Source organism: Streptomyces sp. NPDC101490, assembly GCF_044767145.1.
In the GTDB taxonomy this organism is placed as follows: Bacteria; Actinomycetota; Actinomycetes; order Streptomycetales; family Streptomycetaceae; genus Streptomyces.
Map to the genome: position 1 here is coordinate 113632 of NZ_JBIWNI010000002.1, position 112582 is coordinate 226213.

Consider the following 112582-nt stretch of genomic DNA (forward strand, 5'->3'; position numbering starts at 1 on the left):
CGCCCGCACCACACCGGCACCGGCACCGGCACCGGCAGTCAACGCCCGCACCCGATCGGCGCCCGATCGACGGCCCTCCGCTCCTCTCCTCTCCCGCCCCTCTCTCCCCTCTCACCCTGCCGTAGACTCGAACGTGAAACGGATCACTATCCGGATGGGTTAGTTGAAGTTTCACCAATCAAGGGCGTACTGTCCAGGACATCGCTTGAACCCCACGAGCGCCCCCTTGTGCAGTCCGGAAGGTACGCCGCATGTCTCTCGTTCTTGACCCCGCCGCCCAGGACCTCCTCTTCCGCGAGGCCCGCACCGCCAACACGTTCACCGACGAGCCGGTGACCGACGAGCAGGTCCAGGCGATCTACGACCTGGTCAAGTTCGGCCCCACCGCCTTCAACCAGAGCCCGCTGCGCGTCACCCTGGTCCGCTCCCCCGAGGCCCGCGAGCGCCTGGTCAAGCACATGGCCGAGGGCAACCAGGCCAAGACCGCCACCGCGCCGCTCGTCGCGATCCTCTCCGCCGACAACGAGTTCCACGAGGAGCTCCCGGCGCTGCTCCCGCACTTCCCGCAGGCCAAGGACCTCTTCTTCGGAGAGCGCCCGGTCCGCGAGCAGTCCGCCGTCATGAACGCCGCCCTCCAGGCCGCGTACTTCATCGTGGGCGTCCGCGCCGCCGGTCTGGCCGCGGGCCCGATGACCGGTCTGGACTTCACCGGCCTCCAGAAGGAGTTCCTGGACGACGACCACACCCCGCTGATGGTCGTCAACATCGGCAAGCCGGGCGAGGACGCCTGGTTCCCGCGCTCCCCGCGCCTCTCGTTCGACGAGGTCATCACCACCGTCTGATCACGGACGACGGCGCCGCGACGACGCGGAGAAGGCCCCGCACTCCAACGAGTGCGGGGCCTTCCCCCTACCGAAATACCGAAGAACCCAAGAACCGAAGACCGGGTACCCGAAGGACCCGAAGTCCCGAAGAGCGCCGGGGAGCGCCGAGGAGCGCCGAAGCTCCTCCGGCGGTCCCTACGCCTTCTTCGCCTGGAGCGAGCCGGCCATCTCGGCGAACCGTTCGAACGAGGCCGTGCCGGTGACCACCGTCGTCGCGCCGCCGTCCGTCCGGACGAGCGCGTCGTACTTCGGGCCCTCCCAGCGCTGCCAGACCTCACCGGCCACCGTCTGGGTCTTCCCGGTGTTCTTCGCCTGCTGGGTGACCTTCGGCACGAACGTCCCCGGCGAGGTCGTCGACTGGTGGATCGCCACGTACTGGGTGTCCGGGGAGAGGAAACCGAGCTGCCAGGCGTCGCCGTCCGCGCGCTTGTACGAGACGACCGTCGCCTTCCATCCCTCGCCGAGACCCTCGGGGGCCAGCACCGGATACGGCGCCGCCCGCTGGGCCGTCAGGAGTTCGACCCGGTAGTCCTTCGCCGGGACCGGGTCGGCGCCCTCGTCGTGCGGGATGAAGTAATACATCACACCCGCGGCGACCAAGATCACCCCGAGGGACTGGATCATCCCGCGTACCGTCTGCCTGCCTCGCTTAGCTGCCACGCACACCATGGTCGCATCAGGGTGTCGCGCTCATACGTGGGCCCCTCTGCTCATTTTATCGGCCTAGCGATAGAGTCACAGCACCCTCTTTTTTCCGGCCGTCGCCGTACAGAAAGGTGCGTTCCGATGACCGAGCAGCAAAACCTGCCGCCCGAGCTCCTGGTCTCCCCGGAGGCCCCCGACCGCAACCTCGCCCTCGAACTGGTCCGTGTCACCGAAGCCGCCGCCATGGCCGCGGGCCGCTGGGTCGGCCGCGGCGACAAGATCGGCGCGGACGGCGCGGCGGTCAACGCCATGCGGACCCTGATCTCCACCGTCTCGATGAACGGCGTCGTCGTCATCGGCGAGGGCGAGAAGGACGAAGCCCCCATGCTCTTCAACGGCGAGCGGGTCGGCGACGGCACCGGCGCCGAGGTCGACATCGCCGTCGACCCGATCGACGGCACCACGCTCAACGCCAAGGGCATGCCGAACGCGATCGCCGTCCTGGCCGCCGCCGACCGGGGCACCATGTTCGACCCGTCCGCGGTCTTCTACATGGACAAGCTGGTCACCGGCCCCGAGGCCGCCGAGTTCGTCGACATCGACGCCCCCGTCTCGGTCAACATCCGCCGGGTCGCCAAGGCGAAGAACTCCTCGCCCGAGGACATCACGGTCGTCATCCTCGACCGCCCCCGCCACGAGGGCATCGTCAGGGAGATCCGGGAGACCGGCGCCCGGATCAAGTTCATCTCGGACGGCGACGTGGCCGGTTCGATCATGGCCGTCCGCGAGGGCACCGGCGTCGACATGCTCATGGGCGTCGGCGGCACCCCCGAGGGCATCATCTCCGCCTGCGCCATCAAGTGCCTCGGCGGTGTGATCCAGGGCAAGCTGTGGCCGAAGGACGAGGCGGAGCGGCGGAAGGCGCTCGACGCGGGCCACGACCTGGACCGGGTGCTCTCCACCGACGACCTGGTCAGCGGCGAGAACGTGTTCTTCGTCGCCACCGGCATCACCGACGGCGAGCTGCTGCGCGGGGTCCGCTACCGCGCGGAGACCGCGACCACGCAGTCCCTCGTCATGCGCTCGAAGTCCGGCACGATCCGCCAGATCGACTCCACGCACCGGCTCTCGAAGCTGCGCGCGTACAGCAAGATCGACTTCGACCGGGCGAACTGACCGGGACGGTCCGGCCGGTCGAACGGGTCCGGCGGGCCGAGCGGGAAGACGACCGGACGGTACGAAGAGGGGCGCCCCCATGTGCGGTGGGGGCGCCCCTTCCCGTACGGGTCGGACGCCCTCGGGCCGGGTGCCGGTCCCGTCGTCAGCCCGCCTGTGCGATCCGCTCGCCCGCCGCGGCTTTCCGCATCTCCACCTCACGGCGTCTGCGCCGGGCGAGGGCGACCCGGCGCTCCGCGGCCGTCAGCCCGCCCCACACCCCGTACGGCTCGGGCTGGAGCAGCGCGTGCTCGCGGCACTCGATCATCACGGGACAGCGCCCGCAGACCCGCTTGGCCGCCGCCTCGCGCGCCAGCCGCGCGGCGGTGGGCTCCTTGGAGGGAGCGAAGAAGAGTCCCGCCTCGTCCCGGCGGCAGGCCGCCTCACCGTGCCAGGGCCCGGCCTCGTCCTCCCGGGCAGGGGCGCGCTGTGGGGGGACGGCGGCGACCTGGAGGGGCTGATGCGGCAGTTGCAGCACGGTCTACTCCTGACGACGGCTTCGCGAGCGAGCGGCGATGCACCAGCCCTACCCGCTGTACGCGTGCCTATGCACCGCGTACCCGCGCCGTTCCGCACTGCGGAGACCCGACGACGAATTCCGGTCACCCCGAAGGGGGTTCACCGGCCGTCAGTCGAGGTGCTTGCGCAGCCGGTCCTGGAGATTGGTGATCCACTTGCCCCGCTTGGGTCTGGCCTCCACGTTCCCGAAGACCGAGTAGCCGTTGATGACGACGACGGGGGCCTGCGGGTCGACGCCCTCCAGGGTCACGACCTCGAAGTTCCCGAAGATCCCGCTGCCGTTGCCCCGCAGGCTGATGTTCTCCGGGACGCGCACCTCCACGTTCCCGAAGATCGACGTGGCGTTGATGGTGGTCAGACGCTGGGCGAAGATCGCCTCGGTCAGGTCGATCTCGATGTTCCCGAAGAGCGCGAACGCGTTCGTCCGGCGGCTCACCCGCCAGCGGCCCTTGCGGGTGGTGCTGGAGAAGATCGCGACGAGGTTGTCCGGCGGGCCCTCGGAGTCGTCCGGGCCGTACGCGAACGCGGGCTCGGACTCCTGGTGGGTCCGGGCGCCGGGCAGATCGCGGACGATCGGCTCCAGCTCCCCGACGGTCTTCGCCCGGTACACCGCGTCGATCCGGTCCGAGTGCTCCTCGGCGTCGAGGCGGCCCTCGGCCAGGGCGTTCCCGAGGATGTCCGCGATCCGGTCCCGGTCCGCGTCCGAGGCCCGCAGCGAGCCCGGCGGATCGGCGTAGACGGTCTCGGCCGGGGCGTTCTCGGCGGGCGAGACCGGGCGCTGCGGCTGCGGCTGGATGTCGGGTTCGGGCTTCTTTTCGAGGTCCACGGACCCAGCCTAGCGAAACGCGATAGATCGCGACCAGGGGGCGGGGCCGTCGCCTGTGGAAAACCCGCCGCGCACACCGCCGTTCGCAGCACGGCCGCCCACCGTACGGCCCACGGGACGGCCCACGGTCCCGGCCACGCGGAGCCACCCGCCTCCCGCACCACCTCCCCTCCCTCCCCTCCCTCATCTCCCTCATCTCGTACCGACCGCACCGACCGCACCGAGAGTCGGACCGGACCCCACCGGACCCCGACCCCGACCGGCCCCAGCCCCAGCCCCGGGCCCCGGCTCGACCCCACCCCCGACCGGCCGGAAAGACCGCCGGAGCCCAAGTGAGCCTTACCTCACAGGAACGCACCGCGGCCCTCGTTCTACGCTGGAGGGCGCACGGCCAACGGAGGCGGTGCGCCGTCTTTGCCGAGTGAGGAATGGCCCCCATGCCAGAGTTTGCGTACTCCGATCTGCTCCCCCTGGGAGAGGACACCACGCCCTACCGGCTGGTGACCTCCGAAGGCGTCTCCACCTTCGAGGCCGACGGCCGTACGTTCCTCAAGGTCGAGCCGGAGGCGCTGCGGACGCTCGCGGCCGAGGCGATCCACGACATCCAGCACTTCCTGCGCCCGGCGCACCTGGCGCAGCTGCGCCGGATCATCGACGACCCCGAGGCGTCCTCGAACGACAAGTTCGTCGCCCTCGACCTCCTGAAGAACGCGAACATCGCCGCCGCGGGCGTCCTGCCCATGTGCCAGGACACCGGCACCGCGATCGTGATGGGCAAGCGCGGCCAGAACGTGCTGACCTCGGGCCGCGACGAGGAGGCCCTGTCGAAGGGCGTCTACGACGCCTACACCAAGCTGAACCTGCGGTACTCCCAGATGGCCCCGGTGACCATGTGGGAGGAGAAGAACACCGGCTCGAACCTGCCCGCGCAGATCGAGCTGTACGCGACCGACGGCGGCGCGTACAAGTTCCTCTTCATGGCCAAGGGCGGCGGCTCCGCCAACAAGTCCTTCCTCTACCAGGAGACGAAGGCCGTCCTCAACGAGGCGAGCATGATGAAGTTCCTGGAGGAGAAGATCCGTTCGCTGGGCACGGCCGCCTGCCCGCCGTACCACCTGGCGATCGTCGTCGGCGGCACCAGCGCCGAGTTCGCGCTGAAGACCGCGAAGTACGCCTCCGCGCACTACCTGGACGAGCTGCCCACCGAGGGCTCGGCCGAGACCGGCCACGGCTTCCGCGACAAGGAGCTGGAGGAGAAGGTCTTCGAGCTGACGCAGCGGATCGGCATCGGCGCGCAGTTCGGCGGCAAGTACTTCTGCCACGACGTCCGGGTCGTGCGCCTGCCCCGGCACGGCGCCTCGCTGCCCGTCGCCATCGCCGTGTCCTGCTCGGCCGACCGCCAGGCCGTCGCGAAGATCACCGCCGAGGGCGTCTTCCTGGAGCAGCTGGAGACGGACCCGGCGCGCTTCCTGCCGGAGACCGAGGACTCCCACCTGGAGGCGGGCGAGGTCGTGACGATCGACCTCAACCAGCCGATGGACGACATCCTCGCCGAGCTGACCAGGCACCCGGTCAAGACGCGCCTCTCCCTCAACGGGCCGCTGGTCGTGGCCCGCGACATCGCGCACGCCAAGATCAAGGAGCGGCTCGACGCGGGCGAGGAGATGCCGCAGTACCTGAAGGACCACCCGGTGTACTACGCGGGCCCGGCGAAGACCCCCGAGGGGTACGCCTCCGGTTCGTTCGGGCCGACGACGGCGGGCCGGATGGACTCCTACGTGGAGCAGTTCCAGGCGGCGGGCGGCTCGAAGGTCATGCTGGCCAAGGGCAACCGCTCGCAGCAGGTCACCGACGCGTGCGGCAGCCACGGCGGCTTCTACCTGGGCTCCATCGGCGGCCCCGCGGCCCGGCTCGCCCTGGACTGCATCAAGAAGGTCGAGGTCGTCGAGTACGAGGAGCTCGGCATGGAGGCGGTCTGGCGGATCGAGGTCGAGGACTTCCCGGCGTTCATCGTGGTGGACGACAAGGGCAACGACTTCTTCCGGAACCCGGCCCCGGAGCCGACGTTCACCCACATCCCGGTCCGCGGCCCGGGTCTCGGCTGAGCCTCGCCGCCTCCCGCGACGGCAGGACGGACGCCCCTCGGTCCCGCCGGACCGAGGGGCGTCCTCCGTGGGGCGGGGCGCTCGTCGCGCGAAGGGCTTCGCGGTGCGGGCCGGCGCCCGGCAGCGGACCTTCGAACTCCCGGACCACGGCGGGAGACCGTCCTGGCCGAAGGCGGCCCCGGGGCGGCCGAGAGCGGCTCCGGGACGACCGGGGACGGTTCCGGGGGCGGCCGGGGCCGGTTCCGGGGGCGGTCCCCGGCCGCCGGTGCTTCCGGGCCCGTGACTAGCCTGGCGCGCATGACACCTCCCACCCGGACCGTCCCCGTCCTCGCCGCGCTCCTCGCGGGGGCGCTGCTCACCGGCTGCGGCGGCCCCGAACCCGTCGCCGGGGCCACCCCGGGTCCCCGCCCCACGTCCGCCCCCGCCGTCACGCCGTCCGGCGCGAGTGCCGTGGCGAGTGCCGTCGCGCGGGTCGGGGCCGACGGCAGCGCCTGCCCGCTGCCCGTGAGCTTCGGGATCGCCGCCGGGTGGAAGCCCCGGGCCGTCGAGGCGCCGAAGGACCCGGACTTCGCCGAACTCCTCCGCCAGGGGCCCGCCGAGCTGGTCTGCGAGATCGACGCGAAGCCCGCCGGGAACATCGGCTTCCTGCGGGTCTGGACGGTGCGCGGAGGGGCCGCGCGGGCCGCGCTCGAAGGCTTCGTGAAGGCCGGGGAGAAGGCTTCCGCGATCGTGCACCGGAAGACCGTGGCCGGGACCGGGTCCGTGCCGGCCGCCGAGGTGACGTACACCGTCCTTGACGGGCTCACCGAGGAGGACAAGGAGGAGCGGGCGTTCGCCGTCGCCGCGCCGGGCGGCACCGTGATCGTGCACCTCGGCGGGTTCGACACGGCGGAGCACCGGGCGATGCTCCCGGCGTACGAACTGGCCCGTACGAGCCTGAGGACGGCCCCCTGAGCCCTGCACGGCCCGTCCAGGGCCTCCCGGGAGGCCCTGGACGGGCCGTGGCCCCCGCCCCCCGGTGAGGGGGCGGAGGCCACGGCGTCCGCTCGGGTCACACGGACCTGGTCCGCTGCACCCGCTCGGGTCACACGGACTCCTGATCCGCGGAACCCGCTCGGGTCACACGGACTCCCGGCCCGCGGAACCCTCTCGGGTCACACGAACTTCTGGTTCGCGGACCCGTCGCAGTTCTGGAGGCGGACCGGCTGCTTCGCCGCGCTCTGGGTGAGGCAGAGACCGGTCGCCGAGGCCGGACGGATCGTGGCGCCGTCACGGACGAACTTCTGGTTGGCCGCGCCGCTGCAGTTCCAGATGATGAGCGCCTTGCCCGTCTGGTAGACGGCTCCCGGCACGTCCAGGCAGCGGTCCTGGGTCAGCTGGGTGTGGACGGTGCTCCGGGCGGAGTCGTACCACCAGCCCTGGTTGCGGCCGCCGTGGCAGTCCCAGCCGAGGACGGCGGTGCCGTTGGCCGAGGAGGAGGAGTCGACGTCGAGGCAGTTGCCCGTCGCCTGGTTCCTCAGCGGCTGGTAGACGTCGTCCCAGGCGAGCGGGAAGAGCGTCGGCGTCCCGGAGGAGTTGACGTCGGCGCAGCTCGCCTCGCGGGCGCCCGAGCCGTAGAGCTGGGTGAGGCAGGACGCGAAGGCCGCGTGGCCGCGCGCGTTGGGGTGGAAGGACTGCCGGACCGAGTTCTCGTCCGGGGTGCCCGGCTTGGACAGGTCGATGTAGAGGCCGCGCGCCCAGGTGTCCTCCATACAGACCTCGTGGCCGTGGAAGAGCCGGGAGTTGTCGAGGTAGACGGCTCCGGTGGAGGCGGCCACCGCGCGCATCCCCCGCTCGAAGGCGGGTACGGCGGTGTTGCGGCCCCAGACGGTGTCGGAGTCGTAGCCGAGGCCGCCGCAGATCAGCTTGCCGGGGAAGTCGGGGTTGTCCTTGAAGTCGGGGCCGATGGGGCTGGGGTAGCCCATGACCACGAGCTTGTAGTCGCCGTCGGCGTACCCGGCGTCGCGCATGACGGTCTTGAGGTCGCGGACGGTCTGCTCGACCTTGGGCACGAGTGCGTCGACGCGTGCCTGCCAGCCGGAGGCGTACTTGGGTTCGCAGGCGCCCTGGCTGAGCAGGTAGCGGGTGACGCAGTCGGTCATTACGGGACCGAACTGGAGGTCGTCATTGGCCCCGGCGACGAGCAGGACCATCTTGATCCGGGTGTTGCGGGCCTTGATCGCGAGGCTGTCGCTCTGGACCAGTTCGTCGGCGTACTGCTTGGAGCCGCCGACGCGGATGTTGCCGGTGTACGCGCCGGAGCAGGCCACGTTGAACGTGAGGTCGGCGGGGATGCCGGTACGGTGGATGGCCGCGTCGGGCGAACGGTGGCACCAGTTGGTCGGGCCGTTCGTGGGGGATTCGTAGCTGCCGACGCCCTCGCCGGAGATCTCGCTGTCGCCGAGGGAGATCAGACCGGTCTTGCGCTGCGCGAGCGGGCGCTCGGCCGGGTCGCCGTAGATCCTGGTGGCCTCCGCGGCGCGGATCGCCTCCAGATCGGGCGGGAGGGGTGCGGCGGTGACCGCGGAAGTGCCGGTGGCCGTCGCCGCGGCGGGGCTCGCCGCGGTCATCGAGCCGAGGGCCGCGGCGGCTGCGGCGACGACGGCGATGGGCCAGCGGAGTCTGTACCTGGTGCGCCTCATTGCGCCTCCTGGAAGTGGGGTTACCCACGGTTTTTACTGGCCGGTACGCCCGATGGGAATACATGGAACAAGACAAGTGCTCATCTTTTCTGGGAGGTTGAGAGACATGAACGAGAACGACCGGGCCGAGAACGACCGGGCCGAGGGCTACCGGACCGAGCACGACTCGATGGGAGAGGTGCGGGTGCCCGCGCACGCGAAGTGGCGGGCGCAGACCCAGCGGGCGGTGGAGAACTTCCCCGTCTCCGGGCAGCGCCTCGAACGGGCCCACATCGAGGCGCTGGCCCGGATCAAGGCCGCCGCCGCCCGGGTCAACGCCGAGCTCGGGGTGATCGACCGGGACCGCGCGGACGCCATCGCCTCGGCCGCCGCCGAGGTCGCCGGGGGCCGCTGGGACGACCACTTCCCCGTGGACGTCTTCCAGACCGGCTCGGGCACCTCGTCGAACATGAACGCCAACGAGGTCATCGCCACCCTCGCCACCGAGCGGCTGCCGGAGGGGCGCGAGGTGCACCCCAACGACCACGTGAACGCCTCGCAGTCGTCCAACGACGTCTTCCCCTCCTCCATCCACATCGCCGCCACCGCCGCCGTCACCGGCGACCTGATCCCCGCCCTCGACCATCTGGCCACCGCCCTGGAGCGAAAATCAGCCGAATTCGCGACGGTGGTGAAGTCCGGCCGCACCCATCTGATGGACGCCACACCGGTCACCCTCGGCCAGGAGTTCGGCGGATACGCGGCACAGGTCCGGTACGGCGTCGAACGACTGCGCTCCGCGCTCCCCCGGCTCGCCGAACTCCCGCTCGGCGGTACGGCGGTGGGCACCGGCATCAACACGCCGCCCGGCTTCTCCGCCGCCGTCATCGCGGAGGTCGCCCGCGCGACCGGGCTGCCGCTGACCGAGGCCCGCGACCACTTCGAGGCGCAGGGGGCGCGCGACGCGCTGGTGGAGACGTCGGGGCAGCTCCGCACGGTCGCGGTCTCCCTCACCAAGATCTCCAACGATCTGCGCTGGATGGCCAGCGGCCCCCGCACCGGACTCGCCGAGATCAACCTCCCCGACCTCCAGCCCGGCTCCTCGATCATGCCGGGCAAGGTCAACCCGGTGATCCCCGAGGCCGTCCTCATGGTGGCCGCGCAGGTGACCGGAAACGACACCACGGTGGCGGTGGCGGGCGCGGCGGGGAACTTCGAGCTCAACGTCATGCTGCCGGTGATGGCGAAGAACCTCCTGGAGTCCGTACGGCTGCTCTCCCGGGCGTCGCGGCTGCTCGCCGACCGCACGGTGGACGGGATCACGGCCAACGTCGAACGGGCGCGGGAGTACGCCGAGTCCTCGCCGTCCGTGGTCACCCCGCTGAACAAGTACCTCGGCTACGAGGCGGCGGCCAGGATCGCGAAGAGGTCCCTGGCCGAGCGGAAGACCGTCCGCCAGGTGGTGATCGAGTCCGGCCACGTGGAGCGCGGCGACCTCACCGTCGAGCAGCTGGACGAGGCGCTGGACGTGCTGCGCATGACCCGGCCGTGAGCTCATCCGTGCGGGCCCGCGCTCACCGAACGCAAGTGACCAACGGGTAGGGGCAGGCCGGTAGCAACCCATTCGTGATCTGTACCGCAGCGGCCGTGGGAGCTCGCCCCTAAGATCTGCGCATGACAGGATCGGACGGCTCCCAGCACTGGGCGCCGGGGGATCACATCCTCTGGCGCTACCGCGGCAACGGCACCGGAGCGGTGCACATCTGCCGGCCGGTGACGGTCGTGCGCGACACGCCCGAGCTGCTCGCGGTCTGGATGGCACCCGGCACCGAGTGCGTCCGGCCGGTGCTCACGGACGGGACCTCCGTCCACGACGAGCCGCTCGCCACCCGCTACACCGCCGCCCGCACCACGGAACGCGCGCGCTGGTCGGGCAGCGGGGTGCTGAAACTGGCCCGGCCGGGCGAGCCGTGGTCGGTGTGGCTGTTCTGGGACCGCGGCTGGCGGTTCCGCAGCTGGTACGTGAACCTGGAGGAGCCGCAGGTCCGGTGGGCCGACGGGGTCGACTCCGAGGACCACTTCCTGGACATCTCGGTCTATCCGGACCGCAGTTGGCTGTGGCGGGACGAGGACGAGTTCGCGCAGGCCCAGCGGTCCGGACTGATGGGCCCCGAGCAGGCCGGGCGGGTACGGGCGGCCGGGCGGCTCGCGGTGGACCGGATCACCTCCTGGGGCGCGCCGTTCGCGGACGGCTGGGAGGACTGGCGGCCAGATCCGGAGTGGAAAGTTCCGGAGTTGCCGGCCGACTGGGACCGCACACCGGCGCACACGGCACCGTGAGACCCTTGATGCGCCCCCGGGGTTCAAACGTAGGATCGTCCTCCGCACGGCGGAGGCGGATCCGACGGCACTCCGGACCGGCTTGACGGCGCGTCGGACCGGACCGACGGCACGTCAAGGTTCCACCGCAGCGCAGGACCTGACCAGAAGTCACCCATGAGGGGGAGAGCAGTGCCGGACGTGTGCCCGGGTGTTCCCACCCCTGCCGTTGCCGCCGCTCGCGGAGCGTCCACATCCACCGCCCAACAGGGGTTTAGTCCCGCTGAAGGCGCGGCATCGGCGAGAAGAGCGAGTGCATCGCACCACCGGCCCGGACGGACGGAACCCCACGCGTGACGGAGCATCCCACCTCCCACGAAGGCCGGCAGCCCCTGGCAGCCCGGCCGCAGGAACACGCGCGCCCCCGCCAGGAGGCGCCGGTCGGCCTGCCCTCCGACGCGCCCGCCCCCTCGGGCGGACCGGCGGTCCCGGCGCCCGCCCCCATCCCCTCGGCGGACGCCCCGCCGCCTCCCCCGGCACCCGGCGCGGTCGCCGTCGCCGTGTCGCCGCAGCCTTCCGGCGGCGCCACCACCATGCGGCGCGAGGGCGAACGGCTGCGGTTCGTCGGGGCGGCGACCCGGCGCATCGCGCGCGGCATCGACCTGGACGAGATCGTCCTGGGCCTCTGCCGGGCGACCGTGCCGACCTTCTCCGACGAGATCCTCGTCTACCTCCGCGATCCGCTGCCGGTGGGCGACGAGCGCCCGGTGGCACCGTTCGTGCTGCGGCTGCGCCGCACCGACCGGCTGCGGCTGAGCGACCTGGAGGGCGAGGAGCTGATCCTGGTACCCGATCCCGACCCGACCCCCGCGGCCGAACTCTGCGAGGTAAGGGCCGGCGGGGCACTGGCCGAGGTGCTGCGCGGAGTACGGCCGGTCTTCGGCGACTCCGCCGCCGCGAAGGCGGCCCTGACGGAGCTGCTCGGGGTCGAGCACCCGCTGCCCGGCGGGCTGCGGGCGGTCCTGGCGCCGCTGCGCGGCAGACGCCGGGTGATCGGCGCGGCCGTCTTCATGCGCCGCGCCGAGCGGGCCGGTTTCGAGCCGAACGACCTGCTGGTCGCCGCGCAACTGGCCACGCACACCGCGCTCGGCATCGACAAGGCGGTGCTGTACGGGCGCGAGGCGTACATCGCGGACGAGCTCCAGCGGACGATGCTGCCGGACTCGCTGCCGCAGCCGACCGGCGTCAAGCTCGCCTCGCGCTACCTCCCGGCGGCCGAGACGGCCCGGGTGGGCGGCGACTGGTACGACGCGATCCCGCTGCCCGGCAGCCGGGTCGCCCTGGTCGTCGGCGACGTCATGGGCCACTCGATGACCTCCGCGGCGATCATGGGCCAGCTGCGCACCACCGCGCAGACCCTCGCCGGGCTCGACCTGCCGCCGCAGGAGGTCCTGCACCATCTGGACGAGCAGGCGCAGCGGCTCGGCGAGAACCGGATGGCCACCTGTATGTACGCGGTCTACGACCCGGTCTCGCACCGGATCACGGTCGCGAACGCGGGCCACCCGCCGCCGATACTGCTCCATCTGGGTGGTCGTGCCGAAGTGCTGCGCGTTCCGCCCGGTGCCCCGATCGGGGTCGGCGGGGTGGACTTCGAGGCGGTCGAGCTGGACGCCCCGGCGGGAGCCACGCTGCTGCTGTACACGGACGGTCTGGTCGAGTCCCGGCTGCGGGACGTGTGGACCGGGATCGAGCAGCTGCGGGAGCGGCTGGCGGCGACCGCGCAGCTGACGGGCCCCGACCACTCGCCGCCGCTCGAAGCACTCTGCGACGACATCCTGGACATGCTGGGGCCGGGTGACCGGGACGACGACATCGCGCTGCTCGCGGCCCGGTTCGACGGGATCGCGCCCAGCGACGTGGCGTACTGGTTCCTGGAACCGGAGGACGCGGCGCCGGGCCGGGCCCGCCGTCTCGCCCGGCGGGCGCTCACCCGCTGGGGCCTCGAAGAGCTGACGGACTCGGTCGAGCTGCTGATCAGCGAGGTCGTGACGAACGCGGTGCGGTACGCGGAGCGGCCGGTGACCCTGCGGCTGCTGCGGACGGACGTGCTGCGCTGCGAGGTCGGCGACGACTCGCCGCAGCTGCCCCGGCAGCGGCGGGCCCGGGACACCGACGAGGGCGGACGCGGTCTGTTCCTGGTGAACCGGCTGGCCCGGCGCTGGGGTGCGACCCGGCTGTCGAGCGGCAAGGTGGTCTGGTTCGAGCTGGCGACCCCGTAGGGGCCCGGGAGCACGGATCGGAAGCGGTGGTCGGCGCGCGTCCCGGATGCGGGGCGCGCGCCGTCGTGCGTCCCGCCGGGTCCGGGGCCGTGCCCGTACGCGCGTGCGGGTCAGCGGTTGCCGATCCTCCGGCGGCGGAGTTGACTTCGGTGGTGGACGCAGCGGCCCGACCCCTGATCCCCCCACCGACGGGAAGACGCTCGTGACCTACACGACGAACAACGCCGGGAATCCGATCGAGAGCGACGAGCATTCGCTGACGGTCGGCCCCGACGGCCCGGTCCTGCTCCAGGACCACTATCTGATCGAGAAGATGGCCCAGTTCAACCGGGAACGGGTCCCGGAGCGCGTGGTGCACGCCAAGGGCTCCGGCGCGTACGGCTTCTTCGAGGTGACGCAGGACGTCAGCCAGTTCACCCGGGCGGTGCTCTTCCAGCCGGGCGCGCGCACGGAGACGCTGGCCCGGTTCTCCACCGTGGCGGGCGAGCAGGGCTCCCCGGACACCTGGCGTGACCCGCGCGGTTTCGCCCTGAAGTTCTACACCGACCAGGGGACGTACGACCTGGTCGGCAACAACACACCGGTGTTCTTCGTCCGGGACGCCACCAAGTTCCAGGACTTCATCCACTCGCAGAAGCGGCATCCGGTGACGGGGCTGCGCGACCACGACATGCAGTGGGACTTCTGGACGCTCTCGCCGGAGACCGCGCACCAGGTGACGTGGCTGATGGGCGACCGGGGCATCCCGAAGTCGTACCGGTTCATGAACGGCTACGGCTCGCACACCTATCTGTGGATCAACGCCGGTGGTGAGCGCTTCTGGGTGAAGTACCACTTCCTGACGGACCAGGGCGTCGACTTCCTGCCGCAGGCGGAGGCGGACGCGCTGGCCGGTACGGACGGGGACCTGCACCGCCGGGACCTGCACGAGTCGATCGCGTCCGGGAACGCTCCCTCGTGGACGCTCAAGGTGCAGGTGATGCCGTTCGAGGCGGCGGCGGACTACCGCTTCAACCCGTTCGACCTGACCAAGGTGTGGCCGCACGGCGACTTCCCGCTGATCGAGGTCGGCCGGATGACGCTGGACAGGAACCCCGAGGACTACTTCGTCCACATCGAGCAGGCGGCCTTCGAGCCCTCGAACATGGTGCCGGGGATCGGCCCCTCGCCGGACAAGATGCTGCTCGGCCGCCTCTTCTCGTACCCGGACGCCCACCGGTACCGGATCGGCCCGAACTACGCGCAGCTGCCGCCGAACCGGCCGCACGCGCCGGTCCACTCGTACGCGAAGGACGGGGCCATGCGGTACGAGGCCTCGACGGCCGCCCGGCCGTACGCGCCGAACTCGTACGGCGGCCCCTCGGCCGACTACGGGCGCTTCGGGCAGCCCGCGAGCTGGGCGGCGGCGGGCGAGCTGGTGCGGGAGGCGTACACGCTCCACGCGGAGGACGACGACTGGGGGCAGCCGGGCACCCTGGTCCGTGAGGTCCTCGACGACGCGGCCCGCGACCGGCTGGTGTCGAACATCGCCGGACACCTGAAGGCGGGGGTGAGCGCCCCGGTCCTGGAACGGGCGGTGGTCTACTGGCGGAACGTGGACCGGACCCTCGGCGACCGGGTGGCCAAGGAGGTCGGCGTCGCCTGAGCCCGCGCCACCGCCGGAGGAGATCGGTGTCGGCCGACCCGGCGCCACGGCCGTACGGCTGAGGGCCGGACCCCTGGTGGGGGTCCGGCCCTCAGTGTGCCGTCACTCTCCTGGGCGGGTGCCGCCCTGCTCGCCGCCGCCTCCGCCGTCCGGCGGGCCGGTCGTGGGCGGCGGGGAGGTCGGTTCCTCGGTCGCCGGGGGCTCGGTGGTCGCCGGGGGCGTGGTCTCCGGGGTCGTCGGCCGGGTCGGCGGGACGGTGGTGGGTGCCGTCGTCGGCGGGACCGTCGTGTGCGGCGACGTGGTGGTCGGCGTCTGCGTGGGCTCCTCGGGCGCCTCGGTGGTGCGGGAGGGGTCCGGGTCCGGCTCGACCGGGGCCGAGCCGTCGGTCTCCAGGTCGAAGGTGGCGTCGGAGCCGCCGCCGAGGGCGCCGGTGGTGTAGGCGCCCCAGATCTGGGCGGGCGTACGGCCACCGTTGGCGCGGCCCGGGTTGATGGTGTCGGTGAGGGTGACCTGGTTGCCCTTGGTGTCCTCGCCGAAGAGTCCGACGGCGGTGACCAGTTCGGGGGTGTAGCCGACGAACCAGGCGGAACGGTTGTTCTCGGAGGTGCCGGTCTTGCCCGCGGCCCGGTAGTCACCGGCGGCGCGGAAGCCGGAGCCGTTCAGCACGACGCCCTCCATGCCCTTGGTGACGGTGTCGGCGGCCTCGCGGCTGATGACCTGCTCGCCGATGGCGGGGGCGGGGGTGACCGTGCGGTCCCGGTGGGCGGCGGACTTCACCAGGGTCGGGGTGACCTTCACGCCGTGGTTGTCGAGGGTGGCGTAGACCCCGGCCATGTCGAGGGTGGAGGCGCCCATGGTGCCGAGGGACATGGCGGGCGTCTGGCCGAAGTCCTGGCCGTCCTTCATGCCGAGGGCGAGGGCGGTCTTCTTGGTCTTCGAGGGGCTGACGTCCACGATCATCTGGGCGAAGACCGAGTTGATCGAGCTGTTGGTGGCCTTCTGCACGGTGACGGGGCCGTAGCTGCGGTCGTCCTCGTTCTCCGGGGAGAAGGGGATGGTGCTGCCGACGACCGGGCGCTTGCTGGTGCCGTCGTAGACGGTGCCGAGGCCGATCTTCCGGCCGTCCTGGGTGGTGGCGCCGTTGTCGATCGCGGAGGCGAGGACGATCGGCTTGAACGTCGAGGCGGGCTGGTAGTCCCGGCGGGTGGCGTTGGAGAGCCAGTGCTCGGTGGCGCCGACACCGCCGTACATCGCGACGACCGCACCGGTCTTCGGGTCCACGGAGGTGGCGCCCGCCTGCACGGTGGCGTCCTTCTTGTCGCCCTTGCGGTCGAGCTTGGCCTCCAGCTCGTCGTTCACCGCCTTGACGAGGGCCTTCTGCTTCTTCTCGTCGATGTTGAGGGTGATCGTCCAGCCGCCGGCCTTGATGTCCTCCTCGCTGACGCCCTGGCGCATCAGCTCCTCGTTGGCGGCCTCGACGATGTAGCCGGTCTGGCCCTCCATGCCGGGGGCGGGCCGGGCCTTCTGCGGGACCGGGAACTTCATCCCGGCGCGCTCGTCGGCGGAGAGCCAGCCCTCGCCGACCATGTTGTCGAGGACGTAGTTCCAGCGCTGCTCGACGAGCTTGCGGCCGGTGGTGCTGGCGGAGGTCCAGTCGTACTGGTTGGGCGCCTGGAGCAGCGAGGCGAGGTAGGCGCCCTGGGCGGTGGTGAGCCGGGTGGCGTCGACGCCGTAGTACGAGCGGGCCGCGGCCTGGACGCCGTAGGCGCTGCGCCCGTAGAAGCTGGTGTTCATGTACCCGGCGAGGATGTCGCTCTTGCTGGTCTCCTGGTCGACCTTGAGGGCGATGACCATTTCCTTGAGCTTGCGGGTCGCCGTCTGGTCCTGGCTCAGGTAGTAGTTCTTGACGTACTGCTGGGTGATCGTCGATCCGCCCTGCTTGCCCTTGCCGGTGATGGTCGACCAGGCGGCGCGGGTGGTGCCCTTGATGTCGACGCCGTTGTCCTGGTAGAAGCTCTTGTTCTCGGCGGCGACGAAGGCCTTCTGGACCTTCTCGGGGATCTTCTCCAGGCCGACGATCTCGCGGTTTATCTTGCCGGTGCGGGCGAAGATCCTGCCGTCGGCGTACTTGTATATGTTGCTCTGCATGGTCGCCTCGGCGTTGGCCTTCGGCACCGGGACCATGAGGTAGACGACGTACAGGGCGCCCATGGCGAGCAGGCAGAAGACGAAGAAGGTGCCCAGGAGCTTCTTCCACGAGAAGAAGCGGCGCAGTCCGCGTTTCTTCGCCTTGCCCTTGTCAGGTCCGCCCATGTGTCCTGTCGCTCCGCTCGTCGTGTGTACCGGCACCCCGGTCCCCGTCCCGCCCGCTCCGGGCGCGCTCAGCTAGCCAGCTAACACCGGCGACGCGGACAAAGAACAACCGATCACGTCTTTTCAGGACGTGAGAATCAGCACCCATGTCCAGAGGAACCGACGTCCGGGCGTACCGGATGGTTGCCTGAAGGCCGTATTCCGTTTGTCCGGAGGTTCTATACATACTGGGTATACACCCGGTGTACAGTGACCGCCATGTCCATCGGTCACACCCTCCTCGGGCTCCTGGAGTCCGGCCCGCGCCACGGCTACGACCTCAAGCGCGCCTTCGACGACAGGTTCGGCCACGACCGGCCGCTGCACTACGGCCAGGTCTACTCGACCATGTCCAGACTCCTCAAGAACGGCCTCGTCGTCGTCGACGGGGTCGAAGCGGGCGGCGGCCCGGAACGGAAGCGGTACGCCATCACCGACGCGGGCATCACCGACGTCGCCCAGTGGCTCGCCACTCCGGAGAAGCCGGAGCCGTACCTCCACTCCGTCCTCTACACCAAGGTCGTCCTGGCCCTGCTCACCGGCCGGGGCGCCGCCGAGCTCCTCGACGGCCAGCGCGCCGAGCACCTGCGCCTGATGCGCGAGCTCACCCGGCGCAAGCGGGACGGCGACCTCGCCGACCAGCTCATCTGCGACCACGCCCTGTTCCACCTGGAAGCCGACCTGCGCTGGCTGGAACTGACCACCGCGCGCCTCGACCAGCTCGCCGAGGAGGTCCGCCGATGACCACCGGACCCCTGCTCCTCGCCACCGGCCTCGACAAGGCCTACGGCCCCACGCCCGCGCTCGCGGGCGCCTCCTTCGCCCTCCGGGCGGGCGAGGTCGTCGCCGTCATGGGCCCCTCCGGCTCCGGCAAGTCGACCCTGCTGCACTGCCTGGCCGGGATCGTCCGACCCGACGCGGGCACCATCACCTACGACGGACGCGAACTCACCGCCCTCTCCGACACCGCCCGCAGCTCCCTGCGCCGCACCGACTTCGGCTTCGTCTTCCAGTTCGGCCAGCTCGTCCCCGAGCTGACCTGCGGGGAGAACGTCGCCCTGCCGCTCCGCCTGGGCGGCGAGAAGCGGAAGGCCGCCGAGGCCAAGGCCACCGAGTGGCTGGCCCGCCTGGAGGTCGAGGACATCGCGGGCAAGCGCCCCGGGGAGATATCCGGCGGCCAGGGCCAGCGGGTCGCGGTCGCCCGCGCGCTCGTCGCCACCCCCCGGGTGATCTTCGCCGACGAGCCCACCGGCGCCCTCGACTCCCTCAACGGCGAGCGGGTCATGCGGCTGCTCACCGAGGCGTCCCGGGACACCGGCGCCGCCGTCGTCCTCGTCACCCACGAGGCCCGCGTCGCCGCCTGGTCCGACCGCGAGGTCGTCGTGCGCGACGGAGCCGTACGGGACGCGGAGTGGGCCACGTGAAGCTCCGCACCTGGGCCCGCGACCTGGGACTCGGCGCCCGCTTCGCCGTCACCGGAGGCCGTCCGGGGCTGCTCCGCACCCTGCTGACCGCGACCGGCGTCGGCTTCGGCGTGGCCCTGCTGCTGCTCGCCTCCTCGCTGCCGAACATGATGTTCCAGCGGGAGGTGCGCAGCTCCGGCCGCGCCGTCGACGCCAGCACCGAGATCACCGCCCCGGGCCCCGCCACCTTTCTCCACCTCACCCGGAACACCACCTACCGGGACGCCACGGTCTCCGGGCTGCTGCTGCGGCCCGACGGCGACGCGCCCACGCTCCCCCCGGGAGCGGACGCGTTCCCCGCGCGGGGGTCGATGCTGGTCTCCCCCGACCTCCGCGAGCTGCTGGAGTCCCCCGGGGGCGCGCTGCTCAGGGAGCGCCTCCCCTACGAGATCTCCGGAACCCTCGGCAAGGACGGCCTCATCGGCCCGGCCGACCTGCGGTACGTCGCCCACGTCGGCTTCCTCACCGCGGACAACGCCGACGGGCGCGGCACCGACTACGGCTGGTCCGTGCCCGAGGAGCCCTTCAACGGCTTCCTGCTGCTCCTGGTCGTCGTCGCCTGCGTCGTCCTGCTCCTCCCCGTGCTGGTCTTCATCGCGACCGCCGTCCGCTTCGGCGGCGAACAGCGCGACCGGCGGCTCGCCGCGCTGCGCCTGGTCGGCGCCGACACCGCCATGACCCGGCGGATCGCGGCGGGCGAGTCCCTGGCGGGTGCCCTGCTCGGCCTGCTCGTCGGCGCCGGTCTCTTCGCGGTGGCCCGGCGGTTCGCGGGCGCCTTCACCATCTGGGACGTCAACGCCTTCCCGTCCGACGTGGTCCCGATGCCGGCACTCGCCGCGGTCGCCCTCCTCTCCGTGCCGGTGGCCTCGGTCGTCGTCACCCTCGTCGCGCTGCGCGGGGTGGCGATCGAACCGCTCGGCGTCGTCCGGACCTCCACCCCGCGCCGCCGCAGGCTCTGGTGGCGGCTGCTGCTCCTCGCGGCGGGCGCCGCCCTGCTGGTACGGATGGCGGGCCAGGTCCGGATCGACGAGACCAGCATCGACACCGCCGGGGTCGTGGCGGGCACCACCCTCGCCCTGGTCGGCCTCACCACCCTGCTGCCCTGGCTCGTCGAGGCGGGGGTGAAGCGGCTGCACGCCGGGCCGGTGGCCTGGCAGCTCGCGGTCCGCAGGCTCCAGCTCAGCAGCGGCACCGCCGCCCGCGCGGTCAGCGGGATCGTCGTCGCCGCGGCCGGGGCCATCGCGCTCCAGATGCTCTTCCAGTCGATGGAGTCCGACTTCACCCATGCCTCCGGCGAGGACACCAGCCGGGCCGAGATCACGGTCGGCACGGACGCCCGCACCTCGGCCGAGGCCCGCGCGACGATCGAGCGGATCGGCTCCACCCCGGGCGTCACCAAGGTCATCGGCGTCATGGAAACCCATGTGTGGCGAGCCGGGCCGCTGCGCAAGGGCGAGGAGTTCGCCCCCATCACCCCGATCCGGGTCGGCGACTGCCCCTCGCTCCGCGAGTTCGCGAAGCTGCCCTCCTGCGAGGACGGGGACGTCTTCATCGTCCTCACCCGGGGCCTCCAGGGCGCCCCTCCCGACAGCTGGGTCACCCAGACCGCGCGCCCCGGCGCCACGGTCGCCCTGCGGGACCCCTTCCCGCACCCGGACGCGCCCCGTCGCCCCGCGAACGCCCGTCCGGCCGAGTGGCGCATCCCGGCCGAGGCGCGGAACGTGGACTCCCGTCCCGACCCGACGGGCACCCCCCAGTACGGCGTGCTCGCGACTCCGTCCGCGATCGACGCCACCCGGCTCGACGCACCGCAGGCGCTCACCATGGTGCGGCTGGACCCGGCGGTCCCGGACGCCGCCGAACTCGTACGGAACACGGCGGCGGCCATCGACCCGACGTCCTCGGTCCGCACCCTCAAGGACACCGAGCGGAGCAGCCAGTTCAGCAGCGTCCGCACCGGGATCCTCGTCGGTTCGACCCTGACGATGCTGCTGGTGGCCGCCTCGCTCCTGGTGACCACCCTGGAGCAGCTCAGGGACCGCAGACGGCTGCTCTCCGCGCTCGTCGCCTTCGGCACCCGCCGCTCCACGCTGAGCTGGTCGGTGCTGTGGCAGACGGCCGTGCCGATCGTCCTCGGACTGCTCCTCGCCGTGGCGGGCGGGCTCGGTCTCGGCCTCGTCCTGCTGCGCACGAGCGGACAGCGGGTCCAGGACTGGTGGGTCTTCCTGCCAGTGGTCGGCATCGGCTTCGGCCTGATCGCGGCGGTGACGCTGCTGAGCATGCCCGCGCTGTGGCGTCTGATGCGCGCGGACGGCCTGCGCACGGAGTGACCCTCCGGGCTGATGTACGAGGGCGGGCGGCGGTTCCCGGCACCGGGGGGTGCCGGGAACCGCCGCCCGTCCTCGCGTACCGGCGCGGCGCCGGGGCCGTCGGCACGGGAGCGGTGGACCGGCCGCCGCTGCCGTGCCGACGGCCGCGACGGTGGGGACGGCACCCTCAGGAGTCGCCGTCCACCACCCGGACCGGCAGCCCCCGCATCTCCTCCCGCAGGGCCTCCGCCAGCTCGCCGAACTCGGCGTGCCGGGCGGCCCCGGCCCGCATCGCCAGGGCGACCCGCCGCGCGGGCGCGGGTCCGGTGAACAGGCCCGTGCGCAGAGCGCTGTTGCGGGCGGTCTCGACCGTGACGGCGGTGCGCGGCAGCAGGGTCACCCCGAGGCCCCCGGCCACCAGCTGGACCAGGGTGGAGAGCCCCGCCGCCGTGGTGGTGACCTCGGCGCCGTCGGCGCGCCCGGCCTCCCGGCAGATGTCGAGTGCCTGGTCGCGCAGACAGTGCCCCTCGTCGAGGAGCAGCAGCCGGAGTTCCCTCAGCGCCTCGCGGGGGATGTCGTCCCGGCCCGCCAGTGGATGGTCCCGTGGGGCGACCAGGACGAAGTCCTCGTCGAAGAGCGGGAGTTCGGTGACGCCGGGCACACCGAGGGGCACCGCGAGCAGCAGCAGGTCGAGACGTCCGGCGGCGAGTCCCTCCAGGAGCGAGGAGGTCTGTTCCTCGTGGACCTGGAGGTCGAGGTCCGGATAGCGCCGGTGGACCAGGCGCAGCACGGTCGGCAGCAGGTACGGGGCGACGGTGGGGATCACCCCGAGCCGCAGCACCCCGGTGAAGGGCGCCTGTGCCGCCTCCGCCTCCTCCATCAGCTCGGACACCGCGTCGAGGACCGCCCGGGCGCGGACCGCGAGCCGTTCCCCGGCGGGCGAGAGCAGGACCTTGCGGGTGGTCCGTTCGAGGAGCTGGACACCGAGCGCCTCTTCGAGCGCCGACACCGCGCCCGAGAGCGCGGGCTGGCTCATGCCGATGGCGGCGGCCGCGTCACGGAAGTGCAGGTGCTCGGCGACTGCGGCGAACGCCCTGAGCTGGGAGAGGCTCGGCTGCTTGCCACGGTTCTGGGGGTGCGGGGGACTGTACGGGGATGCCACTGATAACCACCTTCGATCAACACGAACCACTCTAGCTATTTCACTGATCAATGCACCCCGTGCCATGCTGTGACTTGTCCAACCCCCACGGAAGACCCCAAAAGGGACCCTTCCTGCCTGCAAGGAGAGCGCGTGCTCACTGTCGGTGACAAGTTCCCCGCCTACGACCTGACCGCCTGCGTGTCGCTGGAGAGCGGCAAGGAGTTCGAGCAGATCGACCACAAGTCCTACGAGGGCAAGTGGCGCGTGGTGTTCTTCTGGCCGAAGGACTTCACCTTCGTCTGCCCCACCGAGATCGCCGCCTTCGGCAAGCTGAACGACGAGTTCGCCGACCGCGACGCCCAGATCCTCGGCGTCTCCGGCGACTCCGAGTTCGTCCACCACGCCTGGCGCAAGGACCACGCCGACCTGCGTGACCTGCCCTTCCCGATGCTGGCGGACTCCAAGCACGAGCTGATGCGCGACTGCGGCGTCGAGGGCGAGGACGGCTTCGCCCAGCGCGCCGTCTTCATCGTGGACCCGAACAACGAGATCCAGTTCACCATGGTGACCGCCGGTTCCGTCGGCCGTAACCCCAAGGAGGTCCTGCGGGTGCTCGACGCCCTGCAGACCGACGAGCTGTGCCCCTGCAACTGGAACAAGGGCGAGGGCACCCTCGACGCCGCCTCGCTCCTCTCGGGCGAGTGAGCTGAGATGGCTCTCGACGCACTCAAGTCCGCCCTGCCGGACTTCGCCAAGGACCTGAAGCTGAACCTGGGTTCGGTCATCGGCAACAGCGAGCTGCCGCAGCAGCAGCTCTGGGGCACCGTCCTGGCCTGCGCGATCGCCTCGCGCTCGCCGAAGGTCCTGCGCGAGCTGGAGCCCGAGGCCCAGGCCAACCTCAAGCCCGAGGCGTACCAGGCCGCCAAGTCCGCCGCCGCGATCATGGCGATGAACAACGTCTTCTACCGGACCCGGCACCTGCTGTCGGACCCCGAGTACGGGACGCTGCGCGCCGGTCTGCGGATGAACGTCATCGGCAACCCGGGCGTCGACAAGGTCGACTTCGAGCTGTGGTCGCTGGCTGTCTCCGCGATCAACGGCTGCGGCCAGTGCCTGGACTCGCACGAGCAGGTCCTGCGCCAGGCCGGTGTCGAGCGCACCACCATCCAGGAGGCCGTCAAGATCGCCGCGGTGATCCAGGCGGTCGGCGTCACCCTCGACGCGGAAGCGGTGCTCGCCGCCGCCGAGTAGGCGGGCCGTGCGGTCCGATCCGGTCCGAACGGTCCGGGTACGGTCCGAGCCGTACGAGAAGGGCCCCGGGGCAGCACGCCCCGGGGCCCTTCCGCGCTGCCCGGCGCACCGGGCCGGTCACTTCCTGAGCGCCTCCATGAGCGCCAGCATGTCCTGGGTCATCGGGACCTCGATGCCGGAGAGGTCGAGCGGCTTCGTCTCCTGGATCACCTCGCCGTCGGCGTCGGTGCTGTACTGCCGGTACAGGGTCAGCTCGATCTCGACCTGCCCGTCGAGGACCCGCAGCTCGCCGCCCTCACCACCGCGGTCGTCGAAGAACGCCTGGTCACCGATGCCCTCGATCGGGGTCTTCAGGTCGTAGTACTTCGCGTGTGCCGCGAACTCCGGCCCCGGATCCGTCACCTTGTGCAGGGTGTACCTCAGGGAGAGCTGGTAGCCGGTCTCGGCCGAGCCGAAGGCCATGTCGCACGAGGTCATGTGGAGGCCCGGCTCGTTCAGCAGGGCTCCGTCCCCGGCTCCACCGGGCTTGCCCAGGATGCCGCTGAGCGCCTTGAACTTCGCCTTCCCGCAGAGTTCGGCCCCCACCACCCCGTACCCCCGCAGGTCGGGGCCCCGCTCCTGCCGCTGCTCGTGCGCGTAGAGCCCACCGCCCCAGACCGCCGAGGCCAGGACCGCGCCGCCGAGCGCCCACAGCCACGGGCGCCGGGCCCGGGGAGCGCGCGGCGGACGGACCTCCGTCAGCACCTCGACCGTGTCGAAGCCCGTGCCGCCGTCGAGTTCCGGCTCGGATATCACGTGTCCTCCCCCTTGGCGGCGAGCGTGCCGGGGGCGGGCGTCGGCGCCACTTCGAACGCGGTCGCCCCGCGCGGCTCCGGCGTGCCGCGGAGCGCCTGTTCCCTGCTGTACGCGCGGAGGTAGCCGACCACGGTGTTGGCGACGGCGACCAGCGGCACCGCGACGACGGCGCCGCCGATGCCCGCGGTCAGACCGCCCGCGGCGACCGCGAGGACGACGGCCAGCGGGTGGACCCGCACCGCGCGTCCGAGGATGAACGGCTGGAGGACATGGCCCTCGATCTGCTGGACCGCGAGGACGACGACGAGCACCATCAGGGCGGTGAACGGCCCGTTGGTGACGAGGGCGACGACACAGGCGAGCGCCCCGGAGAAGACCGCGCCGACCAGCGGGATGAAGGCGAAGAGGAAGATGAAGACGGCGAGCGGCACCGCCATCGGCACTTCCAGGAACCAGAGTCCGAGACCGATGAAGACGGCGTCGATGAGGGCGACGAGGACCGTGCCCCGCACATAGGCGGTGAGGGTGCGCCAGGCGCGCGGCCCGGCTCCGGCGACGCCCGGCCGTGCCTGGGCGGGCACCAGCTTGAGCGTCCACTCCCAGACCTTCTTCCCGTCGTACAGCAGGAAGAGGGTGGAGAACATGGCGAGGAGCATGCCGGTCATCGTCTCGACGACGACCGTGACGCCCTGGAGTCCGACCTGGGTGATCTGTTCGGCGTTGGCGCCGACGGAGTCGCTGAGGTTCTTCGCGATGCCGTTGATCTGCTGCTCGGTCACATGGAAGGGGCTGTCGAGGAGCCAGCGCTTCAGCTCCTCGATCCCGTCCTTGATCTGGTTGGACAGGTTGTCGATGTTGTCCACGACCTGCCAGACCACGAACCAGCCGACCAGGCCCATCACCACGAAGCCGGAGACGGCGGTGACGGCGGTGGCGAGTCCGCGCGGCAGGCCCCTGCGGCGGAGCATGGTCACCGTGGGCTGGAGCAGGGCGGTGACGAGGAGCGCGGCGACGAAGGCGAGGACGACCAGCTGGACGGAGCTGATCACCTTCATCAGGACCCAGACGGTCCCCGCGAAGACGAGGAGGCGCCAACTCGCCTCGGCGGCCACCCGCATGCCCCAGGGGATCGCGTCGACCGGATCGGGCCGGGCGGCGACCGCCGGGGCGTAGGTGGGGGGCGCGGGGACGGAACGGCCGGATTCGGACGCGGTCGTCTCCGGGAGGGGCGCGGCGGTGTCCGGGTCCGGGCCGGGCACCCGCGCGGCGCCGTCCCAGGCCGGGTCCTCGGCGGTCCCGTGGGGTCCGACCGGTTCGTCCCGTTCCGCCTCGGCCCTGCGCTCGTCGAGACGTTCACCCATGCGGCTCAGGCTCTCGCCCAGCCGTCCCAGCCACGCCGGCACTCTCGCCATCTCTTTCCTCTTCCCCCCGACGACTCCGTTCCCGCCGGCTCCCCCGGAGGCGGTGGACCTTCGAACCTACACGCCGAAGCCCCTCACCGTAGGACGGCGAGGGGCTTCCGGAGGTTGAGCGCCCCGGACCTAGTACCAGCGGTTGGCCTGCCAGAACGTCCAGGCGCCGCAGGGGCCGCCGTACTTGGAGTTCATGTAGCTGAGGCCCCACTTGATCTGGGTGGCGGGGTTGGTCTGCCAGTCGGCGCCGGCCGAGACCATCTTGCTGCCCGGGAGGGCCTGGACGAGACCGTAGGCGCCCGAAGAGCGGTTGACCGCGAGGTAGTTCCAGGTGGACTCGTGGTTCACGATGTTGCTGAAGCACTGGAACTGCGAGGCCGGGACCATCTGGCGGGCGATCGCCTTGACCTCGGCGACGGAGTAGGAGCTCTGGGGCGCGAAGGACGAGGCGTCGCGGGCCGCGTCACGGCTGGCGCGCTCCTCCTTCTCCTTGCGCTCCTTCTCGGCCTTGGCCGCCTTGTCGGCGGCCTCCTTCTTGGCCTCGGCGTCCTTGGCCGCGCGGAGACGGGCGGTCTCCTCGGCGGACTTCTTCGCGACGGAGTCCGCGGCGGCGGCCTGGACGTCGGCCTGCTCCGCGAGGGACGAGACCTGTACCTGGGCCTGCTCGCCCGCAGGGATGTCCGCGAGCAGCGTGGTGTCGGCCGCGGCGGCCTCGAAGTTGTCGTCCGAGGGCTGAGCGGCGTTACCCGAAGCAACGCCCACGACGGCGCCGACGGTGGTGACCGCGGTGGCCGAAGCCACCGCGAATCCCCGGACCGAGATCCGGCTCACACGGTTTCCTTCCAGCATCGCTCGCACAGGTGACCACGCGAGCGAAATCGTGCCCCTGGCGCTGGTCTCCGACGTACGGGGTCACAGGAGACACGGGCCCGTGGTGCTGTGGGCGGCATACGGCTGACGGCTGTTGAGTTGTGGTGACGCTGTGGCACCCCTGAGGGTGCACGTGTGCCGTATGCGGGGCCTGACGGAAGCAAGACTTTGCCGGACGGCGCCACCGCAAGGCAATTCCCGCCCGGGTGTGAAAGCTCACACCCGACCGGGGGCACGTGTTCGGGAGGATACGGCGGACACGGCGGCGCCGCCCGGCTAAGCTCCTGCGCCCGGCCGGACGGCGCCAACTTCCGTACGCGTACGGATACGTACGAAACGGTCAGATCTGTCCGTCCTCCAGCATCTCCGTGACGAGCGCCGCGATCTGGGAGCGCTCGGAGCGGGTGAGCGTGACGTGCGCGAAGAGCGGATGACCCTTCAGCTTCTCGACCACGGCGACGACTCCGTCGTACCGGCCGACCCTGAGGTTGTCCCGCTGGGCCACGTCATGGGTGAGCACGACCCGCGAATTCGCCCCGATCCTGGACAGAACGGTCAACAGGACGTTCCGTTCCAGGGACTGGGCCTCGTCGACGATGACGAACGCGTCGTGCAGCGAGCGGCCCCGGATGTGGGTCAGCGGCAGGACCTCCAGCATCCCCCGGCCGAGCACCTCCTCGATGACCTCCCGGCCCGCGACCGAGGACAGCGTGTCGAAGACCGCCTGGGCCCACGGGCTCATCTTCTCGGCCTCGCTGCCCGGCAGATAGCCGAGCTCCTGGCCGCCGACCGCGTACAGCGGACGGAACACCATCACCTTCTGGTGCTGGCGGCGCTCCAGGACCGCCTCCAGGCCCGCGCAGAGCGCGAGCGCGGACTTGCCCGTACCGGCCCGGCCGCCCATCGAGATGATGCCGACCTCCGGGTCGAGCAGCAGGTCGAGGGCGATCCGCTGCTCGGCGCTGCGGCCCCGGAGCCCGAAGGCCTCCCGGTCGCCCCGGACCAGCCGCACGTTCCCGTCGGGGGTGACCCGGCCCAGCGCCTTCCCGCGCTCGGACTGGAGCACCAGGCCCGTGTGGACCGGCAGCTCGGCGGCCTCCGGCACGTACAGCGAATCCTGGTCGTAGAGCAGGTCCACCTGGTCGGCGGAGAGCCCCAGCTCCGTCATCCCGGTCCAGCCGTTGGCGTCCGTGATGGCCAGCTCGGCCCGGTACTCCTCGGCGAGCAGCCCGACCGAGGAGGCCTTGATGCGCAGCGGCAGGTCCTTGGAGACGACCGTCACGTCGTACCCCTCCGCCTGGAGGTTGCGCGCGACCGCGAGGATCCGTGAGTCGTTGTCACCCAGCCGGTATCCGGCGGGCAGGACGGAGGGGTCCGAATGGTTGAGTTCGACCCGCAGGGAGCCGCCCAGATCCCCTATGGGGAGCGGGGCGTCCAGACGTCCGTACCGGACCCGGAAGTCGTCCAGGAGGCGCAGCGCCTGCCGGGCGAAGTAGCCGAGCTCCGGATGGTGCCGCTTGGCCTCCAGCTCCGTGACCACCACGATCGGGAGCACTACCTCGTGCTCCTCGAAGCGGGAGACCGCGTTGGGGTCGGCCAGCAGGACGCTGGTGTCGAGAACATAGGTGCGCCGGTCTGAAAGGCGGCGCTTCGTGCTGGTCACCACGGAAGGACAGACCCCCTCGGAAGACCCCTGTGAGGTCGGGGTGCGACGGAACAGGTGTCGCTGCGGAATGGGACCGGGTGCGGGCCGCCGTGCGCGGGCCGGACCTCGGCCCTCCGCTTCTCCCGTGCGTGTCCCGCACGGTCGTCCTGGTGCAAGGGGCCTCCCGGGTGGCGGTCTCCGTGCCGCTCACTTCACCGTGAATATGCCCTCGAACAGGGGCCGCCATGCAGCCACCCACGACGACGTGTTCGTGAACACCGGGTGAGGAGTTCCGGTCGGGTTCCGGGGAGGTCCCAGGGAGGTTCCGGGGAGGTTCCGGGCCGGGATCAGGTCCCGTAGCGCCGGTGGCGGGCCGCGTAGTCGCGCAGCGCCCGCAGGAAGTCGACCTTGCGGAAGGCGGGCCAGTGCACTTCGCAGAAGTAGTACTCGGAATGGGCACTCTGCCACAGCATGAAACCGGAGAGCCGCTGCTCGCCGCTGGTGCGGATCACCAGATCCGGGTCGGGCTGGCCGCGCGTGTAGAGGTGCTCCGAGATGTGCTCGACGTCGATGGTCTCGGCGAGCTCCTCGAAGCTCGTGCCGCGCTCCGCGTGCTCCAGGAGCAGCGAGCGGACCGCGTCCGCGATCTCCTGCCGGCCCCCGTAGCCCACCGCCACGTTGACGAGTATCCCCGTGTTGTCGTGGGTGTTCTGCTCGGCTTCCTTCAGGACGGTCTGCGTCCGCGCCGGGAGCAGGTCCATCGTGCCGACGTGGTGGACCCGCCAGCGGCCGTCGGAGGCGAGCGCGCGCACGGCGTTCTCGATGATCCCGAGCAGCGGCCCGAGCTGTTCCTCGGGCCGGTTCAGGTTGTCCGTGGAGAGCATCCAGAGCGTGACGACCTCGACGTCGGTCTCGGCGCACCAGCCGAGCAGCTCCTGGATCTTGTCCGCGCCCGCCCGGTGTCCCTGCTCGGGGGTCCCGCCGGACGCCTTGGCCCAGCGTCGGTTCCCGTCGAGGATGACCCCGATGTGCTTGGGCACCTGGGTGTGGTCGAGGCGGCCTTCCACCCGGCGTGCGTAGAGCCCGTACACCAGGTCGCGCAGGTTCACCGTTCTTTACCCCTCCGTGCAGCGGCGGGTCCGCCCCACCGCGGCGGTCCGCAAGCCGCCACACTACTGCGCACGGGCGACGCCCTCCCAGCCCGGGACTGTCACAAGTCCGTGATAAGCAGAGATACGTGACTGATTCCCCCCTGTACCGCGCCTCCGCGGACCGCTACGACTCCATGGAGTACCGCCGCTCGGGCCGCAGCGGCCTCAAGCTCCCCGCGATCTCCCTCGGCCTCTGGCACAACTTCGGCGACGACCGGGCGCTCGACACCCAGCGTGCGATCCTCCGGCGCGCCTTCGACCTCGGCGTGACCCACTTCGACCTGGCGAACAACTACGGGCCGCCGCCCGGCTCCGCCGAGCTGAACTTCGGCAAGCTCTTCGCCCAGGACTTCGCGCCGTACCGGGACGAGCTGATCGTCTCGACGAAGGCGGGGTACGAGATGCACCCCGGCCCGTACGGCGAGTGGGGCTCCCGCAAGTACCTGCTGTCCTCGCTCGACGCCTCCCTGAAGCGGATGGGCCTCGACCACGTCGACATCTTCTACTCGCACCGCTTCGATCCGGACACCCCGCTGGAGGAGACGATGGGGGCCCTGGCCTCCGCCGTCCAGCAGGGCAAGGCGCTGTACGTGGGCGTCTCCTCGTACAACAGCGAGCAGACCGCCGAGGCCGCGCGGCTGCTGCGCGAGATGGGCGTGCCCGCCCTGATCCACCAGCCCTCGTACTCCATGATCAACCGCTGGACGGAGGAGGACGGCCTGCTCGACACCCTGGAGGCGGCCGGGATGGGCTGCATCTCCTTCGTGCCGCTGGCGCAGGGCCTGCTCACCAACAAGTACCTGAAGGGCATCCCCGAGGGTTCCCGGGCGACCCAGGGCAAGTCCCTCGACCCGAACCTGCTCTCCGACGAGGTGCTGCGGCGCCTGCGCGGTCTCGCGGACATCGCGGAGCGGCGCGGGCAGTCCCTGGCGCAGCTCGCGCTGTCGTGGGTGCTGCGGGACGAGCGGATGACCTCGGCGCTGATCGGCGCGTCCAGCGTCGCGCAGCTGGAGGAGAACGTGGCGGCCCTGGCGGGTGCGCCGCTGACCGGCGAGGAGCTGGCGGAGATCGACTCGTTCGCCGTCGACACCGAGGGCACGAACATCTGGGCCGGCCGGGGCTGAGCCCCGCCCCGGGCCCGGATCCGTCGGCGGATCACCGGACGGATCGCCGGGCGGACACCGGGGAAGAAAAAAACGGGCCGGTCCGTGGGGGGGGATACGGACCGGCCCGAGGGGGGGTTTCCACCATAACCCTTCGATAGTCGTGGCGCGCGCCACGCGCGCCGGGGGAAGTAGCCGGAACGGGCCGGAGCCCTTGTGGGACAAGGGCTCCAGGGGCCTGTGGCGGGTTTGCGCCCCGGCGTGGCGGCGGGGTTCCGTCCCTCCCAGGAGGGACCGGTCAGGGCCGGCCGTTGACGTGGGGGCGGGCGGCCGGAGCCCCCGCGGAGCCCCCGGAGGTCCCGAAGTGCCTCAGGAGACGGCCGTGAACGCGCCGAGGAGCAGACCGAGCAGTGCGCCCCCCAGCATGAACGGGCCGAACGGGATCGCGGCGGAGCGGTCCGCCCGCCGCAGCAGGACGAGCCCGAGGCCGTACACCGCGCCGAACAGGAACCCGGCGAACGCCCCGACGAACAGGACGCCCCAGCCGTACCAGCCGAGGGCCGCGCCGAGCGGCAGCGCCAGCTTCACGTCACCGAGGCCGAGCCCGCTCGGGTTGACCAGGAAGAGCAGCAGGTAGGCGCCGCCCATGGCGAGCGCGCCGAGCAGCGCGTGCCGCCAGGAACCGGCTTCGTACGGGAGGAGCACGGCGGCGCCCAGGAGCAGCGGGACGGCGAGGGCCAGCGGCAGGGTGAGGCCGTCCGGGAGCCTGCGCACCCGCGCGTCGACCCCGGCGAGGAGCACCGCGACGGGCGCGCCGAGCAGCCACACGGCCAGTTCGGGCCGGGGGCCGCCGGTGGCGGCGGCGAGCGCGGCACAGCTCGCGGCGGTGAGCAGCGGGGCGGTGAGCGGGGCGGTGGCCGTCGCGCACTCCCCCCGGCCGGGACCGCCGAGCCAGCCGCGCGCGGGCCCGGCGAACGGGTGCCCGGCCGGGCAGCGGTCCCGCCGGGGCTCGTCGGAGGCCACCGCGAGCCGGTAGGCGGCCCGCGGCACGAGCAGACCGGCGGCGGCTCCCCAGAGGGCGGCGAGGACGATCAGGGTGACGTACACGGGGCTGACCCTAGGGGCTGGTGTCGCCCGACTGGTGTCGTTCGTCGGGCCGAGGCGGAAGCGGGGATCCGGTGGACGGGGATGCGGTGGACGGGACTCCCCGGGGCCGGGGCGGCGCTACGGTCTGGGGCATGGGGAGATGGAAGGACGGGGCCGGGACGCTGACGGTGCCCGGCGGGGTGGGGGTGCCGCTGGAGGTGGCGGCCTCGTACCGCGCGCGGCGGCGGGGGCTGCTCGGCCGGGACGGGATCGCGGGGGCGCTGCTGATCGTGCGGACGAACAGCGTCCACACCTTCGGGATGCGCTTCCCGATCGACGTGGCGCATCTGGACGGCTCGTTCAGGGTCCGGTCGGTCGTGACGATGCGGCCGGGCAGACTCGGCATGATCCAGCCACTCGGCCGCCATGTCCTGGAGGCGGAGGCGGGCACGATGGCCGCCTGGGGCCTGCGGCGGGGGGTACGCGTGCGCGTGGAGGGGGAAACGGGAGACGTGTCCGGAAACTGACGGCGTGGAGTGGTCCGGGTGGCCCGGAGAGGTCCCGGCGGAGGCCCTCGGCGGGACCGGGGCACAGGGCCGGGGCTCGCGGGCGCCGCGCGGTCCGGCGGGGGCTCGGCGGGACCCGGGGCCGCCGTGGCCCGGCTCGGCCCGGCGGCGGGGGCCGACGGGCGGTCGGCGGCGGGACCCGGCGGGCGCCGGGATGCCCGCCGTCCGGGTCGCCGTGGCGGGCCCGGGGCGCCGTGGACACCCCGCGCCCGCGACCGGGCGACTGGGGGCCCAGAGCGCGCCGGGGCGCGCCCGCCGGTCGTCACGGCGGGCCCGGACCGAGGAGGGTGAACGCCCCGTACCCGGCGGAGGCGAGGGCGAGGACGGCCAGGACCGGGACGACCGTGCGGGTCCGCAGCCGGGCGAGGGCCACGGCGGGCGGCAGCAGCAGCCCGAAGGCGGGCATCATCAGCCGGGGCCGGGACCCGAAGTACGCGGCGCCGACGAGCGAGACGAGGACCACACCGACCGTGTAGACGAGCAGCGGCAGCGGCTGCCGCTGCCGGACGCAGAGCGCGACCAGCCAGCCCAGGAGGGCGAGCGCGGCGCAGAGCCCGAGGGCGGCGGGCCAGGGCAGCCCGGCGATGAACCGGGCGAGGGCGACCCCGCCGTCGATGGAGTTCCCCCAGGCCGCCTGGACCTCGAAGTAGGCGGTCGCCGACCCCTGCCGGACACCGACGTACACGATGTACGCGAGCCAGCCCAGCGGCGCGAGCAGCACCCCCGCCACCGTCCTCAGGGGCAGCCGCCGGTCCCGTACCAGCGTGACGAGGGCCGTGATCCCGAGGGCGGCGATCAGGGCGACGGCGGTCGGCCGGGTCAGTCCCGCCGCCGCGCACAGCGCGCCGGCGAGGAGCCAGCGCCCGCGCAGGACCGCGTACAGCGACCAGGCGGCGAGGGCCGTGAACAGGGTCTCCGTGTACGCCATCGACTGCACGAACGCGGTCGGGTACACCCCCCAGAGCACCGCGAGCAGGACCCCCGCGCGCGGGCCGAAGGCGAGGGTGCCGCACCGGTGGATGCCCCAGGCGGCGACGAGACCGGCGGTCCACGAGACCACGAGACCGGCGGTGGCCGCGTCGATCGGGAGGACGGTGGACAGGCCGCGTTCCAGGGCCGGGAAGAGCGGGAAGAAGGCCAGGTCCGCGTGGAGGTCGCCGTTCGGGAGGGTGACCTCGTACCCGTAGCCGTGCTCGGCGATGCGCCGGTACCAGACCGAGTCCCAACGGCCGTTGAGCCGGTGCAGCCCGTCCTTGCCGGTCAGGGCGGCGGCGAGGGCGAGGACGGCCAGACCGACGATCCGGGTGGCCGCGTAGCCGCCGACGGCGAGGAGGGTGTGGCGGTCGGGACGCGAGGTACCGACGGGGCGGGTGGTGCCGGTGGGGCTGGGCGGGGACATGCGCCCGATTATCCAGGCGCCCCCGCCGTCTCAGCCGCGCGGCCTTATGCGGCCGTACCTCGCGGCCATCAGCGGACCCAGCTGGTCCACGATGGCGTGGCCCGGCTCCTTCGCGGAGGGCAGGTCGCCCAGGAACGAGGTGACGATCACCTCGTCGACGCCCAGGACGCCCCGGCGGGACTGCTCCTCCAGGAAGGCGAGCGTCCGGCGCCAGTCCACCGTGCCCTTGTCCTCGCCGAGGAAGGAACGGACCGTGTCCTGGACGACGTCCCAGAAGAACACGTGCGGCTGCACCGCGCCCTGATGGAAGACGTGACTCTCGTACCTGCCCCGGAACTCGGGCAGCCGGGTGACGAGGTCACTGACCAGCTGCACACCCGGGGATTCACCCGGCGTCGTCGTCATGTGTCCAGAATGCTCCCGCCCACCGGGGGTGTCCCCCCACTTTTGCGCTTTCCTGACGACACCTTTCGCCGGGTTTTCCCAGGACCATACGGAACGTCCTCCTTCCGAGTGCTTCGGTAAATTCGCACGGTTCACCGGTCCCGGAAGGGGTCCCTGCCCGGACCGGCGCGGGAGGCGCGATCCGGACAGGAACAGCAGCCCAGGACGGCCCAGGGCTGCTCAGGGAGCCGAGGGCGCGGAGGGTGCCGAGGTGCGGGGGAAGGAGATCTCGACCCGGCGGTTCTTCTTCCGGCCCTCCTCGGAGCCGTTGTCGGCGATCGGGAAGTCCTCGCTGTAGCCGCGGATGTCGAAGGCCGTGCCCGGCGGGAGGCTCCGCGACAGCACCTGCTGCACGGCGACGGCACGCTCCTTGGAGAGCTTCAGTCCGTGCTCGTACGTCCCCAGGTCGTCGGTGAAGCCGAAGATCCGGACCCGTCCGGAACCGAGCCTGGTGACCTCGGCGGCGACGGCGGCGATACGGCCGTGGGCGGCGGGGCTCAGCTTGGCGCTGTCCTTCGGGAAGAGGACCTCGGCCTGGAGCGCGAAGGTCACGTCCACGTTGGTGTCCTGACGGCGCTCCTCACCTCCCTCGTCCTCGACGATCTGCTTGATGTCGAGGACCTTGGCGGGCGCGAGGGTGGCGCCGTCGGGCAGCATCAGGCCCGGGGCGGCGGAGTCGATGGCGGGCGGCGGGGAGGAGGTCCCGGCGGAACCCGGCGGATCGTCGGCGTGGGCGACGGGACCGGTGAGGGTCCCCAGGACCACGGGAACGACCACGAGAGCGGCGAGGCGGCGGTATGTCGTCGTCATGGCGTCGCCTCAGGAGAGCTTGAGGGTGGCGGGTTCGAAGGTGGGCAGCTGGAAGGAGACGTCGGTGGTGGCGGGGGGCGGGGCGGGGAACTGGAGGAAGACGGCGACGGACTCCCCGGCCGACAGGATGCCGAGCCCCGTGGTGGTCAGGGGGCGGCCGTCCGTGTCCCGCAGGACGTAGTAGCGCTTCTTGCCCGCGGAGTCGAGGAGGGTGGCCCCGCCCAGTGAGGTCCCGTGCTTGAGCACCTCGGTCTCGTCCCCCCGCAGGGTGTCGGGGACCGCGCGCCCCTCGTTCTTGGTGTTCTTGAGGCTGCCCTTGACCGTCAGGAATCCACCGGCGTCGCGCACCGCGGAGTTGATGGTCAGTTCGAAACCGTCCTGCCCCTTGAGGAGCGCCAGCGTCTCGGCGGGCTCCTCCGCCCCCTGGGTGCTCTGCGCGGGAGCGCCCCCCTTGGGGGAGGCCGCCGACGTCTTCGCCGGGGGCTTCTCGTCCTTCGGGGTGTCCTGGGCCCCACAGCCGACCACGGACAGCGCCACGACAGCGACGACAGCCAGAGCCCTGTGGGGCTTCCTCCCGTACCGTGCTTTCATTACCGCCCTTTTCTGTACTCGCCGTCGCAGCTCAGTCGGTCAGTCGGTCAGTCGGTCAGTCGAACGGTGAAGAGGTCCTTGGCGCCGGGAAGCACCGGGTCCGCCGGGTCGATCTCCCACTCCTCGCCGTCACAGGTGAGGCCGGTGACCACCTCGGGCTCCTCGGGCCCCGGGTCCTCCGGCTGATCGGGCCCTCCCGGTTCCGTCGGTGGTGCCGTCGGCTCCGTGGGTGGTGCGGTCGGCTCCGGCGGGTCGAAGCTGCAACGGGGCTCGATCACCGCCTCGGCGGAGGCCTCGGCGCGCTGGGACTCCGTACCGGGGACGAGGGACCGTCCGACCGTCCCCGTGGTGCGCACGGTCACCCTGAACCCCTCGTCCCCCGTCGCCAGCGGCTCGCAGCCGCCGCTCGCGGCCAGCGCGGCACCGTTGCGGTCCGCGAGGTCCGCCGCGCGCCGGCAGGCGGGGCCGTCCAGGTAGCCCCTGCCCCGCAGGATCGGGTCCCACTGCGCGGGGTCCCCGATGACGCTCAGCCACTCGGTGCGCAACTGGTCGCGGGCGTCCTGGGCGGCGGCCAGCGCGGCGGCGTCGGCCGCGGTCTGGGCGCCGCCGCGGAGGGTGGTGGCCGCCCCGACCACGAAGTAGGCGAACGCCAGGAAGAGCAGGCCCGCGATCACGGCGATGTAGACGGGGAAGGCCTGTCCCGAGTCGTCGCGCCCGCGCACGCACATGCTCAGCCGGTGAGTTTGGCGATCTTGTTCTTGATGGCCGTCAGGATCGTGCTTCCGATGTCCGTGCCCGTGATCGCGATCACGATCGCCACCACCACCACGATGATCCCGAGGTACTCCACGGCCGTCTGGCCCCGGTCCCTGCGGGACAGGGCCGTGGTGGTGTGGACTCTGGCCTTGGTCAAGAGCTTCAGCATCGCGTCGTTCATCGTGGTCCCCTCCGCGTCCGGACGCCTGCGCACCGGCACTGTACGCCCGTGCGTTCCTCACTACCCAGGGCCCCGGGACCCGTTCGTCAGGTCCGGTCGTGGGCGGGGCCCGGTGCCCAGCCTGGAGGCTATGGCCTCGGTGCGGTTCCGGGTGGGCAGTTTGACGAAGATGTGTCTCTTGACCGCCTTCTCCGTACAGCCGCGCCTCGCGGCGGTACGGCGGCCGCTGGGGCTCCCGGGCCCGTTCGCCGTTCCTCATCCCGTCCCCCTCACTCGCCCGTGACCGAGCCGAAGTCGGTGCCGGTGCCGAGGAAGAGGCCCGCGCCGAGCAGGATGATCGTGGCGGGGACCATGAGCGTGGTGATGACCATGGTCGCTTTGGGGACCGCCCTGGCGGCCTTGCGGCGGGCGTTCTGGGCGTCGGTGCGGCGCATGTCGTCGGCGATCTGGATGAGGGTGTCGACGATCGGCGCGCCGAGCTCCTCGCCCTGCTGGAGGGCGGTGACGAACTGGGCTACCTGTTCCGAGTCGTTGCGGCGGCGCAGTTCGTCGAAGGCCTGTCTGCGGCTGACGCCCATGTCCATCTGGCGCAGGGTGATGCGGAGTTCGTCGGCCCAGGGGCCCTCGTACTTCTCGGCGACGCGTTCGAGGGCCTGGCGGAAGCCGAGTCCGGCGGAGACGACGACGGCGAGGACGTCGAGGAAGTCCGGCAGGGTGCGTTCGATCTGGTCCTTGCGGATGCGGACGGCGGACCAGATGCCGACCTCGGTCCAGAAGGCGCCGAAGGCGAGGAGCAGCAGGGCGGTCAGGTACGAGCCCTTGCCGAGCATCACGAGGGCGCCGAGGAGGCCCAGGAAGCCGTAGACGGCCCGGCGGGCCCCGTACCGGTCGATGGTGAGGCCGCCGGGGTTCCCGGCAAGGTCGATGCGGCGGCGGACGGCGTTGACGCGCGTGGGGCCCATGAGCCGCAGCACCGCCGGGGACCAGCGCATCCCGAGCCGGTCGACGGCGGAGTCGACGGCTCCGGTGCGGGTGGCGCCGACCTCCAGGGCGAGTCTGAGGTCGTCGGGGAGCTTGGCGTCGGCGCGGTAGAGGCGCAGGCCGTAGCCGATGCCCGCGACGGAGAGCCCGGCGAGGAGGGAGAGGAGGAGTCCCATGGCGCGGCCCCTACACGTCGATCTTGGAGAAGCGGCGGATGACGACGAAGCCGACCGCGTACAGGGCGAAGGCGGCGACGACGGCGGCCTGTCCGATCCCGGAGCCGGTCATGCGGTCGAGGGCGCCTGGCTGCATGTTGTCGATGAGGAAGAGGGAGCCGATGCCGATGACGGGGACGGAGTACGCGGTCATGCTGACCTGGGAGAGCTGGGTGCGGACCTCGCGCCGGGTCTCCTTGCGTTCCTCCAGGGTCTCGGTGAGGTTGCGCAGGGAGGAGACGACGGTGCCGCCCGCCCGGTTGGCGAGGACCAGGGTGGTGACGAGGACGACGAGTTCGCGGGAGGGCAGGCGTTCGGCGAGTTCGCCGAGGGCGTCGTCGAGGGAGGTGCCGACGGCCAACTGCTGGGCGACCTTCTCCAGTTCGTCACCGGCGGGGGATTCGAGCTCGTCGGCGGCGAGGCTGAGGGCCATCCGGAGGGCGAGTCCGGCCTGGGTGGCGTTGGCCAGGATGCGGGAGAGTTCGGGGAGTTGGTTGATGAACTTCTCGATGCGTTTCTGGCGCTGCCAGTTGAGGTAGCCGAGGGCGGCCCAGATGCCGACGAGTCCGCAGATCGGGCCGAAGAACGGGGACAGCGCGGCCTGTCCGGCCGTCCAGAGGACGACGACGGTCACGGCGAGGGCGACGGTGAACTCGCCGGGGGTGATGTCCCGTCCGGTGGCCGCGATCCGCAGTTCCAGTCTCCGGCCTAGGGCGGTGCGCCGGACCCGCCGGTCGATGCCCCGGAAGGCGCGGCGGCGACCCCCGGTGCCGGGTGCGGCGGTGTCGTCGAGGCGGGCGACGAGGGCCGCGTGGCGGCGGGCACCGCTCGCGTACAGCTGGACGCCGGTGATGCCGAGCGCGCAGGCGAGCAGCGTCACGGCCACCGTGAGCCAGAAGGGGTCGGTCATCATTCCGCCTCGCGGGTGGTGAGGTGGGCGTCGGTCGGGGCCACGCCGAAGGCCTGCGGGAGGGGCTGGCCCGCCAGGTAGAGGCGTTCGGCGACGCGCCGGGGCAGCGGGTGGTAGGTGAACTGTCCGTACACCCGGCCGTCGGCGGCGAGCGGCTGGGCGTGGAAGCGGCAGACGGTGGCGAGCAGGAAGCGTTCCCTGCCGTGCGAGGCGAGGACGGAGATCTCGGTGATCCTGCGGGTGCCGTCGGGGTGCCGGGTGAGCTGGACGAGGACGTCGACGGCGCTGTTGATCTGGTCGCGGAGCGCCTCGAAGGGGACCTTGACCTCGGACATGGAGGCGAGGGTCTGGAGGCGCATCAGGGCGTCCTCGGCGGAGTTGGCGTGGACGGTGGCCAGGGAGCCGTCGTGGCCGGTGGACATGGCCTGGAGCATGTCGAGGGTCTCGCCGCCCCGGACCTCTCCGACGATGATCCGGTCGGGGCGCATCCGCAGGGAGTTGCGGACGAGGTCGCGGATGGTGATGGCGCCCCGGCCCTCGATGTTCGGCGGGCGGGCTTCGAGCCGGATGACGTGGGACTGCTGGAGCTGGAGTTCGGCGGAGTCCTCGATGGTGATGATGCGTTCGCCGTCGGGGACGAGGCCGGAGAGGGCGTTGAGGAGGGTGGTCTTCCCGGTGCCGGTGGCGCCGGAGACGATCAGGTTGAACTTGGCCTGGACGAGCCCGGAGAGCAGCAGCAGCATCTGCTCGTCGAGGGAGCCGAGGCCGACCATCTCGTGGAGGGTGTACGCGCGGGGGAAGCGGCGGATGGTGAGGGTGGCGCCGGTGAGGGAGAGCGGCGGGATGATGACGTTGACGCGTTCGCCGGACGGGAGCCGGGCGTCGACCATCGGGTTGGACTCGTCGACGCGCCGGTTGACGGTGGAGACGATCCGCTCGATGGTCTGCATCAGCTGGTCGTGGGAGGCGAAGCGGAGCGGCAGGAGTTCGACGCGGCCCGCGCGTTCGATGAAGATCTGGTCGGGGCCGTTGACCATGATCTCGGTGATGGAGGCGTCTTCGAGGAGCGGTTCGAGGACGCCGAGTCCGAGGGCCTCGTCGACGACCCGGCGGATCAGCTGGGAGCGTTCGGCGGTGGAGAGGACCGGGCCCTCGCGGCTGATGATGTGGCCGAGGACGCGTTCCAGCCGGGCCCGGCGCTCGGCGGCGGCCAGCGCGGACATCTCGGTGAGGTCGATCTCCTCCAGGAGCTTGGCGCGGAAGGCGGCGACGAGGTGGCCGTCCTCCCGGGCCGAGGCGGGGCCGCCGCGCTCCTCGGGGGCGTTGATCCTGGACCGCAGGCTCATGGCCGGGCCTCCTCGTCGCTCAGGGGCATGGTGGCGGTCTTCTTGACGGGGTCGAATTCCCAGAGGAAGGGCACGACGGAGGGGACGCGGACGGTGACGGTGGCGACGGCGACGTCGCCTTCCTGGCCCGCGTCGACGGCGGTGGCCCAGGGGGCGGCGGCCCAGCCGACGGCGTCGGGGTCGGGCCCGAGCGGGTCCTCGGCCCGCACCGCCTCCGCCCGCGCGGCGGCGCGTGCGGCGGTGCCCGCCTGCTGGGCGGCGTACGCGGCGAAGCCGAGCTGGAGCCCGGCGAGTCCGACGAGCAGCAGGACGGGCAGGAAGCCGAGGTACTCGATGGCGACCTGGCCCCGGTCACGGTGCCGGGCGGACGGTCCGGTCGCCCGGGTGGCCCGGTGGGACGGGAGCGCGGCCGTCGCCGCGGGGGCGGGGTGCGTGTCCGGGGCGGTACGGAGGCGGGGATCCGGGACCGTACGGGCGCGGGGCGCCGCTCCCGCACGCGGGGCCGTCGCCGCACGGGCCCGGGAGCCCGGCGCGCGACCGGCGCCGGGCGCCTTCGCCGTGGCCGGTCCCGTCTCCGTACGAGCACCGGCCGGGGCCGTCTCCGGGGCGGGCGCGTCCATCTCTGTACGAGCACGGCCGTCCGGGGCCGTACGAGCACCGGCGCGGGGCGCCGTCACCCTCGCCGGGCCCGTCCCCGTACGAGCACCGTACGGGTCCGGGGCGGGCGTTCCCGCCCCCGTACGAGCACCGTCCAAGGCCGTCTCCGGGCCGGTGAGGGGGTCCGGGAGTGAGGGAGCGTCGCCCCGTCGAGGGGGTCTCCCGGCGGTGCGCGTACGGAGACGGGTCCGGTTCTCGTGTGTCATCGGCCGAGGTCCTCCTCGTCCACCGCCGCCGCCTCGGCCTTGACCGGGAGGAGGCTTCCGAGGCCCGGGACCAGGAGGGGGACGTCGATCGTGACGACCGCCGTCACCATGCCGCCGCCCTTGGAGCAGTGCGGCCGGGCGCCGGAGGCCCAGGCTCCGTCGAGGTGGCGCAGGGCCGCCTCGCCGCAGTCGCCGCCGACCGCCGCCGCGCGGGCCGCCTCGTCCGCCGCGTTCCCCGCCAGGGTGTACGTGTAGCCGACCAGGACGATCTGCCAGAGCAGGGCGAGGGTCAGCAGGATCACCGGCACCATGCCGACGAACTCCACCGCCACCTGTCCCCCGTCGTCGTCCCGGATCGCGGTCACGGCTCAGCGTCCTCCGGTACGGCGGCGCAGCCCGAGCGAGCCCCGGTCGCCCGCGCGCACGAGCTGCTTGCCGGGCCGGTCGGCGGCACCGGCGGCGGCCGTCCCGACGAGGCCCAGCTCCCCGGCGAGCGCCCACAGGGCCTGCTTGACGGTGGACTTGGCGTCGAGTTCGTGCAGCTTGCCCGCGTCGACGACGGCCTGGAGCTCCTTGAACTGCGCGGGGACGGAGACGCCCGCCACCCGGGTGCCGGTGATCTTCTGGACGAGGGGCGGCTGGATCTCGGCGGAACGGCTGTGCCGGTTGACGACCGTGACGGTCTCCTCCGCCTTGCGGACCTGGAGCCGTTCCCACATGCGGACGGTCCGCCGGGCGGCGCGGACCGCGACGACGTCGGGGGTGACGACGAGGAGGGCGGTGTCGGCCATCTCGACGGCGGCGGCGCCCGCGCCGCTCAGCTGGGAGCCGCAGTCGACGACGACGACCTCGTGACGGCCGCGCAGGGCGCTGACGATCTGGCGGGCGGCGCGGTCGGTGACCTCCTCGCCGCGTTCGCCCTCGGCGGGCGCGAGGAGCAGGGAGAGCCCGGTCTCGTGGACGTACACGGCGTCCTGGAGGACCCTCGTCGAGATGTCGGTGATGGTGGCCAGGTCGGCGACGGAGCGGCGGAACTGGACGTCGAGGTAGGAGGCGAGGTCGCCGCTCTGGAGGTCCATGTCGACCAGGGCGACGGTCCGTCCCGAGGCGCGGGCGGCGAGGGCCAGTTGGACGGCGGTGACGGTGGTGCCGACACCGCCCTTGGCGCCGCTGACGGTGACGACCGTGCCGCCGGGGCCGGTGATCTGTTCGGCGCCGCCGCCGAGGTGGCGGCGGACGCCCAGGGACCACTGGGCGGCGGCCTGGACGCGGCTGGCGAGTTCCTCGTAGCCCAGCGGGAGGGTGACCAGACCGCGCGCGCCGGAGTCCATGGCGGCGGAGAACAGGACGGGGCTGGCGTCGGCGGTGATGAGGACCACGCCGACGGCGGGGAAGCGGAGGGCGACCTCGCGGACCAGTTCGAGGGCCGGGACGGGTCCGATCCGCTCGTGGACGAGGACGACCTCGGGGAGTTCGTCGAGGGAGGCGGCGGCGAGCCGGGCGAGGGTGTCGACGAGCTGGGTGGAGTCGGTGACCGGCGGGGCGGGTTCGGCGTCGGGGAGCTGGCCGATCAGCGTGGTCACGGACCGGGCCGCGTCGGGGTCGCCGACGGCCGGCAGGATCCTGATGGTCATACCGGCCTCACTTGTCCTTTTCGAGCGTGTAGGTGCGGTCGCCCTTGTCGGCGGGGGCGCCGCCGGTGCTGGGGGCGACGAGGGCGAGGCGCACGTGCTCGGCGAAGGACTCGGCGTACGCGACGCGCTGGGTGTCGAGGGTGGAGAGGGCGAAGGTGATGGGGACGGCGGAGGTGGCCCGGTCGGCGCGGTCGGAGCGGTCGCCGATGGGGGTGAGGCGGCCGACGTCCATGACCCGGGCCCCGGCGACGATCATGCGGGACTGGGCGGCTTCGCCCTTCTTCTCGCCCGCGAAGGTGGCGTAGATGTTGACCGTGGCCCCGGCGGTGATCTTTCCGGCGACACCGGTCCCGGCGTCGATCATGATGGCGATCTCCTGCTGTCCCGGCTGGAGTTCGGGCCGTTTGACGATCATGTCGGACTGGAGGAGGGAGCCGGCCTTCAGCCGGGTGACGGCGATCTTGCCCTCGATCTGGCGCAGATCGGTCACGGCGGTGCCGGAGAGCCAGCGCTCGGGGACGCTGAACTTCTCGAACTGGTTCGGGCGCAGGGCGGTGTAGGGGGCCACGTCGTCCTTGATGCGGTACGCGGTGGTCTCCGGTCCGACCTTGGAGTTCACGTCGCTGATGACGGCGAGGACACCGGCGAAGGCACCGAGGGCGCACAGGACGGACAGCAGCAGCAGGATGACGCCGCGGCGCTGGCGGGAGTTCATGGCCGGACTACCTCGATCGGGGGCGTGGGTCGGAGCGGGCAAGGGCGGTGCCAGTCTCGGTGCCGGTCACGGTGCCGGTCACGGTGCCGGTCACGGTGCGGCGTCCCGCGCGGGCGTCGGCACGGGGTGCCCGGCGACCGGGGCGGCGCAGAATCCGCAGCGGTCGCCGATGAGGTCCATGGCGCACCAGTGGCAGGTCTCGCGGCGCACGGAGGAGACGAGCTGGTAGAGGACCGGCAGGTCGGGGAGGTACGCGGCGAACTCGACGAGTTTCCCGGTGCCCCACCAGCCGGGCGAGGCCCCGGGCAGCGGTGCCTCCTGGATCTGGCCCCCGACGCCCCAGCCGGGGGCGAGGGTGGTGGCGGGCCAGTCGGTCTGGAGCTGGCCCCGGGCGAGGAGGAGTTCGGTGGCGAACTCGGGCCCGGCGAGGCTCTCTCCGCTGTTGCCGAGGCGGATCATCTGGGGGGTCGGTCCGGCGAGGACCGCGAAGTGGGCGCCGGGGAGCCAGCTCTTGAGGTGGGAGCCGAGGCCGACGGGGACGCGGTCGAGGCGGGAGACGCTGCCGAGGACGGCTCCGGCGTAGATGTAGTGGGCGAGCAGCCGGGCGGCGGAGGCGAGGACCCCGGGGCTGAGGTCGCAGCCCGCGAGCTGGCGGAGCTGGCGGACGAGGACGGCGGCGCCCAGGGGTGGCAGGTCGGTGCGGACCAGGGCGATCCGGTCGCTCTCCAGCAGGCCCCGGACGGCGCGCAGCCGGTGCTCGACGGGCGCGGGGGCGGAGGCGGGGCAGACCACGACCACGTGTCCGTAGCGGGCGAGGAGCTGCTGCATGTCGGCGACGGAGGCGTCGAGCGGCTGGGTCCCGGGGGCCGGGAGGACGGCCGCCTGGGGGGTTCCGGGGTCGGTGGGGGGCAGCACCAGATCGGCGCTGGTGACCGCGATCGCTGTCGGCACGTCGGACCCCCCGTCCCCGTCGGCCTCCCGCGTCCCGGGTGCCGCGGATCACTTACCGCGTTCGGGGCGTCACCGCAGGCGCCGCCGCCTCTGCACCCTATCCAGGCCACCCGGGGTGGTGAACACACAATCCACCAAGCTCCTCCCTTTTCTTCGGGCCGGGGACCCGGGGCCGGGCCCTTCCGCCCGCGCGCCGCCGCGACTTCCGCCCGCCCTCAGCCCCGGCGTCCGCTCCGGCCCACGCCCCGTCCTCCACCACGAAGCCACCACGCCCTCCGCCCCGTCCTCCACCACGACGCCACCACGCCCTCCGCCCGGGCTTCCGCCCCGCTTCCCGCCGCGCCCTCCGCCCCGGACTTCCGCCCCCGCTTCCGCCGCACCCTCCGCCCGGACTTCCGCCCCGCCCCCACCCCGCCCGAACAGCCCTTGCTGCCAGAGGTCTTGACAACGGGATTGGTCTGGACCAGCTTGTTCCGACAACGGTGGCCGCCGTCCGCACTCCCCGCACCTCTTCGTACACCGCACGTTTTCCGTACCCCCGCACGCCCCGTACCCGTACGGGGCACCGTACGACGACGTACGGCACCTCCAGATCCCCACAACTCCCCCACCGGAGGACGCACGTGGACCGCACCACCATCCGCCCGCACGGACGCCGCTGGCTCGGCGGCGCCCTCGCGCTCGCCGTCGGCACCGGGCTCGTCCTCGTCGGCGGAGCCGGCACCGCCCAGGCGGCCGACGTCAACGTCGCCAAGAACGCCGGATTCGAGAACGGCCTGGCCAACTGGGCCTGTTCCGCCGGGAGCGGCGCCGTCGTCGCCACCCCGGTCCGCACCGGTGTCGGCGCCCTCAGGGCCGCCCCCGGCGGGCTCGACAACGCCAAGTGCACGCAGAACGTGACCGTGAAGCCCAACTCGACGTACACGCTGAGCGCGTGGGTCCAGGGCGGCTACGCGTACCTCGGCGCCGCCAACACCGGGACCGGCACCGGCACCGTCTCCACCTGGACGCCCGACAGCCCCGGCTGGAAGCAGCTCACCACCACCTTCACCACCGGCGCGAGCACCACCTCGGTGCAGATCTACACCCACGGCTGGTACGGCACCTCCGCCTACGTCGTCGACGACGTCAGCGTCTTCGGCCCCGACGGCGGGGGCATCCCGGACCCCGACCCGGTGATCCCGGCCACCCCGGCCGGTCTCGCCACGGGCACGGTCACCTCCTCGTCGGTGGCCCTGAGCTGGAACGCCGTCGCCGGAGCCACCGCCTACAAGGTCTACCGCGACGGGGCCAACCCGCAGACGGTCACCGGCACCTCGGCCACCGTCTCCGGTCTCACCGCCGACACCGCGTACCAGTTCCAGGTCGCCGCGACGAACACCGCGGGCGAGTCCGCCAAGTCCACGGCCGTCGCCGCCAGGACCACCAAGGACAACACGGGCCCCGGCCCGGCCGTGCCCAAGCACGCCGTCACCGGCTACTGGCAGAACTTCAACAACGGCGCCACGGTCCAGAAGCTCCGTGACGTGCAGTCCCAGTACGACATCATCGCCGTCTCCTTCGCGGACTCGACGACCACGCCCGGCCAGATCACCTTCAACCTGGACCCGGCCGTCGGCTACGCCTCGGTCGCCGACTTCAAGGCGGACGTCGCCGCGAAGAAGGCCGCGGGCAAGTCGGTGATCATCTCCGTCGGCGGCGAGAAGGGCAACGTCACGATCAACAGTGACGCCAGCGCCACCGCCTTCGCGAACAGCGCCTACGCCCTGTTCCAGGAGTACGGCTTCAACGGGATCGACATCGACCTCGAACACGGCATCAACTCGACCTACCTGACCAAGGCGCTGCGCCAGCTCTCCGCCAAGGCGGGCTCCACCATGGTCCTGACGATGGCCCCGCAGACCATCGACATGCAGAGCACGGGCACCGAGTACTTCAAGACGGCGCTCGCGGTGAAGGACATCCTCACGGTCGTCAACACCCAGTACTACAACAGCGGCGCCATGCTGGGCTGCGACGGCAAGGTCTACAGCCAGGGCTCGGTGGACTTCCTCACCGCGCTCGCCTGCATCCAGATCCAGGGCGGTCTCGACCCCTCGCAGGTCGGCCTGGGCGTCCCCGCCTCCACCCGGGGCGCGGGCAGCGGTTACGTCGACCCGCAGATCGTGAAGAACGCGCTCGACTGCCTGACCAAGCTCACCGGCTGCGGCACCTACAAGCCGACCCAGGCGTGGCCGACCCTGCGCGGCGCGATGACCTGGTCGACCAACTGGGACGCGACGGCGGGCAACGCCTGGTCGAACGCGGTCGGCCCGCACGTCCACGGCCTGCCGTAACCCGTCCGCCGCGACCCGGTACGACACCCGTCCCGCCGGGTCACCGCACGACACCCCGTCGCGGGCTCCGTCCGCCGCGACACCCCGCCGTACGGCCGTCCGCTCCGGTCCGGCCGTACGGCACCCCACCCGCAGCGCCGCCGCTCCCCCGGCGGCGCTGCGGCGCGTCCGGCCCCGGCGCCCCCGTGCCGCACGGCCCTTCCGCCATCCGGCCCCCGCGCGGCCCGGCCTCCCCCCGCCCCGGCGGCGGCCCCGTACCGTTCTCGCCCGGCTGGTGCCCCACGACACGCCCCCGAGGGTCTCGCGCGAGCCACCGTGGCCGAACTCCTCACCTTGACCGGTCCATGACATGGCCCCACCATGTGGCCGGACACCCGCACGCGTTTGTCGCACTCCCCCACACTCCCCACCCAGGAGACACCATGCGACGTCCCACCCGCGGCAGAAGGACCGCCACCCTCGCGGCCCTCGTGGCGCTCGCCCTCGCGGCGCCCCTCTCCGCCCTCTCCACCCCCGCCGGGGCCGACCCGGCGCCGACCGCCGCCCGCATCGCCTCCGGCGCCGAGGAGGTGATCCGGCAGTACGAGGTCGCCGGACCCGCCACCGCCGCCGACCGCACCGCGCTCGCCGCCGCCACCGGCGTCTCCATCGACGAGGTCGACGCCCGCTCGGTCGTCGTCAGCGCCAACACCGAGCAGCTGAAGCGGCTCAGGGCGCTCGGCCACCGGGTCACCGCGCTGCCCGCGCCCCCCGACCGGGGCGAGTCCGCCCGGTCCGCCCTCGGCCCGCTCGACTTCCCCTCCGCCGACGCGAGGTACCACAACTACGCGGAGACGAACGCGGAGATCGCCCAGCGGCTCGCCCAGTACCCGTCGATCATGAGCAGGCGGGTGATCGGGAAGTCGTACGAGGGCCGGGACATCGTCGCCATCAAGATCAGCGACAACGTCGCCACCGACGAGAACGAGCCCGAGGTCCTCTTCACCCACCACCAGCACGCCCGCGAGCACCTCACCGTCGAGATGGCGCTGTACCTGCTGCGCGAGCTGGGCGCCGGGTACGGCACCGACAGCCGGATCACGAACATGGTGAACAACCGTGAGATCTGGATCGTCCCCGACCTCAACCCGGACGGCGGCGAGTACGACATCGCCACCGGCTCCTACCGCAGCTGGCGCAAGAACCGGCAGCCCAACTCCGGCTCCTCGTACATCGGCACGGACACCAACCGGAACTGGGACTACAAGTGGGGCTGCTGCGGCGGCTCCTCCAGCTCCAAGAGCTCCGAGACCTACCGGGGCACGGCCCCCGAGTCCGCCCCCGAGGTGAAGGTCGTCGCCGACTTCGTGCGCACCCGGGTGGTCGGCGGCAAGCAGCAGATCACCGCGGCCATCGACTTCCACACCTACAGCGAACTGGTGCTCTGGCCCTTCGGCTGGACCACCGCGAACACCGCCCCCGGCATGACCCAGGACGACCGGGACGCCTTCGCGAAGGTCGGCACCAGCATGGCCGCGAGCAACGGCTACACGCCGGAGCAGTCCAGCGACCTGTACATCACCGACGGGTCGATAGACGACTGGCTGTGGGGCTCGCAGCGGATCTTCGGGTACACCTTCGAGATGTACCCGGCCTCGGCCGGCGGGGGCGGCTTCTACCCGCCCGACGAGGTCATCGAGCGCGAGACCAGCCGCAACCGGGACGCCGTCCTGCAGCTCCTGGAGAACGCGGACTGCATGTACCGCTCGATCGGCAAGCAGGCGCAGTACTGCGCGGCCTGACGGTCCGTACACGCGCGTGAGGGCGCCCCGGCCGCGCGGCCGGGGCGCCCTCCTCGTGTTCCGCCGGGGCTCGGCCCGGGACGGCGTGTTCCGCCGGGCTCAGCCCAGGACGGCGTGTTCCGCCGGGGGCTCAGCCCAGGACGGCGAGCGCGTCGATCTCGATGAGCAGACCGGCCGGGAGGCCGACGTAGACGGTCGTACGGGCCGAGGCGGGGGCCTTGAGGCCCTGTTCCTCGAAGTACTGGTTGTAGATCTCGTTCATCTCGGCGAAGTGGTCCACGTCCGTCAGGTAGACGCGCGTCATCATCACGTCGTCCCAGCTCGCGCCGCCCTCCTCCAGGATCGCCTTGACGTTGGCGAAGGTCTGGAGGGTCTGCTCGCGCAGGCTCGGACCGGCGACGGTCGGGGCCTGGCCCTCGACGGCGGGCAGGAAGCCGACCTGTCCTGCGACCTGGAGGATGTTGCCCTTCCGCACGCCGTGCGAGAACTTCGCGGGCGGGGTGGTGTGCGTGGCGGGGGTGATCGCGGTCTTCTCGCTCATGCGGTGTCCTTGGTCGGGGCGGTGCCGGGGTACTCGCGGTCGGCGCCCGGGGCGGTGCCGGAGTACTCCCGGCTGATGGCGTCCGCGGTGCGGCGCACCTGCGGGAGGAGGGTGAGGAGTTCCTCGGCCGTGACGACCACGTTGGGCGCCGAGACCGACATCGCGGCGACGACGCGCCCGTCGGCGCCGCGGACGGGGGCGCCCACGCAGTTGATGGACTCCTCGTGGCCGCCGAGGTCGGTGGCCCAGCCCTGTTCGCGTACGGTCGCCAGCTCCTTGAGGAAGGCGGCGGCGTTCGGGGTCGAACGGGACGTGTACGGGGGGTAGTCGAGCTTCGCGGCGATGGCGCGCCGCTCCTGCTCGGGGAGGTCGGCCAGGAGCAGTTTGGCGACGGCGGCGACGGTGATCGCGACGGGCTTGCCGATGCGCGAGTACATCCGGACCGGGTAGCGGCTCTCGACCTTGTCGATGTAGAGGACCTCGCCCTCCTCGCGGACCGCGAGGTGGATCGTGTGCCCGATCCGCTCGTTGAGCGCGGTCAGGTAGGGGTGGGCGATCTCGCGGAGGTCGAGGTTCTCCATGGCCTCCTGGGCGAGGGCGAAGAGCCGGGCGCCGAGCCGGTACCGCTGGTCCTGCTGCCGGTGCACGAGGCCGTGCTCGTGGAGGGTGCGCAGCAGGCGCAGGGCCGTGGACTTGTGGACGCCGAGCCGGTCGGCGACCTGCCCGAGGTCGGCGGGGCCCTGGGCGAGCAGCGGCAGGATGTTGAGTGCCCGGTCGACGGTCTGGCTCATGGGGTGCGTACCTCCTGGTCGTCCCCGGTCCAGCCGGGGCCGAGGTGAAGTGTGCCCCAGGCGGCGTCGTCGAGCGCGGCCAGCCGGTCGGCGTGGGCCCGGCGGGGCGGGGGCGCGAGGTCGCCGGGGACGGTGAGCGCGGCGGCGGCGGCCAGGTGTCCGTGCCGGAGCCGGGCCCGGACGCCGAGCCCGCGCAGGGTCGCGGAGAGGAACCCGGCGGCGAAGGCGTCCCCGGCGCCGACGGGGGCGACGACGTCCACGCGGGGGGCGGGGACGCGGGTGACGGCGGGGGCGGCCGTGCGGTCGCGGCGGTCGACGGCGAGGGCGCCGTGCTCGCCGAGCTTGACGATCAGCAGGGCGGGCTCGGGGAGCGCCGCCACGACGGCGTCGACGTCCGCCAGGCCCCACACCTGGGCGGCCTCGTCGGCGCCGACGAAGAGGAGGTCGGCGCGGCGGGCGAGGTCGAGGAGGACGGGTCCGGCGGCGGCCGGGCCGCCGGGCCAGAGCGCGGGCCGGTAGTTGAGGTCGAAGGAGACGAGCGGGCGGCCCGGCCGGGCGGCGGTGAGCTCGCGCATCAGGGCCAGGCAGTCGGCGGAGAGGGCGGCGGTGATGCCGGAGAGGTGCAGGACGCGCGCGTCGGCGACGGTGTCGTACGGCACGGTCGCGGGGGACATCGCGGAGGCGGCGGAACCGGCCCGGTAGTAGGCGACCTCGTGGGCGTCGGTGGAGCGGTCGGCGGCGGTGCGGAAGTAGACGCCGGTCGGGCGGCGCGGGTCGCGGCCGACGTCCCGGACGTCGACGCCGTGGGCGGCGATGGTCTCGACGAGGTGGTCGCCGAAGCCGTCGCGGCCGACCCGGCCGACCCAGCGGACCCGGTGTCCGGCGGCGGCGAGGGCGCAGGCGACGTTGGACTCGGCGCCGCCGATCGCCCGGGTGAACGCGGGCACGTCGGCGAGCCGCCCCGGCCGGGTGGGCAGGAAGGTCACCATGGACTCGCCGAGACAGACGACATCGGGCCCGCCGGACCCGGGCGGCACCTCGGCCGCCGCCTCCGCCGGTACCTCGGCCGCCACCCCTGCCGACGCCCCCGCCGGGGACTCCACGTGTACGGGCACGGGTGCCGGGGACGGGGCCCCCGTGGCCGCGGGTGCCCGGACCCCCACGGGGCCGGAAGCGGCCGCCGGTGCCACGACGGCCGGCGGGACCGCTGCCGGGCCGGGGCCGGGCGCCGGGCCCGCACCGGCCTTCCGGCCGTCCGTACGGACCGGTCCCGTCGCGTTTCCCGGCGTCCCGCCGGGAGCCGCGTCCCCGCTCGGGTCCGCGGGCGCGTGTCCGCTCACTCTCGGGCTCCCCGTGGCTCGACTCCCCGGATTCCATTGACCCGGCCTCGGCCCGGATGTTAGACAGCGATGAGCAATATGCGCAATGAGTGTTGCACATCCTGCAACACCCTCGATGAGGAGGCCTCATGCCCGACCTGGCGAACGAGCGCGTCGACCACCGATTCAAGGCCCTGCCCCCGGACGCCGAGGGCCTGACCGTCGGCGAACTCGCGGCCCAGCGGCGCAACCTCTTCACCGGTGGTTTCACCACTCCCGTCCTCGCCCTGTCCGCCGAGTCCGTCGAACACAACCTGCGCCTCCTGGAGACGTACGCCGAGCGCCACGGCCTCGCCTTCGCCCCGCACGGCAAGACCTCCATGGCCCCCCAGCTGTTCGACCGGCAGCTCGCGCGCGGCGCCTGGGGCATCACCGCCGCCGTGCCCCACCAGGCCCGTGTCTACCGGGCCCACGGCATCGCCCGGATCTTCCTCGCCAACGAACTGGTCGACGCCGTCGCGCTGCGCTGGCTCGCCGCCGAGCTGGACGCCGACCCCGGCTTCCGGTTCGTCTGCTACGTCGACTCCGTCCGGGGCGTGGAGCTCATGGACGAGGCCCTGAGCGCCGCCGGGGCGACCCGCCCGGTGGACGTCGTCGTCGAACTGGGCGCGGGCGAGGGAGCCCGTACCGGAGCGCGCACCGAGGCCGAGTGCGCGGCGGTCGCCGACGCGGTCGCCGCGACCGGCACGCTCCGGCTCGTCGGCGTCGCCGGGTACGAGGGCGAGGTGCCGGACGCCGACGGCGAACGGGTGCGGAGCTGGCTCCGCCGGCTGACCGCCCTCGCCGCGCGCTTCGACGCGGCGGGCCGCTTCGACCCGGCGATCGGCGAGATCGTCGTCAGCGCGGGCGGCAGCGCCTGGTTCGACGCGGTCGCCGAGGTCTTCGCGGAGATCCCCGCGCTGTCCCTGCCCGTCCTGCGGCTGCTGCGCTCCGGCGCGTACGTCTCCCACGACGACGGCCACTACCGGAAGCTGACCCCGTTCAACCGGGTCCCCGAGGAGGGCGCCCTGGAGCCCGCGTTCCGGCTCTGGTCGCAGGTGGTGTCCCGCCCGACGCCCGAGCAGGCGTTCACCAACGCGGGCAAGCGCGACGCCGCCCACGACCTGCACCTGCCGGAGGCCCAGGTGGTCCGCGACGGGCGCACCGGCGAGATCCGGCCCGCCGACGGCATCACCGTGACCGGCCTCTCCGACCAGCACGCCTGGGTACGGACCGGGGAGGGCGCCGCCCTGGAGGTCGGCGACTGGCTCGGCATGGGGCTCTCGCACCCGTGCACGGCCTTCGACAAGTGGCAGCTGATCCCGCTGGTGGAGGCGGACGGCACGGTCGTCGACTACGTCCGGACCTTCTTCTAGGAGCGGGAGGGAACGGAGAACAGGACAGCCATGGATCTCGTCTTCCGTGACGCGGAGGTCGTCGACGGCACCGGCGGCCCCTCCTACCGGGCCGACGTGGCGATCGAGGGCGGCCGGATCGCCGCGATCGTCCAGGAGGCCGCGGCGGCCGGGTGCCGGCGGCCCACCGCCCGGCGCTCGGTGGACGCCGAGGGGCTCGTGCTGGCCCCCGGCTTCATCGACATGCACGCCCACAGCGACCTCGCGCTGCTCCGCGACCCCGAGCACCTGGCGAAGGCCGCGCAGGGCGTGACCCTCGAAGTGCTGGGCCAGGACGGCCTCTCGTACGCACCGGCCGACGACCGCACGCTCGCGGAGGTCCGCCGGGCCATCACCGGCTGGAACGGCTCCGGCGACGACATCGACTTCGACTGGCGCACGGTCGGCGAGTACCTCGACCGTCTCGACCGGGGCCACGACGGCCGGGGCATCGCCGTCAACGCGGCCTATCTCGTCCCCCAGGGCACGGTCCGGATGCTGGCCGTGGGCTGGGACGACCGGCCGGCCACCGGGGCGGAGCTGGACCGGATGCGGCGGCTGGTCGCGGAGGGCCTGGAGCAGGGCGCCGTCGGCATGTCGTCCGGCCTCACGTACACCCCGGGGATGTACGCGCCGGACGCCGAGCTGACCGAGCTGTGCCGGGTCGTGGCCGAGTATGGCGGCTACTACTGCCCGCACCACCGTTCGTACGGGGCGGGGGCGCTGCGGGCGTACGAGGAGATGGTGCGGCTGACCCGGGACGCGGGCTGCGCGCTGCACCTGGCCCACGCCACGATGAACTTCGGGGTGAACGAGGGCCGGGCGCCGGAACTGCTGGCGCTGCTCGACGCGGCCATGGACGCGGGCGCGGACATCAGCCTCGACACGTACCCGTACACACCCGGCTGTACGACCCTGGTCGCGCTGCTGCCGAGCTGGGCGGGCGAGGGCGGTCCCGAGGCGGTCCTGGCCCGGCTCCGGGACGACGCGACGGCCGAGCGCATCCGGCACGATCTGGAGGTCGTCGGCTCGGACGGCTGTCACGGGGTGCCGGTCGACTGGGAGACGATCGAGATCTCGGGGGTCTCGGAGCCGGGGCTCGCGGAGCACGTGGGCCGCCGGGTGGACGGCTGGCCGACGGCCCGCCGCCTGCTCCTGGCGGACCGGCTCGGCTCCACGATCCTCCAGCACGTGGGCCACGAGGAGAACGTCCGGACGATCATGCGGCACCGGGCGCACACCGGCGGCTCGGACGGCATCCTCCAGGGCACCAAGCCGCACCCCCGGGCGTACGGCACCTTCCCCCGCTACCTGGGCCGGTACGTGCGCGAGCTGGGCGTCCTCTCCCTGGAGGAGTGCGTGGCCCATCTGACCGGGCGTCCGGCGGCCCGGCTGCGGCTGCCGGACCGGGGTCTGGTCCGCGAGGGGTACGTGGCGGACCTGGTCCTCTTCGACCCGGAGACGGTCGGCGCGGGCTCCACGTACGCCGAGCCCCGGACGCTGCCGACGGGCATCCCGCACGTCCTGGTCGACGGGCGTTTCGTGATGGAGGACGGGCGGCGCACGGACGTCCTGGCGGGAAGGTCGGTCCGCCGGACCGAGTGACCGGCCGGGCGGTCGGCTCGGGCGGACCCGGCGACGGTCACCAGACCTGCCCCGGGGCCCCGCCCCGCGCCCCGGCGCCACCGCCGGAAGCGGCGGAAGCGGCGGGACCCTACCGCCCGGCCGCCACCGCCCCGGCGGACGAGTCGGCGGGCGGCTCGACCGGCGGGCCCGCCTGCGGGCCGACGGACGGCCCGGCGGACGGGCCGGGTGCGAGCTCCCCCGCCCGGGGCCACGGGTCCCGCCGCGCCCACAGCAGACCGGCCGCGAGGACCGCCCCGGCCAGCGCGAAGCCGTACCAGGGGGTGCGTCCGGACGGGGCCGTCTCCCAGACGAGCGCCGCCGAGAGCACCGCGAGGAGCTGTCCCGACCGGCTCCGCCACGCCGTCGCCGCGACCACGGTCGTCCCCCACAGCAGGTACCAGGGCTGGACCATCGGGGAGAGCGCCACCAGGGCGGCGAGGGCGAGGCCGAGGCCCAGGACCGGGTCGATCCGGCCCCGCCAGGCCCGCCGGGCCAGCTCCAGGATGATCACGGCGGCGAGGAGCAGCCCGAGCTTCTGCACGACGTTCTTCACGGGGTCGGGGTCGTCGCCGAGGAGCAGCCCGAGGCCGAGACCGAGGTCGCTGGTGACCGAGAGCGCGGTGTGGATGGTCCCGGCGACGCTCTGCGTCCGCAGCCAGCCGAAGCCGGTTCCGGCGGCGACCGTGGCGGCGGCGGCGACCGTCGCGGCGACCAGCCCCGGCAGGACGAGCCCCTTGAGGACGCCCCGGACACCGCCGTCGCGCCGGGCGACCGTCACACCGATGAACAGCAGCGCCACCGCCGCGGGCGACTTGACCATCATGGCGAGTCCGACGAGGACGCAGCCGAGCACCCAGCGCCCGCGCACCGCGAGCACCACGCCCGCCAGCATCAGCCCGGCCATCAGACCGTCGTTGTGGGCGCCGCCGACGACATGGACCAGCAGCAGCGGGTTGAGCGCGGCGAGCCACACCGCGCCGTCGCGTCCGCCGGGTCCGCCGCCGAGCGCCCGGACGGCCCAGACGATCAGGGCGAGCGCGCCGACCGCGAGGAGCCGCATGCCGAGCACGGCGGGGACGACCGAGCCGCCGGTCAGTTCGACGACCAGCCGGGCCAGGACGAGGAAGGCGGGCCCGTACGGTGCCGGGGTGTCGGTCCAGTGGCCGCCGACGGACGCGGCGGCGTCGGCGCCCAGCTCGCCGGGGCCGAGGACGGCGGGCCCGCCGCCGTACACGTCGTGCCCCTCGACGACCATGGCGCCCTGCGCGATGTAGCTGTAGACGTCGGCGCTGTGCAGCGGCGGGGCGAACAGCAGCGGCGCGGTCCAGCAGGCGAGGGTGGTGAGGACGCCGTGGCACCGCCCCCGGAGGAGCAGCACGCCGTACCGCCACCAGGCGGCGACGAGCACGGCGAGGCCGAGGTACGCGAGGAGCGCGCCGGCCAGGGTGAGGGCGGAGCCGCGCGGCTCCCACAGCCCCCCGCCGCCGAGGACCGGCAGCGTTCCGGCGGCCCACCCGCCCGCGGCGACGGCGAGCGATCCGGCCACACCCAGCCACCGGCATCCGGAGGCGCTGAAAACCCACATGACCGCCCAACCTATCCCGCCGTCCGGGTGACTCCGTCCGCCCGGCGGCCCACGGACGGCCGAACCCCCGTACCACCGGGCCCGCGGGGTGCTCCACGTGGTCCAAAACACGAGGCGGCCCGGCCCGCCCGGCCGTAAGCTCTCGGCATGCAGGTGATCCAGTCCACGAAGCTCGCCAACGTCTGTTACGAAATCCGGGGTCCGGTGCTCGAAGAGGCGATGCGGCTCGAAGCCGCGGGTCATCGCATCCTCAAGCTGAACACCGGCAATCCGGCCGCCTTCGGCTTCGAGTGCCCGCCTGCGATCCTGGAAGACGTCCTGCGCAACCTCTCCGAGGCGCACGGCTACGGGGACGCGAAGGGACTGCTCGCGGCCCGCCGCGCGGTGATGAGCCACTACGAGACCAAGGGCATCCCGCTCTCCGTCGAGGACATCTACCTCGGCAACGGCGTCTCGGAGCTGATCCAGATGTCGATGCAGGCGCTGCTCGACGACGGCGACGAGGTCCTCGTCCCGGCCCCGGACTATCCGCTGTGGACGGCGTCGGTGTCGCTCGCGGGCGGGACGGCCGTGCACTACCGCTGCGACGAGCAGGCGGACTGGATGCCGGACCTCGCGGACATCGAGCGGAAGATCACCGACCGCACCAAGGCGATCGTGATCATCAATCCGAACAACCCGACCGGCGCGGTCTACGACGACGAGATGCTGCGCTCCCTGACGGAGATCGCCCGCCGCCACGGTCTGGTGATCTGCTCGGACGAGATCTACGACAAGATCCTCTACGACGGGGCCACCCACACCCCGACCGCCGCGATCGCCCCCGACCTGCTGGTCCTCACCTTCAACGGGATGAGCAAGAACTACCGGGTGGCGGGCTTCCGCTCCGGCTGGCTCGCGGTCTGCGGACCGAAGCACCACGCGTCCTCGTACATCGAGGGCCTCACGATCCTGGCCAACATGCGCCTCTGCGCGAACATGCCCGCGCAGCACGCGGTGGCGGCGGCGCTCCAGGGCCGCCAGTCGATCGAGGACCTGGTACTGCCGGGCGGGCGGCTCCTGGAACAGCGGGACACGGCGTACGAGCTGCTGACCCGGATCCCCGGCGTGACGTGCGTGAAGCCGAAGGGGGCGCTGTACCTGTTCCCGAAGCTCGACCCGAACGTCTACAAGATCAAGGACGACCGGCAGATGGTCCTGGACCTGCTGCGGGCGGAGAAGATCATGGTGGTGCACGGGACGGGCTTCAACTGGCACGAGCCCGACCACTTCCGGATCGTCACCCTGCCCGCGGCGGCGGACCTGGCGGACGCGGTGACACGGATCGGGCGGTTCCTGGACGGATACGCCCAGCACTGACCGGGCGGCCGGGTGCGGGGCGCCACCGTTCCGCACACCCACACCGGACAACGCTCAACTTTAGACGGAATCTAAGCTAGGATGGCTCCCGAGCACCTCAGGAGGCCGTCCCCATGTACGAACCGATCCGCACCAAGTCGGTCCACCGGATGGCCGACGACACCCAGGACGCGTATCCGCACCGCTCCCGCGAGGAGGAGCTGGACATCCAGCTCGCCGGACACCTCGCCGCCCTGCTCGCCGTCACCGACGAGCTGGGCGACACGGAGGCGGGCGAGCTGATCGCCCGCCAGGTGGCGCGGCTGCGCGGTGCGCCGCCCGCCCGGCACGCCGGTCTGAGCGGCGCCGCGCCGCAGGACCTGCACCACAGGGCCCACGCCCTCGCGGGCCGCGCCCTGGTCGTCGCCGCCTCCCGGGCGGACACCGCCGCCGCGATCCTCGCCGCCGGGCGCATGGACGCGCACACCGCGGCACTGGCCGGGGAATCCCTGGTCGGCGCCCCCTGACGGCCCCGGTCCGCGCGTCACGAAACGCGCGGACCGGGTGCCACCCACCCCAGGGGCCGGCCCCACGAGGCGGGCCCCGCCGCCGGGACACGACCCCGCTGGACCCAGCCCCACCGGTCACGGCCTCACGGGCACGGCCTCACGGGGTGGCGGTCGCCGACGGCCCGGTGGAGGCGAAGACGGCGTCCTCGACGACACAGCGCGGCTCGCCCCCGCCGAACGCCCTGGCACCCGTGACCACCGTGGTGCCGGTGGCCCCGGGCGCGACCTCCAGAGCCGCCCCGGTGCCCTGGTCGGCGACCGCCCCCTGACCGTCCAGGAACCCCACGCTCACCGTGAAGGTGCCGTCCCGGGCCGCCCGGCTGGTGATCGACAGCTCCGCCACCGGCCGCCGGGTCTCCGGATCGACGCCACACCGCGCGACCGTCACGTCCTCGGACGGGAAGCGCATGTTCTCGTGGTTCTTCCCGTACACGTAGACGAAGCCGACGAAGATCCCGATCGGTACGAGGACGACGAGCGCCCCCGCCACCACCAGCGTCACCACCGCCCAGCGCGGCATTCCACCACCCCCTCGAAGGAGGGCCACGGTACCCCCCGCTCCGGTTCGGTACCGGGATCGCCCCTTCACTCCCCGTACATCCAACTCCCCCTGGAACGTGGGTTTCCGCGAGCACGCTGCCCGCGTGAGACGCATCCTGGGAATCGTCCTGGCCGCCCTGCTCCTCGGCGGCGGCGCCGCCGTCCTCATGACGGGCGGCGACAAGGACACGGACACGGCGACGAGGACCGTGCGAGGAGTGATCGGATCGGAGAAGGCCGAGTTCTTCGCCGACCCGCAGGTGGTGAAGGCCCTCGCCGCGAAGGGCCTCACCGTGGTGACCGAGACCTCAGGGTCCTGGGACATGGAGGAACTGCCCCTGGACGGCTACGACTTCGCCTTCCCCGCCGCCAAGGGCCCGGCCGACGGACTCCGCGCCAAGGCGAGGACGCGGGACCGGGCGGCGACCGCGCCGCTGCGCCCCTTCTACTCGCCGCTCGTCGTCGTCGCGCACAGCGCCGCCGCCCGGGTCCTCGCCGGGAACGGCCTGGCGACCCTCGGCCCGCGCGGCACCAGCGGCACCCTGAGGATGGGCGCCTACCTCGCGGCGGCCCGCGCCGACCGGACCTGGCAGCAGCTCAAGGGCTCCACGGGCCACGCCGAACTCAGCGGCACCGTCTTCATCACCTCCACCGACCCCCTCGCCTCCAGCTCCGGAGCCCTCTACCTGGCCGCCGCGAGCTATGTCGCCGACGGCGGCCGGGTCGCGGCCGACAGCGCGGCCGTGACCCGCACCGCCCCGCTGCTCCGCAAGCTGATCCAGGTGCAGGGCGCCCAGCAGTCCGGCTCCGACGCCCCCTTCCGCGACTTCGTGAGCGGCGCGGGCAATCCGCTCGTCCTCGTGTACGAGTCCCAGGTCGCCGCACAGCTCCTGGCCGGACGCCCGATGGGCGACCTCGTCGTCCTCTACCCGGACACCACCGTCAACAGCGACCACACCCTCGTACCGCTCACCGAGAACGGCCGACGGCTCGGCGAACTCCTCTCCACCGATCCCGAGTTGCGCGGGCTCGTGGTCCGTCACGGCTTCCGCCCGCAGGGCGCGGCGGACGAGTTCAGCACCGCGACCGGGGCCCACACCGCCTACCTCGACCAGACGCTGACCGGGATCCGCCAGGCGCCCGTGCCCACCGTCGAGGTGCTGCACGAGATGGCCCTGCGGGCCCGTGACCAGGGGGACACTCCATGACCACATCCGAGGACCCGAGAAGGACGATGGCCCTGACACCGCCCGAGCACGACACCCCGCCCGTCCTCGCCCCGCCCGAGCCCGTCCCGCCGGTCCGGCGCCGCCCCCGCGCCCGCCCCCGCGCTCTCGTCGGGCTCGTGCTCGCCCTCCTCGTCACGGCCACCGGCAGCTCCTGCACCACCCCGAGCGGCGGCGACGGCGGCCCCGACGGGGACGGCCGGGCACACGCCCCCCGCACCCTCCGGGTCCTCGCCTCCTCCGAGCTGGCCGACATGGCGCCGGTCCTCGCCGAGGCCCGGACGGCGACCGGCGTCACCGTCCGGCTCACCTACACCGGCACCCTCGACGCCGTCGAGCGGATCGCCTCGGGCGAGGCGGACACGGCGTACGACGCGATCTGGCTCTCCTCGAACGCCTCCCTGCGGATCCGCCCGGACACCGCCCGCCGGATCACCGGCGAGACCCCGGTGATGACCTCCCCGGTGGCCGTCGGCGTCCGCCCGGAGGCGGTGGCGCGGCTCGGCTGGGACCCGGCGAAGGTCACCTGGCCAGAGCTTCACCGGGCGGTGGCCGCCGGGAGCCTGACGTACGGCATGACCGACCCGAAGCGCTCCCACTCGGGCTTCTCCGCGCTCGTCTCGGTGGCCTCGGGACTCTCCGGCGCCCAGTCGGCACTGACCGGGCGGGACGTCGCCCGCGCCACGCCCCGGCTGAAGGAGTTCTTCCGGGGGCAGAAGCTGACCTCGGGCTCCTCCGGCTGGCTGGCCTCCGCGTACGCCCGCAGGCCCGACGTGGACGCGCTGGTCAACTACGAGTCCGTGCTGCTGTCCGCGCCCGGGAGGCTGACCGTGATCCGCCCCGCGGACGGGGTGGTGACCGCCGACTACCCGCTGACCCTGCTCACCTCGGCCCGCCCCGAGGCGAAGGAGGCGGCGGGGCGGCTCACCACGTATCTGCGCACCCCGGAGGCACAGCGGCGGATCACCACGACGACGCTGCGGCGGCCGGTGGTCCCCGGGGTGGAACCGGCGGCGGCGCTGGCCCGCGACCCCCGGCGCGAGCTGCCGTTCCCGGGCAGCCGGGCGGTGGCGGACGGGCTGCTCGACGCCTACGACAACACCCTGCGCAGGCCCTCCCGCACGGTGTACGTCCTCGACACCTCGGGTTCCATGGCCGGTGACCGGCTCGACCGGCTGAAGGCGGCGCTCGTGGAGCTGACCGGGGACTTCCGCGACCGCGAGGAGGTGACCCTGATGCCGTTCGGTTCGACGGTGAAGCGGGACGGGGTGCGCACGCACACGGTCGATCCGGCGGCGCCGGGGTCCGCGCTGGACGCCATCGCGGCCGACGCGCGCGGGCTCACCGCCTCGGGCGGCACCGCGATCTACTCCAGCCTCCAGGAGGCGTACCGCTTCCTCGGCCGGACCCCCGGGGACACGTTCACCTCGGTGGTGCTGATGACGGACGGGGAGAACACCGACGGCGACCCGGCCGCCGCCTTCGACCGCTTCTACGGCTCCCTGCCCGCCGCGCAGCGGCACACCCCGGTCTTCCCGATCCTGTTCGGGGACTCCGACCGGGGCGCCCTCGACCACATCGCGGAGCTCACCGGGGGCAGGCTGTTCGACGCGACGAAGGGCCCGCTCGACGCCGCCTTCGAGGAGATCCGCGGCTACCAGTGACGGCCCGGCCGGCCGCGCTGCGGGAGGAGGCGGGCGCGGTCGCGGGGGCCCTGCGGGACGCGGAGGAGCTCCGGCGGCGGATCCGCACCCGGTACGCGGAGGAGCGCGCGGCCACTGATCGCGGACATGCTCCGGCCCCCGGAGCCTGAGGGGGCTCCGGGGGCCGGTCGCGTCGTGGTGAGCCGTCGTGACCCCACTGGTCAGGGCGGAATGTCGGGGCAACCCACCACGAGATGGGGGGCGGGATCAGCCGAGGCGCTCGACGAGCGCGTGGTACTGGTCCCACAGTTCCTTCGGCGTGTGGTCGCCGAAGGTGTCGAGGTGGCCGGGGACGAGGGCGGCTTCCTCGCGCCACACGTCACGGTCGACCTCGAGGAGGAACTCCAGGTCGTCGGCCGGGAGGTCCAGGCCGTCGGTGTCGATGGAGTCCGTGGTCGGCAGGATGCCGATGGGGGTCTCGACGCCCTCGGCGGTGCCGTCGAGGCGCTCGACGATCCACTTCAGGACGCGGCTGTTCTCGCCGAAGCCGGGCCACACGAACCGGCCCGCGTCGTTCTTGCGGAACCAGTTCACGTAGTAGATCTTCGGGAGCTTCGCCGGGTCGGCGTCGGCGCCCACCTTGACCCAGTGGGCCATGTAGTCGCCCATGTTGTAGCCGCAGAACGGCAGCATGGCGAAGGGGTCGCGGCGCAGCTCGCCGACCTTGCCCTCGGCGGCGGCGGTCTTCTCGGAGGCGACGTTCGCGCCGAGGAAGACGCCGTGGTTCCAGTCGAAGGACTCGGTGACCAGCGGGACGGCGGAGGCGCGGCGGCCGCCGAAGAGGATCGCGGAGATCGGGACGCCCGCGGGGTCCTCCCACTCGGGGGCGATCGTCGGGCACTGTCCGGCCGGGACGGTGAAGCGGGCGTTGGGGTGGGCGGCGGGCGTCCCGGACTCGGGCGTCCAGTCCTGGCCCTTCCAGTCCGTGAGGTGCGCGGGCGCGGTCTCGGTCATGCCCTCCCACCAGACGTCGCCGTCGTCGGTGAGGGCGACGTTGGTGAAGACGGAGTTGCCCCAGAGGGTCTTCATGGCGTTGGCGTTGGTGTGCTCGCCGGTGCCGGGGGCGACGCCGAAGAACCCGGCCTCGGGGTTGATGGCGCGGAGGTGGCCGTCCTCGCCGAAGCGCATCCAGGCGATGTCGTCGCCGATGGTCTCCACGGTCCAGCCGGGGACGGTGGGCTCCAGCATGGCCAGGTTGGTCTTGCCGCAGGCCGAGGGGAAGGCGGCGGCGACGTACTTGGGCTCGCCCTGCGGCGGGGTGAGCTTGAGGATGAGCATGTGCTCGGCGAGCCAGCCCTCGTCACGGGCCATGACGGAGGCGATGCGGAGCGCGTAGCACTTCTTGCCGAGCAGGGCGTTGCCGCCGTAGCCGGAGCCGTACGACCAGATCTCGCGGGTCTCGGGGAAGTGCGAGATGTACTTGGTGGTGTTGCAGGGCCACGGCACGTCCTCCTGGCCCTCCGCGAGGGGGGCGCCGAGGGTGTGGACGGCCTTGACGAAGAAGCCGTCGGTGCCCAGTTCGTCGAGGACGGGCTGTCCCATGCGGGTCATGGTGCGCATGGAGACGGCGACGTACGCGGAGTCGGTGATCTCGACGCCGATGGCGGAGAGCGGGGAGCCGACGGGGCCCATGCAGAAGGGCACGACGTACATGGTGCGGCCGCGCATGGAGCCGTGGAAGACACCCTGCTCGCCCGTGAAGATCTCCTTCATCTCCGCGGGGGCCTTCCAGTGGTTGGTCGGGCCCGCGTCCTCCTCCTTCTCGGAGCAGATGAAGGTCCGGTCCTCGACGCGCGCGACGTCGGACGGGTCGGAGGCGGCGTAGTACGAGTTCGGGCGCAGGCCCGGGTCGAGCTTCTTGAACGTGCCCTTGGTCACGAGCTCCCCGCACAGGCGCTCGTACTCGGCCTCGGAGCCGTCGCACCAGACGATGTCGTCCGGCTGGGTGATCTCCGCGATCTCGTTCACCCAGGAGACGAGCTCCTGGTGCTGGGTCGGAAGGTGAAGGGGAGCCGCGTTGTCGCGCGCCACGATTGCTCCTTGTCGAGGGGTTTTTTGTTGTGTGCCCCGTGGGGGCCGCGACCCGGACGCTTCGTAGCTGCTCATCCGGTGCCGACCGCACTCATTTGATCATCCGCTCGATTCGCCCATATGTCCAGGGGCCCGCCCACGTGAGCATCGCCACTCATATCCGGGACCTACGGAACCGTAGGTACGATTCGTTTCCATGACAGCAGCCCTCCCGGAAGTGCCCCCGATCGAGCGTCCCCCGTCTCTTCCGGCGAAGCCCCGGCTCAGGGGATGGCTGCACGCGGGCATGTTCCCCGCCGTGATCGTCGCGGGCGCCGTCCTGGTCGCCCTCGCCGACTCGCCCCGTGCCCGCCTCGCCTGCGGGATCTACGTCCTCAGCGCCTGCCTGCTCTTCGGCATCAGCGGGCTCTACCACCGGGGGAACTGGGGCCCGCGCGGCGAGGCCGTCCTCCGGCGCCTCGACCACGCCAACATCTTCCTGATCATCGCGGGCACCTACACCCCGCTCACCCTGCTGCTCCTGCCGGACTCCACGGCGAAGCCGCTCATGTGGGCCGTCTGGGCCGCCGCCGCGGCGGGCATCGCCTTCCGGGTCTTCTGGGTCGGCGCGCCCCGCTGGCTGTACACGCCCTGCTACATCGCGATGGGCTGGGCCGCCGTCTTCTTCCTGCCCGACTTCATGCGCGCGGGCGGCATCGCCGTCCTCGTCCTGGTCGTCGTCGGCGGGCTGCTCTACAGCGTGGGCGGTGTGATCTACGGCATCAAGCGCCCGAACCCGTCACCGCGCTGGTTCGGCTTCCACGAGGTCTTCCACTCGCTGACCCTGGCCGCCTTCATCGTGCACTACGTCGGCATCTCCCTGGTCGCCTACCAGCACTCCTGACCGGCCCCGCCCGGCCGGATCCACCGGAACCGGCCGGGGCTCCGGACCCGCGAGGACTCCGGACCCACGAGGGCTCCGGACCCACCGGTCCCTCAGGGACCCGCCGGGGAGCCCAGCGCCCTCCGCAGCACCCGGGCCGAGGCCGGATTCCCGGCGCACCCCCACACCCCGTGCGGGCAGTAGTCCGTGAACGTCTGGTAGACGGGCCGGTGCACCGCGAACCAGTCGAGCATCCCCCGTACGTACGCCGGGTTGTCGCCGTTCCTGAAGAGCCCCCACTCCGGGTACGAGACCGGCTTGCCGTGCGCCGCCGCGAAGGCCACGTGGTGCCCGAGCCCGTACTCCTCGGTCACCTGCCCCTCGAAGGAGAGCCCCGCGGGCTGGTCGTAGGCGTCCATCCCGATCACGTCGACGACGTCGTCCCCGGGGTAGCAGCGCGGCCACTCGACGGCGTCCCGCCCCCGGCTCGGCGTGAAGTCGAAGCGGAAGCGCTGCCCCGGCACCGCCCGCAGCACCCCCACCACCCGCCGCCAGTACGCCTTCCAGGCCGCGGGGTCCGGGCCGCAGCGATGGCTGTACGTCGTCCCGTTCATCTCCCAGCCCAGGACCAGGACCGCGTCCCCGAGCCGGTGCGCCACGAGCCGCTCCCCCAGGGTCCGGAAGTGCCGGTCGAAGGCGCCCGCCGCGCCGTCCCGCAGCCCCGCCCGCACCTCGCGGTCCGGCAGCCCCTCCTCGCTGCGGTCGAGCAGCGGCACGTTGAGCACGAAGAGCCGTCCGGGCCGGTCCGCCTTCCAGCGCGCCCACGGCACGAAGAGCGCCGGATGCCCCTCGATGTTGGACCAGCGGTCCCCCGGCAGATAGGTGTGCCCGACGGTCAGTGCCTCCCCGCCGAGCCATGCCTGCGCCCCCGCGATCCGGCGCACCCCCGTCGCGTCCGAGCCGGTGAAGAAGCCCGAGGGCACCCCCGCGACCGGTCCCGGCCCGGACGTGTCGGCGCCCCCGGTGCGCCGGTCGCCGGGCGCGAGCCGGTCGTACGGGAGCAGGAGCACGAGAACGGCCGCGAGCAGCACGGTCAGTGCGGCCCGCGGCCTGAGGGAGGGACGGTTCACGTCAGCCGGTCCAGAAGTCCCACCAGCGGGTCAGGATCAGCATCCCGATGATCCCGAGGTGCAGGACGGGCGGGGCGAACGCGAAGTCGCCGAAGAAGGTCCGCAGCCCCGCCGGGGCGGGGATCACGCCGTGCCGCACGTTGTGCGCGGTGACGTACCAGAACATGACGAGGGTCGCGGTCCAGGCCAGACAGCACCACAGGCAGAGGGCGTTGATCTCGTACAGCGACTGGTACATCAGCCAGGTGCAGAAGCCGACACCGAAGAGCATGCCCGCGTTGAGGCCCAGCCAGTACCAGCGGCGGTAGCGGGCCCCGGCGAGGAGCCCGGCGCCGACGGCGACGACGACCGCGTACGTGACGAGCCCCAGCATCGGGTTGGGGAAGCCGAAGACGGCCGCCTGCTCGCTCTTCATGACGCTGCCGCAGGAGACGACCGGGTTCAGGCTGCACCCGGGCTGGAAGCCGGAGTCCTCCAGGAGGTGGAACTTGTCGATGGTGATCACCCAGCCGGCCAGCGCGCCCGCCGCCCCGGTGACCACCAGCATCCAGGCGAGGGCCCGGCCCGCGCCGAGCGCCCCGGGGCCCTCCCGCCCGGACGTCTCCTCCTGCCGCTGCCCCGGCACCCCGCCCCGTACGTTCACCGTCGCCATGGCGCGACCCCCTTCCCGCTCAGCCCTGGAGGCGACGGACCGGCATGAGGACGTGGGCGCAGTCCGCGAGCGTCTCCTCGTCGGCGACGAAGGACCGCAGCAGCTCCTCCTCGACCGGCCGCCCCGGTACGGCCTCGGGCCAGGGGCGCACCGAGCACAGGAGGTAGACCTTCCCGGACTCGCGGGCCGCCGTCTGCCACTCGTCGGGCACCGGGCACTGCACCTTCAGGAACGGCAGGTTGAGGACGGCGGAGCCGCCCTCGACGATCAGGGTGGCGTTGATCCCGGCGTCCTTGTCGAGGTCGAAGAGCCGGTCGCCCACGGAGAGGCCCATGGCCTCCAGGGCCGCCCGCAGCGCCTGCTGACCGGCCTCCGGTCCGTCCCGGCCGTCGCCGAGCGAGTACGCCATCAGGAACGGCGTCCCGGCCGATTCGGCGGTGGGCTCGCTGGCCCACGGAATCACCGTGAGAGTTCCCAGCGGGGAGGCACTGCGCGTCGAGGGAACGACGTTGGAAGTGGTCATGAATCGGGATGCTAGTGCTCCAACCACCCTTTCCCCGCGCCGCTTTCACCCGAACGGCGCACATTCACACCGCTGGCGTTTCCGGCGCAACGAACCCGGGGTTTCATCGTTGTGCCCTGAGGCCTCTCCCTTTCCCGAGGCGGGGGGACGCCCAGCCGACCCCGAGGAGATCACTCATGATCGTCCCGCGCCGCGTCGCACTGCGGTCCCTCTTCGCGCTCGCCGTCACCGCTTTCACGGGGGGCGCGCTCGGCCGGGTCGCGGACATTCCGCCATCGGGGGGACCCGTGGCGGAACCAGGCGATCCCCATGCCTTCGACGAGATGTACCGGGGCCGCCACATCGTCGGCCTGTCCGGTGCCGGGGGCGCTCCGGCCGCCTTCGTCGACGGCCGGCCGCTCCAGCTGATGCGCTGTGCCGACGGCGGTTACATCACCCCGATCGACCACTACGAGTCCTGCCCGACGCCGCTGGCAGCCACCCGCACGGCCGTGGACGAGCTGGGGACCGCCCGGCTCTCCCCGCTCGCGGGCGCCCACGGCGTCCACACCGCCCCGACGGGAGGAAGCCCGCGTGGTGTACACGCGTAAGAACCAGCGTGATCTGACGGCCGCCGAACGGCGCACGTTCGTCGCCGCCGTCCTGGAGCTCAAGAGGACCGGCGGGTACGACGAATTCGTCCGTACCCACATCGACCACTACACGTCCGACGGCGAGGGCCGGCTCAGGACCGCCCACATGGCGCCGAGCTTCCTGCCCTGGCACCGCAGGTTCCTGCTGGACTTCGAGACGGCCCTGCGCCGGATCGACTCCAGGGTCGCGGTCCCGTACTGGGACTGGACCCAGGACAACTCCCCGGCGTCGTCGCTGTGGGCCGATGACTTCCTGGGCGGCAACGGGCGGCGCGCCGACCTCCAGGTGATGACCGGGCCGTTCGCGCACTCCTCGGGGCGCTGGGACATCACGGCGTCGATGACCGAGGACCACTTCCTGACCAGGGACTTCGGCCGCCCGCGCGACCCGATCGCGCTGCCGACCTCGGCGGAGCTGGACGAGGTGATGCGGGAGCGTACGTACGACGTGTCGCCCTGGAACTCGACGAGCGCCTCGGGCTTCCGCAACCGGCTGGAGGGCTGGGCGGGGGGCCGGGGCAACGAGCGGTTCCGGATCCACAACCGGGTGCACCGCTGGATCGGCGGGATGATGCTGAGCGGCGGCTCGGTGAACGACCCGGTGTTCTGGCTGCACCACTCCTTCGTGGACCTGGTGTGGTCGCGGTGGCAGCAGCGCAACCCGGGGGCCGCCTACCTCCCGGCGGAGCCGCCGCCGCTGGGGGACGCGCAGTACCGGAAGGTCGTGGCGCGGCACGAGGCGATGAAGCCCTGGGGAGTGACCCCGGCCTCGTTGTTCGACCACAGCCGGATCTACCGCTACGCCTGACGGAGCGGCCCCGGACGCGGGTGTCCCCCCGGTCCTACGGGCCGGGGGGACACCTGTGTCACGGGCGATCAGCCGCCGTAGCCGCCGTCACCGTGGCCGCCGTCGGCGTTCACGCAGGTGTTGCCGAAGGCCGGGTTCAGCAGGCCGATGACGTTGATGGTGTTGCCGCAGAGGTTGACCGGGATGTGGACCGGGACCTGCACGGCGTTGCCGGAGGCGACACCGGGCGAGTGAGCGGCGACGGCCCCGGCGCCGGCGTCGGCGACGGCCAGGCCGGCTCCGCTGAGGGCAACGGCACCCGTGCCGGCGAGAACAGCGGCAGCCTTCGCGATGCGAGACATCAAGAACTCCTTGAGCTGGAAAGCGACCGCAGGGATCACGGCCGTCGTTCCCGTTCAACGCCGGTCGGCGGGACGGGTCACGGGCATTGGGCCGAAAGTGAGAGGGGAGAACCGAAAAAATGGTCCGCCGTCCGGATCCCGTCCGCCGCCGGATACGGCGGGACGGTGCTCGGAAAGCGGACCGTGCCGGGACGACGAGCCGTCTCCCTCGGCGCACGAGGAACCGGGAAGCGGCAGAAGGAATCGGGCCTTCACCCGGCCGGTGACGGCCCGTACGGGAGAAGGGACGGGGACGGGGGCTGGGGCGAGGGCTGGGACGGGGGCTGGGCCTGGATCAGGGGGCCGAGGGCGCCAGGCCCAGCTGCGGTTCGAGGGCACCGCTCAGCACCGGGGTGAGCAGACCCACCCGGGGCTTCGTCAGCTCGGGCAGTCCGGCGAGCCCGTCGCCGCGCGGGGCTTCCAGGGGGGTGCCGATGACGGCGCCGGGGGTGGCGGCCCGCATCTCGGAGTGCGGGCTGCTGAGCAGGGCGTGGCCGGGCTCGCTGTCCTTGATGAGCTGGGGCAGCGGGGCGTCGACGACGGTCCCCGGCAGGGTGCCGGTGAGCGGCACGCTGGGCAGCGCGAGGTCGGGAAGGGCTCCCAGGCCCTTCTGGAAACCGGTGGGGGCACCGGGCATCGGAACGGGAACGCCGGTCGTCACGGTCGGCGCGGCCATCGGCAGGATCGGCTCCAGGCCCTGGAGCGGAACGACCACCGGCGCTTCGACGGCGGCTGCGGGGGAAGCCAGGGCGGCGGAGGCGAAGGCGGTCATGAGGAGTCCCATGCCCGCGTGAGAACGCAGATTCATATGAGGTGAACGAGACCCTTGGCCGAAACGTGGCGGAACTAACCCGTGTGCAGCAACGCACGGGGCCCTCACCGGTGACGGTGAGGGCCCTGGTTGACGCCGTGCCCGGGGGGGGATCGGACACGGCGTCGGCTCGGTGGGGGTCAGTGGCGGCGGCTGACCCGGCCGCCCCGCAGACGGACGACGGTGCCGCCGACGATCAGCGCGGCACTGATCGCGGCCGCGCCCCAGAGCGCGGGATCGCTTCCGGTCTCGGGAAGGTGCGGTTCCCCGGGCTTGGTCGGCGGAACCGTCGGCGGGTGCGTGGTGGGCGGGTGGGTCGGCGGGTGCGTGGGGGGATGCGTCGGCGGGTGGGTCGGCGGGTGCGTCGGCGGCTTCGTCGGCGGATGCGTGGGCGGGTGCGTCGGCGGGTGCGTCGGCGGCTTCGTCGGCGGATGCGTGGGCGGGTGCGTCGGCGGCTTCGTCGGCGGATGCGTGGGGGGATGCGTCGGCGGGTGCGTCGGCGGCTTCGTCGGCGGATGCGTCGGCGGATGCGTCGGCGGCTTCGTGGGGGGATGCGTCGGCGGGTACGTCGGAGGCTTCGTCGGCGGCTTCGTGGGGGGATGCGTCGGCGGGTGCGTCGGAGGCTTCGTCGGCGGCTTCGTCGGTTCACCCGGTTCGTCGCCGTAGCCGGAGCCGTGGCCGTCGGTGCCCTCCGGTCGGGCGCAGAGATCACCGACGGCGGCGGCGACGTACTCGCCGAGATCTCCGCAGACGTCCGCGGGCCGGGGGGCCTGCGCGTGACCGGCCGCGGTCGTGCCGTACCCGTCGTCCGGACCGGAGTGGACGTTCGCGGCCAGGGCGAAGCCGCCGCTCAGCGACAGGATGCCCGTCGCTGCCGCCGCGGTGAGAACTTTCCTGCTGATGATGGACCGCATACCGCTCTTCCTCTGGAGAAAGGGAGAGGCCGACGAGGATCCCCCCTCGCTCCGACCGGCCTGTTCCACGCCGACGTTCGCGTGGGACTGGCCAGAGAGTAGAGGTTCACGCGTCAAGCGCGATGCGGGCCACACGGCAGCTGATCAGAAAATCATTCGATCAGCCGACCGTGGGTAACGGGGCCGAACGGCTCCGTAAATGCCCGGAGATTCCGGCGCCCTGAAGGAGTGTCAGCCACCCAGCGGGAGACCGCCGGGGACCGGCAGGCCACCGAGCAGCGGGGCACCCTTGGTGGCCTTGTTCAGCTGGCTCGTGGCGTCCGTGATGGTCTTGACCGGGGAGCCTTCCGTCGTGCTGCTCAGCGCGTCCGACTTCAGACCGTTCGCGGCGATCGCCTCCAGACCACCGTTCAGGCTGGTCGGGGTCAGCGCCTCCGTGGCCATGGCGGGCGCGGCGGCACCCAGCGCCATCAGCGAACCGGCGACGACTGCGGCGACCTTGGTGGGCTTCATGGGGAGAATCCTTCCTCTGTTCTTTCAAGTCGCGTACGGAAAAGGGCCTTTGCTCTCGTCCCGTGCGCCGTTCTGCATCTGTAACGAGAGGTGCGCTCCCCGGAAACTCCGGGAGGAAGGATTTCTCGACACTGCACCCGATCGATACGGGCCGGTGCTATTTGCCGATCACACGCGCCCGTACCGGTCGGGCGTACGCCTGGCCGGTACGGGAACGGGGAGGGCCGACGGGTCGGCAGCGGGGGCCGCACCGGCGGTTCGGGCGGGCCGGCCGGGAGCACGGGCAGTCCGGCGAGTGCCGGGGCGGGCGGACCGCCGCCGAGGACGGTGGCGACGGCCGGGCCCGCCCAGGCCGACCGGAGAGGTCGGTTCGGCCGTGACCTGGGGCGCGAACGGCCGCGGGCGGGGGGCGGCGGGCAGACCGGCTCCGGGCCGGGTCGCGGGCAGCGCCGAGGGCGCTTGGGAGGCTCGCGGGCGGGTCACGGGGAGGCCGGTCGGCGGGGTGGTGCTCGACGGCGGAGGCGGGTCCCGCCGCGCCGGGGGCTGCGACGGCGGAAGGCGCCGGGGCAGCGGGACCGCGTGCGGCCCGGGACGCATACGTGTTCGCTTTCCTTGTGTGTCGGGCGGCTTCCCCCTCACCGTGCCTGCGGTGATAGCCCTGAGCAACCGAAATGCTACGGAGCGCCACACCTCCGTTCGGGTGAATCCACCCTCCTGACCTGCCCCTCGAAGGGGCGTGCGCCGTTGCACCGGACGGCGCACGACGGTGCCGCCGAGCGAGTAGTCACCCAGTCCCGGCAAGGAAAAAGCCGGTGCGCCCACCCGACGGGTGGGCGCACCGGCCTCGGAAGGACCGATCAGGCGTGCGAGATCAGGCGTTCACGCAGGTGTTGCCGAAGGCGGGGTTCAGCAGACCGACGACGTTGACGGTGTTGCCGCAGACGTTGACCGGGACGTGCACCGGAACCTGGACGACGTTGCCGGAGATGACACCGGGGGAGCCCACGGCGGCGGCCTCGGCACCGGCGTCGGCGGCGGCGGCACCGGCGGTACCGGCGACCGCGGCGACGGCACCCACGGTCAGGACGACGGCCTTGGCGATACGGGACATGGAGAAGTGCTCCTCGATCGGAATTCAACGCGGACTGCTCGGACTGTTCGGCCCGGCTCCCTCAACAACGTTCCCGCTTTTCATCGGTTGCTCTCCCGAACGGGTGACGTTCAACCGATCTTTGGGCCATAAGGGGGTAGCCGGAGGGAGTGGGCGCGGAATGGCGCAACACGCACAACGAGGAACCTGCCTTCCGGATACGGGAGTTAGGTTTTCCAGGCATCTAATGCTTACTATCGCCCCGCATCGGGGTTATAACGTTTCCGAACGTTGCTTCCGGGCCCGCCGCGCGTTCACCCATTTCGTGCGGACGACACCTCCCCTCCCCCCTGCCCCCGCGGGTCTTCCCTTCCTTCTCTCATCAAAGCGGAGAACCTGTATGCGGAATTCAGCGCTTCTCGCTGTGCATCACAGGGTGTTGTGCGCCCTGTCGGTTGCGACGCCGTCCGCTTCCCCGAACGACCTGTTGAACTCCGGCACCACCGAATTCCGTACAGTCCGGCGCTGACATGCGGACACCACGAGAAACGGACCCGGGGTCCGTCACCGTCCTGCACGCGGTCCAGCCCGGCGACGGCGGGGTCGCCCGTGTCGTCGTCGACCTGGTGCGCGCCCAGCTCGCCGCCGGTCTGCGGGTCGCCGTGGCCTGCCCGCCCGGCACCGCCCTGTCCACGGCCGTCCGCGCCGAGGGAGCCGACACCCACGACTGGCGGGCGGGCCGGGACCCCGGCCCCGGGCTCGTCCGCGAGACCCGGGAGCTGGGGCGGCTGATCCGTACGATCCGGCCCTCCCTCGTCCACGCGCACAGCGCCAAGGCCGGGCTGTGCGCCCGGCTCGCCGTGCGCGGACGCGTCCCGACCGTGTACCAGCCGCACGCCTGGTCCTTCGAGGCGGTCGAGGGGACGACCGCCGCCCTCGCCCGTCGCTGGGAGCGGTTCGGCGCCCGCTGGGCGGACCGCGTCCTCTGCGTGAGCGAGGCCGAACGGCGTACCGGCGAGGCCGCGGGCATCAGGGCGGACTGGGCCGTCGTCCACAACGGGGTGGACATCGCCCGGTTCGCCTCCGACGGGCCGCCCGGCGGCTCCGTGCCCACCGTCGTCTGCGTCGGCAGGCTCTGCCGCCAGAAGGGCCAGGACGTGCTCCTGGCCGCCTGGCCCGCCGTGCTCGCCGACGTGCCGGACGCCCGGCTCGTCCTGGTCGGCGACGGTCCCGACGCCGAACGGCTGCGCGCCGCCGCCGGACCCTCGGTGCGGTTCACCGGAGCCGTCGACGACACCGTCCCCTGGTACCGGGCCGCCGACGTGGTCGTCCTGCCGTCCCGCTGGGAGGGCATGGCCCTGGCGCCCCTGGAGGCGATGGCGGCCGGCCGCCCGGTCGTCGTCAGCGACGTCGACGGGGCCCGCGAGAGCCTGCCGCCCGACCACCGCACCCCGTGCCTGGTCCCGCCCGAGGACCCGGCCGCGCTCGCCGCCGCCCTCGGCCGCCTCCTCGGCCGGCCGGAGCTGCGGCACCGCCTGGGCCGCGAGGCCCACGAACACGTACTCAGCAGATTCGACGTCCGGCGCACCGGCGCGGCCGTCGCGGACGTCTACCGCGAACTGGCCGGGGCCCGGGACGCCGAGCACAGAGAGCCGATTGCGCAGTGACCACGGAAAGCACCAGCGTCCCCTCCTCGCCGGGCCCCTGGCCCACGGCGGGCCAGGCCCTCGGCCTCGCCTCCCTCGCGCCGCGCCGCGGCGCGCCCGACCGGCTCGCGCTGCCCGAGCACCGGCGCGCCCGACCGGGGTCCGGCGCGCCCCTGCTCGCGGCCGTCGACGTGCTCGCCGTCCTGGGCGGCGCCACCTTCCTGGGCGCCGGGCACCACGACCTCCGGCTGCTGCTGCCGGTCGTGGCGCTCGTCCTGCTCCTCGACGCGCGCGCCGGGCTCCACCGGCCGCCCGCGCACGTCCGGGCCCTCGACGAACTGCCCGCCCTCGCCTCCCGCGCGGGCGTCGTCTGGTGCCTCGCGGCGGCCGGGACCGCCGCCTACTCCCCCACCCTGGCCCTCGGCCCACTGCGGCTCTGCGCCGCCTACGCCGTCCATGTCGGTGTCGTCGTGCTGGTCCGGGCCCTGCTGCTCTCCCGGCGCCGCCGGACCGCGCGGAACCGTCCCCGGTCCGCGCTCGTCGTCGGCGGGCCGGGGGCCGCGCGCCGGTTCGCCGCCGCCGCCGCCCAGCACCCGGAGTACGGGGTGCGGCCGGTCGGCATCGTGGGCGTGCCCGAGCAGGTCGGCGCGCCCCGGCCCGCCGGGGAGTCCGGGCTCCCGGTGCTCACCACGACGGAGGAGATCCACCGGGCCGTCATCCAGAACACCGTGCGCGACGCGGTGTTCCTCGACGACGACCCGGGGCTCATGACGCTGTTCCAGCACTACGGCTGCACCACCTGGCGGGTCGGCGGGCGGGGGCAGGACGGGCCGATGGGCTCGCATGTGTGGGGGTACGCCTGGGAGCGGGTCGTCCCGCTGGAGGAGCGGCGCGGGCTGACCGCGAAGCGGCTCCTCGACATCGCGCTGGCCGCCCCCGCCATGGCGCTCGCGCTGCCGGTGCTGCTGGTGTGCGCGCTCGCCGTGCGCCTCTCGGACGGTCCCGGCGTGCTGTTCCGGCAGGAGCGGGTGGGCCAGCACGGGCGCCACTTCACGCTGCTGAAGTTCCGTACGCTCCGCCCCTCCGACGACGCCGAGTCGGCGACCCGCTGGAACGTGGCGGGCGACCGGCGGATGAGCGCGGCCGGGGGCTTCCTGCGGAAGAGCTCGCTCGACGAGCTGCCGCAGCTGTGGAACGTGCTGCGCGGCGACATGAGCCTCGTCGGGCCCCGGCCCGAACGCCCCTACTTCGTCGCCCAGTTCAGCAAGATCCACGCCGGTTACGCGGCCCGGCACCGGATGCCGGTGGGACTGACCGGTCTGGCGCAGGTGCACGGGCTGCGCGGGGACACCTCGATCGAGGACCGCTGCCGCTTCGACAACCACTACATCGACCACTGGTCGCTCTGGCAGGACGTCTGCATCCTGGTGCGGACGGCCGCCGGACTCGTCCGCCCCACGGGGAGCTGACGCATGGCCACGGTCCTGACCGTGCCCGCGGTCACCCCCGACGCCCCCGGCAGCCACGACGCCCCCGATGTCCGCGACTGGGCCCGCAGGGCCGGGGCGCTGTCCCCGGTCCTCGCCGTGATCGCGCTGCTGCTCGTGCCGGGCGGCGGCGGGGCGCAGGGCGGTACGGGCGGGACGGGCACGGTCGCCGACGCGGCCTCCGGACTGCTCGTCCTCGTCTGTCTCGTCCGGGTGCTGCGCGGCGGCGCCCGCCCGCTGACCCGGACCGCCGCCGTCGTCCTCGGCCTGCCGGTCCTCGGGATCTGCCTGGCCGCGATCACGTCGAACGACCCGGCGGCGAGCCTGCCGGGCGTCGCCCGCTACCTCCAGATCTTCGTCCTCGTCCCGGCGGCCGTACTCCTGATGATCCGTGACCGGCGGGACTTCGCCGTGGTCGCCTGGGGACTGGTCGGACTCGCCCTGCTCCAGGGCGCGGTGGGCGTCGGCCAGTACCTGACCGGCACCGGCGCCTCCTACCAGGGCGAGGACGTCCGGGCCGTCGGCACCTTCGGGGCCACCGACGTGATGGGCATGGCGACGGTCGTCTCGTACGGTCTGGTCGTCGTCACCGGGATCGCGCTCGGGTCCCGGGCGGGCCGGGCGCGGACGGCCGCGCTCTGCTGCGCCGTCCTGCTGTCCGTACCGCTCGTGCTGTCCTTCAGCCGGGGCGCGTGGATCGCGACCGTCCTCGCCTGCGGGGCGCAGCTGCTGCTCTCGGGGCCCCGGCGGGCGGTCCGGGTGGCGCTCGCCGCCGGGGCGCTCGGGGTGGTCCTGGTCGGCGGTCTCGGCGTCGGTTCGGCGATGGTCCAGGAGCGGGTCACCAGCATCACGCGAGTGGCGGCGGCGCCGGACCAGTCGGTCACCGACCGGTACACGATGTGGGCGGCGGCCGGGCGGATGTGGCGGACGGAGCCGGTCACGGGCATCGGCCTGAAGGGCTTCCCCGCGTACCGCGACTCGAACGCCTCGCTCGCCCTGTCCTCCGGCAGCGACACGGCGGGCGCGGGGGCCGCGTTCCAGCGGCAGCCGCTGCTCTCCCCGCACAACATGTACCTCCTGGTGCTGAGCGAGCAGGGCCTGTTCGGGCTGCTCGCGCTGGCCGGCGGCTGGGTGGCGCTGCTGGTGCTCGGGCTGCGCCGGTGGCGGCTCGGCCCGGACCGCGCCCTGGTCGCCACCGGGCTGCTCGGCTGGCAGCTCGTCGACTTCTTCTACGCGGACATCGGCGGCCCCTCCACGGTCCTGATGTCCGTGGTGCTGGGCCTCGCCGCCTGGTGGGCCCTCGCGGGGGTCCGTCGTGCGTGACCCCCGGTCCGGAGAACCGGAACCCACGGACGCCCCCGGCGAGCCGCGCGCCCCGGGCGGCCCGCCCCCCGACGCCCCGCTCACCGACCCCTGGCCGACCGCGCCTCCGGGGCCCACGGACCCCCCGTGGCCCCCGGAGGCCGTCGTGCTGCCGGGGCGGGTCGGGGACACGGGGACACGGGAGGACCCGGGCGGGCGGGAAGGGGCAGCCGCACGAGGAGAGACCTCCGTACGGGGAGAGACCGCCGCCGTACGGGAGGACCCGAGCGGGCGGCGAGGGACCGCCGCCGGACGGGGAGAGGCCTCCTGCGGAAGAGCGGAGACCTCCGTACGGGGCGAGACCTCCGTACGGGCCGACTCCCCCGCCTCGCCGGAGCGCCCGCCGGAACGCCCGCCGGGGCCCCTGCCGGTCCCGCATCCGAGCCCGCCGCCGGTACCCGCATCGCGCCGCCCGAGCCCGCCGCCCGTACCGGCACCGGGCCCGGCCCCGCACCACCCGGCGCACGCCCGCGCGCGGGAGCGGGAGCGGCGCGGCGGCGCGTCCCCGGGGCGCGGCTTCCTCGCGAAGGCCGCCGCCGTCACCGCCGGGCTCACCGCCGTCGGGGCGCTGCTGGGACTCGTACGGGACCAGATCCTGGCCGGGTACTTCGGGGCCGGGGCGGAGACCGACGCGTTCCTGGTGGCGTGGACGGTCCCCGAGTTCGCCTCGACGCTGCTCGTCGAGGACGCCATGGCACTGATCATGGTGCCCGCCTTCTCCCGTGCGCTGGCCCGCCGCTCCGGCGGCACGCTCGGCGATCCGGTGCGCGCCCTGGTGCGGGGCACATTGCCCCGGATCGTGCTCGTCCTCGGCGTCGCCGCCGCGCTCCTGATCGCCGGTGCCCCGCAGCTCGTCTCGGTCCTCGCACCGGGGCTGCCCGATCCGGCGCTCGCGGTCGAGTGCACACGGCTGACGGGGACGTGCGTGCTGACGTTCTCGCTGGTGGGCTACTGCTCGGCGGCGCTGCGGGCGCACGGCCGCTTCATGCCCCCGGCGATGATCTACGTGGCCTACAACGTGGGCATCATCGGCACCGTCTTGGTGCTGCGGGAGCCGTGGGGGGTGCGGTCCGCCGCCGCCGGGGTAGCCGTCGGCGGGGTCCTGATGGTCCTGGTGCAGGCACCCTCGCTGCTGCGGGAGCTGCGCACCCGCCCGGCGCCACCGAGGACAGCCGGGACACCCAAGACATCCGAGACCCCCGAGACACCGAGGACGTCCGGACCGTCCGGTTCGTCCCAGCCATCCAGCTCATCGGGTTCATCCGGTTCATCGGGTTCGCCGGTCTCATCGGCTCCATCGGGTTCATCGGCTTCATCGGCTTCATCGGAGTCGGCTGGCGGTGCCGACGCCCGCATCCTGCTGTTCGGGCTCATCGCGCCGGTGGTCGCGTTCTCGCTGTGCCGTCAGTCGCAGACGCTGATCGAACGTTTCCTCGCCTCACCGCTGCCCGCCGGGGCCATCTCGCATCTGAACTACGCGCAGAAGGTGGCGCAGATGCCGATGATCCTCTCGCTGATGCTGTGCACGGTCAGCTTCCCCACGGTGGCGCGGGCCCTCGCGGCGGGCGACGCGGAGAAGGCCCGCCGCCAGGTGGAGCGGGATCTGCTGCTCGCTGCCCTCGTCGTCCTCGTCGGCGCCTCCACGGTGATCGCCGCCGCCCCCAGGATCGTGGAACTCCTCTTCGAGCGGGGGCAGTTCGGAAGCTCCGACACCGCCTCGACCGCCGCCGTGATGCGGGTGTACGCGCTCGGGCTGCTCGGCCAGACCATGGTGGGCGCCCTCGTCCGCTGCTACTTCTCCGCCGCCCGCCCGCTCTGGTACCCGGCCGCCGCCATGGGCGCCGGGCTCGCCACCACCGCCGCCGCGGGCGTACCCGCCGCCGAGCACTGGGGCGCCGTCGGCATCGCCGCCGCCAACGCCCTCGGCATCACCCTCACCGCGGTGCTGCTGCTGCGCGGGGCGCACCGGCAGGCCGTCCCGGTGCGCGCCGGGCGGCTCGGCGGAAGGCTGCTGCGGCTCGCCGCGGCGGGCGCGTGGGCGACCGGCGCGGGCTGGCTGGCCTCGGTCGCGATCGGGCCCGCGTTCCTGGCCACCACCGTCGCGGCACTGGTCGTCGTCGGCGTCTTCGTCATCTTCCTCGGCTGCGCCCCCGAGGCGCCCGAGATCCTGCCGCTGCCCCGCACCGCCTACCGGAGGAGGAACCCCGATGCCCGCCGCCACCGTGCTGCGCCGAATGCTGCCGAAGCCGCCCCCGTGGGTGAGGCCGCCCCTGTGGGTGGCGATGTACCACTCGATCGCGGACACCACTGACGACCCGTACCGCGTGACCGTCTCCCCGGTCCGCTTCGCCCGGCAGCTGCACTGGCTGCGCGACCGGGGGCTGCGCGGGGTCTCGGTCCGCGAGCTGCTCGCCGCCACCGCCGAGGGCCGCGCCCGCGGGCTCGTGGGCCTGACCTTCGACGACGGTTACGCCGACTTCGTCGACTCGGCGCTGCCGCTGCTCCTGAGACACGGGTTCACGGCGACGGTGTACGCGCTGCCGGGGCGGCTCGACGGCGAGAACGGCTGGGACACGGCGGGGCCGCGCAAGCCGCTGCTCTCCGAGGACGGCATCCGGCGGATCGCCGACGCGGGCATGGAGATCGGTTCGCACGGGCTGACCCATGTGTCGCTCCCCGAGGCCGACGACACGGCCCTGGCCGCCGAGACCCGGGAGAGCAGGATCCTCCTGGAGGAGATCACCGGCCGTCCCGTGGACGGCTTCTGCTACCCGTACGGGCAGGTCGACCCGCGTGCGATCCGTGCCGTACGGGCGGCCGGGTACCGGTACGCCTGCGCGATCGACCCGGGCCCGCACACCGGCGCGTACGCCCTGCCCCGCGTCCACATCGGCGAGGACGACACCTCCTGGCGACTCACCGCCAAGCGCGTCCTGCACCCGCTGCGCCGCCGTCGGCCCGCCGATCTGCCGGCCGCCGTGCCCGGCCCCCCGGTGGCGGTGGCCCCGTGAAGGTGCTGCACGTCATCACCGGGCTCGGCATCGGCGGGGCCGAGCAGCAGCTGCGGCTGCTGCTGCGGCACCTGCCGGTCCGGAGCCGGGTGGTCACCCTCACCAACCCCGGCGCCGTCGCCGAGGGCATCGAGGCCGACGGCACCCCCGTCACCCATCTGGGCATGGCCGGGAACCGTGACCTCGGGGCGCTCCCCCGGCTGGCCGGGATCGTCCGGCGGGGCCGGTACGACCTGGTGCACACGCATCTGTACCGGGCGTGCGTGTACGGCAGGGCGGCGGCCCGGCTGGCCGGGGTGCGGCGGATCGTCGCCACCGAGCACTCCCTCGGCGAGACGCAGATCGAGGGCCGTCCGCTGTCGGCGGGGACCCGCGCCCTGTATCTGGCGTCGGAGCGGCTCGGCACGTCCACGGTCGCCGTCTCGTCCAGCGTGGCCCGCAGGCTCGCCGACTGGGGGGTGCCCCGGGACCGTATCCGGGTCGTTCCCAACGGCATCGAGACGGACCGCTTCGCCTTCGACGCCGACGCGCGGAGCCGCGCCCGGCGGGCCCTCGGCATTCCCGGGGACGCGTACGTGGTGGGCGGGGTGGGGCGGCTGGCGCCGGGGAAGCGGTTCGACCTGCTGGTCCGTGCGGTCGCCGAGGTGCCGGACGCCCGGCTGCTGCTCGTCGGCGACGGCGAGCGGCGGACGGAGCTGCTGGAGCTGGCGCGCTCCCTCGGGGCCGCCGACCGGGTGCTGCTCACGGGCGCCCGCGCGGACCCGCTCCCGGCGGGCTCGGCCGGTCCCCCGCTGCCCGGTCTCCTGGCCGCGATGGACGTCTTCGTGTCCCCGTCCCCGGACGAGACCTTCGGACTCGCCGTCGTCGAGGCGCTCGCCGCCGGGCTGCCGGTGTTCTACGCGGCCTGCCCCGCGGTCGAGGACCTCGGACCGGACGCGGCCCCGGGCGCCCTCCGTACCGGCGTCTCCGTGCCGGAGCTCGTCGCCGCCCTGCGCGGGGTCCGGGCCGCCGGGCCCGCCCGGCTCCCGGTCCCGGCGGCGGCCCGCCACTACGACATCGCGCACAGCGCCCGGCAGTTGCTGTCCCTCTACGACCAGGCCGTCCACGGCACCCCCTCCTCCGCGAAGTGAGAGACCGTCCCATGAAGACCACCCCACCCCGCGTCTCGCTCCCCGCCGGTCTGCGCGGCCCCGGCCGGTGGGCGGTGCTGCCCGCCGCCGCCCTCGCCGGAGCCGTGCTCGGCGGGGGGTACGGGGCTCTGAAGACCCCGCAGTACGCGGCGACCAGCTACGTCATCGTCGTCCCCGCCGCGAAGTCCGACCCCTCGGGCGCGCTCGGCTTCGCGCAGGCGTACGGGCGGGTCGCCACGGACATCGCGGTGACCGGCGACGCCCAGGTGTGGGCCGGGGTCACCGCCGCCACCCTGCGCCGCAGCGTGCGGGCGGAGACCTCGCCCGACGCGCCGATGATCTCGATCACCGCCCGCGCGGAGAAGTCCTCGAAGGCCGTGGCCATGGCCGACGGGGTGGCCCGCGCGCTCGTCCTGAACAGTTCGCACGTGGCGGGCAGCACCGGCGTGAAGGTCGTGCAGTTCTCCCGCGCCACCGAGCCGGTGTCCCCGGTCTCCCCCTCGGCGTCGCTCTCCGCGCTGGTCGGCGGCTGCGCGGGCGGTCTGCTCGGCGGTCTCGCCCTGCTGGTCCGCCCGAGGCGGGCCGCCGCGCGCGGCGAGGCCCGCCACTCCCGGCCGCCCGCCGCACCGGCCGTCCCCGCGTCCACCGCCGTGCCCGCCCCGGCCGCCGCACACCAGCCGGAGGCGGTGTGAGTCCGGGAAACCCCGCGGACCCGCGGATCGAGGTGTGCCGTGACGAGACGGGGTTCGGGCGGATCGCGGCCGAATGGACGGCGCTGTACGGGCGTTGTTCCGCCGCCACCCCCTTCCAGTCCCACGCCTGGCTGCACTCCTGGTGGCTCTCGTACGGCAGGCCCGGTGCGCTGCGGGTGGTGCTCGTACGGGACGCGGGCGGCGCACTCGTGGCCGCCGCGCCCCTGATGCGGGCCCGGGGGCCGCTGCCGGTCCTCACCCAGCTCGGCGGTGGGATCACCGACTTCACGGACGTGCTCGTCGACGACGGCTGCCCGGCGGCGGCGCCCGCACTGGCCTGGGGCATCGCGCGGGCCGCCCGGGGCGCGGTGGTCGACCTGCGGGAGGTACGGCCGGGGGCGGCCAGCGAACGGGTCCTCGCCCACTGGCGGGGCCCACGCCGACGACTGCCCGACTCGCTCTGTCTGGAACTGCCCGCCGTGCCCATGGAGGGGCTCCTCGCACGCATCCCCTCCGGGAAGGCCCAGCGGGTCAGGGCCAAGCTGCGCAAGCTGGACGCCCTCGGCATCGACGCGCACATCGTCGGCGGTCCCGAGGTGCCCGCCGCCCTCGAAAGGCTCCTGAAGCTCCATCAACTCCAATGGCAGGGACGGGGGGTGACCACCGAGCACACCAGCGAGCGGTTCGCCCAGCACCTCACCCGTGCCGTACGGCCCATGGTGGAGCGCGGGGACGCGATGGTCACCGAGTTCCGGCTGGCCGGGGACGTGGTGGCCGCCGATCTGACCCTGATGTCGCCCCGGCTCGCGGGCGGTTACCTGTACGGCGCCGATCCGGCGCTGCGGGCCCGCAAGGTCGATGTGGCGACGATGCTGCTGCGGCACGGCGCCGGGGAGACCAGCGCCGGTGGCCGGACCACCCTGAGCATGTTGCGGGGCACCGAGGAGTACAAGCGGCACTGGCGGCCCGAGACCGTGGGCAACCAGCGGCTGATGCTGACGGGCCGGGGTACGGCCCCGCTGCTGTGGCTGCGCGCGGGCGCCGCCGACGCGCGCCGCTGGGCGGCCCTGCAGGTCCGCGAGGGCACCCGGGCGGGGCGGCTGATCGGCCGCCTGTCGGGCCGGACGCCGGGGAGCGGCGGGGGTTGACGGCCCGCCGCCGCTCCGTCGTACCGTCCGGGACGGCTCAGAAGGGCCAGACGCCCTTCAGCGCGTCCTTCCAGCCGAGATCGACCTTGTCCTTCCAGGAGTCCCTGGGAACACAGACGGGCCCGCCGATCCAACTCTCGACCCAGGAGCCGAGATTGACGGTCCAGCAGTCGGGCTGGGGTTCCGGTTCCGGCTTGGGTTCGGGCTTGGGTTCCGGCTTCGGCTCAGGCTTCGGCTCGGGCTTCGGCTCGGGCTTCGGCTCGGGCTTCGGCTCAGGCTTCGGCTCAGGCTTCGGCTCAGGCTTCGGCTCAGGCTTCGGCTCAGGCTTCGGCTCGGGCTTCGGCTCGGGCTTCGGCTTCGTCGGATCGACCGGGTCAGTCGGATGCGTGGGGTCCGCCGGACGAGTCGGGTCCGCCGGACGAGTCGGGTCCGCCGGACGAGTCGGGTCCGCCGGACGAGTCGGGTCCGCCGGACGAGTCGGCTCAGTGGGCCCGGTCGGATCGGTCGGCTGCGTGGGATCGGTGGGGCCAGTCGGGTCCGTCGGCTGCGTGGGATCAGTCGGCTCGGTCGGCTCGGTCGGGAGCCCGGGGCCCGTGCCGTACAGCATCTGACGGAACATCGCCGACGACCTCGGGTTGTCGTCGCACTGCCAGACCCCGTGCGGGCAGTAGTCGGTGATCGTCTGGTAGAGCGGCTTGTGCTGCTTCATCCACTCCAGCATCCGGCGCATGTACACGGGGTTGTCCCCGTTCCGGAACAGGCCCCATTCCGGGTAGGAGATCTGCTTCCCGTGCTCGGCGGCGAAGTCGACCTGCTTCTGGAGCCCGTACGGCTCCCTCACGTGCTGGTCGAAACTCGAACCGGGCGGCTGGTCGTAGGAGTCCATCCCGATGATGTCGACGACGTCGTCGCCCGGGTAACACTCGGTCCAGGGCACGGCGTCGAGACCACGGCTCGGGTTGAAGTCGAAGCGGAACTCCTGGCCGGGCACGGAGCGCATCGCGGTGGCGATCCGGTTCCAGTACCTCTTCCACGAGGTGGGGTCGGGTCCGCACCGGTGGGTGTAGGTGGTGCCGTTCATCTCCCAGCCGAGGACGATGACGGTGTCGGTCGCCCCGAGGCCGACGAGGCGCTGGGCGAGGGCCTTGAAGTGGTGGTCGTAGTAGCCCGCGGCGCCGAGCCGGAGCTGTCTGCGGACCTCGGCGTCGGAGACCCCCGCCTCGTTGCGTTCCAGCATGGGCACGTTGAGGACGAACATGCGGTCGGACTTCGCGTTGCGCCAGTTCGCCCAGGCGTCGAGGAAGCCCGGGGGACCCTCGATGTTCCGCCACAGGTCACCGGGGAGGTAGGTGTGACCGACGCGGAGTTCCCGCCCGCCGAGCCAGCGTTCCAACTGTCCGATACGGGCGACCCCGCGCGAGCCCGAGTCGAGGAAGGCCCCCATGGCGCCGGTGAGCGAGGGGCCGGGGTCCCTGGTCGAGGGGGACTCCGCGGCGCGGGCCGGGGACGCCAGCACGACCGATCCCGAAGCGAGGAGACCGGCGGTGAAGACCCCCAGCCACGCTCTCGATGTCCTCCGGCGGGCAGTTCCCATGGCCACTCCTCCGCGTCACACGCTTTTTGATGGTCCGTCAATTCGATACTCCGAAAGTATTCCTAATGAGCCGACCGTGAACGCGGCTCGCCTCCGGCAATTGGTCCATCGGGGTATTTGATCGCCCAATTGGGGGACCGCGGGCCAGGAAATGGCGTGCGGAGCCTCGGCACATGGCCCAGGAAACGACCACCGGGGGTGGCGCGCGGGCCCCACTGGGGTCCCGGTCCGAAACGGGTCCGGACATGACCGAGGGCCGGTCCCGGAGAGTTCGCACTCTCCGGGACCGGCCCCGGTACCTGGGGGTCCTGGTGGACTCAGGCGTTGACGCAGGTGTTGCCGAACGCCGGGTTCAGCGCGCTGAGCACGTTGATGCTGTTGCCGCAGATGTTGATCGGCACGTGGATCGGGATCTGGACGACGTTGCCCGAGGCGACACCGGGCGAACCGATGGCCGCACCCGTCGCCTCGGCGTCGGCGAAGGCCGGCGTGGCCGCACCCATGGCCATGATGATTCCGGCGACGACAGCAGCAGCCTTCTTACAGTTCATTTTCGTCTGCGTCCTTTCGATGGCGGGAGACTCACGGAACACAACGAACATCCCTCAAAAAGGAAACCGACACAACGGAGAGACTCCCCCATTCACTCCAATGCACACACAACAGGGCCGGAAGGGAGCATCTCCGCTCCCTTCCGGCCCAGTCGCGCGCCGTACGGATCAGCTGTTGCCGATGCCGTTGCCCGAGAGGACCGGGATGTCCTCCAGGATGTGCGACAGCGGCTCGTCACCCTTGGCCTGGGTGGAGTTCTCCGCGCACTGCTGGTTCTGCGGCGAGGCGAGGACGTTGACGTCCTGCACGGCGATCGGGATGAGACCGATGAGCGAACCGGCGTTGGCCTTCACGGGGACACCGAGGCAGAGCTTGTTCAGCGAGCCCTGGACCGCCGAGAACTGGGGGCTCAGGTCACCCGCGGTGGTCGAGTTGCCGAACGCCTGCTTCGCGCCGTTGCCGCTGAGCGAGGTCGTGCCACCGTCGTCGGCGATGGCGAGAGCCGGGGAGGCCGCCGCAGCGGTGGCGCCGACAACAGAGGCCGTCACAGCCGCAGCCGCCATAATCTTCTTGATCACGGTGATTCCGTTCCTGTTCCCACCAATCGAGCTGATTGATGCGACGGGATCAACTGCGCCCGTTGGCTTTGGTTCCGGCCCTTCACCCTTTCGACTGGGCGCGCGCTTCGTGCTGCCGAGTGCGCTCCGCCAAGGGAGTGACACAGCGGAACCCTTGCGCCCTCGTCCAGTTGATCAGGTCGCTCCCTGCACGGAGCCGGTTCTAGAAGGGAACTCCCGTGATCAAGAAGGTTATGGCCACTGCGGCCGCGGCCGTCTCCATCGTCGGCGCCACCGCCGCCGTCGCCTCCCCGGCGCTCGCCATCGGCAACGACGGCGGCACCACCTCGCTCAGCGGCAACGGAGCGCACCAGGAGTACGGCAACTCCGCCACCTACGGCAACATGAGCCCCCAGTTCGCGCTGGTCCAGGGCTCCCTGAACAAGCCGTGCATCGGCCTGCCGGCCAAGCTCAACGCCGGTTCGCTCATCGGTCTCGTCCCGATCTCGGTCCAGGACATCAACGTGCTGTCCTCCCCGCAGAACCAGCAGTGCACCGAGAACTCCACCCAGGCCAAGGGCGACGAGCCGCTGTCGCACATCCTGGACGACATCCCGGTCCTCTCGGGCAACGGCGTCGGCAACAGCTGACCCCCGCCGTCGCGACGCGACGACGTCCACACGTCAGGGGCCGCCCTCCGGGGCGGCCCCTTTCGTCTTCTTTCGTCTTCTCGTCTTTCCCGGTCTTCCTACCAGGTGGGCCAGACCGGCGTCGCCATCAGACGCTCCCATTCCCGGTCCGGCATTCCCGGGACCGCCCTTCCCGACTGCGTCCACTGGTTCACCAGAGCCGAGTACACCGGGAACGGCGTGCGGTCGGCGGGGGCGGGATCACTCACATATCGGCTCTTCGGAATGAAGGCCATCCGTTCCCATTTCCCGGGATCCGGCGCCATCTTCGCTCCTTCCGCTGCGATTCCCGCATCATGGCACAGGCGCCGCAGGAGAGTGATTCGCCCTGTTCATGTCGCGTCGCGTATCTGTGTGCGAGAACGATCGAAATAACGTGCGGACATGAACCTCCCACGTGCACGGTGGGCCCGGCGTCCGCTGCTCGTCCCGGCGGCGCTCACCGCCCTCGCCACGCTCGCCCCCGGCGCCCTCGCCACCGCCGCCGACGACCTCCCGGCCCCCGAAAACGGGCTGAACCTGCTGGTGGTCGGCATCGACAGCCGCGAGGGCGTCACCGAGGAGGAGAAGGAGCGCCACCGGCTCGGCGGGCGCGCGTGCGCGTGCACGGACGTGATGATGCTCGTGCACATCTCGGCGGCGAACGACCGGATGGACGTGGTGAGCCTGCCCCGCGACTCGCTCGCCACCCTCCCGGGACCGCACCACGACCGGCGTGACGGAGAGGCCCACGACGCCCACCCCGCGAAGATCAACAACGCCTGGGCGGAGGGTGGCCCCGCCTTCACCACGGAGGTCGTCGAGGCGATGACGGGGCTCCCCGTCCACCGCTATCTGGAGATCGACTTCCGCCGCTTCATGGACACCGTGGACCGGATCGACGGCGGGGTCCCCGTCTGTACGGAGCAGCCCCTCAAGGACCCGGTCACCGGCATCGACCTGGCACCCGGCACCACCCGTGTGCGCGGCGGCGAGGCGCTTCAGTACGTGCGGTCGCGGCGGGCCGACGGACAGATGGACTTCGGCCGCATCCGGAAGCAGCAGCAGTTCGTCGTCAACACGCTGGAGCGGCTGCGCGACGGCGTGCTGGGCGACCCGGAGCGGCTGAAGGCCCTGGCCACGACCCTGCGCGGGACGGGCGCGGCCGACCGGGGCGTCTCCGTCGCCGAACTCGTCGTGCTGGCGGGGAGGTTGAAGAACCTTTCCACAGCTCGTACCGCGTTCGCGACCGTACCCGTACGCGGGTTCAACCCGGACATCGAGGGCGTCGGGTCCACCGTGGCCTGGGACGCGGAGGGAGCGGCCGAGGTATTCGGGCGGCTGGGCCGGGACGAGCCGCTGCCGCCCGCCGACGCCGTCGTGCCGAGTGAGATCCCGGCGGCCGTCTACCGGCCCGCCGACGGGGCTTCGCTCATCTGCCCGTAGTCCGTCCGGTGGACATCGCGGAACCTCCGGACCTCCTGCCAGTTGTTCAGCGCGGCTCGCCACTCAGCGGGTCACAATCCGAAAGGCCTGAACCATGAAGAAGCTGTTGGCTACGGCTGCTGTGGCCGCGTCGGTCCTCGGCGCGACGGCGGCGGGTGCCGGTCAGGCGCTCGCCATCGCCGACGACGGCGGCACCACCTCGCTCAGCGGCAACGGAGCGAAGCAGGAGTTCGGCAACTCCGCGACCTACGGCAACATGAGCCCGCAGTTCGCGCTCGTCCAGGGCTCCCTGAACAAGCCGTGCATCGGCCTGCCGGCCAAGGTCAACGCCGGTTCGCTCATCGGGCTCATCCCGATCGCCGTGCAGGACGTCAACGTGCTGTCCTCCCCGCAGAACCAGCAGTGCACCGAGAACTCCACCCAGGCCAAGGGCGACGAGCCGCTGTCGCACATCCTGGACGACATCCCGATCCTCTCGGGCAACGGCGCCGGCAACAGCTGAGCGACGCCGCTCCGCGCGGCGCGGCCCCGCCTTCCCTCTCCGGAGGGGCGGCGGGGCCGTCCCGTTCCCGGGGCGGGCCGGGCTCAGAGCTTCGCGCGGAGCCCGGCGGGGTCGGTGACCGGCGCGTCACAGGTGAAGTGACGGCACACGTACGCGGCGGGCGCACCGGCCACCAGCGGGCGGTCCGCGAGCAGCGGGAACTCCTCGCTGCCGGGGGTGCCGAAGGCGAGGACGGCGCCGGGGGCGGTCGCACGGAGCGCCGTACGGCACAGCTCACGGAAGGCCTCGTCGCCGGGAGCGCCGACGACGGCGATCTCCCGGGGCCCGTCGAGGAGCGCTTCGGAGACGGCCAGACCCCAGCCGATGAAGCGGGGCGCCCGGGGGCCGAGGGCCTTGACGACCCCGAGGGCGCCCTCGGCCGCCGCGCGGTGGGCCTCGGACCCGGTGTGGGCGGCGTACGAGAGCAGCGCTCCGGCGGCGGCGGTCCAGCCGGACGGGGTGGCGTTGTCCGTGGGGTCCTGCGGGCGGCGGATCAGGGCCTCGGCGTCGTGGGCGGTGTCGTAGAGCGCGCCGCCCTCCCCGGTGAAGCGGTCGAGGACGATGTCCAGGAGGAAGCCCGCGAACTCCAGCCAGGTGCCTTCGCCGGTGACGGCGGCGAGGGCGAGGAAGCCCTCGGCGACGTCCGCGTAGTCCTCCAGGACGCCCGCGTTGCCGCCCGCCCGGCCGTCCCTGGACGTACGGGTGAGGCGGGCGGTCTCGTCCATGTGGACGCGGACCAGCAGGTCGGCGGCCTCGGTGGCGCGCTCGACGAGGTCGGGGCGGTCGAAGAGGGCGCCGGTCTCGGCGAGGGCGGCGACGGCCAGGCCGTTCCAGGCGGCGACGATCTTGTCGTCGCGCCCGGGACGCTCGCGTTCCTCGCGGGCGGCGAGGAGCCGGGCGGCGATCGAGGCGGTCCGCCCGGCGTCGGCGACGCCCGCGTCCTGCGGGAGCTGGAGCACGGAGCTGCCGTGTTCGAAGGTGCCGTCCTCGGTGACGCCGTAGTGGGCGGCGGCGAGGGCGGCGTCCCGCTCGCCGAGGACCTCGGCGAGCTGCTCCGGGGTCCACACGTAGTAGGCGCCCTCGACGTGCTCGCCCGTGCCGTCGTCGCTGTCGGCGTCGAGCGCGGAGGCGAAACCCCCCTCGGGGGTGCGCAGTTCGCGGACCATGAAGTCGGCGGTCTCCAGGGCGATCCGGCGGGCGAGGTCGCTGCCGGTGGCCTTCCACAGGTGGGCGTACACCCGGCAGAGCAGGGCGTTGTCGTACAGCATCTTCTCGAAGTGCGGGACGACCCAGGCGTCGTCCACGGCGTAGCGGGCGAAGCCGCCGCCGAGCTGGTCGTAGATACCGCCGCGGGCCATCGCCTCGCAGGTGTCGGCGGCCATCTGGAGGGCGCCCTCGGAGCTGGTGCGGGCGTGGTGGCGGAGCAGGAACTCCAGGGTCATCGACGGCGGGAACTTGGGGGCGCCGCCGAAGCCGCCCCGCTTCGCGTCGTACTCGCGGGTGAGGCCGAGGAGCGCCTGGGCGAGTTCCTCCTCGCCGGGGACGCCCTGGCCGCCGTGGGCGAGGGAGCGGCTCGCGAGGTCGCGCACGATGCGGTCGGCGACCTCGCCGACCTCCTCGCGCCGGTCGGCCCAGGCGTCCCGGACGCCTTCGAGCACCTGCGGGAAGGAGGGCATCCCGTGCCGGGGCTCGGGCGGGAAGTAGGTGCCGAAGTAGAAGGGGGCGGCGTCGGGGGTGAGGAAGACGGTCATCGGCCAGCCGCCCTGGCCGGTGGCGGCCTGCACGGCCTCCATGTAGACCGCGTCGACGTCGGGACGCTCCTCGCGGTCCACCTTGACGGCGACGAAGTTCTCGTTGACGAGCGCGGCCGTGGCCTCGTCCTCGAAGGACTCGTGCGCCATGACGTGGCACCAGTGGCACGCGGAGTAACCGACCGACAGCAGGACGGGCACGTCCCGCCGCCGCGCCTCCTCGAAGGCCTCCGGCGTCCAGGGCCACCAGTCGACCGGGTTGTCAGCGTGCTGAAGCAGATAAGGCGAAGTCACACCAGCCAACCGGTTCATGCGCCCCAGCCTCTCACAGCGCTCCGTCCCCGACGCGGGATCCGGGTGCCTTCGCGCCCCTGGCCTATTCGTAAAGGCCGCGATGGCCCGACAACAGGTCCCAGTTCCTCCCCGAACGCCTCAGCGAACGGGAAGTCTGAAATCCACAGCGCCCCGCAGGATGCCTCTGGGACGATCGGATCGTTTCAAGCCGGGACCGAACTGGGGGAATACGCCGATGACCGATTCCATACTGGGCAGCGATACGGAAGAGCCTCTGGGACGGGCCTCGTATCTGATCGAGGGACGGCGGGTACTGGTTTCCGACCTCGTCAATGCCGGGCTGCTGGCCGCGGACACCACTCTCACCTTCCGGCGTAAGCGATCCGGGGAAGCGCACCTCGCCCGGGTGACCGCAGACGGCAGGATCGAACTGAGCGACGGTCAGCGGTTCAAGTCCCCCTCCACGGCAGCCGCTGCGGCCACGGGGCTGGGGCCCTACGACGGGTGGACCGCCTGGGCGCTGGAGGACGGCACCCTGCTGGACGTTCTGAGGCAGAGACTCCTGGACGAGGCGGCGGAACTACCGCCTCCCGGCAGTGTCACAGCGGACGGTTCCGCCGCCCGCCACGCTCAGTTGAAGGACGCCCGGAAGCAGGCGGACGCAGGCACGCCGACGACCTTGACCGTCCGGGATCTGCTGGGCTGGTGGGGAGCATCCCGGCGCGGCTATCTGGTCACCGGGCACGTGGAAGATGCGGCTCAACGGGTACTCGCGACTGCCGGTGCTGAACGGACCCCGGAATCTGCGGGGAGCCGTCACCTGGGAATCCATCGCACGAGCGTGCTACGCGGATGCTGCGGCCCCTCTTGCCGATGCCGTCATCAGAGGAGTGTGAGCACCGCCGACTACTGGGCTGCGAGTTCACCGGTACCAGCGGCCGCTGGAGCAGCCGATGCCGAGCCGCACGGGGACTTCTCGGTGTTTCGGGCCTTCTCGACGGGGTCGGTCGGCCGGGTCCTCGGTGGGTTGGAGGAGGTACGGGGGCTCGTCGGACGGTCGGTTCGGCGTGGGGCCGTCCTGCCCTGGCTTCGGGGGTTCGTGTCGGGGTGTCAGGTGGGGCGGAGGCGGTTGGGTAGGGAGCGGAGGGGGGTTCCTGTTCGGCGCAGGCCTGCCCAGACGCAGCAGGCGGCGGCGCCCAGGGCGGTGAGGGCGGCGGCGGGCGGCGACTGTGTCCCGTTCATCAGGAGGACACCGGCCAGGACGACGAAGAGTCCGTCGAACTGCCAGACGAAGACCCGGAGGCCGGAGAGGTCGCCCAGGGGCGTGATGATGGGGAGCAGCAGCTCGACGGGCAGGTGGGACTTCATCTCGCGGAGGAACCTGGCGCCGAGCGCGAGGACCACCGAACCCGTGGCCAGCAGCAGTGCGTCGGCCGGTCGCCCGCTCGGGAGGGGCCATCGGGCGAGGGCCGTGACCGTGCCCGCGAGGCCCGCCGCGACGGTCACCGCGACGACCGGCCACGCCAGGGTGCGGGCGAGCGTCCCGCCCCACCGCTCGCCGAGCAGCGGGGCCAGGGTCAGCTCGTCGCGCAGCCCGCGCCAGGTCTCGCCGACCCATCCGGACCCCCAGTACACGGCGACCGCGCCGAGCAGCCACGCGCCCGTCGCCGTCCTGGCGTCCGGCTCCCCGGTGCCGACGGCGAGCAGCGCGCCCCCGGCCGACAGGAACGCGACGGCCGCGACCGCGCGGCCCGGGGTGCGGAGCGCGCGGACCGCTCCCCGGGCGAGGTGGCCGCGCAGCCGTCCGTCCGGGCGGGTGAGGGCCGAGGCGAAGCCGCGCGGCTCCGGGCGGTACAGGTCGAGCGCGTGGTGAAGCGTGCCGGTCCAGGCGAAGGTCTGGGCCTCGGCGGCGCGGGCCGCGTCGCGGGTGAGCCGGGCGAGGTCGACCGTACGGACGGACCGGAAGGCCGACCGGCCGAGCGGAACGGCCGCGACCGCCAGAACTCCGGCGACGAGCCACGGTCCTCCCCCGCCCAGGAGGGCGGACCGGCCGAGGAGCGCCACGACGAGCGCGGCGGCGGCCACGGCGGCGGCGAGCAGAACGTTGGCGCGGACGGTCCGGATCTGGCCCCACAGCCAGGCCGAGGGGGCGACGGCGCCGATGCCCACCGCGACCGCCACGCCCTGCGGGAGGAGCGCACCGCCCGGGTCGTCGAACAGATCGGTCAGGAAGAAGGCCGCCGTGGACACCGTGAGCAGGGTGCCGAGTCCCGCGAAGGCGAGGCGGCGGCGGGCGATCGGCCCGAGGTAGTGGGCCGGGGACAGGTCCGTGGACCGGAACACGTACAGCAGGAAGGGCTTGAGCACCAGCGGGCCCCAGAAGCGGCCGGTGAGCTGGGCGCCCCAGACCGCCGCCGCCGCGACCAGGCAGCCGACGGGCGTCGCCGTCGCGGCGGTCTCCAGGGGGACGAGCGCCCGGGTCGTCCGCATCAGGTGGACGACCGGTGCCACGTACACGAGGGTGAGGATGGCTGCGAGGTAGACGGTGTACGCCCGGTCCCGCGGGGTGGCGCGGTCCCCTCGGCGGGCGTACCCGCGCCGTACGGCGTGGACGCGGTCCTCGGGGCCGGTCGCGGTCGCGGTCGCGGTGTCCGTCGTCATCCGAGCTCCACGACGCCGTCGCCCGCCTCCATCAGGACCGTCTCGTGGGTGGCGACCAGGAACGAGGCGCCCTGTCCCGCGCGTTCGGCGAGCAGGGCGGCGACGAGGGCGATCCGGTCGGCGTCGAGGTGCCGCTCGGGCTCGTCGAGCAGGACGACGTCGGCGGGACGGACCAGGGTCAGCGCGAGGCTGAAGAGCTGGAGCTGCCCCGAGGAGAGCTGGGCGGGAAACCGCGTGCCCAGGGCCGTGAGGCCCAGCCGCCCGATGATCTCCTCGGAGCGCTCGGCGGCCGTCGGGGTGTTGCCGTACCAGGAGGCGGCGACCAGGCTCACCTGTTCCCGTACCGTCATGTCCCGGGCGACGGGCACCGGGTCGACGAGGGACGCCACCAGCCGTCGGTGCCGGGGCTCCCTCAGGTCGACGGCCTCGCCGCGCACGAGCACGGCGCCTTCGGTCAGCCGGCGGCTCCCGAGGAAGGCCCGGAGCAGGGTCGTCTTCCCCGAGCCGTTGCTTCCGACGAGGCAGCGGAAGCCGCCGGGCGGGACGGCGAACGTGGTCGGCGCCAGGAGTGTCGTCCCGTCCAGGACGACCGCGGCGCCTTCCGCCGCGAGCGCGGGCACGTCGCTCACGGCCGCCCCGGCACGACGAACGCCTCGCGCGAGCACGCGCCGCGGGGCTCTCCCCCGTACGATCCGTCGGCCGCGGGGGCTCCCGGTGGGCCGGGCCTGGCCCCGGCGGTCGTCCGGACGCTCGCGTGCGCGCCGGTCATCCGGACGCTTGCGTGCGCGTCGGCCGCCCGTGGGGTGGATCGAGGGCCTGGGCGGTCGGTACGGGGTACCGCGTGACCCGTGTCGTCCGGTCCGCCCCGTGCGCGCCATGCGTGTCGTACGTGTTGTGTCTGCCGTGCCTGTCGTACGAGGTGGGGATCACGTCCGGTCCGTCGCGCGCGTCGGCCGCCGTGCGCGCGGCCGACGCGGCGCGCGGTGCCGTCCGGCGGACACCGCCCGGCCGGTCCCTCCCCTGGATGCCCGGCCGCCTCCCGTTCCCCATGGAGGAACGGGGTCTCAGCCGCCGCCGGGGGCTGTCCGGTCGCCAGAGGCCGTCCGATCATCGTGGGCCGTCCGGTCGTCAGGGGCGGGAACGCTCCGTCGGCTGCTTCCCGGGCGGTTCTCGTGTGCGACGTACTCCGCATCCGCCGCTCCCCTTTCACCGAAATTCCACCGGATTCCACCGGATTCGGCCGGATTCGGCCGGATTTCAACGTTTTCGGCCGGAGCTTCCGTCTTCCGTCGTCGGCCTGACGCACCGCGTGCCGGCGGGAGCGGCACGGCAGCGGCCGGGGTCCCGGGACGGCCGAGACCCGGGCGCGGCCGAGGTCCCGCGCGGGGCCGTCTCGACGCCCCGCGTGGTCCAGGTCCGCACCGGCCCGGGGCACGCGTTCCGCCGCGAGGTCCGGGGACCTCGCGGCGGGGGATGTGCGGGGCCGCGCCTCCGGGTGGCGGCGGGTTACTTGCCCGGGGTGGCGGCCGGGGTGTCCGGGGCGGCCGACGGGTCCGGGGCCTCCTCGAAGGAGACCCGGCCCATGTGGCGGTTCATCGACTTCATCAGCAGCCAGACGGAACCGGCCAGGACGGCGAAGACGACGAAGCCCAGGACGCCGGGGGTCACCTTGTTCTTGTCCAGCTCTTCGGCGGCGAAGGGGACGAGCTGGGTCAGTGCCAGATGTGCGCTCATGCTAGGCATTGTCCCGGACGCCCGCGAAGAGATCTTCCTCGGGGAGGGAGGTCGGCACCAGCGCCTTGCTGAGCTCGTACTCCTCCGTGGGCCAGACCTCCTTCTGGAGCTCCATCGGGACGCGGAACCAGCCGCCGTCGGGGTCGATCTGGGTGCGGTGGGCGAGGAGCGCCTTGTCGCGGACCTCGAAGAACTCGGAGCAGGGGACGAAGGTGGTCAGCGTCCGCTCCTTGCGCTCGAACTCCGACCAGCGCTCCAGCCACTCGCCGTACGGGGACTCCAGGCCGCGGGAGAGCAGCGCCTCGTGCAGGGCGGTGGTGCGGGGACGGTTGAAGCCCTGGTTGTAGTAGAGCTTCAGGGGCTGCCAGACCGGGCCGAACTCGCTCTCCGGGTACTTCTCCGCGTCGGTCGCGCCGTCGAAGGCCACCATCGTGATCTTGTGGGTCATGATGTGGTCGGGGTGCGGGTACCCGCCGTTCTCGTCGTAGGTCGTGACGACCTGCGGACGGAACGAGCGGATCTTGCGGACCAGCTCGCCGGCCGCCTTGTCGACGTCCTCCAGGGCGAAGCAGCCCACGGGGAGCGGGGGCAGCGGGTCGCCCTCGGGGAGACCGGAGTCGACGAAGCCCAGCCATTCCTGGGAGACGCCCAGGATCTCGCGGGCCTCGTCCATCTCCTTGCGGCGGACCTCGTGGATGTTCTCCTCGATGTAGGGGTCGCCCTGGAGGCTGGGGTTGAGGACCGAGCCGCGCTCGCCGCCCGTGCACGTCACCACCATGACGTCCACCCCCTCGGACACGTACTTGGCCATCGTGGCCGCGCCCTTGCTCGACTCGTCGTCGGGGTGGGCGTGAACGGCCATCAGCCGCAGCTGCTCAGTCAAGACTCGATCCTCAGTGATTCGACGCGGAGCGTGGTCTCTATAGTGACGGAATCGGGGGAGGGAAAATTCCGGCACCCCCGGCTTCGAGAGGAACGGCCATGACCGCGGTGCGAGAGCAGCTGCCCGAGGGGCGCTACGGGCGTTCGGCGGACGAGGCGGCGGACCGCAAGCTCAAGATCACAGGCGCGGTCCTCGGCGTCCTCTTCCTCGCCCTGATGGGCTGGTTCGGCTGGTACTACGTCATCGACAGCAAGATCAGCGCCGAGATGATCAAATTCGACGTGGTCAGCTCCACCGAGGTGCAGGTGCACCTGGAGATCCGCAAGGACGAGGGCGTCAAGGGCGTCTGCACCCTGCGCTCCCGCGCCGAGGACGGTGCCGAGGTGGCCCGCAAGGACGTCAGGATCGACGATCCGGCGGCGCGGGTGGACGAGGTCTTCTCGCTCCGCACCACCAGCCAGGCGACGAACGCCGAGCTGATCGGGTGTACGTCCCGGTAGCGGTGGGTAGGGACCGGGTGTCGAGTCCTGGCGAGTCACCACGGTGACCTGGGGAGACTCCATCCCGATGGTTTATGTCCTCCCGCTTTCCGCCACTCATTGTTAGGCTCGTGGTTTCGCCCACCCGGGAGCACCGCTTCCCGGAGTAGGGCGATGCTTTGTATTCCCAGTACCTACGAGGAGCACCTGTGACCCAGACCAGCGACAACGTCACCTGGCTCACCCAGGAGGCGTACAACAAGCTCAAGGACGAGCTTGAGTACCTGTCTGGTCCCGCGCGTACCGAGATCGCCGCGAAGATCGCCGCCGCGCGCGAAGAGGGCGACCTGCGCGAGAACGGCGGGTACCACGCGGCCAAGGAGGAGCAGGGCAAGCAGGAGCTCCGGGTCCGCCAGCTCACCCAGCTGCTCCAGCACGCCAAGGTCGGCGAGTCCCCGGCGGACGACGGCATCGTCGAGCCCGGCATGGTCGTCACGATCGCCTTCGACGGCGACGAGAACGACACCATGACCTTCCTGCTCGCCTCCCGCGAGTACGCGAGCGGTGACATCGAGACCTACTCTCCGCAGTCGCCGCTCGGCGTCGGGGTCAACGGCAAGAAGGCCGGTGACGACGCCCAGTACGAGCTGCCGAACGGCAAGAAGGCCACGGTGAGGATCCTCAGCGCGAAGCCGCACTCCGGCTGAGGCACCCCCGTCCGGCGAAGGGCCGGCCCCCGTGCGGGGGCCGGCCCTTCGTGTCGTACGCCCGTGCGATGATGCGGCCTACATCGCGTCTTGAGGGGGAGGGCGACGTGCTGGGACCGCTGCGCGCGGACGCGCCACGGCAGATCGGACCGTACGAGGTGCTCGCCCGGCTCGGCGCCGGAGGCATGGGCGAGGTCTTCCTCGGCCGGGGCGCCGAGGACGGCACCTTCGTCGCCGTGAAGACGGTCCTGCGGGACGTCGCCGGTGACCCCGCCTTCCGGGACCGCTTCCGCCGCGAGATACGGGTCGCCTCGCTCGTGGACAGCGCCCACGCGGCCGCGCCCGTCGGCGGTGACGCCGACGCCGAGGTGCCCTGGCTGGCCACCGCGTACGTCCCCGGGCCCAGCCTCTCCCAGGCCGTACGGCGCGGCGGCGCCCTCCCCGTCGACGCCGTCCGCGCGCTCGGCGCCGGTCTCGCGCACGCCCTCGCCGACCTGCACCGGGCCGGGGTCCTGCACCGCGACCTCAAGCCCGGCAACGTGATGCTCTCCGTCGACGGCCCCCGCCTCATCGACTTCGGCATCGCCCGCAGCAGCGCCGCCACCACCATGACCGCCACCGGTGTCATGGTCGGCACCCCCTCCTTCATGTCCCCCGAGCACGTGGCGGGCGCCCGGCGGGTGACCGCCGCATCCGACGTCTTCTGCCTCGGCTCGCTCCTCTGCTACGCGGCGACCGGCGAGGACCCCTTCGGCGACGGACCACTGGCCGCCGTCCTCTACCGGGTCTCCCAGGCCGAGGCCGACCTGGACCGGGTCCCGGACGCCCTGCGCGGGACCGTCGCCGCCTGCCTGGCGGCCGACCCGGCGGCCCGCCCCACACCCGGGGCGCTCGCGGAACTCCTCGGCGGCACGCCCGGACGCTTCCCCTGGCCGGAGGCCGTACGGGAGCACATCGGCGAATACGGGCGGGAGCTGGCCCAGCTGGTGGCCTCGGGCGGACCGCTCCTGGCGGCCCCGCCCGCGGACCCGCACGGCCCGGCCGCGACCCCGGCGGCGCCGGGACCGCACTCCATGGCGACCCAGGCGCCGGTGCTCCCGCCGCTCCCACCTGCCCCGCCCGCCGCTCCCCCGCGCCGCCGCCGGAGGCGGGCGCTCGCCGCCGCCCTGGCCCTCGCGGTCGTCGCCGGGGGCGTCGGCGCGTACCTGCTCTGGCCCGGGAACACTCCCGCGAAGAAGCCCGGCCCGCCCGCGAAGGCCGCCCCGCCCGCCGCGCCCCGCGTCCCCGGCGTCGACGACCGGGGCCTCGCCGACGCCTCCGGGGTCGTCCCGCAGAACACGGCGCAGCGGCCGGCCGGCTGGCGGCCCTGGCGGGGAGAGCTGGCCGCTCCGGCGCTCGGCTGCTCCGCCGGGGAGAAAGTGCTGGTGTGCAGGACGACGGACGGACGGTTCGAGGCCCTGGACCCGAAGGACGGGAAGCGGCTGTGGTCGGTGGACCGGGCCGAGGACACCCCGGACCGCACCTACATCAGCCCGACCGGCCACGACTTCGTCGGCGGCGACAGCAGCCGCCCCACCGTCCACGACTCCGCCGTGGCCCTCGTCAGCGGGTCCGAGCTCCAGGTCCGCGAGGCACGGACGGGCGCGATCCGCTGGCGCAAGCCCGCCATCGGCCACCAACTCCTCTGGGACGGGCGCCCGCTCGTCGGCGACGGCGTCGTCTACGCGGCGACCGATCAGGTCACGGGCCAGTCGGACCGGATCGCCCTGCGGGCCTTCGCCCTGGCCGACGGGCGGGAGCTGTGGTCGAAGGCGCTGACCAACGCCCAGCTCCCCAGCGCCCTGCAGCGCTCCTTCGAGCCGGTGGCGTACGCCAGGGGCGTCGTCTACGCCCACAGCCAGGGCGGGCTCGTCGCGTACGACGGGAAGAAGGGCACCCTGCTCGGGCAGGTGGAGGCGGCGGCGCGGACCTGCCGTGAGCTCAAGGTCCTCGGCCCGACCGGCTACTGCGCCGACGACGCCTACGGCCGCGACCCGAAGAACCGGGTGCACCTGCTCGACGCGCGGACCCTGGCCCCGAAGGGGACCCTGCCCGCCCCGGTCTCCGCGCTGACCCCGACGGCGATCGGCACCGGCGCCGTCATCGGCTTCGACGGGGGCCTGAAGATCCTCGACCCGGCCAATGGGAAGGTCCTCGCCTCCTATCCGGCGAAGGGCGCGCCGAAGGGGCTCGCGCAGGCCTGGTCGGCGCCGCTGGTCGCCGGTGACCGGGTCGTGTACGCCGACTTCTCCTCCCTGTACACCGTGCGGCTCGGTGCCGACGGGAAGCCGGGCGCGGCGAGCAGTGTCGCGGTGCCGGGCGCGCCGGGGCCCCGGGTCGAGGAGGAGGACTTCGACCTGTCCTGGGGCTACGCGATCGAGAAGCGGGTGAGGGCGCCGGAGGTGCTGCCGGTCGGCGGGATCGCGTACCTCTTCTACGACAAGGGGGCCGTGGCCTCCGTGGAACTCCCCGAATAGGCCGTGGCCCGCGCGGAACCCCCGGAGAGGCCCGGCCTTCCGTGGAACCGCTCGAACCGTTCGTGAAAGGACCTCTGCGGTGCTGGAAGCCCTGCCCTCCGGGCGGCCCCCGACGCTCGTCGGCCCCTACCGGCTGCTGGCCCGGCTCGGCGCGGGAGGCATGGGCGAGGTGCACCTCGCCTGCCGGGCGGACGCGCCGACGGCCGATCCGCACCGGATGGTCGCGGTGAAGACCGTACGGCCCGACCTGGAGGTGGACGGGGACTTCAGGACCCGGTTCCGGCGGGAGATCGCGGCGGCGCGGACGGTGGACGGGCCGGGGGTGGCGCGGCTGGTGGACGCCGACGCGGAGGCGGCCTCGCCGTGGCTGGCCACGGAGTACGTGCCGGGTCCCTCGCTCGCGGAGGCCGTCGCCCGCTCGGGTCCGCTGCCCGTCGCGGCGGTACGGGCGCTGGGCGCCGCGCTCGCCGGGGCCCTGGCGGGCGTGCACGGGGCGAAGGTGCTGCACCGGGACCTGAAACCGGCGAACGTGCTGCTGGGCGCGGCCGGGCCCCGGCTGATCGACTTCGGCATCGCGCAGGCCTTCGAGGCGACGGCGCTGACCTCGACGGGTCTGGTGGTGGGCTCGCCCGGTTTCATGTCGCCGGAGCACCTGGTGGGCAGCCGGGCCGTGGTGCCCGCGTCCGACGTGTTCTGTCTGGGCGCGGTCCTGGCGTTCGCGGCGACCGGCCGGGGGCCGTTCCACGACGACGAGATGGCGGCCGTGGTCTACCGGATCGTCCGGGCCGAGGCGGATCTGGACGGGGTGCCGGACGAGGTGCGCCCGCTGGTGGAGCGGTGTCTGCGGCTCGATCCGGCGGAGCGGCCCCCGGCGGCGGAGCTGGTGGGGCTGCTCGGCGGGGTGGTTCCCGAGGCGTTCCCGTGGCCGGGCGGGGTGCTGTCGCTCCTCGCCGAGTACGGGGAGGCGGCGCGGCGGGCCGGGGAGGCGGCGGCGTCCGGCGCGGGCGTGGCGGACCTGCCGACGATCGCGCCGGTGGTGCCGTACTCCCCCACGGCCATGACCGGACGGCCGCCGGTGGCCCCGGCGGTCCCGGTGGCGCGGCGGCGGCCGTGGGGGGCGCTCGTGGCGGGTGCGGTGGCGGTCGCGGTCCTCGTGACGGCCGGTGCGGTGCTGCTGGACAGGACCGGCGGGACCGGTGACGGGAGCGCCGGGCCGGGGGCGGGCGGGTCCGCGACGCCGAGCGCGTCGGCGTCCGGGACGGGGAGCGCGGCCCCCCGGGCGCTGAGCCAGGTCGTCCTGCCGTACGGGGCGCCCGGCCGCACCCTGGACTTCGGCGCGGGGGCGGCGGACCGGGCGCGGCGCCCGGCCGAGTGGTCGCCGTGGACGGCGCGGACGCCATGGCCGGTCGGCGCGTGCGCGGTCGCCCCGGCGGTCCTCGTGTGTGCGGGCTCGGGGGGTTCGGCGGTGGGGCTGCGGGCCTCCGACGGCGAGCCGCTGTGGACGGTGCCGGGGCGCCGGGACACCTCGCCGGTCGGTCCGATGTACCCGGCGGTGGCCGGTGACGCCGTGTATCTGACGGACGAGGACGGCATCGCCGCGTACGGGCTCGCGGACGGCCGGGCGCGGGGCCGGATCCCGGTGCCGGACGGCGGCTGGGCCGTGAAGAGCACGGACCTGGTGGACGGCGTCCTGTACTCGGCGTACTTCGACACGAGGGAGAACGGCGGGGGGCTCGTGACGGCCGTGCGGCTCAAGGACCGCGCGGTGCTGTGGCGGGCTCCGGTCGAGGGGGTGCCGGAGCAGCTGGTGGCGGGCGGGGGCCGGGTCCTCGTACCGCTGGGCTCGGAGCGGGCCGTCGCCCTGGACGCCGGGACGGGCCGGGAGGTGGCGCGGGCCGCGCGGGCGTGCGGCACGGTCGCGCTGCACGAGCGGAGCGGCAGTGTGCTGTGCACGGGCACCGGGGACCGTTCGCTCTCCGTGCTGGACTCCGGGACGCTGGCGTTCCGGCGGACGCTGACGACGGACGGTTCGGCGCCGCCCGCCGTGAACGCGGACGGTCTGGTGGCCGTGTTCGACGGGCGGCGCCGGCTCGTCACGTACGACGTCGTGACGGGCCGGGAGCGGTGGCGGGTGGACAGCGGGGCGGACCGGGCGTACTTCGCGGGCGACCGGCTGCTCACGGTGAGCAGCCAGACGGTGACCTCGTACCCGGCCGCCGGACCGGACGGGGAGAGCGACTTCGAGAGCTACGAGCCGGATCTCCCGGACGGTGTCCCGTCGCAGGAGTTCTCGGCGCAGCTGGTGGCCACGGGCGGGGCCGCGTTCCTCGCCTTTCCCGGGGGGCTCGTCGTCTCCGGGTATCTGCCCTGAGGCCCCGGGGGCTCCGGATCGCGCCCGGGCCCCCGAGGTCCGGGGACGCGTGCCCCGGGGCGGCGATCAGGCCGTCGCCGAGCGGTACTTGTGCACCGCGAGGGTCCGGAAGACCACCAGGATGATCAGCGAGAAGAGGATCGACGCCCACACGGGGTGCCGCATCGGCCAGGCGTCGGAGACGACGATCCCCGGGTTGCCGAAGAGCTCGCGGCAGGCCTGGACGGTCGCGCTGAACGGGTTCCACTCGGCGATGTGCCGGATCCAGGGGGTCATCCCCTCCGTCGGTACGAAGGCGTTGGAGATGAACGTGACCGGGAAGAGCCAGATCAGACCGCCGGAGGTGGCCGCCTCCGGGGTGCGCACCGACAGGCCGATCAGCGCGCCGATCCACGAGAAGGCGTAACCGAGGAGGAGCAGCAGACCGAACGCGCCGATCGCCTTGGGAATGCCCTCGTGGACGCGCCAGCCGACGAGGAGGGCGACCACCGCGAGGACGACCAGGGTCAGCGCGGTCTGCACCAGGTCCGCCAGGGTCCGGCCGGTGAGGACCGCGCCCCTGGCCATCGGCAGCGAGCGGAACCGGTCGATCAGGCCCTTGTGCATGTCGTCCGCGATGCCCGCGCCCGCGCCCGCCGTGGCGAACGTGACGGTCTGCGCGAAGATGCCCGCCATGAGGAACTCGCGGTACGCCTGGGGGCTCGTACTCCCGTCGACGACCAGCGAGCCGCCGAAGACGTAGCTGAACAGCACCACGAACATGACGGGCTGGATGAGCCCGAAGATGACCATCTCGGGGATGCGGGTCATCCGGATGAGATTGCGCCGGGCGACGACCAGGGAGTCCGCGACGGACTGGACGACACCGCCGCGCGGTCTGGGGGCGAGCGGTGCCACCGCTTCGGTCCGGGTGGTCATGGGGTCGTCTCCTTCGTCCGCGCGCGGCCCCGGCCGCCCCGCTCCGCCGCTTCGCCGTCGTCCGCCTCCGCGTCCTCGGCCGCGTGGCCGGTGAGCGAGATGAAGACGTCGTCGAGGGTGGGGCGGCGCAGTCCGATGTCGTCGATCTCGACCCCGACCGTGTCCAGGTCGCGGATGACCTCGGCGAGCAGTTTGGCGCCGCCCGTGACGGGGACGGTGAGCCTGCGGGTGTGCTCCTCCACGGAGACCTCGCCGTGGCCGAGGCCCGCGACGCCGTAGCGGGCGAGGACCTCCCGGGCGTCGGTGATCATTCCCGGGGTGTGCACGACGACCTCGACGCGCTCGCCGCCGGTCCGTGCCTTCAGCTGGTCGGAGGTGCCGCGCGCGATGACCTTGCCGTGGTCCACGACGCAGATGTCGTGGGCGAGGTGGTCGGCCTCCTCCAGGTACTGGGTGGTGAGCAGCAGGGTGGTGCCGCCCGCGACGAGTTCCTTGATGACCTCCCACAGGGCCTGCCGGTTGCGGGGGTCGAGCCCGGTGGTCGGCTCGTCCATGAACATGACCGGCGGGGAGACGACGAGGGCGGCGGCGAGGTCGAGGCGGCGCCGCATCCCGCCGGAGTACGTCTTCGCGGGCCGGTCGGCGGCGTCCGCGAGGCCGAACCGGTCCAGCAGTTCACCGGCCCGCTGCTTCGCGGCCTTCCCGCTCATCTGGTAGAGCTGGCCGACCATCCGCAGGTTCTCGCGGCCGGTGAGGTACTCGTCGACGGCGGCGAACTGGCCGGAGAGACCGATCGAGCGGCGGACCTCGTTGGGGTGCTTGAGGACGTCGATCCCGGCCACGACGGCCGTGCCCCGGTCGGGGCGGAGGAGAGTGGTGAGGACGCGCACGGCGGTGGTCTTCCCCGCGCCGTTCGGTCCCAGCATTCCCAGGACGGTGCCCTCGGGTACGTCGAGGTCCACTCCGTCCAGGGCTCGTACGTCACCGAAGGTCTTGACCAGACCCTCGGCGTAGATCGCGCCTGGCATGTGGGTCTCCCAGGGGGATGCGGGCGTTACCCGTCGATCGTAGGTTTCCCGGGGCTCCTCCGCCCAGTGAATATGTGATCCGCGCCACACGATCTTGCCGGGGAGGGTGGGACGGGAAGGACGGGAGGGGTCCGAGACGCGCCCGGGACGGGACGCGGCGACGGAGGGCCCGGCGGCGGGCCGTTGGCCGGACGTTGGCGGGCCGTTGATACCGCGCGGAAGACTGGAGGCCTGGCACCGAGCACCACGGAACGGGGGAACCGTAGATGACGGTCGGAACGCACAGCACGTCCAGCACGCACGGCACGCACGGCATGGAGGGCACGGGGATCACAGGGGTCACGGGAGCGGACGGGCGCGTCGGGGCGTGCCCCGGCTGCGAGGGGTGCGGGGCGACGCCCTGGACCGAACTCGCCGCCGAGATGCGCCGGATCAAGGGCGACGCGGAGCTGAGCTACGGCCAGCTCGCGCAGCGCACCCACTACAGCCGCTCCTCGTGGGAGCGGTTCCTCAACCAGAAGCAACTGCCGACCCGGATCGCGGTCGAGCAGTTCGCGGCGGCGTCGGGACAGGACCCGCGCCCGCTGCTGATCCGCCTCGAACTCTCCCTCGCGTACGAGACGGCGGCGCGGGCGGGCGGCGGTCGGGCGGACGCGCCACCGGGCGCCGACCGGACCGCGCCGCACGTCCACCCCGCGCGGCCCGACGGACGCGGTGACCTCGTCCCACCGCTCCAGCCCCTCGGCCTGGTCGCGGTCGGCGCCCTGGTCGGCGGCCTGGTGACCCTGCTGGCCCGCGCGGCCCGGTCCCGCCGCCAGGGCTGAGCGGGGAGCACGCCGACGAGGAGATCGAGGAGCGACGAGAAGCACGAGGAGCACGGGAAGAAGGGCGGGAAGCCGGGGGCGGGGCGCGCACGGCTGCGGCTCCGGCTCCGGCTCCGTACTGACGGCGGGGCGCCCGGCCCCGCCCCGCCCCGGTCGCGTACGGACGACGGAGCGCCCGGCCCCGAGACGGCGACGCTGTCGCGGCCCGGCCCCGTACGTCGGCGCGGTGTCAGCCCAGGATCGTGTGGCCCGCGTCCCGCAGGGCGTCCTCGACCGCGCGGCAGTGCTCCGGGCCCTTCGTCTCCAGGTGCAGCTCCACCTCCGCCTCGGTCAGGCCGAGCCGGGGGTCGGTGCGGACATGGCTGACGTCCAGGACGTTCGCGTCGACGACCGTGAGGACCGCGAGCAGGGTCGCGAGGGCTCCCGGCCGGTCCGTCACCCGCAGCCGCAGGCTCAGATAGCGGCCACCGGCGGCCATCCCGTGCCGCAGGATGCGCTGGAGCAGCAGCGGGTCGACGTTCCCGCCGGAGAGCACCGCGACCACCGGCCCCCGGAACGACGCCGGGTCGCTGAGCAGCGCCGCGACCGGGCTGGCGCCCGCCGGTTCGACGACCAGCTTGGCCCGTTCCAGACAGAGCAGCAGCGCGGAGGACAGCGCGTCCTCGGAGACCGTACGGACCTCGTCGACGTACTCCTGGACCAGGGCGAACGGCACGTCGCCCGGCCGCCCCACCTTGATGCCGTCCGCCATCGTCACCGGTGACCGGACGGCCACCGGGTGCCCGGCGGCCAGTGACGGCGGATAGGCGGCGGCGCCCTCCGCCTGTACGCCGATCACCTTCACGTCCGGGCGCAGCGACTTCACCGCGAGCCCGATCCCGGCCGCGAGCCCGCCGCCGCCGATGCCGACGACAATGGTCCGCACCTCCGGGCACTGCTCCAGGATCTCCAGGCCGACCGTGCCCTGTCCGACGATGACGTCGGGGTGGTCGAAGGGGTGGATGAAGACGGCGCCGGTCTCCCGCGCGTACGCCTCCGCCGCCGCGAGCGTCTCGTCGACGACCTGCCCGTGCAGCCGGACGTCGGCGCCGTACTCCCGGGTCGCGGCGACCTTCGGCAGCGGGGCGCCGACCGGCATGAAGACGGTGGCGCGCACCCCGAGGAGCCGGGAGGCGAGGGCGACGCCCTGCGCGTGGTTGCCCGCCGAGGCGGCGACGACCCCGGCCGCCCGCTCCTCGGGGCGCAGCCCGGCGATCCGCACGTACGCGCCGCGCAGTTTGAAGGAGCCGGTGCGCTGGAGGTTCTCGCACTTGAGCTGTACGGGGGCGCCCACCAGCGACGACAGATGACGGCTGCCCTCCATCGCCGTCACCCGGGCGACCCCGGACAGCATCTTCTGCGCCCCGCGCACGTCGTCCAGCATCAGCCGGTGCAAGGGGTCTGGCCCACGGAAGCTCATGACACCAAGTCTCGCAGCTCACGGCCCTGCCGACGGCCCGCGGGGAAGGGGCTCCGACGGGTTTGCGCAGCGCAGGTACGGACCTCCCCGAAGCCACGTACTGTGTCCCCCACCACCGACCGTCCCCGCACGAGAGAGACCCACGGCCATGCCCACATCTCAGGACATGACGACCGCGCTCGACTCCGGTCTCCTCGACGCGCTCCAGCACCAGGTGGCCGTCTTCGCGCGCCGCGCCGAGCAGACCCGGCTCGGCGGCACGGGCCAGCTCCGCAACTCGATGGACCGGGCCGCGTACCTCCTCCTCAACCGCCTCGACCAGGAAGGCCCGATGGGGGTGAAGGCGCTCGCGGCGGGTATGGGCATCGACTCGTCCACGGTCACCCGGCAGGTCGCCCCGCTCGTCGACACGGGTCTGGTGAAGCGGACCTCGCACCCGGAGGACGGGCGGGCGGTCGTGCTCCAGTTGTCCGCGCGCGGCCTCGCGCGCCTCGACGAGGTGCGCGCCTCGCGCCGTCAGCTGATGGTGGAGGTCACCGACGGCTGGACGGCGGAGGAACGCGACTCCTTCTGCACGCTGCTGACCCGGTTCAACACCGCCCTGTCCGCCCGGCAGTCGGCCGCCGCCGCGCATCCGGGCCTTCCGGCGGCGGAGACGGCGGACGGCTGCGCGAACGGCACCGGCGGAGAGTCCGCGCCGACCTCTTGACCCCGCCCCCGCGCTGCCCTCAGATGAGGAGGTGCGAGCGCGACGGAGCGGGCGGAATGCCGAACGCGCCTTCCGCACCCGGGAGTTCGACGCTTTCGTCGCCGGGGCGGCGGGCCGGCTGCTGCACGCCGCGACCCTGCTGACCGCCGAGACCCGGGCCCGCAACCCGTACGCCCAGGCCCTTCTGACGGCCTCGCTGGCACACACGTACGCGGTGTGGGGGCGGTCGCGCGACGAGGACCCGTACGAGCTGACGCGGCGCGAGCTCGCCGCCCGCTTCGCGCGCACCGCGTGGCGGCACCACGGCGGGCGGGGCGTCCTCGCCGCGCTGCACCCGCAGGAACGGCTCGTGGTCGTCCTCCGGCTGCACGAAGGGGTCGCCGAGGAACAGCTCGCGGCCCTGCTCGGGGTGCCCGAGGCGAGGGTCAGGGCCGTCTGCGCCCGCGCGGTCGCCGCGCTCAGGACCGCCGCCCGGAACCCGGGTCCTGAACCGGTTCCCGACCCGGCGGACGGCCGGGCGACCGGTGACGCCCCGGCGGGCAGGGCCGCCGCGTGAGCCGCGACCGGCTGACCGGGAGGGCCGCCGCGTGAGCCGTCACGAGGACCGGGAGGCGGCCGTCCGGCGCCTTCTCGACACCCCGCACCCGCCGGTCCCCGGCGACCTCGCCCGGCGGGCGGCGGAGCGCGGTGCGCGCAGGCTGCGGCTGGCCCTGCGGGTCCGCCGGGTGCTCTGGGTCCTCGCGGTGGCCGCCGTGACCGTCTTCGCGCTGTGGGCGTCGGCGGCCCGGCCGTGGGAGGCCCCGCCGGAGACGACGCCGTCGCTGGAGGGGTGGTGAGGGACGGGACCGGCGGTGAGCGCACGACGGCGCGGGACCCAGGTCCTACGCTGGAAGGGACGGCACCCTTTCCGGTGCCGAGGAGGCAGAGGCCGTCATGACCAGGAAAGTCGCCGACTGCCGCAGCACCCCGAGCGTCATGGGCTGCACCCTCACCCTCGCCGGTGAGGAGGAGGAAGTGGTGAGGGCCGCGTCGGAGCACGCGGTCTCCGTCCACGGCCACGAGGACACCGCCGAACTGCGGGCCGAGGTCCGCGCCTCGCTGGAGGACGAGAAGGCCCCCGCCTGAGGGCCCGTACGGGGCCGCCGGGCGGGGACCCGGCGGAGTCCCCGCCGGAGAGGCCCCCCGAAGCCGGAGAGGCCCTCCGAAGGGGCCCGCCCAGTGGCTGTGCACGGCCGGGCCGCACCCGCGGGGCCGCACCGGAGCCGCACCGGCCGGACCACACCGGAACCGCACCGGCCGGACCGTCCGCCTTCCGGGCCCGCCCGTCGGCGGGGCCCGGAACGGACGGTCCGCCCTCGCCCTGTCCCGGTCCCCGTCGACCCGGTCCCTGCTAGCCCAGTGCCCGCTAGCCCAGTGCCTGCCGCAGGTCGGCGAGCAGGTCGTCGATGTTCTCGATGCCCACCGAGACCCGGACGAGGTCGGCCGGGACCTCCAGGGCGGAGCCCGCGACGCTCGCGTGGGTCATCCGGCCCGGGTGCTCGATCAGCGACTCCACACCGCCCAGCGACTCCCCCAGGGTGAACAGCTGAGCGCGGTTACAGACCTCCACGGCCGCCTCCTCGCCGCCCGCCACCCGGAACGAGACCATGCCGCCGAAGGACCGCATCTGCTTGGCCGCGACCTCGTGCCCGGGGTGCTCCGGCAGCCCCGGGTAGAGGACCTGGGTGACCTTCGGGTGCTGGGTGAGCATCTCGACGATCTTCCCGGCGTTCTCGCTGTGCCGGTCCATGCGGACCGCGAGGGTCTTGATCCCGCGCAGCACGATCCAGGAGTCGAAGGGCCCGGCGACCGCGCCCATCGCGTTCTGGTGGTACGCCAGCTCCTCGCCGAGCGCCTCGTCGGCGGTGACCAGCGCGCCGCCCACGACGTCGGAGTGGCCGCCCATGTACTTGGTCAGCGAGTGCACGACGACGTCCGCGCCCAGCGCCAGCGGCTGCTGGAGGTACGGCGAGGCGAAGGTGTTGTCGACGACCAGCCGCACCCCGGCCTGCCGGGCCACGCCCGCGACCGCCTCGATGTCGGTGATGCCGAGGAGCGGGTTCGAGGGGGTCTCGACCCAGATCAGCTTCGTACGGTCGTTGACCGCGCCCCGCACGGACGCGATGTCGGAGGTGTCCGCCACCGAGAAGTCGACGCCCCAGCGCTGGACGACCTTCGCGAACAGCCGGAAGGTGCCGCCGTAGGCGTCGTTCGGGATGACCACGTGGTCACCGGGCGAGAGGAGCGTACGGAGCAGGCAGTCCTCGGCGGCCAGGCCGGACGCGAAGGCCAGGCCGCGCCGCCCGCCCTCCAGGGCCGCCAGGTTCTCCTCCAGGGCGGTACGGGTCGGGTTGGCGCTGCGGCTGTACTCGTAACCGCCGCGCAGCCCGCCCACGCCGTCCTGCTTGTAGGTGGACACCTGGTAGATGGGCGGGACGACCGCGCCGGTCAGCGGGTCGGCGGTGTTGCCCGCGTGGATCGCGCGGGTCTCGAAGCTCTGGTGGAAGTGCTGGTCGCTCATGGGTCAGGAGCGTAGTGCCGTCCGGCGTCCGCCGCCGCGCTCGTCTCATCGGGTGTCCTGGACAATGGACACATGGAGATTCTCTGGTTCCTGCTCGCGCTGGGGATGCTGTTCGGCGTCCTCGGCCCCTTCCTGCTGCGCCGCCGGGCCGGGGGGATCCGTCAGGTCGCGCCCGGCACCCCGGACGCGGCGGACCCGGACGCGTACGGGTTCGCGCGCCAGGAGGAGCTGGACGTACGGCTCCCGGGCACGGACGACGACCTCCTGCACGTGCTCGACGTCGTCCAGGCGACCCAGGACTGGCGGGCCGCCTCGCGGCTGCTCGCCGAGACCCCCAAGGAGGGCGAGGTCCGCTGGCAGCGCGTCCAGGCCTTCGCGGGCGCCGCCTCCCTGGAGCTCCAGGAGCGGCCGGGCGTCGGCGGGGCGTGGCTGCGGGCCTGGCGGGCGGACGCCCCCAAGGACGCGGGCGGCGCGGCCGTGCACGCCGAGTTCCTGGTGCAGCAGGCGTGGCGGTCCTCGACGGCGGGCACGGACGACTTCCGGATCATCCTGGAGGAGGCCCGGAAGGTCTCCGAGGAGGCCGCGCTGCTCGCGCCGGGCGACCCCGTCCCGTACATCACCCAGCTCGCGGTGGCCCGTGGCCTGGGCTACGGGCACGAGCAGTTCGACCAGGTGTGGGCGAAGGTCATCGACCGGGCGCCGCAGCACATGGGGGCGCATCTGGCGGCCCTGCACTACTGGTGTGCGAAGTGGCACGGTTCGCGCGAGGAGGCCGACCACTTCGCGACGACGGCCGCCGCGCGCGCCCCCCGGGGCTCGCTGCTCGCGGCGCTGCCGCTGTTCGCGGTGCACGAGCACGTGCCGGACATGGTGCTCGTGCGGGACTTCTTCCGTACGGCGGTGGTGTCGAAGGCGATGGACGGCGCGCTGTACGCGGTGCACTCGGCGCGCCCCGACGACCCGATGCTGGCGCACGTGCGGCACCTGCTCGTCTTCTTCCTGGTGCGCGGGGAGCGCTGGGCGGAGGCCATGCACCAGCTGGTGCGGGTGGACGGGCACGTGGGCGCGGTGCCGTGGACGCTGAGCGCGGACCCGGCGGCGGAGTACACGGTCTACCGGAACCTGGCGGTGGCGGGCTACGAGGCGAACGGCGGCACTCCGGCGACGCTGCCGCGCTGAGCCGGGGCCGGGAGGGGGCCGGGCCGGGGCGGCGGGACGGGAGCGGCGGGCCAGGGCCGGGAGGGGAATCCCTCCCGGCCCTTCCTTGTTGTACGACTGCCGACCGTCGAGGAGAGATGCAGCATGTTCCTGTCCCGCACCCCCGTCCTCCCCACCCCCGAGCAGGCACTGCGCGGCCGCGCGGAGCCGGAGTTCACCGTGCCCGAGCGGCACACCGTCCTCGGCAACCCGCTGGTCGGCCCGTACCCGGCCGGCCTGGAGGTCGCCGACTTCGCGCTCGGCTGCTTCTGGGGCGCCGAGCGCAAGTTCTGGCAGACCGATGGCGTCTGGACGACGCTGGTGGGCTACCAGGGCGGCCACACGCCGAACCCGGCGTACGAGGAGGTCTGCTCGGGCCTGACCGGGCACACCGAGGTCGTCCGGGTCGTCTTCGACCCGTCGAAGGTCTCGTACGAGAGCCTCCTGAAGCTGTTCTGGGAGTCCCACGACCCGACGCAGGGCTTCCGCCAGGGCAATGACGTGGGCACCCAGTACCGCTCTGCCGTCTACACCCACACCCCGGCCCAGGCGGCGACCGCCGAGGCCTCCCGCGCGGCCTACCAGAAGGTCCTGACGGGCTCCGGCTACGGCACCATCAGCACGGAGATCCTCCCGGCCACCGACCGCCCGTTCTACCCGGCGGAAGGACACCACCAGCAGTACCTCGACAAGAACCCGGCGGGCTACTGCGGCATCGGCGGGACGGGCGTGTCGTGCCCGATCGGGGTGGCCCCGGCCGGAGGCTGACGGCCTCGTGCGGTGCGTACGCGCGGGCTTCGGCGGCTTCCGGCCGGAGCCGCGCTCAGGCCGTGCCGTCCGCTGACGCGGCCCGCAGGGCGGCGGCCGTGGCCGCCGGGTCGTAGCCCCCGGGGACCCCGTCGATGAGCAGGACGTCACCCTTCATGTGCCGGGTGCGCAGGGGTATCAGCGCCTGGTACGGCTCGGAGTCGTACCAGGCGCGGGCGTTCTCGTACGTCGGGAAGGCGATGATCACACAGGCGCCCGGCCAGCTCCCCTCGGGGACCTCGCGGGCGGGCGCGCCGTGGACCAGGAAGTGTCCGCCGAAGGGGTCCAGGGTGCTCTGGATCCGCTCCATGTAGACGAGGACCTCTTCGTCCAGGACGGGCTTCGGGTGCAGGTTTCCGATGGCGTATGCGGTCATGGGGACAGCGTGCCCGAGCGGGCCTCCGGCGTCGATTACCCCGGAGGTCATACCCGGCCGTCCCCGATCCCGGGCGCACCCGGCCGGGCGGCGCCCCTCACCATCGGGGTCAAATCGTCGACGCGTCGATCACGAAGCGGTAGCGGACGTCGCTCGCTATGACCCGCTCGTACGCCTCGTTGATCCGGTCCGCGTCGATCACCTCGATCTCCGCGCCCAGGCCGTGCTCGGCGCAGAAGTCCAGCATCTCCTGGGTCTCCGCGATGCCGCCGATCATCGAGCCCGCCAGCGTCTTGCGGCCGCCGATCAGAGAGAACAGGCTGATCTTGACCGGCTCCTCGGGGGCGCCCACGTTCACCAGGGCGCCGTCCGTCCGCACCAGGCCCAGATAGGCGTCGAAGTCCAGCGGCGCGGAGACCGTGGAGATCACCAGGTCGAAGGTGTCCGCCAGGTCCGTGAAGGTCTTGGGGTCGCTGGTCGCGCGGAAGTCGTCGGCACCCAGCTTCAGGCCGTCCTCCCGCTTGCGGAGCGACTGGCTGAGGACGGTCACCTCGGCGCCGAGCGCACGGGCGATCTTGACGCCCATGTGGCCGAGGCCGCCGAGCCCGACGATGGCGACCTTCTTGCCGGGGCCCGCCTTCCAGTGGGCGAGCGGCGAGTAGAGGGTGATGCCCGCGCAGAGCAGCGGCGCGGCCTCGGCCAGGCCGATGCCCTCGGGGACGCGCAGGGTGTAGTTCTCGTCGACGACGATGTGGCTGGAGTAGCCGCCGTAGGTCGGCTCGCCGTTCCTGTCGAGGGAGTTGTACGTGCCCGTCCCGCCCTGGACGCAGTACTGCTCCAGGCCCTGGCGGCAGTACGCGCACTCCCGGCAGGAGTCGACGAAACAGCCGACGCCGACCCGGTCGCCGACCCGGAAACGGGTGACGCCGGGGCCGGTCTCCGTGACGATCCCGGCGATCTCGTGGCCGGGGACCATCGGGAAGATGCCCTCGCCCCAGCCGTCGCGGGCCTGGTGGATGTCGGAGTGGCAGATGCCGGCGTACTTGATCTCGATGAGGACGTCGTGCGCGCCGACGGCCCGGCGCGGCACGGTGGTGCGCTCCAGGGGGGCGTGGGCGGCGGGTGCGGCGTACGCGGCGACGGTGGTCGCGTTCGTGGTCATGCCGGTCAGCGTGCCGCAGGCGCGGGCGGGTACCCAGCCCCCTGTCCTGCCTACGACCGCCGTGCCTACCACTGGCAGGGACAGGAACGGACGTCCGTCCACGGGGACGGCCTGGGATAATCGGGAGGCATGGATCTCAGTGCCGAACTCAGCGAATTCCTGCGCTCGCGCCGGGCCCGGCTGAAGCCGGAGGACGTGGGGCTGCCGGAGTTCGGGCGGCACCGGCGGGTGCCGGGGCTGCGCCGGGAGGAGCTGGCGCAGCTGGCGGGCGTCTCCGTCGCGTACTACACCCGGCTGGAACAGGGCAACGGCCGCAATGTGTCCATGGAGGTCCTGGACGCCATCGCGCGGGCGCTGCGGCTGAGCGACACGGAGCGGGCGCATCTGACGCATCTGGCGAAGCCGACGGCGAAGAAGCGGCAGCACCGGGCGGCCATCGCCCGCCCCCAGCAGGTGCGGCCGGGGCTGCGGCACCTGCTGGACTCGATGGAGGGCGTCCCGGCGCTCGTCGGGGGACGGCGGCTCGACGTGCTGGCCTGGAACCGGATGGCGCGGGCGCTGCTCGGTGACTTCGCGGCGATGGAGCCCGCGGAGCGCAATGTGGCCCGGATGGTCTTCCTCGGGGTGGGCGCGCGCGATCTGTACGTGGACTGGGAGTGCAAGGCGACCGAGGTGGTGAGCATGCTGCGGCTGTACGCGGGCTGCTACCCGGACGATCCGGCGCTCCTGGCGCTGGTCGGCGAACTGTCGGTGCGCAGCGAGGAGTTCCGTTCCCTGTGGGCGGCGCACACCGTGGCGGACAAGGGGCACGGGACGAAGCGGCTGCGGCATCCGCTGGTGGGCGAGATGACGCTGTCGTACGAGAGCCTGAAGGTGGCGGGCGCGGACCCGGACCTGGTGCTCGTGACGTACCACGCGGAGCCGGGCAGCCCGTCGGCGGACGCGCTGCGGCTGCTCGCGCAGTGGGGCGTGGACGAGCCGGTGGACGTACGGGAGTAGGGCCGGACGGGGCCTCGCGGGGGCGGAGGGGCCGCAGGGGCGGACCCACACGTGGAAGCCGGGGACGTACGGGGGCCGGGGCCGGGGCCGGACGCCGAAGCCGGGGACGTACGGGAAGCGGGGTCGGCGGGCCCTG

104 protein-coding genes and 1 pseudogene are annotated in these 112582 nt (G+C 73.0%); 51 read left to right on the top strand and 54 right to left on the bottom strand.

Annotation, left to right across the window (positions count from 1 at the left end):
• The first annotated feature begins 251 nt into the window (after nt 1–251).
• A complete protein-coding gene (locus ACIRQY_RS04305) occupies nt 252–842 on the top strand; it encodes a malonic semialdehyde reductase (protein WP_403922420.1) in 591 nt (196 codons plus the stop codon).
• Nucleotides 843–1019: 177 nt separating this feature from the next.
• Here ACIRQY_RS04305 and ACIRQY_RS04310 read toward each other — a convergent pair whose 3' ends face one another.
• A complete protein-coding gene (locus ACIRQY_RS04310; protein WP_351792725.1) occupies nt 1020–1544 on the bottom strand; it encodes a DUF4245 domain-containing protein in 525 nt (174 codons plus the stop codon).
• Between the two features lie 126 nt (nt 1545–1670).
• Between ACIRQY_RS04310 and glpX the strand changes: the two genes are divergently transcribed.
• Complete coding sequence (gene glpX, locus ACIRQY_RS04315; RefSeq protein WP_351792728.1) at nt 1671–2705, top strand: class II fructose-bisphosphatase; 1035 nt, start codon at nt 1671–1673, stop codon at nt 2703–2705.
• 145 nt (nt 2706–2850) lie between these two features.
• Here the strand turns inward: glpX and ACIRQY_RS04320 are convergent, their stop codons facing one another.
• A complete protein-coding gene (locus tag ACIRQY_RS04320) occupies nt 2851–3222 on the bottom strand; it encodes a WhiB family transcriptional regulator (protein ID WP_403922423.1) in 372 nt (123 codons plus the stop codon).
• Between the two features lie 150 nt (nt 3223–3372).
• A complete protein-coding gene (locus tag ACIRQY_RS04325; protein WP_403922425.1) occupies nt 3373–4089 on the bottom strand; it encodes a DUF1707 domain-containing protein in 717 nt (238 codons plus the stop codon).
• A gap of 437 nt (nt 4090–4526) precedes the next feature.
• Between ACIRQY_RS04325 and ACIRQY_RS04330 the strand changes: the two genes are divergently transcribed.
• Both ACIRQY_RS04330 and ACIRQY_RS04335 read left to right on the top strand, forming a co-directional pair.
• Nucleotides 4527–6194: a fumarate hydratase gene (locus tag ACIRQY_RS04330; RefSeq protein ID WP_351792737.1), complete on the top strand. Its 1668-nt coding sequence runs from the start codon at nt 4527–4529 to the stop codon at nt 6192–6194.
• 297 nt (nt 6195–6491) lie between these two features.
• Nucleotides 6492–7148 (top strand): lipoprotein, encoded by a 657-nt coding sequence (locus tag ACIRQY_RS04335; RefSeq protein ID WP_403922427.1) that lies wholly within the window; start codon nt 6492–6494, stop codon nt 7146–7148.
• Between the two features lie 200 nt (nt 7149–7348).
• Here the strand turns inward: ACIRQY_RS04335 and ACIRQY_RS04340 are convergent, their stop codons facing one another.
• On the bottom strand, nt 7349–8875 hold the full coding sequence (locus ACIRQY_RS04340) for a ricin-type beta-trefoil lectin domain protein (RefSeq protein ID WP_403922429.1): 1527 nt from the start codon (nt 8873–8875) through the stop codon (nt 7349–7351).
• 106 nt (nt 8876–8981) lie between these two features.
• Between ACIRQY_RS04340 and ACIRQY_RS04345 the strand changes: the two genes are divergently transcribed.
• The 4 genes from ACIRQY_RS04345 (at nt 8982) to ACIRQY_RS04360 (ending at nt 15100) form a co-directional block, all read left to right on the top strand.
• The gene (locus tag ACIRQY_RS04345) at nt 8982–10406 is read left to right on the top strand and encodes a class II fumarate hydratase (RefSeq protein ID WP_403922431.1); all 1425 of its coding nucleotides are present in this window, start codon (nt 8982–8984) and stop codon (nt 10404–10406) included.
• 122 nt (nt 10407–10528) lie between these two features.
• On the top strand, nt 10529–11194 hold the full coding sequence (locus ACIRQY_RS04350) for a DUF402 domain-containing protein (RefSeq protein ID WP_403922433.1): 666 nt from the start codon (nt 10529–10531) through the stop codon (nt 11192–11194).
• A gap of 332 nt (nt 11195–11526) precedes the next feature.
• A complete protein-coding gene (locus tag ACIRQY_RS04355) occupies nt 11527–13455 on the top strand; it encodes an ATP-binding SpoIIE family protein phosphatase (protein WP_351792750.1) in 1929 nt (642 codons plus the stop codon).
• A 202-nt stretch (nt 13456–13657) separates the two neighbouring features.
• Nucleotides 13658–15100 carry a catalase gene (locus ACIRQY_RS04360; RefSeq protein WP_351792753.1) on the top strand — a complete coding sequence of 481 codons (1443 nt, stop codon included), beginning with the start codon at nt 13658–13660 and terminating at the stop codon, nt 15098–15100.
• A 102-nt stretch (nt 15101–15202) separates the two neighbouring features.
• Here the strand turns inward: ACIRQY_RS04360 and ACIRQY_RS04365 are convergent, their stop codons facing one another.
• Nucleotides 15203–17413, bottom strand: a complete 2211-nt coding sequence (locus ACIRQY_RS04365; RefSeq protein WP_403922436.1) for a transglycosylase domain-containing protein — start codon at nt 17411–17413, stop codon at nt 15203–15205.
• Between the two features lie 258 nt (nt 17414–17671).
• On the opposite strand from ACIRQY_RS04365, the gene ACIRQY_RS04370 reads away from it, so the two are divergent.
• From ACIRQY_RS04370 to ACIRQY_RS04380, 3 genes are read left to right on the top strand one after another with little or no spacing between them, the layout of a single operon-like run.
• On the top strand, nt 17672–18196 hold the full coding sequence (locus tag ACIRQY_RS04370) for a PadR family transcriptional regulator (protein ID WP_351792759.1): 525 nt from the start codon (nt 17672–17674) through the stop codon (nt 18194–18196).
• Nucleotides 18193–18876 (top strand): ABC transporter ATP-binding protein, encoded by a 684-nt coding sequence (locus ACIRQY_RS04375; protein WP_403922438.1) that lies wholly within the window; start codon nt 18193–18195, stop codon nt 18874–18876. Before ACIRQY_RS04370 ends, ACIRQY_RS04375 begins: the two co-directional genes overlap by 4 nt.
• On the top strand, nt 18873–21245 hold the full coding sequence (locus ACIRQY_RS04380) for an FtsX-like permease family protein (protein ID WP_403922440.1): 2373 nt from the start codon (nt 18873–18875) through the stop codon (nt 21243–21245). Before ACIRQY_RS04375 ends, ACIRQY_RS04380 begins: the two co-directional genes overlap by 4 nt.
• Before the next feature lie 166 nt (nt 21246–21411).
• Here the strand turns inward: ACIRQY_RS04380 and ACIRQY_RS04385 are convergent, their stop codons facing one another.
• Nucleotides 21412–22386: a LysR substrate-binding domain-containing protein gene (locus tag ACIRQY_RS04385; protein ID WP_403922442.1), complete on the bottom strand. Its 975-nt coding sequence runs from the start codon at nt 22384–22386 to the stop codon at nt 21412–21414.
• A gap of 132 nt (nt 22387–22518) precedes the next feature.
• Here ACIRQY_RS04385 and ACIRQY_RS04390 point away from each other — a divergent pair, with 132 nt between their 5' ends.
• Nucleotides 22519–23073, top strand: a complete 555-nt coding sequence (locus ACIRQY_RS04390; protein WP_351791181.1) for a peroxiredoxin — start codon at nt 22519–22521, stop codon at nt 23071–23073.
• 6 nt (nt 23074–23079) lie between these two features.
• Entirely contained in the window at nt 23080–23619 is a 540-nt protein-coding gene (locus ACIRQY_RS04395; RefSeq protein ID WP_351791183.1) for an alkyl hydroperoxide reductase, read from the top strand.
• Nucleotides 23620–23736: 117 nt separating this feature from the next.
• On the opposite strand, the gene ACIRQY_RS04400 is transcribed toward ACIRQY_RS04395, so the two are convergent.
• The 5 genes from ACIRQY_RS04400 to ACIRQY_RS04420 form a co-directional block, all read right to left on the bottom strand.
• Nucleotides 23737–24414 (bottom strand): hypothetical protein, encoded by a 678-nt coding sequence (locus ACIRQY_RS04400; protein ID WP_403922444.1) that lies wholly within the window; start codon nt 24412–24414, stop codon nt 23737–23739.
• Complete coding sequence (locus ACIRQY_RS04405) at nt 24411–25826, bottom strand: AI-2E family transporter (protein ID WP_403922446.1); 1416 nt, start codon at nt 25824–25826, stop codon at nt 24411–24413. Before ACIRQY_RS04405 ends, ACIRQY_RS04400 begins: the two co-directional genes overlap by 4 nt.
• Before the next feature lie 129 nt (nt 25827–25955).
• Nucleotides 25956–26657 carry a transglycosylase SLT domain-containing protein gene (locus ACIRQY_RS04410; protein ID WP_403922448.1) on the bottom strand — a complete coding sequence of 234 codons (702 nt, stop codon included), beginning with the start codon at nt 26655–26657 and terminating at the stop codon, nt 25956–25958.
• A 379-nt stretch (nt 26658–27036) separates the two neighbouring features.
• Nucleotides 27037–28362, bottom strand: coding sequence for a PhoH family protein (locus tag ACIRQY_RS04415; protein WP_351791194.1), 1326 nt, complete (start codon nt 28360–28362; stop codon nt 27037–27039).
• Between the two features lie 326 nt (nt 28363–28688).
• The gene (locus tag ACIRQY_RS04420; RefSeq protein ID WP_351791197.1) at nt 28689–29450 is read right to left on the bottom strand and encodes an isoprenyl transferase; all 762 of its coding nucleotides are present in this window, start codon (nt 29448–29450) and stop codon (nt 28689–28691) included.
• 128 nt (nt 29451–29578) lie between these two features.
• Between ACIRQY_RS04420 and mgrA the strand changes: the two genes are divergently transcribed.
• Entirely contained in the window at nt 29579–30616 is a 1038-nt protein-coding gene (mgrA, locus tag ACIRQY_RS04425) for an L-glyceraldehyde 3-phosphate reductase (RefSeq protein ID WP_403922450.1), read from the top strand.
• Nucleotides 30617–30964: 348 nt separating this feature from the next.
• Here mgrA and ACIRQY_RS04430 read toward each other — a convergent pair whose 3' ends face one another.
• A complete protein-coding gene (locus tag ACIRQY_RS04430; RefSeq protein ID WP_403922451.1) occupies nt 30965–31702 on the bottom strand; it encodes a prepilin peptidase in 738 nt (245 codons plus the stop codon).
• A gap of 131 nt (nt 31703–31833) precedes the next feature.
• Here ACIRQY_RS04430 and ACIRQY_RS04435 point away from each other — a divergent pair, with 131 nt between their 5' ends.
• Nucleotides 31834–32208 carry a DUF192 domain-containing protein gene (locus ACIRQY_RS04435; RefSeq protein WP_403922452.1) on the top strand — a complete coding sequence of 125 codons (375 nt, stop codon included), beginning with the start codon at nt 31834–31836 and terminating at the stop codon, nt 32206–32208.
• 301 nt (nt 32209–32509) lie between these two features.
• Here ACIRQY_RS04435 and ACIRQY_RS04440 read toward each other — a convergent pair whose 3' ends face one another.
• The 14 genes from ACIRQY_RS04440 to ACIRQY_RS04505 form a co-directional block, all read right to left on the bottom strand.
• Nucleotides 32510–33646, bottom strand: a complete 1137-nt coding sequence (locus ACIRQY_RS04440) for a hypothetical protein (RefSeq protein WP_403922453.1) — start codon at nt 33644–33646, stop codon at nt 32510–32512.
• Between the two features lie 30 nt (nt 33647–33676).
• Nucleotides 33677–34051, bottom strand: a complete 375-nt coding sequence (locus ACIRQY_RS04445; RefSeq protein ID WP_403922454.1) for a hypothetical protein — start codon at nt 34049–34051, stop codon at nt 33677–33679.
• A gap of 219 nt (nt 34052–34270) precedes the next feature.
• Entirely contained in the window at nt 34271–34900 is a 630-nt protein-coding gene (locus tag ACIRQY_RS04450) for an OmpA family protein (RefSeq protein ID WP_403922455.1), read from the bottom strand.
• 9 nt (nt 34901–34909) lie between these two features.
• On the bottom strand, nt 34910–35491 hold the full coding sequence (locus ACIRQY_RS04455; protein WP_403922456.1) for a hypothetical protein: 582 nt from the start codon (nt 35489–35491) through the stop codon (nt 34910–34912).
• 47 nt (nt 35492–35538) lie between these two features.
• Entirely contained in the window at nt 35539–36219 is a 681-nt protein-coding gene (locus tag ACIRQY_RS04460) for a pilus assembly protein TadG-related protein (RefSeq protein WP_403922457.1), read from the bottom strand.
• A gap of 2 nt (nt 36220–36221) precedes the next feature.
• A complete protein-coding gene (locus ACIRQY_RS04465) occupies nt 36222–36428 on the bottom strand; it encodes a Flp family type IVb pilin (RefSeq protein ID WP_351791436.1) in 207 nt (68 codons plus the stop codon).
• A gap of 269 nt (nt 36429–36697) precedes the next feature.
• A complete protein-coding gene (locus tag ACIRQY_RS04470) occupies nt 36698–37585 on the bottom strand; it encodes a DUF5936 domain-containing protein (protein WP_351791220.1) in 888 nt (295 codons plus the stop codon).
• 10 nt (nt 37586–37595) lie between these two features.
• The gene (locus ACIRQY_RS04475) at nt 37596–38537 is read right to left on the bottom strand and encodes a type II secretion system F family protein (RefSeq protein WP_351791223.1); all 942 of its coding nucleotides are present in this window, start codon (nt 38535–38537) and stop codon (nt 37596–37598) included.
• The gene (locus ACIRQY_RS04480) at nt 38534–39880 is read right to left on the bottom strand and encodes a CpaF family protein (protein ID WP_351791225.1); all 1347 of its coding nucleotides are present in this window, start codon (nt 39878–39880) and stop codon (nt 38534–38536) included. The genes ACIRQY_RS04475 and ACIRQY_RS04480 overlap by 4 nt, the downstream gene beginning before the upstream one ends.
• Nucleotides 39877–40500: a TadE/TadG family type IV pilus assembly protein gene (locus ACIRQY_RS04485; RefSeq protein ID WP_403922458.1), complete on the bottom strand. Its 624-nt coding sequence runs from the start codon at nt 40498–40500 to the stop codon at nt 39877–39879. Before ACIRQY_RS04485 ends, ACIRQY_RS04480 begins: the two co-directional genes overlap by 4 nt.
• A gap of 239 nt (nt 40501–40739) precedes the next feature.
• Entirely contained in the window at nt 40740–41054 is a 315-nt protein-coding gene (locus tag ACIRQY_RS04490; RefSeq protein ID WP_403922828.1) for a pilus assembly protein, read from the bottom strand.
• Nucleotides 41055–41111: 57 nt separating this feature from the next.
• Nucleotides 41112–42377 carry an AAA family ATPase gene (locus ACIRQY_RS04495; protein ID WP_351791234.1) on the bottom strand — a complete coding sequence of 422 codons (1266 nt, stop codon included), beginning with the start codon at nt 42375–42377 and terminating at the stop codon, nt 41112–41114.
• A 7-nt stretch (nt 42378–42384) separates the two neighbouring features.
• The gene (locus ACIRQY_RS04500; RefSeq protein WP_351791236.1) at nt 42385–43092 is read right to left on the bottom strand and encodes a Flp pilus assembly protein CpaB; all 708 of its coding nucleotides are present in this window, start codon (nt 43090–43092) and stop codon (nt 42385–42387) included.
• Nucleotides 43093–43182: 90 nt separating this feature from the next.
• Complete coding sequence (locus ACIRQY_RS04505) at nt 43183–44043, bottom strand: hypothetical protein (RefSeq protein ID WP_351791239.1); 861 nt, start codon at nt 44041–44043, stop codon at nt 43183–43185.
• 623 nt (nt 44044–44666) lie between these two features.
• Here ACIRQY_RS04505 and ACIRQY_RS04510 point away from each other — a divergent pair.
• Together ACIRQY_RS04510 and ACIRQY_RS04515 are read left to right on the top strand one after the other, a co-directional pair.
• Nucleotides 44667–46379: a chitinase gene (locus ACIRQY_RS04510; protein WP_403922459.1), complete on the top strand. Its 1713-nt coding sequence runs from the start codon at nt 44667–44669 to the stop codon at nt 46377–46379.
• A gap of 422 nt (nt 46380–46801) precedes the next feature.
• Nucleotides 46802–48160: a M14 family metallopeptidase gene (locus ACIRQY_RS04515; protein WP_403922460.1), complete on the top strand. Its 1359-nt coding sequence runs from the start codon at nt 46802–46804 to the stop codon at nt 48158–48160.
• Between the two features lie 130 nt (nt 48161–48290).
• Here ACIRQY_RS04515 and ACIRQY_RS04520 read toward each other — a convergent pair whose 3' ends face one another.
• From ACIRQY_RS04520 to ACIRQY_RS04530, 3 genes are read right to left on the bottom strand one after another with little or no spacing between them, the layout of a single operon-like run.
• Complete coding sequence (locus ACIRQY_RS04520) at nt 48291–48701, bottom strand: RidA family protein (protein ID WP_351791247.1); 411 nt, start codon at nt 48699–48701, stop codon at nt 48291–48293.
• The gene (locus ACIRQY_RS04525; protein ID WP_351791250.1) at nt 48698–49492 is read right to left on the bottom strand and encodes an IclR family transcriptional regulator; all 795 of its coding nucleotides are present in this window, start codon (nt 49490–49492) and stop codon (nt 48698–48700) included. Before ACIRQY_RS04525 ends, ACIRQY_RS04520 begins: the two co-directional genes overlap by 4 nt.
• Entirely contained in the window at nt 49489–50529 is a 1041-nt protein-coding gene (locus tag ACIRQY_RS04530; RefSeq protein ID WP_403922829.1) for a sugar kinase, read from the bottom strand. The genes ACIRQY_RS04525 and ACIRQY_RS04530 overlap by 4 nt, the downstream gene beginning before the upstream one ends.
• Before the next feature lie 431 nt (nt 50530–50960).
• Here ACIRQY_RS04530 and ACIRQY_RS04535 point away from each other — a divergent pair, with 431 nt between their 5' ends.
• A complete protein-coding gene (locus ACIRQY_RS04535; protein WP_403922461.1) occupies nt 50961–52226 on the top strand; it encodes an alanine racemase in 1266 nt (421 codons plus the stop codon).
• Between the two features lie 30 nt (nt 52227–52256).
• A complete protein-coding gene (locus ACIRQY_RS04540; RefSeq protein ID WP_403922462.1) occupies nt 52257–53849 on the top strand; it encodes an amidohydrolase family protein in 1593 nt (530 codons plus the stop codon).
• A 109-nt stretch (nt 53850–53958) separates the two neighbouring features.
• Here the strand turns inward: ACIRQY_RS04540 and mptB are convergent, their stop codons facing one another.
• Nucleotides 53959–55455 carry a polyprenol phosphomannose-dependent alpha 1,6 mannosyltransferase MptB gene (gene mptB / locus ACIRQY_RS04545; RefSeq protein ID WP_403922463.1) on the bottom strand — a complete coding sequence of 499 codons (1497 nt, stop codon included), beginning with the start codon at nt 55453–55455 and terminating at the stop codon, nt 53959–53961.
• 147 nt (nt 55456–55602) lie between these two features.
• Here mptB and ACIRQY_RS04550 point away from each other — a divergent pair, with 147 nt between their 5' ends.
• Together ACIRQY_RS04550 and ACIRQY_RS04555 are read left to right on the top strand one after the other, a co-directional pair.
• The gene (locus ACIRQY_RS04550) at nt 55603–56814 is read left to right on the top strand and encodes a pyridoxal phosphate-dependent aminotransferase (protein ID WP_351791264.1); all 1212 of its coding nucleotides are present in this window, start codon (nt 55603–55605) and stop codon (nt 56812–56814) included.
• 113 nt (nt 56815–56927) lie between these two features.
• A complete protein-coding gene (locus tag ACIRQY_RS04555) occupies nt 56928–57320 on the top strand; it encodes a hypothetical protein (RefSeq protein WP_403922464.1) in 393 nt (130 codons plus the stop codon).
• Nucleotides 57321–57459: 139 nt separating this feature from the next.
• Here the strand turns inward: ACIRQY_RS04555 and ACIRQY_RS04560 are convergent, their stop codons facing one another.
• The gene (locus ACIRQY_RS04560; protein WP_403922465.1) at nt 57460–57882 is read right to left on the bottom strand and encodes a hypothetical protein; all 423 of its coding nucleotides are present in this window, start codon (nt 57880–57882) and stop codon (nt 57460–57462) included.
• Nucleotides 57883–57979: 97 nt separating this feature from the next.
• On the opposite strand from ACIRQY_RS04560, the gene ACIRQY_RS04565 reads away from it, so the two are divergent.
• From ACIRQY_RS04565 to ACIRQY_RS04575, 3 genes are read left to right on the top strand one after another with little or no spacing between them, the layout of a single operon-like run.
• Complete coding sequence (locus ACIRQY_RS04565) at nt 57980–59110, top strand: hypothetical protein (RefSeq protein WP_403922466.1); 1131 nt, start codon at nt 57980–57982, stop codon at nt 59108–59110.
• Complete coding sequence (locus ACIRQY_RS04570; protein WP_403922467.1) at nt 59107–60792, top strand: substrate-binding domain-containing protein; 1686 nt, start codon at nt 59107–59109, stop codon at nt 60790–60792. The genes ACIRQY_RS04565 and ACIRQY_RS04570 overlap by 4 nt, the downstream gene beginning before the upstream one ends.
• Entirely contained in the window at nt 60789–60941 is a 153-nt protein-coding gene (locus tag ACIRQY_RS04575; protein ID WP_403922468.1) for a hypothetical protein, read from the top strand. Before ACIRQY_RS04570 ends, ACIRQY_RS04575 begins: the two co-directional genes overlap by 4 nt.
• 97 nt (nt 60942–61038) lie before the next feature.
• On the opposite strand, the gene ACIRQY_RS04580 is transcribed toward ACIRQY_RS04575, so the two are convergent.
• Nucleotides 61039–62862, bottom strand: coding sequence for a phosphoenolpyruvate carboxykinase (GTP) (locus tag ACIRQY_RS04580; RefSeq protein WP_403922469.1), 1824 nt, complete (start codon nt 62860–62862; stop codon nt 61039–61041).
• Nucleotides 62863–63058: 196 nt separating this feature from the next.
• Here ACIRQY_RS04580 and ACIRQY_RS04585 point away from each other — a divergent pair, with 196 nt between their 5' ends.
• Nucleotides 63059–63745, top strand: a complete 687-nt coding sequence (locus tag ACIRQY_RS04585; protein WP_403922470.1) for a hemolysin III family protein — start codon at nt 63059–63061, stop codon at nt 63743–63745.
• 92 nt (nt 63746–63837) lie between these two features.
• Here the strand turns inward: ACIRQY_RS04585 and ACIRQY_RS04590 are convergent, their stop codons facing one another.
• From ACIRQY_RS04590 to ACIRQY_RS04600, 3 genes are read right to left on the bottom strand one after another with little or no spacing between them, the layout of a single operon-like run.
• Nucleotides 63838–64854, bottom strand: a complete 1017-nt coding sequence (locus tag ACIRQY_RS04590) for a glycoside hydrolase family 26 protein (RefSeq protein ID WP_403922471.1) — start codon at nt 64852–64854, stop codon at nt 63838–63840.
• A gap of 1 nt (nt 64855) precedes the next feature.
• A complete protein-coding gene (locus ACIRQY_RS04595; protein WP_403922472.1) occupies nt 64856–65506 on the bottom strand; it encodes a vitamin K epoxide reductase family protein in 651 nt (216 codons plus the stop codon).
• Between the two features lie 19 nt (nt 65507–65525).
• On the bottom strand, nt 65526–66029 hold the full coding sequence (locus ACIRQY_RS04600) for a DUF5949 family protein (RefSeq protein ID WP_351791287.1): 504 nt from the start codon (nt 66027–66029) through the stop codon (nt 65526–65528).
• Nucleotides 66030–66205: 176 nt separating this feature from the next.
• On the opposite strand from ACIRQY_RS04600, the gene ACIRQY_RS04605 reads away from it, so the two are divergent.
• A complete protein-coding gene (locus ACIRQY_RS04605) occupies nt 66206–66619 on the top strand; it encodes a tyrosinase family oxidase copper chaperone (RefSeq protein WP_351791289.1) in 414 nt (137 codons plus the stop codon).
• Nucleotides 66603–67469, top strand: coding sequence for a tyrosinase family protein (locus tag ACIRQY_RS04610; protein WP_403922473.1), 867 nt, complete (start codon nt 66603–66605; stop codon nt 67467–67469). The genes ACIRQY_RS04605 and ACIRQY_RS04610 overlap by 17 nt, the downstream gene beginning before the upstream one ends.
• A 68-nt stretch (nt 67470–67537) precedes the next feature.
• Here the strand turns inward: ACIRQY_RS04610 and ACIRQY_RS04615 are convergent, their stop codons facing one another.
• The 5 genes from ACIRQY_RS04615 to ACIRQY_RS04635 all read right to left on the bottom strand — a co-directional run bounded on the left by ACIRQY_RS04615 (nt 67538) and on the right by ACIRQY_RS04635 (nt 71198).
• Nucleotides 67538–67810: a chaplin gene (locus ACIRQY_RS04615; RefSeq protein ID WP_351791295.1), complete on the bottom strand. Its 273-nt coding sequence runs from the start codon at nt 67808–67810 to the stop codon at nt 67538–67540.
• 334 nt (nt 67811–68144) lie between these two features.
• Nucleotides 68145–68657: a hypothetical protein gene (locus tag ACIRQY_RS04620; protein ID WP_403922474.1), complete on the bottom strand. Its 513-nt coding sequence runs from the start codon at nt 68655–68657 to the stop codon at nt 68145–68147.
• A 143-nt stretch (nt 68658–68800) separates the two neighbouring features.
• A complete protein-coding gene (locus ACIRQY_RS04625; RefSeq protein WP_403922475.1) occupies nt 68801–69574 on the bottom strand; it encodes a hypothetical protein in 774 nt (257 codons plus the stop codon).
• 231 nt (nt 69575–69805) lie between these two features.
• Entirely contained in the window at nt 69806–70087 is a 282-nt protein-coding gene (locus ACIRQY_RS04630) for a hypothetical protein (protein WP_351791302.1), read from the bottom strand.
• Nucleotides 70088–70958: 871 nt separating this feature from the next.
• Nucleotides 70959–71198, bottom strand: coding sequence for a chaplin (locus ACIRQY_RS04635; RefSeq protein WP_351791303.1), 240 nt, complete (start codon nt 71196–71198; stop codon nt 70959–70961).
• Between the two features lie 509 nt (nt 71199–71707).
• Here ACIRQY_RS04635 and ACIRQY_RS04640 point away from each other — a divergent pair.
• From ACIRQY_RS04640 to ACIRQY_RS04675, 8 genes are all read left to right on the top strand, one after another.
• A complete protein-coding gene (locus ACIRQY_RS04640) occupies nt 71708–72844 on the top strand; it encodes a glycosyltransferase (RefSeq protein WP_403922476.1) in 1137 nt (378 codons plus the stop codon).
• Complete coding sequence (locus ACIRQY_RS04645) at nt 72841–74292, top strand: sugar transferase (protein WP_403922477.1); 1452 nt, start codon at nt 72841–72843, stop codon at nt 74290–74292. The genes ACIRQY_RS04640 and ACIRQY_RS04645 overlap by 4 nt, the downstream gene beginning before the upstream one ends.
• Before the next feature lie 3 nt (nt 74293–74295).
• On the top strand, nt 74296–75633 hold the full coding sequence (locus ACIRQY_RS04650) for an O-antigen ligase family protein (RefSeq protein ID WP_403922478.1): 1338 nt from the start codon (nt 74296–74298) through the stop codon (nt 75631–75633).
• Between the two features lie 403 nt (nt 75634–76036).
• Entirely contained in the window at nt 76037–77983 is a 1947-nt protein-coding gene (locus ACIRQY_RS04655) for a lipid II flippase MurJ (RefSeq protein ID WP_403922830.1), read from the top strand.
• The gene (locus ACIRQY_RS04660; protein ID WP_351791313.1) at nt 77880–78683 is read left to right on the top strand and encodes a polysaccharide deacetylase family protein; all 804 of its coding nucleotides are present in this window, start codon (nt 77880–77882) and stop codon (nt 78681–78683) included. The genes ACIRQY_RS04655 and ACIRQY_RS04660 overlap by 104 nt, the downstream gene beginning before the upstream one ends.
• The gene (locus tag ACIRQY_RS04665; protein WP_403922479.1) at nt 78680–79813 is read left to right on the top strand and encodes a glycosyltransferase; all 1134 of its coding nucleotides are present in this window, start codon (nt 78680–78682) and stop codon (nt 79811–79813) included. Before ACIRQY_RS04660 ends, ACIRQY_RS04665 begins: the two co-directional genes overlap by 4 nt.
• An 11-nt stretch (nt 79814–79824) precedes the next feature.
• Entirely contained in the window at nt 79825–80505 is a 681-nt protein-coding gene (locus ACIRQY_RS04670) for a lipopolysaccharide biosynthesis protein (protein WP_403922480.1), read from the top strand.
• The gene (locus ACIRQY_RS04675) at nt 80502–81653 is read left to right on the top strand and encodes a GNAT family N-acetyltransferase (protein WP_403922481.1); all 1152 of its coding nucleotides are present in this window, start codon (nt 80502–80504) and stop codon (nt 81651–81653) included. The genes ACIRQY_RS04670 and ACIRQY_RS04675 overlap by 4 nt, the downstream gene beginning before the upstream one ends.
• Nucleotides 81654–81690: 37 nt before the next feature.
• Here the strand turns inward: ACIRQY_RS04675 and ACIRQY_RS04680 are convergent, their stop codons facing one another.
• The 3 genes from ACIRQY_RS04680 to ACIRQY_RS04690 form a co-directional block, all read right to left on the bottom strand.
• Nucleotides 81691–83247: a hypothetical protein gene (locus ACIRQY_RS04680; RefSeq protein ID WP_403922482.1), complete on the bottom strand. Its 1557-nt coding sequence runs from the start codon at nt 83245–83247 to the stop codon at nt 81691–81693.
• Between the two features lie 317 nt (nt 83248–83564).
• Nucleotides 83565–83798 (bottom strand): chaplin, encoded by a 234-nt coding sequence (locus tag ACIRQY_RS04685; protein ID WP_351791326.1) that lies wholly within the window; start codon nt 83796–83798, stop codon nt 83565–83567.
• Nucleotides 83799–83966: 168 nt separating this feature from the next.
• Nucleotides 83967–84377 carry a rodlin gene (locus ACIRQY_RS04690; protein ID WP_403922483.1) on the bottom strand — a complete coding sequence of 137 codons (411 nt, stop codon included), beginning with the start codon at nt 84375–84377 and terminating at the stop codon, nt 83967–83969.
• 218 nt (nt 84378–84595) lie between these two features.
• On the opposite strand from ACIRQY_RS04690, the gene ACIRQY_RS04695 reads away from it, so the two are divergent.
• From ACIRQY_RS04695 to ACIRQY_RS04705, 3 genes are all read left to right on the top strand, one after another.
• Nucleotides 84596–85006: a rodlin gene (locus ACIRQY_RS04695; RefSeq protein ID WP_351791330.1), complete on the top strand. Its 411-nt coding sequence runs from the start codon at nt 84596–84598 to the stop codon at nt 85004–85006.
• Nucleotides 85007–85429: 423 nt separating this feature from the next.
• Nucleotides 85430–86470, top strand: coding sequence for an LCP family protein (locus tag ACIRQY_RS04700; RefSeq protein WP_403922484.1), 1041 nt, complete (start codon nt 85430–85432; stop codon nt 86468–86470).
• Nucleotides 86471–86564: 94 nt separating this feature from the next.
• Entirely contained in the window at nt 86565–86972 is a 408-nt protein-coding gene (locus tag ACIRQY_RS04705; protein ID WP_366439959.1) for a rodlin, read from the top strand.
• Between the two features lie 83 nt (nt 86973–87055).
• Here the strand turns inward: ACIRQY_RS04705 and ACIRQY_RS04710 are convergent, their stop codons facing one another.
• On the bottom strand, nt 87056–89074 hold the full coding sequence (locus ACIRQY_RS04710) for a thioredoxin domain-containing protein (RefSeq protein ID WP_403922485.1): 2019 nt from the start codon (nt 89072–89074) through the stop codon (nt 87056–87058).
• Between the two features lie 217 nt (nt 89075–89291).
• On the opposite strand from ACIRQY_RS04710, the pseudogene ACIRQY_RS04715 reads away from it, so the two are divergent.
• A pseudogene (locus tag ACIRQY_RS04715) lies at nt 89292–89570 on the top strand (hypothetical protein); the annotation flags it as partial.
• 596 nt (nt 89571–90166) lie between these two features.
• Here the strand turns inward: ACIRQY_RS04715 and ACIRQY_RS04720 are convergent.
• The 4 genes from ACIRQY_RS04720 to mca form a co-directional block, all read right to left on the bottom strand.
• Nucleotides 90167–91717: a hypothetical protein gene (locus tag ACIRQY_RS04720; protein ID WP_403922486.1), complete on the bottom strand. Its 1551-nt coding sequence runs from the start codon at nt 91715–91717 to the stop codon at nt 90167–90169.
• Nucleotides 91714–92346, bottom strand: a complete 633-nt coding sequence (locus ACIRQY_RS04725) for an ATP-binding cassette domain-containing protein (RefSeq protein ID WP_351791352.1) — start codon at nt 92344–92346, stop codon at nt 91714–91716. The genes ACIRQY_RS04720 and ACIRQY_RS04725 overlap by 4 nt, the downstream gene beginning before the upstream one ends.
• Before the next feature lie 877 nt (nt 92347–93223).
• On the bottom strand, nt 93224–93460 hold the full coding sequence (locus ACIRQY_RS04730) for a hypothetical protein (protein ID WP_366439955.1): 237 nt from the start codon (nt 93458–93460) through the stop codon (nt 93224–93226).
• Nucleotides 93453–94334 carry a mycothiol conjugate amidase Mca gene (gene mca / locus ACIRQY_RS04735; protein ID WP_403922487.1) on the bottom strand — a complete coding sequence of 294 codons (882 nt, stop codon included), beginning with the start codon at nt 94332–94334 and terminating at the stop codon, nt 93453–93455. Before mca ends, ACIRQY_RS04730 begins: the two co-directional genes overlap by 8 nt.
• Before the next feature lie 98 nt (nt 94335–94432).
• On the opposite strand from mca, the gene ACIRQY_RS04740 reads away from it, so the two are divergent.
• The 4 genes from ACIRQY_RS04740 to ACIRQY_RS04755 all read left to right on the top strand — a co-directional run bounded on the left by ACIRQY_RS04740 (nt 94433) and on the right by ACIRQY_RS04755 (nt 100407).
• The gene (locus tag ACIRQY_RS04740) at nt 94433–94834 is read left to right on the top strand and encodes a DUF4307 domain-containing protein (protein WP_351791360.1); all 402 of its coding nucleotides are present in this window, start codon (nt 94433–94435) and stop codon (nt 94832–94834) included.
• Between the two features lie 188 nt (nt 94835–95022).
• Nucleotides 95023–95520, top strand: coding sequence for a transcription elongation factor GreA (gene greA, locus ACIRQY_RS04745; RefSeq protein ID WP_351791362.1), 498 nt, complete (start codon nt 95023–95025; stop codon nt 95518–95520).
• A gap of 107 nt (nt 95521–95627) precedes the next feature.
• The gene (locus ACIRQY_RS04750; protein ID WP_403922488.1) at nt 95628–98036 is read left to right on the top strand and encodes a PQQ-binding-like beta-propeller repeat protein; all 2409 of its coding nucleotides are present in this window, start codon (nt 95628–95630) and stop codon (nt 98034–98036) included.
• A 79-nt stretch (nt 98037–98115) separates the two neighbouring features.
• A complete protein-coding gene (locus ACIRQY_RS04755; protein WP_403922489.1) occupies nt 98116–100407 on the top strand; it encodes a protein kinase in 2292 nt (763 codons plus the stop codon).
• Nucleotides 100408–100473: 66 nt separating this feature from the next.
• On the opposite strand, the gene ACIRQY_RS04760 is transcribed toward ACIRQY_RS04755, so the two are convergent.
• Together ACIRQY_RS04760 and ACIRQY_RS04765 are read right to left on the bottom strand one after the other, a co-directional pair.
• The gene (locus ACIRQY_RS04760) at nt 100474–101325 is read right to left on the bottom strand and encodes an ABC transporter permease (RefSeq protein WP_351791370.1); all 852 of its coding nucleotides are present in this window, start codon (nt 101323–101325) and stop codon (nt 100474–100476) included.
• A complete protein-coding gene (locus ACIRQY_RS04765; RefSeq protein WP_403922490.1) occupies nt 101322–102353 on the bottom strand; it encodes an ATP-binding cassette domain-containing protein in 1032 nt (343 codons plus the stop codon). Before ACIRQY_RS04765 ends, ACIRQY_RS04760 begins: the two co-directional genes overlap by 4 nt.
• A gap of 266 nt (nt 102354–102619) precedes the next feature.
• Here ACIRQY_RS04765 and ACIRQY_RS04770 point away from each other — a divergent pair, with 266 nt between their 5' ends.
• Nucleotides 102620–103177: a helix-turn-helix domain-containing protein gene (locus tag ACIRQY_RS04770; protein ID WP_403922491.1), complete on the top strand. Its 558-nt coding sequence runs from the start codon at nt 102620–102622 to the stop codon at nt 103175–103177.
• A gap of 229 nt (nt 103178–103406) precedes the next feature.
• Here the strand turns inward: ACIRQY_RS04770 and ilvA are convergent, their stop codons facing one another.
• Entirely contained in the window at nt 103407–104636 is a 1230-nt protein-coding gene (ilvA, locus tag ACIRQY_RS04775; RefSeq protein WP_403922492.1) for a threonine ammonia-lyase, read from the bottom strand.
• A gap of 148 nt (nt 104637–104784) precedes the next feature.
• Between ilvA and ACIRQY_RS04780 the strand changes: the two genes are divergently transcribed.
• From ACIRQY_RS04780 to ACIRQY_RS04795, 4 genes are all read left to right on the top strand, one after another.
• On the top strand, nt 104785–105345 hold the full coding sequence (locus tag ACIRQY_RS04780; RefSeq protein ID WP_351791382.1) for a MarR family transcriptional regulator: 561 nt from the start codon (nt 104785–104787) through the stop codon (nt 105343–105345).
• A gap of 31 nt (nt 105346–105376) precedes the next feature.
• Entirely contained in the window at nt 105377–105901 is a 525-nt protein-coding gene (locus tag ACIRQY_RS04785; protein ID WP_403922493.1) for a sigma factor-like helix-turn-helix DNA-binding protein, read from the top strand.
• A gap of 31 nt (nt 105902–105932) precedes the next feature.
• A complete protein-coding gene (locus tag ACIRQY_RS04790; RefSeq protein WP_351791387.1) occupies nt 105933–106181 on the top strand; it encodes a hypothetical protein in 249 nt (82 codons plus the stop codon).
• Nucleotides 106182–106278: 97 nt separating this feature from the next.
• A complete protein-coding gene (locus ACIRQY_RS04795; RefSeq protein ID WP_403922494.1) occupies nt 106279–106470 on the top strand; it encodes a DUF1059 domain-containing protein in 192 nt (63 codons plus the stop codon).
• Between the two features lie 280 nt (nt 106471–106750).
• Here ACIRQY_RS04795 and ACIRQY_RS04800 read toward each other — a convergent pair whose 3' ends face one another.
• Nucleotides 106751–107905, bottom strand: a complete 1155-nt coding sequence (locus ACIRQY_RS04800) for a cystathionine gamma-synthase (protein ID WP_351791391.1) — start codon at nt 107903–107905, stop codon at nt 106751–106753.
• Nucleotides 107906–107977: 72 nt separating this feature from the next.
• Here ACIRQY_RS04800 and ACIRQY_RS04805 point away from each other — a divergent pair, with 72 nt between their 5' ends.
• Both ACIRQY_RS04805 and msrA read left to right on the top strand, forming a co-directional pair.
• On the top strand, nt 107978–109084 hold the full coding sequence (locus tag ACIRQY_RS04805) for a hypothetical protein (protein ID WP_403922495.1): 1107 nt from the start codon (nt 107978–107980) through the stop codon (nt 109082–109084).
• Nucleotides 109085–109207: 123 nt separating this feature from the next.
• Nucleotides 109208–109870: a peptide-methionine (S)-S-oxide reductase MsrA gene (gene msrA, locus ACIRQY_RS04810; protein ID WP_351791396.1), complete on the top strand. Its 663-nt coding sequence runs from the start codon at nt 109208–109210 to the stop codon at nt 109868–109870.
• A 55-nt stretch (nt 109871–109925) separates the two neighbouring features.
• On the opposite strand, the gene ACIRQY_RS04815 is transcribed toward msrA, so the two are convergent.
• Entirely contained in the window at nt 109926–110285 is a 360-nt protein-coding gene (locus ACIRQY_RS04815; RefSeq protein WP_351791398.1) for a DUF1330 domain-containing protein, read from the bottom strand.
• Between the two features lie 109 nt (nt 110286–110394).
• On the bottom strand, nt 110395–111447 hold the full coding sequence (locus ACIRQY_RS04820) for an NAD(P)-dependent alcohol dehydrogenase (RefSeq protein ID WP_403922496.1): 1053 nt from the start codon (nt 111445–111447) through the stop codon (nt 110395–110397).
• 129 nt (nt 111448–111576) lie between these two features.
• Here ACIRQY_RS04820 and ACIRQY_RS04825 point away from each other — a divergent pair, with 129 nt between their 5' ends.
• Complete coding sequence (locus ACIRQY_RS04825; protein WP_403922497.1) at nt 111577–112446, top strand: helix-turn-helix domain-containing protein; 870 nt, start codon at nt 111577–111579, stop codon at nt 112444–112446.
• The last annotated feature ends 136 nt before the right edge of the window (nt 112447–112582 follow it).

Excerpts from the sequence above, each read along its gene's own strand:
- ACIRQY_RS04620 (WP_403922474.1), bottom strand. The coding sequence starts at position 68,657 with ATGAATCTGCGTTCTCACGCGGGCATGGGACTCCTCATGACCGCCTTC.
- ACIRQY_RS04685 (WP_351791326.1), bottom strand. The coding sequence starts at position 83,798 with ATGAACTGTAAGAAGGCTGCTGCTGTCGTCGCCGGAATCATCATGGCC.
- ACIRQY_RS04820 (WP_403922496.1), bottom strand. The coding sequence starts at position 111,447 with ATGACCACGAACGCGACCACCGTCGCCGCGTACGCCGCACCCGCCGCC.
- ACIRQY_RS04705 (WP_366439959.1), top strand. The coding sequence starts at position 86,565 with ATGAAGAAGCTGTTGGCTACGGCTGCTGTGGCCGCGTCGGTCCTCGGC.
- ACIRQY_RS04470 (WP_351791220.1), bottom strand. The coding sequence starts at position 37,585 with ATGGGACTCCTCCTCTCCCTCCTCGCCGGGCTCTCCGTCGCGGGCATC.
- ACIRQY_RS04680 (WP_403922482.1), bottom strand. The coding sequence starts at position 83,247 with ATGGGAACTGCCCGCCGGAGGACATCGAGAGCGTGGCTGGGGGTCTTC.
- ACIRQY_RS04600 (WP_351791287.1), bottom strand. The coding sequence starts at position 66,029 with ATGACCACTTCCAACGTCGTTCCCTCGACGCGCAGTGCCTCCCCGCTG.
- ACIRQY_RS04635 (WP_351791303.1), bottom strand. The coding sequence starts at position 71,198 with ATGTCCCGTATCGCCAAGGCCGTCGTCCTGACCGTGGGTGCCGTCGCC.
- ACIRQY_RS04670 (WP_403922480.1), top strand. The coding sequence starts at position 79,825 with ATGAAGACCACCCCACCCCGCGTCTCGCTCCCCGCCGGTCTGCGCGGC.
- ACIRQY_RS04815 (WP_351791398.1), bottom strand. The coding sequence starts at position 110,285 with ATGACCGCATACGCCATCGGAAACCTGCACCCGAAGCCCGTCCTGGAC.
- ACIRQY_RS04720 (WP_403922486.1), bottom strand. The coding sequence starts at position 91,717 with ATGACGACGGACACCGCGACCGCGACCGCGACCGGCCCCGAGGACCGC.
- ACIRQY_RS04605 (WP_351791289.1), top strand. The coding sequence starts at position 66,206 with ATGATCGTCCCGCGCCGCGTCGCACTGCGGTCCCTCTTCGCGCTCGCC.
- ACIRQY_RS04405 (WP_403922446.1), bottom strand. The coding sequence starts at position 25,826 with ATGGCGAGAGTGCCGGCGTGGCTGGGACGGCTGGGCGAGAGCCTGAGC.
- ACIRQY_RS04515 (WP_403922460.1), top strand. The coding sequence starts at position 46,802 with ATGCGACGTCCCACCCGCGGCAGAAGGACCGCCACCCTCGCGGCCCTC.
- ACIRQY_RS04445 (WP_403922454.1), bottom strand. The coding sequence starts at position 34,051 with ATGACGACGACGCCGGGTGAATCCCCGGGTGTGCAGCTGGTCAGTGAC.
- ACIRQY_RS04710 (WP_403922485.1), bottom strand. The coding sequence starts at position 89,074 with ATGAACCGGTTGGCTGGTGTGACTTCGCCTTATCTGCTTCAGCACGCT.
- ACIRQY_RS04365 (WP_403922436.1), bottom strand. The coding sequence starts at position 17,413 with ATGGGCGGACCTGACAAGGGCAAGGCGAAGAAACGCGGACTGCGCCGC.
- ACIRQY_RS04550 (WP_351791264.1), top strand. The coding sequence starts at position 55,603 with ATGCAGGTGATCCAGTCCACGAAGCTCGCCAACGTCTGTTACGAAATC.
- ACIRQY_RS04765 (WP_403922490.1), bottom strand. The coding sequence starts at position 102,353 with ATGCCAGGCGCGATCTACGCCGAGGGTCTGGTCAAGACCTTCGGTGAC.
- ACIRQY_RS04460 (WP_403922457.1), bottom strand. The coding sequence starts at position 36,219 with ATGTGCGTGCGCGGGCGCGACGACTCGGGACAGGCCTTCCCCGTCTAC.
- ACIRQY_RS04630 (WP_351791302.1), bottom strand. The coding sequence starts at position 70,087 with ATGAAGCCCACCAAGGTCGCCGCAGTCGTCGCCGGTTCGCTGATGGCG.
- ACIRQY_RS04540 (WP_403922462.1), top strand. The coding sequence starts at position 52,257 with ATGGATCTCGTCTTCCGTGACGCGGAGGTCGTCGACGGCACCGGCGGC.
- ACIRQY_RS04780 (WP_351791382.1), top strand. The coding sequence starts at position 104,785 with ATGCCCACATCTCAGGACATGACGACCGCGCTCGACTCCGGTCTCCTC.
- mptB (WP_403922463.1), bottom strand. The coding sequence starts at position 55,455 with ATGTGGGTTTTCAGCGCCTCCGGATGCCGGTGGCTGGGTGTGGCCGGA.
- ACIRQY_RS04330 (WP_351792737.1), top strand. The coding sequence starts at position 4,527 with ATGCCAGAGTTTGCGTACTCCGATCTGCTCCCCCTGGGAGAGGACACC.
- ACIRQY_RS04450 (WP_403922455.1), bottom strand. The coding sequence starts at position 34,900 with ATGACGACGACATACCGCCGCCTCGCCGCTCTCGTGGTCGTTCCCGTG.
- ACIRQY_RS04700 (WP_403922484.1), top strand. The coding sequence starts at position 85,430 with ATGAACCTCCCACGTGCACGGTGGGCCCGGCGTCCGCTGCTCGTCCCG.
- ACIRQY_RS04305 (WP_403922420.1), top strand. The coding sequence starts at position 252 with ATGTCTCTCGTTCTTGACCCCGCCGCCCAGGACCTCCTCTTCCGCGAG.
- ACIRQY_RS04485 (WP_403922458.1), bottom strand. The coding sequence starts at position 40,500 with ATGGACGCGCCCGCCCCGGAGACGGCCCCGGCCGGTGCTCGTACGGAG.
- ACIRQY_RS04340 (WP_403922429.1), bottom strand. The coding sequence starts at position 8,875 with ATGAGGCGCACCAGGTACAGACTCCGCTGGCCCATCGCCGTCGTCGCC.
- ACIRQY_RS04595 (WP_403922472.1), bottom strand. The coding sequence starts at position 65,506 with ATGGCGACGGTGAACGTACGGGGCGGGGTGCCGGGGCAGCGGCAGGAG.
- ACIRQY_RS04480 (WP_351791225.1), bottom strand. The coding sequence starts at position 39,880 with ATGAGCCTGCGGTCCAGGATCAACGCCCCCGAGGAGCGCGGCGGCCCC.
- msrA (WP_351791396.1), top strand. The coding sequence starts at position 109,208 with ATGTTCCTGTCCCGCACCCCCGTCCTCCCCACCCCCGAGCAGGCACTG.
- ACIRQY_RS04465 (WP_351791436.1), bottom strand. The coding sequence starts at position 36,428 with ATGAACGACGCGATGCTGAAGCTCTTGACCAAGGCCAGAGTCCACACC.
- ACIRQY_RS04570 (WP_403922467.1), top strand. The coding sequence starts at position 59,107 with ATGACCACATCCGAGGACCCGAGAAGGACGATGGCCCTGACACCGCCC.
- ACIRQY_RS04500 (WP_351791236.1), bottom strand. The coding sequence starts at position 43,092 with ATGAACTCCCGCCAGCGCCGCGGCGTCATCCTGCTGCTGCTGTCCGTC.
- ACIRQY_RS04495 (WP_351791234.1), bottom strand. The coding sequence starts at position 42,377 with ATGACCATCAGGATCCTGCCGGCCGTCGGCGACCCCGACGCGGCCCGG.
- ACIRQY_RS04800 (WP_351791391.1), bottom strand. The coding sequence starts at position 107,905 with ATGAGCGACCAGCACTTCCACCAGAGCTTCGAGACCCGCGCGATCCAC.
- ACIRQY_RS04525 (WP_351791250.1), bottom strand. The coding sequence starts at position 49,492 with ATGAGCCAGACCGTCGACCGGGCACTCAACATCCTGCCGCTGCTCGCC.
- ACIRQY_RS04770 (WP_403922491.1), top strand. The coding sequence starts at position 102,620 with ATGACGGTCGGAACGCACAGCACGTCCAGCACGCACGGCACGCACGGC.
- ACIRQY_RS04555 (WP_403922464.1), top strand. The coding sequence starts at position 56,928 with ATGTACGAACCGATCCGCACCAAGTCGGTCCACCGGATGGCCGACGAC.
- glpX (WP_351792728.1), top strand. The coding sequence starts at position 1,671 with ATGACCGAGCAGCAAAACCTGCCGCCCGAGCTCCTGGTCTCCCCGGAG.
- ACIRQY_RS04660 (WP_351791313.1), top strand. The coding sequence starts at position 77,880 with ATGCCCGCCGCCACCGTGCTGCGCCGAATGCTGCCGAAGCCGCCCCCG.
- ACIRQY_RS04490 (WP_403922828.1), bottom strand. The coding sequence starts at position 41,054 with ATGGTGCCGGTGATCCTGCTGACCCTCGCCCTGCTCTGGCAGATCGTC.
- ACIRQY_RS04520 (WP_351791247.1), bottom strand. The coding sequence starts at position 48,701 with ATGAGCGAGAAGACCGCGATCACCCCCGCCACGCACACCACCCCGCCC.
- ACIRQY_RS04825 (WP_403922497.1), top strand. The coding sequence starts at position 111,577 with ATGGATCTCAGTGCCGAACTCAGCGAATTCCTGCGCTCGCGCCGGGCC.
- ACIRQY_RS04335 (WP_403922427.1), top strand. The coding sequence starts at position 6,492 with ATGACACCTCCCACCCGGACCGTCCCCGTCCTCGCCGCGCTCCTCGCG.
- ACIRQY_RS04650 (WP_403922478.1), top strand. The coding sequence starts at position 74,296 with ATGGCCACGGTCCTGACCGTGCCCGCGGTCACCCCCGACGCCCCCGGC.
- ACIRQY_RS04740 (WP_351791360.1), top strand. The coding sequence starts at position 94,433 with ATGACCGCGGTGCGAGAGCAGCTGCCCGAGGGGCGCTACGGGCGTTCG.
- ACIRQY_RS04455 (WP_403922456.1), bottom strand. The coding sequence starts at position 35,491 with ATGAAAGCACGGTACGGGAGGAAGCCCCACAGGGCTCTGGCTGTCGTC.
- ACIRQY_RS04435 (WP_403922452.1), top strand. The coding sequence starts at position 31,834 with ATGGGGAGATGGAAGGACGGGGCCGGGACGCTGACGGTGCCCGGCGGG.
- ACIRQY_RS04585 (WP_403922470.1), top strand. The coding sequence starts at position 63,059 with ATGACAGCAGCCCTCCCGGAAGTGCCCCCGATCGAGCGTCCCCCGTCT.
- ACIRQY_RS04560 (WP_403922465.1), bottom strand. The coding sequence starts at position 57,882 with ATGCCGCGCTGGGCGGTGGTGACGCTGGTGGTGGCGGGGGCGCTCGTC.
- ACIRQY_RS04730 (WP_366439955.1), bottom strand. The coding sequence starts at position 93,460 with ATGCCTAGCATGAGCGCACATCTGGCACTGACCCAGCTCGTCCCCTTC.
- ACIRQY_RS04760 (WP_351791370.1), bottom strand. The coding sequence starts at position 101,325 with ATGACCACCCGGACCGAAGCGGTGGCACCGCTCGCCCCCAGACCGCGC.
- ilvA (WP_403922492.1), bottom strand. The coding sequence starts at position 104,636 with ATGAGCTTCCGTGGGCCAGACCCCTTGCACCGGCTGATGCTGGACGAC.
- ACIRQY_RS04475 (WP_351791223.1), bottom strand. The coding sequence starts at position 38,537 with ATGATGACCGACCCCTTCTGGCTCACGGTGGCCGTGACGCTGCTCGCC.
- ACIRQY_RS04345 (WP_403922431.1), top strand. The coding sequence starts at position 8,982 with ATGAACGAGAACGACCGGGCCGAGAACGACCGGGCCGAGGGCTACCGG.
- ACIRQY_RS04440 (WP_403922453.1), bottom strand. The coding sequence starts at position 33,646 with ATGTCCCCGCCCAGCCCCACCGGCACCACCCGCCCCGTCGGTACCTCG.
- ACIRQY_RS04625 (WP_403922475.1), bottom strand. The coding sequence starts at position 69,574 with ATGCGGTCCATCATCAGCAGGAAAGTTCTCACCGCGGCGGCAGCGACG.
- ACIRQY_RS04795 (WP_403922494.1), top strand. The coding sequence starts at position 106,279 with ATGACCAGGAAAGTCGCCGACTGCCGCAGCACCCCGAGCGTCATGGGC.
- ACIRQY_RS04375 (WP_403922438.1), top strand. The coding sequence starts at position 18,193 with ATGACCACCGGACCCCTGCTCCTCGCCACCGGCCTCGACAAGGCCTAC.
- ACIRQY_RS04350 (WP_403922433.1), top strand. The coding sequence starts at position 10,529 with ATGACAGGATCGGACGGCTCCCAGCACTGGGCGCCGGGGGATCACATC.
- ACIRQY_RS04535 (WP_403922461.1), top strand. The coding sequence starts at position 50,961 with ATGCCCGACCTGGCGAACGAGCGCGTCGACCACCGATTCAAGGCCCTG.
- ACIRQY_RS04615 (WP_351791295.1), bottom strand. The coding sequence starts at position 67,810 with ATGTCTCGCATCGCGAAGGCTGCCGCTGTTCTCGCCGGCACGGGTGCC.
- ACIRQY_RS04640 (WP_403922476.1), top strand. The coding sequence starts at position 71,708 with ATGCGGACACCACGAGAAACGGACCCGGGGTCCGTCACCGTCCTGCAC.
- ACIRQY_RS04395 (WP_351791183.1), top strand. The coding sequence starts at position 23,080 with ATGGCTCTCGACGCACTCAAGTCCGCCCTGCCGGACTTCGCCAAGGAC.
- ACIRQY_RS04370 (WP_351792759.1), top strand. The coding sequence starts at position 17,672 with ATGTCCATCGGTCACACCCTCCTCGGGCTCCTGGAGTCCGGCCCGCGC.
- ACIRQY_RS04805 (WP_403922495.1), top strand. The coding sequence starts at position 107,978 with ATGGAGATTCTCTGGTTCCTGCTCGCGCTGGGGATGCTGTTCGGCGTC.